The sequence below is a fragment of the Candidatus Nitrosopumilus sp. bin_68KS genome, from assembly GCF_054095825.1.
On sequence record NZ_JBSWSP010000013.1, the window covers coordinates 1 to 113156 of the forward strand.

Annotated in this window: 143 protein-coding genes and 1 pseudogene (1 of these 144 running past the window's edge); 89 read left to right on the plus strand and 55 right to left on the minus strand. The window is 33.1% G+C overall.

The features are described from left to right. The 8 genes from ACW9W3_RS06175 to ACW9W3_RS06210 form a co-directional block, all read right to left on the minus strand. On the minus strand, positions 1–1017 hold a 1017-nt coding region (locus ACW9W3_RS06175; protein WP_457765277.1), incomplete at its 3' end, for a hypothetical protein. An 11-nt stretch (positions 1018–1028) separates the two neighbouring features. Beyond that, complete coding sequence (locus ACW9W3_RS06180; RefSeq protein ID WP_457765278.1) at positions 1029–1742, minus strand: archaellin/type IV pilin N-terminal domain-containing protein; 714 nt, start codon at positions 1740–1742, stop codon at positions 1029–1031. A 90-nt stretch (positions 1743–1832) separates the two neighbouring features. Beyond that, entirely contained in the window at positions 1833–2552 is a 720-nt protein-coding gene (locus tag ACW9W3_RS06185; RefSeq protein ID WP_457765279.1) for an archaellin/type IV pilin N-terminal domain-containing protein, read from the minus strand. A 99-nt stretch (positions 2553–2651) separates the two neighbouring features. Beyond that, the gene (locus ACW9W3_RS06190) at positions 2652–3365 is read right to left on the minus strand and encodes an archaellin/type IV pilin N-terminal domain-containing protein (RefSeq protein WP_457765280.1); all 714 of its coding nucleotides are present in this window, start codon (positions 3363–3365) and stop codon (positions 2652–2654) included. 108 nt (positions 3366–3473) lie between these two features. Beyond that, positions 3474–4181: an archaellin/type IV pilin N-terminal domain-containing protein gene (locus ACW9W3_RS06195; RefSeq protein ID WP_457765281.1), complete on the minus strand. Its 708-nt coding sequence runs from the start codon at positions 4179–4181 to the stop codon at positions 3474–3476. 108 nt (positions 4182–4289) lie between these two features. After that, entirely contained in the window at positions 4290–5006 is a 717-nt protein-coding gene (locus ACW9W3_RS06200; protein WP_457765282.1) for an archaellin/type IV pilin N-terminal domain-containing protein, read from the minus strand. 69 nt (positions 5007–5075) lie between these two features. After that, positions 5076–5936: a cupredoxin domain-containing protein gene (locus ACW9W3_RS06205; protein ID WP_457765283.1), complete on the minus strand. Its 861-nt coding sequence runs from the start codon at positions 5934–5936 to the stop codon at positions 5076–5078. Between the two features lie 89 nt (positions 5937–6025). Continuing rightward, positions 6026–6706 (minus strand): archaellin/type IV pilin N-terminal domain-containing protein, encoded by a 681-nt coding sequence (locus tag ACW9W3_RS06210; protein WP_457765284.1) that lies wholly within the window; start codon positions 6704–6706, stop codon positions 6026–6028. A 214-nt stretch (positions 6707–6920) separates the two neighbouring features. Between ACW9W3_RS06210 and ACW9W3_RS06215 the strand changes: the two genes are divergently transcribed. Then, positions 6921–7730 (plus strand): TrmB family transcriptional regulator, encoded by an 810-nt coding sequence (locus tag ACW9W3_RS06215; RefSeq protein WP_457765285.1) that lies wholly within the window; start codon positions 6921–6923, stop codon positions 7728–7730. An 11-nt stretch (positions 7731–7741) separates the two neighbouring features. On the opposite strand, the gene ACW9W3_RS06220 is transcribed toward ACW9W3_RS06215, so the two are convergent. After that, positions 7742–9544 (minus strand): tetratricopeptide repeat protein, encoded by a 1803-nt coding sequence (locus tag ACW9W3_RS06220; protein ID WP_457765286.1) that lies wholly within the window; start codon positions 9542–9544, stop codon positions 7742–7744. A 136-nt stretch (positions 9545–9680) separates the two neighbouring features. Here ACW9W3_RS06220 and ACW9W3_RS06225 point away from each other — a divergent pair, with 136 nt between their 5' ends. Then, positions 9681–12002, plus strand: a complete 2322-nt coding sequence (locus ACW9W3_RS06225) for an Ig-like domain-containing protein (protein ID WP_457765287.1) — start codon at positions 9681–9683, stop codon at positions 12000–12002. A gap of 17 nt (positions 12003–12019) precedes the next feature. On the opposite strand, the gene ACW9W3_RS06230 is transcribed toward ACW9W3_RS06225, so the two are convergent. Beyond that, complete coding sequence (locus tag ACW9W3_RS06230; protein WP_457765288.1) at positions 12020–12715, minus strand: hypothetical protein; 696 nt, start codon at positions 12713–12715, stop codon at positions 12020–12022. A 182-nt stretch (positions 12716–12897) separates the two neighbouring features. Here ACW9W3_RS06230 and ACW9W3_RS06235 point away from each other — a divergent pair, with 182 nt between their 5' ends. Together ACW9W3_RS06235 and ACW9W3_RS06240 are read left to right on the plus strand one after the other, a co-directional pair. Further along, positions 12898–13746: a matrixin family metalloprotease gene (locus tag ACW9W3_RS06235; RefSeq protein WP_457765289.1), complete on the plus strand. Its 849-nt coding sequence runs from the start codon at positions 12898–12900 to the stop codon at positions 13744–13746. 51 nt (positions 13747–13797) lie between these two features. Continuing rightward, positions 13798–14268, plus strand: coding sequence for a response regulator (locus tag ACW9W3_RS06240; RefSeq protein ID WP_457765290.1), 471 nt, complete (start codon positions 13798–13800; stop codon positions 14266–14268). A gap of 123 nt (positions 14269–14391) precedes the next feature. Here the strand turns inward: ACW9W3_RS06240 and ACW9W3_RS06245 are convergent, their stop codons facing one another. Continuing rightward, positions 14392–14775 (minus strand): hypothetical protein, encoded by a 384-nt coding sequence (locus tag ACW9W3_RS06245; protein WP_457765291.1) that lies wholly within the window; start codon positions 14773–14775, stop codon positions 14392–14394. 142 nt (positions 14776–14917) lie between these two features. On the opposite strand from ACW9W3_RS06245, the gene ACW9W3_RS06250 reads away from it, so the two are divergent. Both ACW9W3_RS06250 and ACW9W3_RS06255 read left to right on the plus strand, forming a co-directional pair. Then, entirely contained in the window at positions 14918–15160 is a 243-nt protein-coding gene (locus ACW9W3_RS06250) for a hypothetical protein (protein ID WP_457765292.1), read from the plus strand. 237 nt (positions 15161–15397) lie between these two features. Next, complete coding sequence (locus ACW9W3_RS06255) at positions 15398–15562, plus strand: DUF1059 domain-containing protein (protein ID WP_457765293.1); 165 nt, start codon at positions 15398–15400, stop codon at positions 15560–15562. Between the two features lie 82 nt (positions 15563–15644). Here the strand turns inward: ACW9W3_RS06255 and ACW9W3_RS06260 are convergent, their stop codons facing one another. After that, entirely contained in the window at positions 15645–15767 is a 123-nt protein-coding gene (locus tag ACW9W3_RS06260; protein WP_255465108.1) for a hypothetical protein, read from the minus strand. 174 nt (positions 15768–15941) lie between these two features. On the opposite strand from ACW9W3_RS06260, the gene ACW9W3_RS06265 reads away from it, so the two are divergent. The 6 genes from ACW9W3_RS06265 to ACW9W3_RS06290 all read left to right on the plus strand — a co-directional run bounded on the left by ACW9W3_RS06265 (position 15942) and on the right by ACW9W3_RS06290 (position 22951). After that, positions 15942–17021 (plus strand): ATP-binding protein, encoded by a 1080-nt coding sequence (locus tag ACW9W3_RS06265; protein ID WP_457765294.1) that lies wholly within the window; start codon positions 15942–15944, stop codon positions 17019–17021. Positions 17022–17023: 2 nt separating this feature from the next. Then, positions 17024–17191, plus strand: coding sequence for a hypothetical protein (locus tag ACW9W3_RS06270; protein WP_457765295.1), 168 nt, complete (start codon positions 17024–17026; stop codon positions 17189–17191). A gap of 60 nt (positions 17192–17251) precedes the next feature. Next, the gene (locus tag ACW9W3_RS06275; protein ID WP_457765296.1) at positions 17252–17677 is read left to right on the plus strand and encodes a response regulator transcription factor; all 426 of its coding nucleotides are present in this window, start codon (positions 17252–17254) and stop codon (positions 17675–17677) included. Between the two features lie 254 nt (positions 17678–17931). After that, positions 17932–22137 carry an InlB B-repeat-containing protein gene (locus ACW9W3_RS06280; protein ID WP_457765297.1) on the plus strand — a complete coding sequence of 1402 codons (4206 nt, stop codon included), beginning with the start codon at positions 17932–17934 and terminating at the stop codon, positions 22135–22137. After that, positions 22137–22523, plus strand: coding sequence for a hypothetical protein (locus tag ACW9W3_RS06285; RefSeq protein WP_457765298.1), 387 nt, complete (start codon positions 22137–22139; stop codon positions 22521–22523). Before ACW9W3_RS06280 ends, ACW9W3_RS06285 begins: the two co-directional genes overlap by 1 nt. An 11-nt stretch (positions 22524–22534) precedes the next feature. Then, positions 22535–22951, plus strand: a complete 417-nt coding sequence (locus tag ACW9W3_RS06290) for a hypothetical protein (RefSeq protein WP_457765299.1) — start codon at positions 22535–22537, stop codon at positions 22949–22951. A gap of 77 nt (positions 22952–23028) precedes the next feature. Here the strand turns inward: ACW9W3_RS06290 and ACW9W3_RS06295 are convergent, their stop codons facing one another. The 3 genes from ACW9W3_RS06295 to ACW9W3_RS06305 form a co-directional block, all read right to left on the minus strand. Then, positions 23029–23541, minus strand: a complete 513-nt coding sequence (locus ACW9W3_RS06295) for a hypothetical protein (RefSeq protein WP_457765300.1) — start codon at positions 23539–23541, stop codon at positions 23029–23031. Between the two features lie 122 nt (positions 23542–23663). Further along, complete coding sequence (locus ACW9W3_RS06300) at positions 23664–24488, minus strand: signal peptidase I (protein WP_457765301.1); 825 nt, start codon at positions 24486–24488, stop codon at positions 23664–23666. A 44-nt stretch (positions 24489–24532) separates the two neighbouring features. Beyond that, positions 24533–24985, minus strand: a complete 453-nt coding sequence (locus ACW9W3_RS06305; RefSeq protein WP_457765302.1) for a hypothetical protein — start codon at positions 24983–24985, stop codon at positions 24533–24535. Between the two features lie 625 nt (positions 24986–25610). On the opposite strand from ACW9W3_RS06305, the gene ACW9W3_RS06310 reads away from it, so the two are divergent. From ACW9W3_RS06310 to ACW9W3_RS06325, 4 genes are all read left to right on the plus strand, one after another. Further along, positions 25611–25889: a hypothetical protein gene (locus tag ACW9W3_RS06310; protein WP_457765303.1), complete on the plus strand. Its 279-nt coding sequence runs from the start codon at positions 25611–25613 to the stop codon at positions 25887–25889. Next, positions 25862–26014, plus strand: coding sequence for a hypothetical protein (locus tag ACW9W3_RS06315; RefSeq protein ID WP_457765304.1), 153 nt, complete (start codon positions 25862–25864; stop codon positions 26012–26014). Before ACW9W3_RS06310 ends, ACW9W3_RS06315 begins: the two co-directional genes overlap by 28 nt. Positions 26015–26121: 107 nt before the next feature. Continuing rightward, positions 26122–26694 (plus strand): sensor histidine kinase, encoded by a 573-nt coding sequence (locus ACW9W3_RS06320; RefSeq protein ID WP_457765305.1) that lies wholly within the window; start codon positions 26122–26124, stop codon positions 26692–26694. 99 nt (positions 26695–26793) lie between these two features. Next, the gene (locus ACW9W3_RS06325; protein ID WP_457765306.1) at positions 26794–27063 is read left to right on the plus strand and encodes a hypothetical protein; all 270 of its coding nucleotides are present in this window, start codon (positions 26794–26796) and stop codon (positions 27061–27063) included. Positions 27064–27066: 3 nt separating this feature from the next. Here the strand turns inward: ACW9W3_RS06325 and ACW9W3_RS06330 are convergent, their stop codons facing one another. Continuing rightward, positions 27067–28230, minus strand: coding sequence for a citrate synthase (locus ACW9W3_RS06330; RefSeq protein ID WP_457765307.1), 1164 nt, complete (start codon positions 28228–28230; stop codon positions 27067–27069). Positions 28231–28389: 159 nt separating this feature from the next. Here ACW9W3_RS06330 and ACW9W3_RS06335 point away from each other — a divergent pair, with 159 nt between their 5' ends. The 8 genes from ACW9W3_RS06335 to ACW9W3_RS06370 all read left to right on the plus strand — a co-directional run bounded on the left by ACW9W3_RS06335 (position 28390) and on the right by ACW9W3_RS06370 (position 38306). Next, the gene (locus ACW9W3_RS06335) at positions 28390–29388 is read left to right on the plus strand and encodes a tyrosine-type recombinase/integrase (protein WP_457765308.1); all 999 of its coding nucleotides are present in this window, start codon (positions 28390–28392) and stop codon (positions 29386–29388) included. Positions 29389–29546: 158 nt separating this feature from the next. Then, positions 29547–30611: a hypothetical protein gene (locus ACW9W3_RS06340; protein WP_457765309.1), complete on the plus strand. Its 1065-nt coding sequence runs from the start codon at positions 29547–29549 to the stop codon at positions 30609–30611. Between the two features lie 69 nt (positions 30612–30680). Next, entirely contained in the window at positions 30681–31979 is a 1299-nt protein-coding gene (locus ACW9W3_RS06345; protein ID WP_457765310.1) for a hypothetical protein, read from the plus strand. A 99-nt stretch (positions 31980–32078) separates the two neighbouring features. After that, positions 32079–32753, plus strand: a complete 675-nt coding sequence (locus ACW9W3_RS06350; protein ID WP_457765311.1) for a hypothetical protein — start codon at positions 32079–32081, stop codon at positions 32751–32753. Between the two features lie 55 nt (positions 32754–32808). Further along, entirely contained in the window at positions 32809–33813 is a 1005-nt protein-coding gene (locus ACW9W3_RS06355) for a hypothetical protein (protein ID WP_457765312.1), read from the plus strand. A 39-nt stretch (positions 33814–33852) separates the two neighbouring features. Continuing rightward, positions 33853–35754 (plus strand): thermonuclease family protein, encoded by a 1902-nt coding sequence (locus ACW9W3_RS06360; protein ID WP_457765313.1) that lies wholly within the window; start codon positions 33853–33855, stop codon positions 35752–35754. A 56-nt stretch (positions 35755–35810) separates the two neighbouring features. After that, on the plus strand, positions 35811–36692 hold the full coding sequence (locus ACW9W3_RS06365; RefSeq protein WP_457765314.1) for a nucleotidyltransferase domain-containing protein: 882 nt from the start codon (positions 35811–35813) through the stop codon (positions 36690–36692). A gap of 186 nt (positions 36693–36878) precedes the next feature. Continuing rightward, positions 36879–38306, plus strand: a complete 1428-nt coding sequence (locus ACW9W3_RS06370; protein ID WP_457765315.1) for a hypothetical protein — start codon at positions 36879–36881, stop codon at positions 38304–38306. A gap of 11 nt (positions 38307–38317) precedes the next feature. Here ACW9W3_RS06370 and ACW9W3_RS06375 read toward each other — a convergent pair whose 3' ends face one another. Further along, the gene (locus ACW9W3_RS06375) at positions 38318–38446 is read right to left on the minus strand and encodes a hypothetical protein (RefSeq protein ID WP_457765316.1); all 129 of its coding nucleotides are present in this window, start codon (positions 38444–38446) and stop codon (positions 38318–38320) included. A 69-nt stretch (positions 38447–38515) separates the two neighbouring features. Here ACW9W3_RS06375 and ACW9W3_RS06380 point away from each other — a divergent pair, with 69 nt between their 5' ends. The 6 genes from ACW9W3_RS06380 to ACW9W3_RS06405 are packed head-to-tail and all read left to right on the plus strand — an operon-like array spanning position 38516 to position 42666. Further along, positions 38516–39907, plus strand: a complete 1392-nt coding sequence (locus ACW9W3_RS06380) for a hypothetical protein (protein ID WP_457765317.1) — start codon at positions 38516–38518, stop codon at positions 39905–39907. A 17-nt stretch (positions 39908–39924) separates the two neighbouring features. Next, complete coding sequence (locus ACW9W3_RS06385; protein ID WP_457765318.1) at positions 39925–40200, plus strand: hypothetical protein; 276 nt, start codon at positions 39925–39927, stop codon at positions 40198–40200. Positions 40201–40259: 59 nt separating this feature from the next. Then, positions 40260–41096 carry a hypothetical protein gene (locus tag ACW9W3_RS06390; protein WP_457765319.1) on the plus strand — a complete coding sequence of 279 codons (837 nt, stop codon included), beginning with the start codon at positions 40260–40262 and terminating at the stop codon, positions 41094–41096. Then, positions 41093–41857 (plus strand): cupredoxin domain-containing protein, encoded by a 765-nt coding sequence (locus ACW9W3_RS06395; RefSeq protein WP_457765320.1) that lies wholly within the window; start codon positions 41093–41095, stop codon positions 41855–41857. The genes ACW9W3_RS06390 and ACW9W3_RS06395 overlap by 4 nt, the downstream gene beginning before the upstream one ends. Positions 41858–41860: 3 nt before the next feature. Further along, positions 41861–42460 (plus strand): hypothetical protein, encoded by a 600-nt coding sequence (locus tag ACW9W3_RS06400; RefSeq protein WP_457765321.1) that lies wholly within the window; start codon positions 41861–41863, stop codon positions 42458–42460. Continuing rightward, on the plus strand, positions 42457–42666 hold the full coding sequence (locus ACW9W3_RS06405; protein ID WP_457765322.1) for a hypothetical protein: 210 nt from the start codon (positions 42457–42459) through the stop codon (positions 42664–42666). Before ACW9W3_RS06400 ends, ACW9W3_RS06405 begins: the two co-directional genes overlap by 4 nt. Before the next feature lie 30 nt (positions 42667–42696). Here the strand turns inward: ACW9W3_RS06405 and ACW9W3_RS06410 are convergent, their stop codons facing one another. The 3 genes from ACW9W3_RS06410 to ACW9W3_RS06420 form a co-directional block, all read right to left on the minus strand. Beyond that, positions 42697–42975 carry a hypothetical protein gene (locus tag ACW9W3_RS06410; RefSeq protein WP_457765323.1) on the minus strand — a complete coding sequence of 93 codons (279 nt, stop codon included), beginning with the start codon at positions 42973–42975 and terminating at the stop codon, positions 42697–42699. Positions 42976–43002: 27 nt separating this feature from the next. Then, the gene (locus ACW9W3_RS06415; RefSeq protein WP_457765324.1) at positions 43003–43167 is read right to left on the minus strand and encodes a hypothetical protein; all 165 of its coding nucleotides are present in this window, start codon (positions 43165–43167) and stop codon (positions 43003–43005) included. 251 nt (positions 43168–43418) lie between these two features. Beyond that, positions 43419–45428 (minus strand): hypothetical protein, encoded by a 2010-nt coding sequence (locus tag ACW9W3_RS06420; RefSeq protein WP_457765325.1) that lies wholly within the window; start codon positions 45426–45428, stop codon positions 43419–43421. 116 nt (positions 45429–45544) lie between these two features. Between ACW9W3_RS06420 and ACW9W3_RS06425 the strand changes: the two genes are divergently transcribed. Further along, entirely contained in the window at positions 45545–46063 is a 519-nt protein-coding gene (locus ACW9W3_RS06425; RefSeq protein ID WP_457765326.1) for a MarR family winged helix-turn-helix transcriptional regulator, read from the plus strand. A gap of 326 nt (positions 46064–46389) precedes the next feature. Here the strand turns inward: ACW9W3_RS06425 and ACW9W3_RS06430 are convergent, their stop codons facing one another. Both ACW9W3_RS06430 and ACW9W3_RS06435 read right to left on the minus strand, forming a co-directional pair. Further along, on the minus strand, positions 46390–47094 hold the full coding sequence (locus ACW9W3_RS06430; protein ID WP_457765327.1) for a DsbA family protein: 705 nt from the start codon (positions 47092–47094) through the stop codon (positions 46390–46392). 129 nt (positions 47095–47223) lie between these two features. Next, positions 47224–48342: a two-component system sensor histidine kinase NtrB gene (locus tag ACW9W3_RS06435; RefSeq protein ID WP_457765328.1), complete on the minus strand. Its 1119-nt coding sequence runs from the start codon at positions 48340–48342 to the stop codon at positions 47224–47226. A gap of 198 nt (positions 48343–48540) precedes the next feature. On the opposite strand from ACW9W3_RS06435, the gene ACW9W3_RS06440 reads away from it, so the two are divergent. From ACW9W3_RS06440 to ACW9W3_RS06455, 4 genes are all read left to right on the plus strand, one after another. After that, complete coding sequence (locus ACW9W3_RS06440; RefSeq protein ID WP_457765329.1) at positions 48541–48810, plus strand: hypothetical protein; 270 nt, start codon at positions 48541–48543, stop codon at positions 48808–48810. 228 nt (positions 48811–49038) lie between these two features. Beyond that, entirely contained in the window at positions 49039–49845 is an 807-nt protein-coding gene (locus tag ACW9W3_RS06445; protein WP_457765330.1) for a hypothetical protein, read from the plus strand. After that, positions 49835–50215, plus strand: coding sequence for a hypothetical protein (locus ACW9W3_RS06450; RefSeq protein WP_457765331.1), 381 nt, complete (start codon positions 49835–49837; stop codon positions 50213–50215). The genes ACW9W3_RS06445 and ACW9W3_RS06450 overlap by 11 nt, the downstream gene beginning before the upstream one ends. Continuing rightward, on the plus strand, positions 50216–50605 hold the full coding sequence (locus tag ACW9W3_RS06455) for a hypothetical protein (RefSeq protein WP_457765332.1): 390 nt from the start codon (positions 50216–50218) through the stop codon (positions 50603–50605). 234 nt (positions 50606–50839) lie between these two features. On the opposite strand, the gene ACW9W3_RS06460 is transcribed toward ACW9W3_RS06455, so the two are convergent. Further along, the gene (locus tag ACW9W3_RS06460) at positions 50840–51196 is read right to left on the minus strand and encodes a hypothetical protein (protein ID WP_457765333.1); all 357 of its coding nucleotides are present in this window, start codon (positions 51194–51196) and stop codon (positions 50840–50842) included. Positions 51197–51297: 101 nt separating this feature from the next. Between ACW9W3_RS06460 and ACW9W3_RS06465 the strand changes: the two genes are divergently transcribed. The 5 genes from ACW9W3_RS06465 to ACW9W3_RS06485 all read left to right on the plus strand — a co-directional run bounded on the left by ACW9W3_RS06465 (position 51298) and on the right by ACW9W3_RS06485 (position 53877). Beyond that, complete coding sequence (locus tag ACW9W3_RS06465) at positions 51298–52170, plus strand: hypothetical protein (RefSeq protein WP_457765334.1); 873 nt, start codon at positions 51298–51300, stop codon at positions 52168–52170. After that, positions 52167–52556, plus strand: coding sequence for a hypothetical protein (locus ACW9W3_RS06470; protein ID WP_457765335.1), 390 nt, complete (start codon positions 52167–52169; stop codon positions 52554–52556). Before ACW9W3_RS06465 ends, ACW9W3_RS06470 begins: the two co-directional genes overlap by 4 nt. A gap of 67 nt (positions 52557–52623) precedes the next feature. After that, positions 52624–52812: a hypothetical protein gene (locus tag ACW9W3_RS06475; RefSeq protein WP_457765336.1), complete on the plus strand. Its 189-nt coding sequence runs from the start codon at positions 52624–52626 to the stop codon at positions 52810–52812. A 352-nt stretch (positions 52813–53164) separates the two neighbouring features. Continuing rightward, positions 53165–53398: a hypothetical protein gene (locus ACW9W3_RS06480; RefSeq protein ID WP_457765337.1), complete on the plus strand. Its 234-nt coding sequence runs from the start codon at positions 53165–53167 to the stop codon at positions 53396–53398. Positions 53399–53400: 2 nt separating this feature from the next. Beyond that, on the plus strand, positions 53401–53877 hold the full coding sequence (locus ACW9W3_RS06485; protein WP_457765338.1) for a COG1470 family protein: 477 nt from the start codon (positions 53401–53403) through the stop codon (positions 53875–53877). Between the two features lie 127 nt (positions 53878–54004). On the opposite strand, the gene ACW9W3_RS06490 is transcribed toward ACW9W3_RS06485, so the two are convergent. Then, complete coding sequence (locus ACW9W3_RS06490) at positions 54005–54664, minus strand: hypothetical protein (RefSeq protein ID WP_457765339.1); 660 nt, start codon at positions 54662–54664, stop codon at positions 54005–54007. Between the two features lie 182 nt (positions 54665–54846). Between ACW9W3_RS06490 and ACW9W3_RS06495 the strand changes: the two genes are divergently transcribed. Beyond that, positions 54847–55206 (plus strand): hypothetical protein, encoded by a 360-nt coding sequence (locus ACW9W3_RS06495; protein ID WP_457765340.1) that lies wholly within the window; start codon positions 54847–54849, stop codon positions 55204–55206. An 18-nt stretch (positions 55207–55224) separates the two neighbouring features. Here ACW9W3_RS06495 and ACW9W3_RS06500 read toward each other — a convergent pair whose 3' ends face one another. After that, a complete protein-coding gene (locus ACW9W3_RS06500) occupies positions 55225–55728 on the minus strand; it encodes a nitroreductase family protein (protein WP_457765341.1) in 504 nt (167 codons plus the stop codon). 17 nt (positions 55729–55745) lie between these two features. Continuing rightward, positions 55746–56132, minus strand: coding sequence for a DUF302 domain-containing protein (locus ACW9W3_RS06505; protein ID WP_457765342.1), 387 nt, complete (start codon positions 56130–56132; stop codon positions 55746–55748). A 111-nt stretch (positions 56133–56243) separates the two neighbouring features. Here ACW9W3_RS06505 and ACW9W3_RS06510 point away from each other — a divergent pair, with 111 nt between their 5' ends. Then, a complete protein-coding gene (locus ACW9W3_RS06510; protein WP_457765343.1) occupies positions 56244–56987 on the plus strand; it encodes a rhodanese-like domain-containing protein in 744 nt (247 codons plus the stop codon). A gap of 63 nt (positions 56988–57050) precedes the next feature. Beyond that, positions 57051–57401, plus strand: a complete 351-nt coding sequence (locus tag ACW9W3_RS06515) for a winged helix-turn-helix domain-containing protein (RefSeq protein WP_457765344.1) — start codon at positions 57051–57053, stop codon at positions 57399–57401. Here ACW9W3_RS06515 and ACW9W3_RS06520 read toward each other — a convergent pair. After that, positions 57392–57601 (minus strand): hypothetical protein, encoded by a 210-nt coding sequence (locus ACW9W3_RS06520; RefSeq protein WP_457765345.1) that lies wholly within the window; start codon positions 57599–57601, stop codon positions 57392–57394. The two genes, ACW9W3_RS06515 and ACW9W3_RS06520, sit on opposite strands and share 10 nt — an antisense overlap. A 283-nt stretch (positions 57602–57884) precedes the next feature. On the opposite strand from ACW9W3_RS06520, the gene ACW9W3_RS06525 reads away from it, so the two are divergent. After that, positions 57885–58928: an ester cyclase gene (locus ACW9W3_RS06525; RefSeq protein ID WP_457765346.1), complete on the plus strand. Its 1044-nt coding sequence runs from the start codon at positions 57885–57887 to the stop codon at positions 58926–58928. Positions 58929–59336: 408 nt separating this feature from the next. On the opposite strand, the gene ACW9W3_RS06530 is transcribed toward ACW9W3_RS06525, so the two are convergent. Beyond that, positions 59337–59633, minus strand: coding sequence for a hypothetical protein (locus ACW9W3_RS06530; protein WP_457765347.1), 297 nt, complete (start codon positions 59631–59633; stop codon positions 59337–59339). A 225-nt stretch (positions 59634–59858) separates the two neighbouring features. On the opposite strand from ACW9W3_RS06530, the gene ACW9W3_RS06535 reads away from it, so the two are divergent. Next, positions 59859–60281, plus strand: a complete 423-nt coding sequence (locus tag ACW9W3_RS06535; RefSeq protein WP_457765348.1) for a universal stress protein — start codon at positions 59859–59861, stop codon at positions 60279–60281. Between the two features lie 131 nt (positions 60282–60412). Here ACW9W3_RS06535 and ACW9W3_RS06540 read toward each other — a convergent pair whose 3' ends face one another. Continuing rightward, positions 60413–60631 carry a hypothetical protein gene (locus tag ACW9W3_RS06540; RefSeq protein WP_457765349.1) on the minus strand — a complete coding sequence of 73 codons (219 nt, stop codon included), beginning with the start codon at positions 60629–60631 and terminating at the stop codon, positions 60413–60415. Positions 60632–60855: 224 nt separating this feature from the next. Between ACW9W3_RS06540 and ACW9W3_RS06545 the strand changes: the two genes are divergently transcribed. Next, positions 60856–61077, plus strand: a complete 222-nt coding sequence (locus tag ACW9W3_RS06545; RefSeq protein WP_457765350.1) for a hypothetical protein — start codon at positions 60856–60858, stop codon at positions 61075–61077. 62 nt (positions 61078–61139) lie between these two features. Here the strand turns inward: ACW9W3_RS06545 and ACW9W3_RS06550 are convergent, their stop codons facing one another. Then, positions 61140–61679, minus strand: a complete 540-nt coding sequence (locus tag ACW9W3_RS06550; RefSeq protein ID WP_457765351.1) for a hypothetical protein — start codon at positions 61677–61679, stop codon at positions 61140–61142. Positions 61680–61834: 155 nt separating this feature from the next. On the opposite strand from ACW9W3_RS06550, the gene ACW9W3_RS06555 reads away from it, so the two are divergent. From ACW9W3_RS06555 to ACW9W3_RS06570, 4 genes are all read left to right on the plus strand, one after another. Next, positions 61835–62266, plus strand: coding sequence for a universal stress protein (locus ACW9W3_RS06555; protein WP_457765352.1), 432 nt, complete (start codon positions 61835–61837; stop codon positions 62264–62266). Next, a complete protein-coding gene (locus tag ACW9W3_RS06560) occupies positions 62267–62701 on the plus strand; it encodes a universal stress protein (protein ID WP_457765353.1) in 435 nt (144 codons plus the stop codon). Positions 62702–62711: 10 nt separating this feature from the next. Beyond that, positions 62712–63128 (plus strand): universal stress protein, encoded by a 417-nt coding sequence (locus tag ACW9W3_RS06565; protein ID WP_457765354.1) that lies wholly within the window; start codon positions 62712–62714, stop codon positions 63126–63128. 306 nt (positions 63129–63434) lie between these two features. Beyond that, positions 63435–63875: a cupin domain-containing protein gene (locus tag ACW9W3_RS06570; RefSeq protein WP_457765355.1), complete on the plus strand. Its 441-nt coding sequence runs from the start codon at positions 63435–63437 to the stop codon at positions 63873–63875. A gap of 141 nt (positions 63876–64016) precedes the next feature. Here ACW9W3_RS06570 and ACW9W3_RS06575 read toward each other — a convergent pair whose 3' ends face one another. Next, on the minus strand, positions 64017–64622 hold the full coding sequence (locus tag ACW9W3_RS06575) for a plastocyanin/azurin family copper-binding protein (protein ID WP_457765356.1): 606 nt from the start codon (positions 64620–64622) through the stop codon (positions 64017–64019). A gap of 163 nt (positions 64623–64785) precedes the next feature. Here ACW9W3_RS06575 and ACW9W3_RS06580 point away from each other — a divergent pair, with 163 nt between their 5' ends. The 5 genes from ACW9W3_RS06580 to ACW9W3_RS06600 all read left to right on the plus strand — a co-directional run bounded on the left by ACW9W3_RS06580 (position 64786) and on the right by ACW9W3_RS06600 (position 68273). Beyond that, on the plus strand, positions 64786–66336 hold the full coding sequence (locus ACW9W3_RS06580; protein WP_457765357.1) for a YncE family protein: 1551 nt from the start codon (positions 64786–64788) through the stop codon (positions 66334–66336). A gap of 3 nt (positions 66337–66339) precedes the next feature. Next, positions 66340–66771 (plus strand): universal stress protein, encoded by a 432-nt coding sequence (locus ACW9W3_RS06585; RefSeq protein WP_457765358.1) that lies wholly within the window; start codon positions 66340–66342, stop codon positions 66769–66771. Positions 66772–66799: 28 nt separating this feature from the next. Next, positions 66800–67231, plus strand: coding sequence for a hypothetical protein (locus ACW9W3_RS06590; RefSeq protein ID WP_457765359.1), 432 nt, complete (start codon positions 66800–66802; stop codon positions 67229–67231). A 59-nt stretch (positions 67232–67290) separates the two neighbouring features. Beyond that, entirely contained in the window at positions 67291–67809 is a 519-nt protein-coding gene (locus tag ACW9W3_RS06595; RefSeq protein WP_457765360.1) for a CBS domain-containing protein, read from the plus strand. A gap of 65 nt (positions 67810–67874) precedes the next feature. Then, on the plus strand, positions 67875–68273 hold the full coding sequence (locus ACW9W3_RS06600; RefSeq protein WP_457765361.1) for a hypothetical protein: 399 nt from the start codon (positions 67875–67877) through the stop codon (positions 68271–68273). Positions 68274–68383: 110 nt separating this feature from the next. On the opposite strand, the gene ACW9W3_RS06605 is transcribed toward ACW9W3_RS06600, so the two are convergent. After that, positions 68384–68653, minus strand: coding sequence for a hypothetical protein (locus ACW9W3_RS06605; protein ID WP_457765362.1), 270 nt, complete (start codon positions 68651–68653; stop codon positions 68384–68386). 167 nt (positions 68654–68820) lie between these two features. On the opposite strand from ACW9W3_RS06605, the gene ACW9W3_RS06610 reads away from it, so the two are divergent. From ACW9W3_RS06610 to ACW9W3_RS06620, 3 genes are all read left to right on the plus strand, one after another. Then, the gene (locus tag ACW9W3_RS06610; protein ID WP_457765363.1) at positions 68821–69048 is read left to right on the plus strand and encodes a hypothetical protein; all 228 of its coding nucleotides are present in this window, start codon (positions 68821–68823) and stop codon (positions 69046–69048) included. A gap of 732 nt (positions 69049–69780) precedes the next feature. Next, positions 69781–69972, plus strand: a complete 192-nt coding sequence (locus tag ACW9W3_RS06615; protein WP_457765364.1) for a hypothetical protein — start codon at positions 69781–69783, stop codon at positions 69970–69972. A 46-nt stretch (positions 69973–70018) separates the two neighbouring features. Beyond that, positions 70019–71125 (plus strand): DHHA1 domain-containing protein, encoded by a 1107-nt coding sequence (locus ACW9W3_RS06620; RefSeq protein WP_457765365.1) that lies wholly within the window; start codon positions 70019–70021, stop codon positions 71123–71125. A gap of 126 nt (positions 71126–71251) precedes the next feature. Here ACW9W3_RS06620 and ACW9W3_RS06625 read toward each other — a convergent pair whose 3' ends face one another. The 4 genes from ACW9W3_RS06625 to ACW9W3_RS06640 form a co-directional block, all read right to left on the minus strand. Next, positions 71252–72070, minus strand: a complete 819-nt coding sequence (locus ACW9W3_RS06625; RefSeq protein WP_457765366.1) for a PEFG-CTERM sorting domain-containing protein — start codon at positions 72068–72070, stop codon at positions 71252–71254. A gap of 208 nt (positions 72071–72278) precedes the next feature. Next, a complete protein-coding gene (locus ACW9W3_RS06630) occupies positions 72279–72734 on the minus strand; it encodes a RidA family protein (protein ID WP_457765367.1) in 456 nt (151 codons plus the stop codon). 61 nt (positions 72735–72795) lie between these two features. Beyond that, positions 72796–73152, minus strand: coding sequence for a response regulator transcription factor (locus ACW9W3_RS06635; RefSeq protein ID WP_457765368.1), 357 nt, complete (start codon positions 73150–73152; stop codon positions 72796–72798). A gap of 117 nt (positions 73153–73269) precedes the next feature. Further along, the gene (locus ACW9W3_RS06640) at positions 73270–74430 is read right to left on the minus strand and encodes a TrmB family transcriptional regulator (RefSeq protein WP_457765369.1); all 1161 of its coding nucleotides are present in this window, start codon (positions 74428–74430) and stop codon (positions 73270–73272) included. Between the two features lie 159 nt (positions 74431–74589). On the opposite strand from ACW9W3_RS06640, the gene ACW9W3_RS06645 reads away from it, so the two are divergent. From ACW9W3_RS06645 to carB, 5 genes and pseudogenes are all read left to right on the plus strand, one after another. Further along, positions 74590–75147 (plus strand): hypothetical protein, encoded by a 558-nt coding sequence (locus ACW9W3_RS06645; RefSeq protein ID WP_457765370.1) that lies wholly within the window; start codon positions 74590–74592, stop codon positions 75145–75147. Then, positions 75144–75635 (plus strand): hypothetical protein, encoded by a 492-nt coding sequence (locus ACW9W3_RS06650; protein WP_457765371.1) that lies wholly within the window; start codon positions 75144–75146, stop codon positions 75633–75635. Before ACW9W3_RS06645 ends, ACW9W3_RS06650 begins: the two co-directional genes overlap by 4 nt. 9 nt (positions 75636–75644) lie before the next feature. After that, positions 75645–76838 carry an AAA family ATPase gene (locus ACW9W3_RS06655; RefSeq protein ID WP_457765372.1) on the plus strand — a complete coding sequence of 398 codons (1194 nt, stop codon included), beginning with the start codon at positions 75645–75647 and terminating at the stop codon, positions 76836–76838. 81 nt (positions 76839–76919) lie between these two features. After that, entirely contained in the window at positions 76920–78110 is a 1191-nt protein-coding gene (gene carA / locus ACW9W3_RS06660; RefSeq protein WP_457765421.1) for a glutamine-hydrolyzing carbamoyl-phosphate synthase small subunit, read from the plus strand. Positions 78111–78201: 91 nt separating this feature from the next. After that, positions 78202–81360 (plus strand): annotated as a pseudogene (carB, locus tag ACW9W3_RS06665) (carbamoyl-phosphate synthase (glutamine-hydrolyzing) large subunit); the annotation flags it as partial. 16 nt (positions 81361–81376) lie between these two features. Here carB and ACW9W3_RS06670 read toward each other — a convergent pair. Next, positions 81377–82123: a metallophosphoesterase gene (locus tag ACW9W3_RS06670; RefSeq protein WP_457765373.1), complete on the minus strand. Its 747-nt coding sequence runs from the start codon at positions 82121–82123 to the stop codon at positions 81377–81379. A 34-nt stretch (positions 82124–82157) separates the two neighbouring features. Between ACW9W3_RS06670 and ACW9W3_RS06675 the strand changes: the two genes are divergently transcribed. Then, entirely contained in the window at positions 82158–82460 is a 303-nt protein-coding gene (locus tag ACW9W3_RS06675; protein WP_457765374.1) for a hypothetical protein, read from the plus strand. A gap of 48 nt (positions 82461–82508) precedes the next feature. Continuing rightward, complete coding sequence (locus tag ACW9W3_RS06680; RefSeq protein WP_457765375.1) at positions 82509–82760, plus strand: hypothetical protein; 252 nt, start codon at positions 82509–82511, stop codon at positions 82758–82760. On the opposite strand, the gene ACW9W3_RS06685 is transcribed toward ACW9W3_RS06680, so the two are convergent. Next, positions 82761–83060, minus strand: coding sequence for a hypothetical protein (locus ACW9W3_RS06685; RefSeq protein WP_457765376.1), 300 nt, complete (start codon positions 83058–83060; stop codon positions 82761–82763). It lies immediately after the preceding gene. A gap of 89 nt (positions 83061–83149) precedes the next feature. Between ACW9W3_RS06685 and ACW9W3_RS06690 the strand changes: the two genes are divergently transcribed. The 3 genes from ACW9W3_RS06690 to lsrF are packed head-to-tail and all read left to right on the plus strand — an operon-like array spanning position 83150 to position 85511. Next, positions 83150–83443: a V-type ATP synthase subunit F gene (locus tag ACW9W3_RS06690; RefSeq protein WP_457765377.1), complete on the plus strand. Its 294-nt coding sequence runs from the start codon at positions 83150–83152 to the stop codon at positions 83441–83443. A 39-nt stretch (positions 83444–83482) separates the two neighbouring features. Continuing rightward, a complete protein-coding gene (locus ACW9W3_RS06695; RefSeq protein ID WP_457765378.1) occupies positions 83483–84511 on the plus strand; it encodes a zinc-dependent dehydrogenase in 1029 nt (342 codons plus the stop codon). Between the two features lie 46 nt (positions 84512–84557). Next, complete coding sequence (gene lsrF / locus ACW9W3_RS06700; protein ID WP_457765379.1) at positions 84558–85511, plus strand: 3-hydroxy-5-phosphonooxypentane-2,4-dione thiolase; 954 nt, start codon at positions 84558–84560, stop codon at positions 85509–85511. A 3-nt stretch (positions 85512–85514) separates the two neighbouring features. Here lsrF and ACW9W3_RS06705 read toward each other — a convergent pair whose 3' ends face one another. Beyond that, positions 85515–85916, minus strand: a complete 402-nt coding sequence (locus ACW9W3_RS06705; protein ID WP_457765380.1) for a nuclear transport factor 2 family protein — start codon at positions 85914–85916, stop codon at positions 85515–85517. Positions 85917–86140: 224 nt separating this feature from the next. On the opposite strand from ACW9W3_RS06705, the gene ilvB reads away from it, so the two are divergent. The 5 genes from ilvB (at position 86141) to ACW9W3_RS06730 (ending at position 91751) form a co-directional block, all read left to right on the plus strand. Continuing rightward, entirely contained in the window at positions 86141–87838 is a 1698-nt protein-coding gene (gene ilvB, locus ACW9W3_RS06710; protein WP_457765381.1) for a biosynthetic-type acetolactate synthase large subunit, read from the plus strand. 9 nt (positions 87839–87847) lie between these two features. Next, the gene (gene ilvN / locus ACW9W3_RS06715) at positions 87848–88330 is read left to right on the plus strand and encodes an acetolactate synthase small subunit (RefSeq protein ID WP_457765382.1); all 483 of its coding nucleotides are present in this window, start codon (positions 87848–87850) and stop codon (positions 88328–88330) included. Beyond that, entirely contained in the window at positions 88327–89841 is a 1515-nt protein-coding gene (locus tag ACW9W3_RS06720; RefSeq protein WP_457765383.1) for a 2-isopropylmalate synthase, read from the plus strand. The genes ilvN and ACW9W3_RS06720 overlap by 4 nt, the downstream gene beginning before the upstream one ends. Before the next feature lie 32 nt (positions 89842–89873). Next, a complete protein-coding gene (locus ACW9W3_RS06725) occupies positions 89874–90893 on the plus strand; it encodes an isocitrate/isopropylmalate dehydrogenase family protein (RefSeq protein WP_457765384.1) in 1020 nt (339 codons plus the stop codon). 138 nt (positions 90894–91031) lie between these two features. Further along, positions 91032–91751 (plus strand): hypothetical protein, encoded by a 720-nt coding sequence (locus ACW9W3_RS06730; RefSeq protein WP_457765385.1) that lies wholly within the window; start codon positions 91032–91034, stop codon positions 91749–91751. A gap of 33 nt (positions 91752–91784) precedes the next feature. Here ACW9W3_RS06730 and ACW9W3_RS06735 read toward each other — a convergent pair whose 3' ends face one another. Continuing rightward, positions 91785–92060, minus strand: coding sequence for a hypothetical protein (locus ACW9W3_RS06735; protein WP_457765386.1), 276 nt, complete (start codon positions 92058–92060; stop codon positions 91785–91787). 163 nt (positions 92061–92223) lie between these two features. Here ACW9W3_RS06735 and ACW9W3_RS06740 point away from each other — a divergent pair, with 163 nt between their 5' ends. Next, a complete protein-coding gene (locus ACW9W3_RS06740) occupies positions 92224–92355 on the plus strand; it encodes a hypothetical protein (protein WP_457765387.1) in 132 nt (43 codons plus the stop codon). 1 nt (position 92356) lies between these two features. On the opposite strand, the gene ACW9W3_RS06745 is transcribed toward ACW9W3_RS06740, so the two are convergent. Genes ACW9W3_RS06745 through ACW9W3_RS06755 form a run of 3 tightly spaced genes read right to left on the minus strand, consistent with a single transcriptional unit; the run spans position 92357 to position 94443 of the window. Continuing rightward, positions 92357–92602 (minus strand): hypothetical protein, encoded by a 246-nt coding sequence (locus ACW9W3_RS06745; RefSeq protein ID WP_457765388.1) that lies wholly within the window; start codon positions 92600–92602, stop codon positions 92357–92359. Between the two features lie 39 nt (positions 92603–92641). Continuing rightward, positions 92642–93928, minus strand: a complete 1287-nt coding sequence (aspS, locus tag ACW9W3_RS06750; RefSeq protein ID WP_457765389.1) for an aspartate--tRNA(Asn) ligase — start codon at positions 93926–93928, stop codon at positions 92642–92644. A 2-nt stretch (positions 93929–93930) separates the two neighbouring features. Further along, positions 93931–94443 (minus strand): transcription elongation factor NusA, encoded by a 513-nt coding sequence (locus tag ACW9W3_RS06755; RefSeq protein WP_457765390.1) that lies wholly within the window; start codon positions 94441–94443, stop codon positions 93931–93933. 83 nt (positions 94444–94526) lie between these two features. On the opposite strand from ACW9W3_RS06755, the gene ACW9W3_RS06760 reads away from it, so the two are divergent. Next, entirely contained in the window at positions 94527–95462 is a 936-nt protein-coding gene (locus ACW9W3_RS06760) for an ABC transporter ATP-binding protein (protein WP_457765391.1), read from the plus strand. 5 nt (positions 95463–95467) lie between these two features. On the opposite strand, the gene ACW9W3_RS06765 is transcribed toward ACW9W3_RS06760, so the two are convergent. Together ACW9W3_RS06765 and ACW9W3_RS06770 are read right to left on the minus strand one after the other, a co-directional pair. Then, positions 95468–95752, minus strand: a complete 285-nt coding sequence (locus ACW9W3_RS06765) for a hypothetical protein (RefSeq protein WP_457765392.1) — start codon at positions 95750–95752, stop codon at positions 95468–95470. A 142-nt stretch (positions 95753–95894) separates the two neighbouring features. Then, positions 95895–96275, minus strand: a complete 381-nt coding sequence (locus tag ACW9W3_RS06770; RefSeq protein WP_457765393.1) for a hypothetical protein — start codon at positions 96273–96275, stop codon at positions 95895–95897. Between the two features lie 91 nt (positions 96276–96366). Here ACW9W3_RS06770 and ACW9W3_RS06775 point away from each other — a divergent pair, with 91 nt between their 5' ends. Continuing rightward, on the plus strand, positions 96367–96999 hold the full coding sequence (locus ACW9W3_RS06775; protein WP_457765394.1) for a DedA family protein: 633 nt from the start codon (positions 96367–96369) through the stop codon (positions 96997–96999). Here ACW9W3_RS06775 and ACW9W3_RS06780 read toward each other — a convergent pair. The 5 genes from ACW9W3_RS06780 to ACW9W3_RS06800 form a co-directional block, all read right to left on the minus strand. Then, entirely contained in the window at positions 96996–97556 is a 561-nt protein-coding gene (locus ACW9W3_RS06780) for a DNA-3-methyladenine glycosylase (protein ID WP_457765395.1), read from the minus strand. The two genes, ACW9W3_RS06775 and ACW9W3_RS06780, sit on opposite strands and share 4 nt — an antisense overlap. Continuing rightward, a complete protein-coding gene (locus tag ACW9W3_RS06785) occupies positions 97546–98139 on the minus strand; it encodes a uracil-DNA glycosylase (RefSeq protein WP_457765396.1) in 594 nt (197 codons plus the stop codon). Before ACW9W3_RS06785 ends, ACW9W3_RS06780 begins: the two co-directional genes overlap by 11 nt. A 1-nt stretch (position 98140) precedes the next feature. Further along, a complete protein-coding gene (locus ACW9W3_RS06790) occupies positions 98141–99559 on the minus strand; it encodes a TldD/PmbA family protein (RefSeq protein WP_457765397.1) in 1419 nt (472 codons plus the stop codon). 39 nt (positions 99560–99598) lie between these two features. Next, a complete protein-coding gene (locus ACW9W3_RS06795; protein WP_457765398.1) occupies positions 99599–99733 on the minus strand; it encodes a hypothetical protein in 135 nt (44 codons plus the stop codon). Between the two features lie 68 nt (positions 99734–99801). Beyond that, entirely contained in the window at positions 99802–101685 is a 1884-nt protein-coding gene (locus ACW9W3_RS06800) for a sensor histidine kinase (RefSeq protein ID WP_457765399.1), read from the minus strand. Positions 101686–101740: 55 nt separating this feature from the next. Between ACW9W3_RS06800 and ACW9W3_RS06805 the strand changes: the two genes are divergently transcribed. Genes ACW9W3_RS06805 through ACW9W3_RS06815 form a run of 3 tightly spaced genes read left to right on the plus strand, consistent with a single transcriptional unit; the run spans position 101741 to position 104352 of the window. After that, positions 101741–102100: an Hpt domain-containing protein gene (locus ACW9W3_RS06805; RefSeq protein ID WP_457765400.1), complete on the plus strand. Its 360-nt coding sequence runs from the start codon at positions 101741–101743 to the stop codon at positions 102098–102100. A gap of 36 nt (positions 102101–102136) precedes the next feature. Further along, positions 102137–102529 carry a response regulator gene (locus tag ACW9W3_RS06810; protein WP_457765401.1) on the plus strand — a complete coding sequence of 131 codons (393 nt, stop codon included), beginning with the start codon at positions 102137–102139 and terminating at the stop codon, positions 102527–102529. A gap of 5 nt (positions 102530–102534) precedes the next feature. Beyond that, on the plus strand, positions 102535–104352 hold the full coding sequence (locus ACW9W3_RS06815) for an ATPase, T2SS/T4P/T4SS family (RefSeq protein ID WP_457765402.1): 1818 nt from the start codon (positions 102535–102537) through the stop codon (positions 104350–104352). On the opposite strand, the gene ACW9W3_RS06820 is transcribed toward ACW9W3_RS06815, so the two are convergent. Further along, complete coding sequence (locus ACW9W3_RS06820) at positions 104339–104803, minus strand: metal-dependent transcriptional regulator (protein WP_457765403.1); 465 nt, start codon at positions 104801–104803, stop codon at positions 104339–104341. The two genes, ACW9W3_RS06815 and ACW9W3_RS06820, sit on opposite strands and share 14 nt — an antisense overlap. Before the next feature lie 133 nt (positions 104804–104936). On the opposite strand from ACW9W3_RS06820, the gene ACW9W3_RS06825 reads away from it, so the two are divergent. The 6 genes from ACW9W3_RS06825 (at position 104937) to ACW9W3_RS06850 (ending at position 108311) form a co-directional block, all read left to right on the plus strand. Continuing rightward, the gene (locus ACW9W3_RS06825) at positions 104937–105287 is read left to right on the plus strand and encodes a hypothetical protein (RefSeq protein WP_457765404.1); all 351 of its coding nucleotides are present in this window, start codon (positions 104937–104939) and stop codon (positions 105285–105287) included. A 38-nt stretch (positions 105288–105325) separates the two neighbouring features. Further along, positions 105326–105817: a DUF192 domain-containing protein gene (locus tag ACW9W3_RS06830; RefSeq protein WP_457765405.1), complete on the plus strand. Its 492-nt coding sequence runs from the start codon at positions 105326–105328 to the stop codon at positions 105815–105817. Positions 105818–105861: 44 nt separating this feature from the next. Next, entirely contained in the window at positions 105862–106503 is a 642-nt protein-coding gene (locus ACW9W3_RS06835) for a hypothetical protein (RefSeq protein ID WP_457765406.1), read from the plus strand. Between the two features lie 40 nt (positions 106504–106543). Continuing rightward, on the plus strand, positions 106544–107308 hold the full coding sequence (locus tag ACW9W3_RS06840) for a sulfite exporter TauE/SafE family protein (protein ID WP_457765407.1): 765 nt from the start codon (positions 106544–106546) through the stop codon (positions 107306–107308). Between the two features lie 161 nt (positions 107309–107469). After that, positions 107470–107724, plus strand: a complete 255-nt coding sequence (locus ACW9W3_RS06845) for a hypothetical protein (protein ID WP_457765408.1) — start codon at positions 107470–107472, stop codon at positions 107722–107724. After that, complete coding sequence (locus ACW9W3_RS06850) at positions 107721–108311, plus strand: hypothetical protein (RefSeq protein WP_457765409.1); 591 nt, start codon at positions 107721–107723, stop codon at positions 108309–108311. The genes ACW9W3_RS06845 and ACW9W3_RS06850 overlap by 4 nt, the downstream gene beginning before the upstream one ends. A gap of 3 nt (positions 108312–108314) precedes the next feature. On the opposite strand, the gene ACW9W3_RS06855 is transcribed toward ACW9W3_RS06850, so the two are convergent. From ACW9W3_RS06855 to ACW9W3_RS06870, 4 genes are all read right to left on the minus strand, one after another. Continuing rightward, on the minus strand, positions 108315–108605 hold the full coding sequence (locus ACW9W3_RS06855) for a hypothetical protein (protein ID WP_457765410.1): 291 nt from the start codon (positions 108603–108605) through the stop codon (positions 108315–108317). Between the two features lie 23 nt (positions 108606–108628). Continuing rightward, entirely contained in the window at positions 108629–109213 is a 585-nt protein-coding gene (locus tag ACW9W3_RS06860; RefSeq protein ID WP_457765411.1) for a hypothetical protein, read from the minus strand. After that, entirely contained in the window at positions 109210–109716 is a 507-nt protein-coding gene (locus ACW9W3_RS06865) for a hypothetical protein (protein WP_148313045.1), read from the minus strand. The genes ACW9W3_RS06860 and ACW9W3_RS06865 overlap by 4 nt, the downstream gene beginning before the upstream one ends. 110 nt (positions 109717–109826) lie before the next feature. Further along, complete coding sequence (locus ACW9W3_RS06870; RefSeq protein WP_457765412.1) at positions 109827–110132, minus strand: hypothetical protein; 306 nt, start codon at positions 110130–110132, stop codon at positions 109827–109829. Positions 110133–110232: 100 nt separating this feature from the next. Between ACW9W3_RS06870 and ACW9W3_RS06875 the strand changes: the two genes are divergently transcribed. From ACW9W3_RS06875 to ACW9W3_RS06890, 4 genes are all read left to right on the plus strand, one after another. Next, positions 110233–111339, plus strand: coding sequence for a hypothetical protein (locus tag ACW9W3_RS06875; RefSeq protein ID WP_457765413.1), 1107 nt, complete (start codon positions 110233–110235; stop codon positions 111337–111339). Positions 111340–111455: 116 nt separating this feature from the next. Beyond that, positions 111456–111824 (plus strand): hypothetical protein, encoded by a 369-nt coding sequence (locus ACW9W3_RS06880; RefSeq protein ID WP_457765414.1) that lies wholly within the window; start codon positions 111456–111458, stop codon positions 111822–111824. 72 nt (positions 111825–111896) lie between these two features. Then, positions 111897–112568 carry a hypothetical protein gene (locus ACW9W3_RS06885; RefSeq protein ID WP_457765415.1) on the plus strand — a complete coding sequence of 224 codons (672 nt, stop codon included), beginning with the start codon at positions 111897–111899 and terminating at the stop codon, positions 112566–112568. 1 nt (position 112569) lies between these two features. After that, on the plus strand, positions 112570–113156 hold the beginning of the coding sequence (locus tag ACW9W3_RS06890; protein ID WP_457765416.1) for a hypothetical protein. It continues 859 nt past the right edge of the window; only the first 587 of its 1446 coding nucleotides appear in the window; its start codon is at positions 112570–112572; the stop codon falls past the right edge of the window.

The window sequence follows — 113156 nt, forward strand, 5'->3', positions numbered from 1 at the left end:
TTCTTGCACAACAGGTTCTTGCACAACAGGTTCTTGCACAACAGGTTCTTGCACAACAGGTTCTTGCACAACAGGTTCTTGCACAACAGGTTCTTGCACAACAGGTTCTTGCACAACAGGTTCTTGCTTTTGTGACTTTGGTTTAATGGTATCTGGAGGGTTTTCAGGTTTTTTAATCAATGCATCCACATCAATTGTTTGAATATTTTCTTTGAATGGTGAATCCTCCTTCATAAAGTTTAGTGGATTGTTCATATCTGTAGTCAACAATTTGATGTCCGTTAATGTTGACTCAAATGAATTTGAAAGAATTTCTACTTCTTCTTTAACTGTAGTGAGATCTTGTTTGAACTGATCAAAGTCTGTTTTTAGTGTCTGTATGTCGTTTTCAATGGGTTCCATTTTTTCCATAATAATTAATTCGGTATCTGAATTATCTAAAGAAGAATTTGAATAACTCTCTTCTGTATTTGTCTCTGCTCCTGCTAATAATGCCTCGATTTCTGAATTTCCTCCAGAACTTTCTTCGGATTTCTCTTCTTCTGTTTTTGCTAGCATTGCATCAATATCCCTACTCCTGTTTTCTTTTCCGTCTTGATCTGTTTTTGCTAATAATGCCTCCATTTCTGACATTCCAGAATCATTACTTGGATCCTTACCTGCTAATAAAGCATCAATCTCGGAGTTTCCCGCAATTTCAGAATCCGCTTCTTCAATTTGATTCTTAGTTTTAACTTTAGAATTTTTTGTACGTCCTTTTCCTTTGATGGCAATATTTTTTATTGACAAATTCTTTAGAGATAAATTTTTTACATTAATTTTTTTAATATTTAGTCCCATTACTACTACAACTAGTGGTACAACTAAAGTAAACAAAACATATTGCTCATCAAAAAGATATTGAGGAAACATTTCATACAATATAAGAAAATACATTGCAAATCCTGAGAAAATGATTAATTTTAAATTGCTTTCACTGATTTTTAGTTTAGAAAAAATAGTTAATGGGGGGAGCATAAAAAACTCTCCTAGCCCAAATCTACTATTGCGTTTGTAATTGTTGGAACTTGTCTTTCTACCGTCAAGGCTGCGCCAGTTGGTGTGATGACTTCAATTTTGACTTTGTCTAATGCTGCAGGTCTATCTGCTGAATTATAAACAACTGCCAATACTGCTGATTCACCTTGTGAAAGAATGTCGTTTGGTGTAGATTCATTTGATTGTGTAAAGTAAATGAATGCACGTGTGTTTGTTGGAGTCTGATTGTTAAATGGATCTCCAACTATGTCTGCAAAAGCTTCACCTGTTCCACTAGTCTCTCCTGTATCTGCTTGTCCAGATGCTGCTGAGAGTTGTTTCCATTCTTGTGTAGATAATGTACCTACGTAAATGTTGTCGTAATTTTCACCATTGCTGATGTATTTTACGGCCATAGTCTGTGCATCAAGATTTACATCTGATCCACCAGATGACACTTTGATTGGAAATGCTGTGGCATTAAGCACTGCACCGTTCACGTATCCTGAACCAATGACTTTGCCTGAAACTTGCATACTGCTACTTGCTTCACCCAAACTAGAGATGATGGAAGTCTTTGCTTTCTGTGAGGTAGTAAATCCCATGTTTAGTACAACAAATGCGAGTGCTGCTGCTACGATTACAAATGCAATCATGACTATTGCAGACTCTACACCGATGACTCCACGATGAGAATGTCGCGTTCCTTTTCGTTGTAATTTCATTGATAGAATTTAGTACCATGGGAGTATATCATCGCGTGTGTTTGCTGTGATCAGACAGACTATTCTAAATTACTCTCAGTGTGAACTGCGTTATCCTAAATCTAGGACTTCGTGGGTAATATTTGGTATATCTCTAGTTAGGGTCATGGTTGCACCATTTGAGATCATTATTTCTAAATTAATACTATCTAATGATTGAGGTCTGTCATTTTCAGCAAATGCAACTGCCAATACTGCGTGTTCTCCTACATCTAAAACTTGGTTTGAATTTAATCTCTTTGTCCAATATACAAACGCACTTGTTTCGCTAGGAAGTGTACCGTTAAGAGGATTTGCTCCGTTAAAAGCATCAAATGAAGAATCTGTCTCCTGATCTGCCTGTCTAAAAGCTAGAACTGCTTGTCTGAAAATTTCAGATGTTATGGGTCCTGTGTAGATATTATTGTATTGAATAGATTTACTCATATAGCTAATTGCTACAATGTCTGATGCAAAATTTACAGAATTTCCTGATTCAGAAATTTTCAAAGGTATGGTAGTAGCATTAATTTTTTGAACAACCCCACATCCTGCATCTGAATCAATACAACCTACTGCAGTAATTGTACCTGATATCTTCATAGCACTTGTAGCTTCCTCAATACCTGCCAGAGTCACCGTCTTTGCTTTCTGTGAGGTAGTAAATCCCATGTTTAGTACAACAAATGCGAGTGCTGCTGCTACGATTACAAATGCAATCATGACTATTGCAGACTCTACACCGATGACTCCACGATGAGAATGTCGTGTTCCTTTTCGCTGTAATTTCATTAATGTATGATCTGCTCAAAGTAGTATATCATAAAGTCTGTATAATGTAAACAAACAAAAAAGTGAAAAATAAGAAAAAGGAAAACCAGTATTATTGGTTTAACCTAGGTCTACTACTGATGTAGTGATTGTTGGAACTTGACGCTCTACTGATAGTGAGGCTCCAGTTGCTGGAATTAATTCCACTCTAATTGTATCAAGTGAAGTTGGTCTCTCACCGTCTTCAAATGCTACTGCTAATACTGCGTGTTCACCATCATCTAAGATTGAATTAATGGTTGATCCACTAACTGACCAGTAGATGAATGCTGAAGTATTTGTAACTACGGTTTCAGATACTGGATTCATGTTACCTGAGAAGTTTGTTACAGAATTAGCTACTGCTCCCTCAAATGCTAAATCCAATGATCTGTATTCTGCTGCAGTAAGTGCACCAGAATAAATGTCGTCATATTCAATACTGTTGCTGAGGTATTTGACTGCAGTTGTTGCTGCTGACAAATCTACTGAATCTCCACCAGAAGTAATCTTGATTGGATATGCAGTTGCATTAAGATATGGTGTACTGCATCCATTAGTAGATGATGTACAACCTACGCCGATAACTTTACCGGCAACTTGCATACTGCTACCCGATTCTTCTAATCCGGCGATGATTGTGGTCTTTGCTTTCTGTGAGGTAGTAAATCCCATGTTTAGTACAACAAATGCGAGTGCTGCTGCTACGATTACAAATGCAATCATGACTATTGCAGACTCTACACCGATGACTCCACGATGAGAATGTCGCGTTCCCTTTCGTTGTAATTTCATTGATAGAATTTAGTCTGGTATTAGTATATGATCGCGTGTGTTTGCTGTGATCAAACAGAATATTTCCAAAAGCGAAAAATAAGAAAAAGGAAAACCAGTATTATTGGTTTAACCTAGGTCTACTACAGATGTAGTGATTGTTGGAACTTGACGCTCTACTGATAGTGAGGCTCCAGTTGCTGGAATTATTTCCGCTCTTATGGTATCTAATGCAGCTGGTCTTTCTGTTGCTTCGTATGCGATTGTCAATACTGCATGCTCACCTTCATCTAAGATTGAATTGATGGTTGATCCACTGACTGACCAGTAGATAAATGCAGAAGTAGCATTGGGTCCACCTGCAGTTGTTGGATGGTATTCGATGTAACCATAATTATTAATGGCTGCTGTAAATGCACTACTTAGTGTTCTATATTCTGCATTTGTGATAGGGCCTTTGTAGATGTCATCATACTCTACAGTATTGCTGAGATATTTGACTGCAGTTGTTGCTGCTGACAAATTTACTGAATCTCCACCAGAAGTAATCTTGATTGGATATGAGGTTGCATTAAGATATGGTGTTGTTGAACAACCTCCAGCTGATGTAGTACAACCTGAACCGATAACTTTACCGGCAACTTGCATACTGCTACCCGATTCTTCTAATCCGGCGATGATTGTGGTCTTTGCTTTCTGTGAGGTAGTAAATCCCATGTTTAGTACAACAAATGCGAGTGCTGCTGCTACGATTACAAATGCAATCATGACTATTGCAGACTCTACACCGATAACTCCACGATGAGAATGTCGCGTTCCCTTTTGCTGTAATTTCATTATTGGAATTTAGTAATATGTTAGTATATCATAGCGTGTGTTTGCTGTGATCAGACAGAATATTTCTAAAAACGAAAAATAAGAAAAAGGAAAACCAGTATTATTGGTTTAACCTAGGTCTATTACAGATGTAGTGATTGTTGGAACTTGACGCTCTACTGATAGTGAGGCTCCAGTTGCTGGAATTAACTCTGCTCTGATTGTGTCTAATGAAGTTGGTCTCTCACCGTCTTCAAATGCTATTACCAATACTGCATGTTCTCCTTGATCTAGTACTTGATTGGCCGTTGTTTGTACTGACCAATAGATGAATGATGCAGTGTTAGCCACAACTGTTCCTGTCATTGGTTGTGCATTGTTGAAATCATCAAAAGCAGTTCCTGATTCAGTATCTGCTTGGTCTAATGCTGATGTTAGTGATCTGTATTCTGTTCCAAAAATTGGACCTGCATAAATGTCATCATATTGAATAGAATTACTGATGTATTTGACTGCAGTTGTTGCTGCTGACAAATCTACTGAATCTCCACCAGAAGTAATCTTGATTGGATATGCAGTTGCATTAAGATATGGTGTACTGCATCCATTAGTAGATGATGTACAACCTACGCCGATAACTTTACCGGCAACTTGCATACTGCTACCCGATTCTTCTAATCCGGCGATGATTGTGGTCTTTGCTTTCTGTGAGGTAGTAAATCCCATGTTTAGTACAACAAATGCGAGTGCTGCTGCTACGATTACAAATGCAATCATGACTATTGCAGACTCTACACCGATGACTCCACGATGAGAATGTCGCGTTCCCTTTTGCTGTAATTCCATATATTAGAAAATGAGTAAAGGAGTATATTGTGACGTGTGTTTATTGTGAACATACGTGGAATTATTTTTTTAAACAATGTTATTAAAGAAATTTAAAGAATCTAAAAGTTCCTTCTCTGTTATTATTTTATTCCCATACCAGCAAAGTGTTTTTTTATACCAATTTGGAAGTTGAATTTCTTCAAAAAGAAAATTTGATTCTGTTCTAAAATCTTGACAAAATTCTAAATATTTTGATTTCTCATATGTCTGATTAATTGGAATTTTTATTGGGATACTGGTAGATTCACTAGGAACCCCAAAAACCAATTTAAGAGTAAAATTTTCATCTTTTTTCCATAAAGAATCCGAAATATCTATTATTTGATTAAATGATGCATCAGATTCAAATGATTGAATGTTTTGATGCACTAGATTATTTTTACTGTCAAAAACTAACATTTCATATTCTGTATTTCTTAAATCTGATTCTACTAATCCTCCAACTGATAGAGTATTTTCATCAAGAATTTTATATGATGTGCCTAGTGTAGAGTTAAAAATACCTGGTCTTTCTTCAAAAAAGATTTTTCCAGTATACCATGGATGTATTTCACAAAAATAGTAATACCCTGCATACCCTTTAAAATCTAAAGAAATAGAATTATCGCTACCTGAAGAAATTACGTTTGTGGAAAAGAATTCCCCTGCATAATCTGGATGCTGAGGAATCCCACTTACAATTTTGTGACTAGTTGAATCATTATTCTTCCAAATTACTTTGTCCCCTGACATTATGGGTAGTTCTCGAGGCTGAAATAACTCCTTTTTTCCAAACTCATCATATGGTTTTATGGATACCGTCCAAGAATTTTCTGCGTACGCCGATGCGGTTGTTAATGGCAGAAAAATGAACAATCCTAACAATACAAAGATTACTTTCCCAGTCATCAAACAATCATAAAATATTTGTAATTTGTACTGTTGTTTGATCAAAATAAACAAAATAAAAAAGTAAAAAACCTGGCTAATTTCTGAAATTAACCAAGATCTACTACTGATGATGATATGTTTGGAACTGTACGCTCAATAGACAAAGGTGCACCAGTTGGAAGAATAACTTCTGCTCTAATAATATCAAGTGATTGTGGTCTTTCAGATTCTGAAAATGCTATTGCCAACATTCCGTGTTCACCTTGATCTAAGATGAAGTTATCGTTTCTATTTACGTTGAAATAGAATACTGCTTTTGTCTCACTTGGACTAGAACCATTTACTGGATTTGATGAAATGTATCCTGCAGTTACTGATGCTTGCATTGCACTTGCCAATGTATCATGTGTTCCTGAAGATATTGCACCTGCATAGATATTACCGTGCTCTACACTATTACTAAGATAACGTATGGCAGCATTTGAGGGATTAAGGTTAATTGATGACCCTCCGGAGACAATCTTTAGTGGAACAGCTGTTGCATTAAGTTTTCCTGCAGTAATGTGGCCTGAACCAATAACTTTCCCTGCAATCTCTAATGCACTACTTGCTTCATCAGCACTTGAGACTATGGCATTTTTTGTTTTTTGCGTAGTTGAGAATCCCATGTTTAGTACAACAAATGCGAGTGCTGCTGCTACGATTACAAATGCAATCATGACTATTGCAGACTCTACACCGATAACTCCACGATGAGAATGTCGCGTTCCCTTTCGTTGTAATTTCATTATTGGAATTTAGTAATATGTTAGTATATCATAGCGTGTGTTTGGTGTGATCGTACAACTTTATCGGAAATCCCTGTTCGTTTGTAAAAAACACACAGTATCTAATTATGTCAAAATTTATTGTAACATTAATGAAAAATCAACGACTTCTATGTTATAGAGCCCAAAATAATAGATCAGATAAATACCATGAAATCCAAGAGGAGAAAGTAATATGTTAAGCAAAGAGGAAATTTACAATTCTCTAGTTCATTTTGGTTTAGAAGAAATTGACGCCAAAATCTATGTTGGACTTCTTCAAATGGGTTCTGTAACTGTTGGTACGATGGCACAAAAACTTAATGTAGATAGAGGAAAGGCATACAGATCTTTGAATAAGCTCAGAAACATGGGTGTAATTTCAACAACCTTCTCAAACCCTACCATTGTAAATGCTGTGGAACCTGCTGAAGCACTAACAAGTGTAATTCAAAAGAAAGAAGATGAAATTGTTATGCTACAAAAATTGGCAAGAACTGTTATTGAAAGTCTCCATAATTATGAAAATAATGTGGCAGCAACTGACATGTCCTCTTTCTCAATTGTTCAAGGAAGATCTAACATATACACTAGAATTGGAAAACTAATTCAAGAATCTAAAGAGAAAATCTTCCTGGTTACAACTTCAGATGATTTGATGAGGATGTATCATACATCAATCCCAGATAAAATACACGCAAAAGTATCTACAGGTGGAGAAGTAAGAATAATTACAAATGACTGTGATTCTAAAACAATGGAAATCATTGAACAGTTGGGTACTTCTGAAGTTAAAATTGGAAAACTGCCTTCAAAAAGTAGAATGATAGTAGAATCCAAGAATCAACTAATAATGTCTGGAGCTATGAAAGAATCAATGGATCTTAATGATGATGTTGACTCTATCATGTATACTAATTCTGAAGAGATGGTTGAAAACATGTTTAGTTTGTGCACTCACCTATGGAAAAAATCAAAACCAATGGAAATCTTATCTTCCAATTAATTTTTTCTTTTTTATTTTATTAATTCTTTAAACTCAAACATATTGGATATGCTTTCAAAAATCACTTCATTTGAAGCTACTAATTTGAAGACATTATTTGTTTTAATTACTTTGGATAAAATTTCAATTGCTTGTTTTGTGTTTCCTTGCAGCATTTGAATTTTCGATTTTTCAAATTGTGCATTATTGTATAGAGAATCTACTTCTGGGATTTGCTCTAAACAAAGAATGGCGTCTTCGTATTTTTGTTGGGCAAAATATGCCATTGATTTCTTCAAAATCATTTTTGAATTCATGGGACTAATTCTTATTGCCCTATCGAAAAAATCAACTGCTTTCTCAAAATTATTTAAAATAAGGTGAATTTTGCCTAATTCGTATAATGCTTGGCCATTTGTTTTGTTGATTTTAATTAATTCCATGCAAATTTGCCCTGCTTCTTCATGACGACCAAGAATTGATAGGAGGTGCGATTTCCTTTCTAAGATTACATCTGATGATGATTTTGTTAATAACTGATTTGTATAGACTAATCCCTTTTCATAATTTCCAACTTTTAATGAAATTTCAGCTGCCTTCTCTAAGGCTTCTGTATTTTCGGGATCTGATTTAAGTATATTTTCTATACATAGAAGTGCTTCTTGAAATTCATGTTTTTGCTCAAAGATTTTAGCTTTGTAAATAAGAGCAATATTGTTGGTTTTAGTTTTTCCTAAAATTTCATTAAAAATACTTAATGCATTAGAAGATTTGTTATTGTTAAATAACAAAATCCCTTTTTTTAATAATTGATCTCTAGGCTCCGATGTTGATTCTACTAGTTGATCACAACACTCTATTGCGTCATCTAACCTTCCACTTTTTTCTAATAATTCAATTTTGTAGTTTAATGCATCTTTGTGGTTTGGAGAAATCTCTAAAATTTTTTCAAAATTAGACATTGCTTCATTAGGATTGTTAATCTCCATGTTTGTTTTACCTAAAAGTAATCGTGCCTCTATGTTGTTTGGTGTTTTATTCAATATTTTTTCAAAATGTAAAATCGCTTCATTATAATTTCCACCTGAAGTATGTGCTTTACCTAAAAGAAGATGTGCTTCTATATGATTTGGTGAAATTTCTTCGAGTTTATTTAAATAAACTATTGCTTTTTGATACTCATTTTGATTTGAGAAAGTTTGACCCAATAATAATAACGAATCTACATGATCATGATTTTCAATAATTTCTTCTAATACTTTGATGCCCTTTTGAATATCTCCTGTTTTTACAAGTCCCTTTGCTAGATAGAATTTTGCATCTATATTTTCCGATTCTAAATCTAATACGCTTTGAAAATGTTTAACTGCCTCTACAAAATCCTGCTTTGCATACATTATTTTTCCTTTCATAAAAAATGCTTCTGGGATGTTTTTGTAAGTGGATAAAGCCTCATCGTAACATGTAATCGCATCATCTAATTTTGATAGTTTAAAGAGACATAGTCCTTTATTACATAATGCTGAATATGACTGGGGATTTTTTGCCAATGCACTTTCATAATATCTTAATGAATCTGAAAATTTCCTACATGCAAGAAAATAATTTGCAAGATTTAGATCGTCTGTGAAATCTTCAAAATCATTATCTCCATCAATCTCGCATTTTATTCTCTCTCTGGATTCTAATAGCTTTTCAATTTTTGATCTAACTTCTGTATCAATTTGAGGCAATTTTGGAAACAATGATCTAAATGAAACTCTATTTTCCTCTAAAATACTGCCAATTAGCCCATTTACCATCTTAAATTTAACCAATGCAGAATTTGCAGACATTCTTTAAGATGACATTTCTGTTGTAATAGCATTCTGTACGTTCAATTTGTTTAAACTGAGCATTTTTTTTGGAAATATTTGTGCGTTCAATTTGGGTGAACTGATGATTATAATGTTCATTTGAGTTGTTTATATATTGAAATCTATATTATTTGGAATGCTCTTTTTGTTATATGTCACAACTATGGGTACTTCATTTGCCATAGAAAATGAATATGATTTAGAATATGATTTACTGCCAAAAAAAATCCATGAAAGTGATGTAGTTACTTTGGAAGTTTATAATTCCAAGAATGGTCAAATCTCATTGGAAAAAATTGGAAATCTAAAAGTTGAGTCTCTTGACAAATCTATTATTGAAGTAATTGATTTTGAAAAAATACATCCGTATAAAATTCTAGTAAAATTAAAAGCATATGGAGAAGGTGATACAATTCTATATGTTTTTAATGAGGGTTCGACATCATTAGAAATTCCTATTAAAGTATATGGGAACAATGTCCCTAAAGAAATTTCATTAGATCTCTTTCCTGATATATTTGAAATAGGTGTAAACAATCAAGGTATTCTATCTATTTTATTAACTGATGAGAGTGGAATTCCGACAAGAGCTGATAAAGATTATCTAGTGAAACTTAGTACTTCTAAATCTGGAGTAGTTTCCTTTTCTGAATCTAATATATTTATCCCTAAAGGTGAATTTGAAACTAAACAAACTTTTACAGTGAATAAAGAAGGGATTATTACAGTTTCTGCAAAGTCTGGTGATCTCGAAACTTCTGAAATACTAACTGTTGAAAAATCCACTGAAAAAGAAATTCAAATATTTGTGATTCCTGAAGATATTAGTTCTTCAAATACTTCAAGTGGACATTTAATTGCACAGCTATTTTCATCTGGTTCTTTGATTAAGGCAACAGAAGACATTACTATCTACTTTGAAATTGAGAGTTCAACTGATTCGGAAACTACTAACACAAGTTCTGATGTAAATTCAATAAATCCTAAAGGATACTTTCAAATTAAAAAAGGACAGACCTATGGGCACGAGTTATTCTCAATTCAAAAAGGTGAGACTGATTCCTATACTGTAACTGCAACCTCTCAAGACCCCTTAATTATAGTTGAAGAGACTTTTGAAACAATTGATGTTGAACTTTATGGAAATGAAGAAATAAAATTTGAGCCCTTATCTGTTATTTCAGATGGCTCAAGACAATTAGTAGGGGTAATTTATCTGGAAGATGAAAACGGTCACCCTGTAACTGCTGATAGAGACATAGTGGTGCCATTTACAACTTCGGATAAATCAATCTCCATTGAAAATTCAATAATAAAAAAAGGATTTGAATCCTCTTTGGTATATGGCAATATGGGATATTTTGTACCTACTGATTCTGATATTGCTCCAAACATCCCTAATGCGGAAGTTGTAACACTGGATATTGATGGTTATACAGAAGACTCTGTATCTCTGAAGACCCATGTAAACACTAATCATTTTCTAAAAGGTGAACAGCATTGGATTGTTGTATATTTGGAATCATCTGATGGATTATTTCAAATACCAATAGAACAACAAATTGAAATTTCCAATTCTGACATCTTTATTGTGGATAAAGAAAATATTCAAACTTATCCTTATTTTACACTTATTCCCATCACTGCAATTGATTCCGGTGATGAAGATTTACTAATTAATATTGATGAGTTTGAAACTAGTGTTTCACTTTCAAGCATCTCTTCAAAGCCTGATTCTTTAATTATTGATCATTCAGAAAGATTATTCGCCGGAGTTAAAGATACATTTGTTTTACAGATTTTAGATACTCAATCATTACCCGTGAAAATAAACGAGGATGTTGAAATCAAAATATTTTCTTCAAATCCATCAATACTTGATTTCCCAAAAAATGTAACACTTTCTCATAAATCTAGTTTCACACAGTTAGATTTAACACCTAAATCATCAGGAACAGTTGAAATTTCATTTATTTCTGAAGGATTGCCAATACTTACAGAAGAGATCGAAATTGAGGAAATCACCCCTACAATAGAAATTACAAGTGCTGATATTGTTGAAGAAGGGGACTCTTTTCTTGTATCTATCATAGCAAAACAAAATGGGCTGCCTCTACAAAATGCTCCTGTCATGTGGGAATTTGAAGGTGGGTTTGCTACAATTACTGATACATTCACAGGTCCTACTGGTGAAGCAATTGCGTCAATTATTTCTACATCTGATGACTCTGTAACGATTTTAGCAAGCATTGATGGGCCTATTCAATCTGCATTTGCATCCAAAATTGTAAAAGTCAATGCAACAACTTTGATTATGATTGAAGAATCAGATGAATCATTTAAAAAACCTGCAGTTGGTGGATTTGATCCTATACTAATAATGGTTCCTGCAATAATTGTTGGAATGGTATTATATATGAAGAAAAAATCAAAGTAATTTTTTTAAGTTTTAATTTAAAATTCTACTAGTTGTTTTATTTTCTTTAATATGTTATCGTTATTTTGAATAATATCTTCTGGTGTACAATTAAGCATGTGTCCATTGGTAATTTGATAGAATTCCCAATTTTCACAAATTGTGTTATTTGTCATTTCTGAATTATTATGTTTCCAATCAAAACCATCGATAATGTCTAAATCTGGAAATGCTGGGCCACGTTCAAGAATCATGGTGTTTTCTTCGTAATTAATTCTAACTTTGGAATCTAAAGCTCCTGGATATAGGTAAATTACATTTGGATGTGATGTGATTGCTAGAAATTCATTTTCTGTTACAAATTGATTATGTAATAAAACCACCGAGTTAAAATTATTTAATATTTCGGGATTTTTATCAATATCTATATCGTCAATTACACTATATCCTAAAAATTCTAAAATTCTAAAGCTTTTTGCCCCTACTGAAAAAATAGGATCATAATATTCTTCAATTTCAACTTCTGAACATGTTTCACAGCGACCCATGTAGAAATCATGTATTCCTCCCCATGAATATGCAGTTTGTGTAAGAATTGGATATACAACTGCGGTTTTTTCTGGAGCACTTAATTCTGAATATTGTTCAAAAAATCTAGTTTCTGGCATTTGTGATATTCTGTACTCTTCAAAATCATTAGTTGTATTAATTGCATCTGATGATCCTGTTTTCAAAATAACTATCACTGATAACATTATTAAAATTGAACAAATCATAATTTTTCTACTTAACACCAATGTTTGATATGCCTAAAATGAATAAAAAAAGAACTATTTGTTCAAATTAAACAATATCAAAAGTTCGTTCATGCTGAACAGACTCTGATATATCGCTCTATTACAACAAATTAATTTCAATGTCAAAAGCGGAGATCTATTTAAAATTAAATGATTTTATGCATTTTCGTAGTTTAAAACTAAAATCTACGAAAAAAGTATCCAAAATAAAACATCAAAAATCAATACTTGTATTACAAATTGGAATCTTAATATTTTTTGGAGGTTATTTTACCGGACTCCCTGCATCTTCTGGTGAAAATGAAGAATTACTAAATTCCATTGGCTTATTTAATTCTGAGCATACTGTTGAAAATTTAAGAGGTGACTCAATAAGTCTTTCAAAATACTGGAAGATTTCTCAAGGTATGGCTCTTAGTGTCAACATACTTAATCCTGTTTCAATTTCAGATGATACTATTTCAGTAATTCGAGAATCAATATTGTCTACAGAAAAAATCGATATTGAAGACTCATTATTACATAAAGGACCACAAAATTCTTTTTCAAATTATTATGTTGGTTGGGCAGGAGCTCTTGAAAATACGCCTGAAACAACAATTCCAATCCCTAAAATTTTTGAAGTTTTAAATTCACAAAAATCAAATGGCGATATTGTTGTAATTCTCTCAAATATTAAAGATCGGTCAGGAAATACTGGTTACACAAAAACAATTCTTGAAGGTGAAGAAATCGTTAAAGCATTCATTACAATTTATGATGTGGATTCTCTTTCAAATACCCAACTTGGAACAATAATGAGGCATGAATTTGGACATGCATTAGGATTGGGCCATTCTACAGCTCCTGAAGATCTTATGGCTCCAACTATTGATATGACTTATCCATATATTTCAGAATGTAATATTGCAGCTGTTACTGATTTGTACAATGAAGATTTAGATGGAACAACAATTTGTAAAAAATGAGCTTAGTTTCAACAAACAAGTCTTCATAACATAAAATTTGGTAAAATAGGAATGGTCAAAAAATTATTAATCGCAGAAGATAACAAATTTACTGCAATGCAATACAAAAAATTCTTTGAAGCAAATGGTTATGATGTTGATATTTTTAATAATGGTCTTATTTGTTTTCAAAAATTTGAAAATGAATTAAGGTATAGGAAAATTGTATTAAAAGACAACACCCCACCGTATGATTATGTCATGCTTGATCAAGACATGCCTAAAATGACTGGTTCGGAAGTTTCTGAAAAAATCCATAAACAATGTCCAAGACAAAGAATAATTTTCTTATCTGCATATGGTCAAAGTATAATGAAATCAAATGAAAGTACTAAGGATTCATATCTTCAGATAATGCAAAAGCCCTTTTCTTTGGAATTCCTATTGAACAAAATTACTCCAAAATCATTTTCCAGTATTAAAAGATCTAGCCAAGAAAATAATCTGTTAACTGCTACTCAAAGCCCAGAAACAATACGATGAATTTTCTAAATTACTTCATTTCATATGTGTATTAATGATGAGTATTTGGTGCTCTAGTTCTTTTTGGTATTTTAATTGTAAATATTGTTTGCAGTGAAGTTACAAACAATCTTCCATCATAATTTATCTTCTTTCTTCTGATTTTATTTCCCATTTCTTAGACCCAAATCTGGATGTTTCCAATTCCAAATGGCCTATGACTTTTTCCCCTTTGAGAACTTTTGCATAATCTGATTTCTTCCTGCGTATGATTCTTGCTACTTCTTTGTATCCTCCTTCTATCATCTTGATGCCAAATCGCTTTCCAGCTTTTGAAATTAATTTTCTACTTTTGATCGAATCATCTGACAATGATAATAAATCAAAATCTCCGAAATTCTCTGTGGACAAAACATTGTTCTCTAATTTCACTTCTAATTTTAAACCTGTAGATTTTGCTTGTTCATTTAACCAATCTACAACTCTTTCGCCATTGCCTTTCTCCGCCCCATAAACTTGATTTTTCATGTAATTTCTGATGATATTCTATTAATATGATTTTTCAATAAATTCGCTTATAATCATCATGACTGGGTTTTATTCCAATTTGGAATCTATTTTTTAGCTATTTTTCCATGGAATCTATAACTTTTCTTGTGATAATATTGGTATGTACAAAATATCATTACATTTGGGAACTTGTATTGTAACCCGACAAAATAAACCTGCATCATATTGGACCGTTCTAAGTCATTACGGAATTACTCACAATGATCTGCAAAAATTGAATTTATCTTACGAAGAACTTTATGAGATTTATAAAACAATTCAACGACATGAGGAAATTCGTGAGTTCCTCAAAAATCTAAAGGAGAAAATTGCAATGACTGCAAAAAATAACAATGTTTCTTAAATCTAGATCTGGATTTTCATTTTTTCTGAAATCTGAACAGGTTGAATACTTTGCACATACAACAGCCCATTAACTAATGTGTTGTAATAATAATGTCATCGATAACTCTCAATGGGATGTCGCGTCCTTTGCGACTCCCCCTTTAAGGGGGTTATCTAAATACAACATATATCTGAAAGTTGATCTGTTTAATCTAAACAAACCACATGATTTATCAAATCTATTTTAAAATATAGTATGGTAAAAATCTCGTGCAACAACTATGGATTTGATTGTAGTTTTAAAATTAACGGCAATACTGATGAAGTAATCAAAAAATATCAAAAACACTCTTTTGATGAACATGGAATAGAGTATAGTGTGGAAGGGCTAGATCAATTACTTCTTCGGATGAAGAGTTAGTTGCTTCTTCTTATTTGTATTTCTGAAGATAGCATCATAAAATGTGGTTCATGATAAAATGGGCATAGATATAGTAGATTATTTATTCTGTAATCTCTATATCTTCTAATAATTCTAAATGGTATAGGTATGATTCAAAAACCATTGGTGCATTTTGTTGAAGTGATTTTTTAATGTTTTTTGAGACTAGAGTGTTCTGGCTCATATAATAATGTGGTATTTCATATATGAAAATATGACGAAAGAAATATGATTGACAAATACATGAATATGTTTTGTTACAACCCTCTCTATTGGAATTATCCATATATTCATATCATGCCTAGGTTTGTTTGAATTAAACAAACTCCACGTAATATGCCCCATCCGATAATCCTTTATGATGTTAATAGATAATCCTGTGGAGCGAGATCCAGTTTTACGCGATTTAACCGAAATTTCAGTCAATGCTTTAAAAGATTTAGAACTCGCAAGAAAAGAACTCAAAGAAAATGATCTCCAAATGCAAGAGATGAATAAATTAGCAAATGAACGAGTCAATGAAATGTCTCGAGTAAACCAACAACTTCAAGATAAAATTTCATTTGTAGAAAACATGACAAAATCCATGCAGGAAAAAAATAATCATCTAGAAAGGGAATTAAAAATTACTGAAACTGAAAAAATTAATTACAGTAAACTTAATGCATTATTAAAAGAAGATCTTAGTAAAGTAATTAAAAAAGAAAAAGAGCTTTCTATAAAACAACTTTTCTTAGAAAAGAAAGTAAAAGAACAAGCAGAGAATTTGTTAAAAGGAGAAAAAATGTCCATAATTGGAACATTTACATCTAGATTAGCTCATGACATTAGAAACCCATTATCAAAATTAAAAATGTCTCACGATATTTTATGCAATTCCACTAACATGCCAGTACTAGATAAAATAAAACATCAACAAAGAATTGAATCTGCAATTTCTAATATGACTCATATCATTGAAGATGTTTTAGAATTTGTAAGAATGTCTGAACTAGACATGAAAGAAACTTCATTAAAAACAATTATTCAATCAAGTCTTGAAGCAATAAATGTACCATCATCTGTAAAATTAGAGATTAAAGGCGATGATAGAAATACATTATGTGACTCTAGAAAATTAGAAGCTGTATTTGTTAATCTCTTAACTAATGCTATTGAAGCTATTCGTGGTAAAGGATTTGTGACTATAAAAATTATGGATAACAAAGATAATGTTGAAGTATGTTTTGAAGATTCTGGTGCTGGTGTGATACCTAGTTTGCAGGGTAAAATTTTTGAGCCAATGTTTACAACAAAACAGCATGGAACTGGATTGGGATTGGCAATTTGTAAAATGATTGTAGAGCAACATGGGGGTAAATTACTCTACAAAAACACACCTTCTGCATTTTCAGTGCTCATGCCAAAAATTAATAATTCTAAAATGGTGGTACAATAATTTTGCAATCTTCTGTTGAACCATTTATTGAAAATTTGGCAAAAGAAGTTTCTAAATGTACTTTATGTTCATTAGATGGATACCTTTGTAAAATTCATGCTCAAATCGTAGCAACTAACATCACTCAAAACAGTAAAACACTATTGACTTATCTAAAATCTTCTGCCTAGCGTTTGTTTGTATAAAAAAACCACACTAATCAATATCTTCAAATATGATTAATTTTTTTCATGGTAAGAAAATTCCCTGTAATATTATTAGTGGATGATTCTGACGCATTTAGAATATTTTGTAGGGATGCCATTAAAAATTCTATAAAATTCATTCATATTCTTGAAGCCAAAGATGGAATTGAAGCTTTGAAACAATATCAAAATCATAAACCAGATATGATGTTATTAGATTTGAAAATGCCTAAATTGGAAGGAGAAAAAGTTTTAGAACTAATTCGAAAAAATGACAAAATTACAAAAATTATTGTAACTTCGGCATACGACAGTGATCAAGAATCAATTAATAATTTTATTAAAATGGGTGCTAATAGTTATGTTCCAAAACCTATGAATCGAATAAATTTAATGAAAGTGATTACTGATGTTTTGGCAAAAGGGAAAATGCCTGGAACAAATTTTGTCAAATCCCTTCCTACTAATTAAAATTTAATTTTAATTTTATGAAAATTAGAAAAAAATCACCCATCTTTGATAAAATTTGATGTTCTTTGATATTTAGGCGTAAAAAAGACTTATTTTCAAAGAAATCCATACGTGATTATTATATTTTTAATCCCTTTTTGATTAAAACAGACATTTGATACTTTGTTCAAAATAAGCTATCATGAATTTAGTTTGATCATCTTGATCATACCATTACGCATTACTCACTTACATCTAAAATTATTGTGGAATAAATGAAAGCGAATATTAAATTAATTTGTATTTCTATGATGTTATTTACAATTTTGTATGTTTCATCAATAGATAAAGTACTAGCTGATCATAAAATAGGTGATGATGTAATTCACAAAGATCTTTATGAATTAAAAGTTAAATCTTCACCACCTGGTTTACACATAACAGGGTCTGGAATGTATGAAGAAAATTCCTGGGTAGTAATTGGGACTGCACAAGAACAATGGGGTGCATATGAATTTGTTAGATGGATAGTAAATAATGAATGGGTTGATGGAAATCCAATAAATGTTTTAATGGATGAAGATGTAACTGCAATAGCAACATATTCCATACATCCAGCACAAAAACAATCTAGTGTAAACTTTTTAGAATCATCAAGCAGTGGTACAACATTTGATTTAAGAATTATTTCACCTTATGGAAAAGCAATTGGTAGTGGTACTTATGATGCCGGAGAGATTGTAGACTTTAGTGTATCAGAAAAATATGTTTATGATGAAAATGATCCTGGTATACGCTATGCATTTTCAGAATGGAGTGATGGATTTACTTCAAATTTGAAAACAAATTTTATTATGATGGATGAGGATAAAACAATTACTGCTGCTTGGGTTCCACAATATAGATTAGAAATTTTAGATTCTACTCAGAATAATAAAATTATTAACACAAGTTGGCATAATGTAAATGCAACAGCTCCTTTAGTGATGAGTGTAGTAGATTCGGCATCTGATGGTAAAGTAAAACGAACCATAAATGAATGGGTAAGTAGTGGAAGCAATTTTGCAGAAATCAAAGATCCAACTGAACCTATCACTAGTGTAAAAATGGAAAATCCTTACTCCATTTCAATAGATTGGAAAGATCAATTTTATCTTGATGTCAAAAGTAAATATGGTGAAGTACAAGGTAGTGGTTTTTATGATAAAGATGATGTTGTTGTAGCCTCAATTGACACAACAACTCAAGATTCAGGTGTGCCTGGGAGCAGATTAGTTTTTGATGGATGGAGTGGAGATGTAAATTCTGATGGGAAAAATGTTCAAGTTATAATGAATTCCCCCAAATCAATTGAAGGAATTTGGAAAAAACAGTATTTACTTACAGTAAATTCTGGATATGGTACAGGCAGTGGAACATCTTGGCATGATGAAGGAACTGTGGCAAAATTTGGAACAAGCATACCTCGAGATCCAGCCGGAATGTGGAAACAAACGACTTTTGATGGATGGAGTGGTGATTCCCAAGGAACAACACTTAGTGGTAGTTTATTGATGAATGGTCCAAAAACTGTTACTGCGCAATGGAATGAAGATTATACTATAGCATATTTGAATATTGGAATTATTTCAGCAGTTGCAATTGGAGGACTTTTTGTATTTAAAAAAATAAAACAAAGTGAAAAACAGAAAAAACACAGTACTGAAGAATTAGTTGAATCAATAAAAGAAAAAAAACAAAAACCATCAGGATTAAATAAATTATTTGGTGGAAAAATAAATTTTGGAAAGAATGTATTTGAAATAGAAAATAAAGATTATGAAATAGTTTTAGAGAATGCTGAGTCTGAAAAGAAAATTTTGTTAGAAAAAACACAAGAATTAAGAGAAAACATAGAAGATGAAAAAAGAAACGTCCTCAAAAAATCAATGCAATTAGATAAAAGATTATCTGAGATTGAACTTGAACAAAAAGAATCAGAAATTGAATTTGAAAAAAAGAAATTGGAAGAAAAAACAAAATTACTTGAAAGAAATTTATCTGATGTAGAAGAAGAAAAACAAAATATACTTAGAGAAAAAGAACAACTAGAGAAAAGTCTTACTGAATCAAAGTTTGAAAAGAAAAAGATAATGATAAAACTTGAAAATGAAGTCGAAGAAGTAAATCTCCAAAAAAAGAATTTGGCAGAAAAAACTGAAAAACTAGAAGAATCTTTATCTGAGGTAGAACGTGAGAAAAAAAGAATCATTCAGGAAAAAATTCAATTGGAAATAAAGTTACAAGAAGTAGAACAACAAAAAAATGGAGTTATTGAGAAACTTGAACAAAAAACACGAACAATTGAACTTGAAAGAAAAGAATTGGAAATCAATCTTAAAAGGAAATATGTTGAAGTGGATATTCAAAAAAAGAAATTATCTCAAAAAACTGAACAACTAGAGAAAAGTCTTGCTGAAGTAGAATTCCAAAAGGAGAACCTTTCACAAAAAAAAGAGAATTTGGAAGATAGCATTACTGACATTGTTCTACAAAAGAAGAAAATTTCATCAGAATTTGAAAACAAGGCTGAACTATTTGACTTTGAAAGGCAAGCACGAATTAAGAGAATTAATCAATTAGAAAATCAACTCACAAAGGCAGAATCTGAGAAAAAACAGGCTGAAACTGAACTTCAGAAGAATCTATCTGCAATTGATCTTACTAAACAAAGAATTTTGCAAAAAACTGAACAATTAGATAAAAATCTGTCCGAAGTTGAACTGCAAAAGAAAGCAGTACTTTTTGAAAAAGAAGAATTAGAGAAAAATCTAACTGCCGTAGAACTTGAAAGGAAGATTCTATCACAAAAAACTAATGAATTGGAGCAAAATCTTTTAGAAATAGAGCAAAAGAAAAAAATTCACGCTGATGAGATTCAGAAAAATTTTGCGGCAATAGAATTGCAGAAAAAGGGCGCTTCTCAGAGAATACTAGAACTTGAAAAAAGAATCAAAGAAGTGGAAACAGAAAAGAAAAAAGTAGCAGAAAATCTGGAACAGAAAAAATCTGAAATTCAATTAATTAAAAGGAATTATGATGAAAAATCAAAACAACTAGAAAATGATCTTCAAACAGTTAATTCTCAAAAAATAAATCTCTGTGAAAAAACAAAGAAACTGGAGCAATCTTTACTTCAAGTAGAAAATGAAAAGAAAAATGTAATTGATGAAAAAAGAAAGTTAGAGACACGTTTATCTGAACTTGAATTTGAAAAGATGAAATGTTCAGTAGAACTGGAAAAAAGTATTGGAGATGTTGAACTAGAAAAAAAGAAATCAATCATTAAACTTGAAAATGAAATTGCAGAAGTAAATCTTCAAAGACAGAGTCTTTCTGAAAAAACTGAACAATATGATAAAAATCTCAAAGAGGTTAACTTACAAAAGATAGAACTAACTGAAAAAACAAAACAATTGAACAAAGCTATAGAGGAGATAGAATATAATAAAAGAGAAATATCTGATAAATTAAAAAATAAAGAGGCAGAATTTGACTTAGAAAATAAACGCAAAACTATTGAACTTCAAAGAAAAGAAAATGAATTAAATTTTGCCATACAAGATTTGGAACATAAATCAAAACAACTTGAAAATAATCTTGCAGAAGTTAATGGACAAAAGAAAAATCTATCTTCTCAAAGAATAGAATTAGATAATAAATTATCAAAAATTGATCTAGAAAAGAAAAAACTTTCCTCAGAACTTGAAAGAAAAGAGTCTTTGATTGAGGCAGAAGAGAAAAGATTGGGACAAAAAATATGGGATTTGGAAAAAAGAATCTCAAATTTCTCCCTTGAGAGAAAAATAGCCTCAATAGACCTGGAAAAGAAGAAAATTAGTGCTGAACTTGAAAGAAAACAAGCCCTAATTGATCTTGAAAAAGAACATCTATCTCAAAGGCGCGAGGAACTAGACAAAAGTATTGCATCAATAGAAATTGAAAAGGATATAATCCCAAAGGAAATTCAAATCCAAAACAATTCAAAATTATCAAAGAAAAATATTTCTTCAAAGTCAAAAGATTTGGAAAACATTATTGCAGAAATTGAACTTGCAAGAAAAATCTCTGCAGTTGAACTTGAAAGAAAAGAATCTGTAATTAAACTCCAAAAACAATACTTGGATGAACAAACTGAAATGTTAGAAAAGAGAATTTCAGGACTTGAAGTAGAGAGAAAAATTTCTGCTGTACAAATTGCTCGAATCGAATCTGAAATAGAACTTGAAAAGAAGAATTTGGAGCATCAAACACGAGAAATAGGGAAAAGTAATTCCAAAAACAATGCTTTGACAAAGAACGTTTTGGATTATTCCTATTCTACAGACTTTGATCATAATTCATTTGAAAAATTTCGAGAATGGTCTGATGTTCTAGAAGATGAATTATCTGTAAAGCAAACATCTGATGATGAACATACTCTGTATTCTGGTGATAAATAATGGGCTCATTTTTACTGGCAATACTATTATTCTCAACATTTGGGGTTGTCTTGTTGAGCACTCAAGGGCTTGCGAATCCTTTGGATACATCATCTGGAATAAATAAATTGGGGGCTCTACAAGTTTTTGATTCCTCTGGAAGTACTCTATTGGGATTAAATTTAGGAAATTCTGATGCCATATCTTCTGTAACTCTCACCTTCAATTCTGACATTTCGGGAAGTACTACCGTAACTATTGTCCTAAAAGATACAAATGATGTTGAAATTGGAACTGGTTCTACAGTAACTGGCGGACCGACTAAAACAGTAGTTATTAGTCTAAGTGATTCTATTACCGATTCAGAAAGGAGTAATTTACAGTCTGCAAGTATAACGTTAGCTTGAAGGTGATATAATTGAGTCTAAATATTATCTTATTTTTAGGGATATTAATTATTGCTGTATCTTCAGTAGGATTGGGAGCAAATCTAAACAGCTCAAGTACATTTAATCTCATTGGAAGTGATGATAATATTTCAGCTCGTGTATATGATGTAGATATTACAAATATGGTGCATTCTACAAGTGGTACTGATATTGATTCTTCCACAATCACTGTTAGAAATACTGACAGTGTTTCTCACTCATATGATATTTGTGTTATCACAAAAGCTGGAGCTTCAATTAGTGATACTGCTGGTACTGCACCTGACTGTGCAACCACTTCTTCAATATCTTCTGGCGGTACAGGTTCTGCTGTGGTTACTTTTACAAATCCACTGAGTAAAACTGCTGTGGATTATGCTGATATTTCAATACAAGAAATTACTTAGAATGATATCATCTGCAAAAATTTAAAATAAAAAAAATATTGATTTTCAGAAAACACTTTTTTTATATCTCTAATAATTCATTTGTTGAATTCTTGAATTGTTATTGATATGTCTACAAGATCACTGACTTTAACTCCGTTAGGAAAACCAATGTATTGATTTGTTATTTTTCCATTATTTTCTATTTCATCTGTACTAGTACATGCAAGTGAACTATCCAAAGATGGTGTGAATATCTCTAATGGTCCTTGAACTATGGTGCAAATTTCAAATGAATGTGCTAAATCATCATCATTTACAACTGAAAACCCAATACCGCTAATTTCAATAACTCCATCTGATGAGACCCTTTTTGTCCATGAGAAATCTTCAATATGGCCACGTGGGGTAAATGGTTCGGTGTCTCCAATTTCTGAATTTAAAAATGACTGAGTAATAATTGACTCATCTGCAATAGCCATTGAAATTGTCGCAATGATTAGAATGATCGCAAGAACACCATACATGATATATTTTTGAAAATCTATACTTCTCAATTTTTTATGCCTAATCATATGATTAAGATTTTTTTCTATGAAATAATTAGCCATTTTTACTCTCAATTAATTATAAAATAGTGTATAATATCGAGAATGGAAAATAATCTGGTAAGAGACTTCCATTATGGAATTTAATGTAAATTATTACGTTTGAAAAATTATCCTAAATTTATCTAAAAAATGGATGGAATCAATTGATTTTGATTAATAATATTCATTAACATCGGAATCGTGTTGATTGCACTAATTACTTGAAGTACGAGTAACATTATTCCTCCTAATGCAAAAATTAATTTCAAAGGTTTAATGTCATCACTTTTATCATTTTGAATTTTTCTTGAAAATAAGAAGAGCATAATAAGCGCCATCACTAACAAACCAAATGATACTGAATTGGCAATTGATGGCTCAAGAAAATTTGAAAATGGTATATTCATTGTTTTGGCTAATCTAATATCAAATCCCAATACAGTTTGAGTCAATACATAATTCATTATTACTGAAATAAATCCGATTTTATAAATTATAAAATTCTCAGTTTGACGTTTCTTACTTGTTTTATCTTTCTTTTTGGTAAACATGATCAACGCCCATATTCCAAAAACTGCAATTCCTATTGGAGTTTGTAAAAATAATGAAGTATATCCTACATATGGGATTACAAATACTGATCTTCCTATTACTTCGTTAATTGAAATTACTCCTGGGTCGTTAGTTCTATTATTATCTCCTTTTGTGATAAACCCTTGATCTGTTTGCTCTACAATTCTATGAATAACATTTTTGTTATCTTCATTAACAAATCCAATAATATCTCCTAGAAAATACTGCTGTTCTTGTTTTAATACAACAAATGTACCACTTTCGATAACTGGATACATGCTATTTCCTACCAACATGATGTAGGTTGTGTCTCCATAAAGTTGAACTGGCCAAAAATATATCAAAAATGGTAAAAATAATAGCAAAAGAATTACTTTGATTTTTCTATGACTCAAAGTGTTTCTCCCAAAAATTTAGAAAATAAAAAAATAGATCAATTTTATGGTTCTTGGTCTAATTCTTCTATGGTGAAACTAATATCCACAATATCTGTCACATTTACAGCTGGTGAAAATGCTATTGTATGACCAGTAGAATTTGCATATGCTGCAACTGCCCCGGTAGTTGTACATGATGGAGCCGAACCTGCTGCTGGAGTAAATGTTGCTGCAGGACCTTCGATTACTGCGCATACTTGGAAATCATGTGCTTCATCAGTATCTTCATTTCCAACTGCAAATGTAATTTCATCCGTTTCAATTGTTCCGCCATTTGAAACTTCTTCAGTCCATACCAATGCTGTAATGTTACCTCTTGATGTAGGTACAGAATTATTATCACTTGCACCAATTAAGTTAATGGTAGGAGTACTTGTTAAGGTAGCTCCGAATCCCACTGTTGATGTAACTAAAATAGCGATTCCAACTAGTGCAATAATGGGTAAACTGTTCATAATAGTTCAATTCAGATATGATTATTATCAACTAGTTTTTTCATAATAAACGAGCTACATTCTTGTTCAATTACGAATAATTACTGGAACAACTAGCCAACAATAATCCGTTTTTAAAATTTTTTTCAAATAATTTACCCAAAACCAATTCATATTTTTTAAAAATATAACAAACTTAGAACATAATTTTTTAATTTATCTTTTTACTTTTTTCTTATTTAAAACATATGTGATAATTTTTCTGATTACCTATTTTTATAAATTCTGTAAAGAATTAGACTCGTTATCAACATCTCTCAATGACTTTGATCTGAGTCCAATTCTTTTCTCAACTTAAGACCAACCACGGAGTGTGTATTGGCGACAGTCACTATATGTGTACTAATTTAGTATGTATTTTCATGTGTGTTCTATTTGATAAAACATTAGTTGTTATCTGATTATATTGGATACTATTCAGATGAATTCCGCATTATCTGAAGATCTTGAATTAAATCAATGCTCTGCAGAATGTTGGTGTAAAAAGAAGAAAGATAACTGGTATAATTTTCATATGTGAAAATCTCTTTTGTTCGTTCATAATTAACAATCATATGGATATAGGAATAAAATTTCTAAATAATTTATGCGTAAATATATCGTTAGGAAGAATTTTGATCAAGATCACATTGATGAATTAAATGCTCCACACAGAACTGTTTTCTTTGAAAAAAACCAAGGTGGTAAAATACAGTCTGCAGAATACACGAACTTAAATGATAAAAAACTACACAATTCATTAAATTCTTCTGTAGATAAATATGGAATGCAAACAAATCCTGAGGAAGAACATCTTAGCACAGAAGCAAAAAAATATTTGATGAATCCTTATCTGCAATGGCTGAATATGATAAAAAAAGACTAGATAACATTTACAATCAACTATCAACAGAAAAAAAAATTTCTAAAGAACTTAATGAAAAACTACACAAAAATTTATCCAAAATTGCATCTGCTGAATTAGAATTAGTAAAGAAAAAAACCAATTAGAAAAAGATCTTGATGATAAGACAAAACAATTAATCGATTCTGAAAGATTTGCTGCAATTGGACAATTATCTGGGAAGCTAGCTCACGAATTACGTACTCCGTTAACTGTGATTAAAGGTTCTGTAGGAGTAATGAAACATAAAAAGGGAGAGGTAATTGATGACTCAATAATCAAAAAATTGGAATTAATGGAGGAATCTATCTATAGAATGAATAATCAAGTTGAAAAAGTTTTAAATTTCGTTCAAAAATACCCATTAAATAAAAAAGAAGTATCTCTAAGAAATTTAATTCAGAATTCTGTATCTTTACTACGAAAAAATTCGAACATTACTATTCTAACCCCAAAAACTGACATCCGATTCAATTGTGATCCAATAAAAATGGAGGTAGCTATAGGTAATGTGTTGTTAAATTCAATTCAAGCAATAGGTAAAGAAATGGGGCAGATAATAATTGAAATTAATGAGTTGCCCGATTCAATTAATATTATTATTCAAGATTCAGGAAAAGGAATTCCTGAAGAACTTGGCGAACAAATTTTTGTTCCTCTTGTATCTTCTAAAATGGATGGAACAGGATTGGGATTATCAAGTGTAAAAAATATTGTAGAACAACATGGTGGAGTAATAAATTTCAAAAATAATCCTGCTACATTTACTATTAGTTTTCCAAAATAATATTGGCTAACTTCTGATTTTTATACAATATCTCAAATTCAACTTCTTTTTGAAATTAAAATTATTTTATAAAAAATATTACATGCATTTAAAAATAAAGTGACTCTTTTGTCTATAATTTTTGAATCCCTCACTTATGATCAAAGATTCAAAGGTGTACATATGCTTGAATCTCATGCCTTCTTTTCAAAAATGGTTGATGAACTAGTAGAATTTTCAGAATATGATCCTGAATTAGCTGATGGAATAAAATGGCTAGATGATCAGGCTCAAAAAAAAGGCATTACATTTTATGATATGGTCTTTGAAGTATTATACAAGCATGATGTAAACTCTAAAGCAAAAGAGTGGCTTAGTACAAGAAATTAAAAATTATTTTCTCAAGTCTAGTGTTTTATATTCACAGCCTTCAGGACCACAATATTTTCCAACATATGTTGCCTTTGGTCTGTACAATGCAGGTTTTGGAGCTGCTTCTGCAAACTTTTCCTCAATAATATGAGCAGCCCATCCTACAACTCTTGAAATTGCAAAGATTGGTGTGTTGAGATCCATTGGAATTTTTAACATATAATATAATGATGCGCTATACAAGTCTACATTAGGATAGATGTCTCTGTTTTTTTGAGATTTCATTTCAGAAATAGTTGTAGTTTCTACTTTTTCTGTTATATCAAACCATGGTTCTTTAGTTTTTACTGCAAGTTTTCTTGATAGTTCTTTTAGCACCTGTGCTCTGGGATCATATGTTTTGTAAACTGCATGTCCCATACCCATTATTCTTTCATTGTTTTTCATTTTTTCTTTAATCCAGCATTCTACTTTTCCTATTTCGCCAATTTCTAGCAACATCTTCATGACTTCTGTATTGGCCCCTCCGTGTAATTCTCCACTTAATGCACCAATGGCCGCACTAGATGCTGAATACATATGTGCTCTAGTTGATGCAACCTGTCTAGCAGTAAATGTTGATGCATTGAAAGTATGGTCTGCATGAAGAATAAGACATACGTCAAATATTTTTTCAACTTCTTTGTCTGGTTTTCCCCCAAACATCATGTACAAAAAATTTGCAGCATGGCCTAGTGCTGAATCTGGCTCCACTGGCTCTAACCCGTTTCTTATTCTATGCCAACTGGCAACAATTGTGGGAACTTTGGCAATCAGGTTTATTGCCTTTTCATAACTTGCTTCTTTATTTGCAAATTCTTCATCATAATATCCAGCAAGTGCAGCTACAAATGCTTGCAACATGTCCATAGGATCTGCATCTTTTCTCCAGTTCCCCATATTTTTCTGCATCTGTTTAGGAATGTATCTTGCATCAACTAATTTTGCATTAAATTCATCCAGTTGAGTCTTGGTTGGTAAATCATCATAAAGTAGTAAATATGCTGTTTCCTCAAATGTAGAATTTTCTGTAAGATCTAAAATATCAAATCCTCGATAAATCAGCTTGCCTTTTTCTCCATCAATATTGGATATTCTGGTATCTGCAACTTCAATTCCTCGTAAGCCAATATTTTTGGTTTCCATACTGAGCCTAACAGAATTCTTCTATTATATTTTCTCCAAAATTGTGTCTATGATGTTTAGCAATTAGTCTAAAATGCAAACCGAATAGTTTACTTTTTAACATATTATTGCAAATTTCTTTCAATGTTAACTAGAAAAGAGAGATCTAGGGCTACATTCATGGATAAGATCTCACGAAAGGCCAAAGGCACACAATTATCCTACAATACTGTTTTGAATAATTGGGAGATATTTTCTGAGGAAAAATTTCAACAAAAAGACATCGTACCTGACCTTAAGCTAGTTGAAGAAGATACATTGTGGGATACTTTACAATCCTGGATTAATTGGAATTCTGAAAGAGACAACATGCCGCAAACCATCAAGTACTGGTTTTCTCTATTGAAAAAATATCTCTACCATCGCGGAATTAAACTAACAAAAGAAGACGTTTCAGAAAATCTAGACTTTCCTCTAAAAATTGAAGAGTCTCACTATCCAATGTCCCTTGAAGAATCTCAATCAATCATTGCAGCAGCTCCATTCAAAAAGAAGATCATGTATCTCTGCATGATCTCAAGTGGGATGCGAATAGGTGAGATATGCCAGATAAAGAAAAAACATTTGGATCTTGACAAATCACGAATACAGGTAACCATTCCTGCTTCTATTGCAAAGTATAATCGAAAACGAACCACATTTTTCAGCAAGGAAGTGACACCACTTCTCAAAAGGCATCTAAGAAAACTCTCTGATGAAGATATGATTTTTGGAACACATGAGAATCCAAAGTATGCAGAAGTAAATGAAATGCAACAACTAAAGCGACTGCTAAACAAAATTGGATTGTATGAAAAACAAGAGAACGGACATGGAAAAATTACCAGCCACAGCTTTCGTGCTTATTTTATCACCAAAGTATCTAGATTTGATAATGACTTGGCTCATTTTCTTGCAGGTCACGCAAAAGGTGTGTATCTACCACAATATGACAGACTTACAGATGATGAGAAACTTGAATTATATCTAAAGATCGAAGAAAAACTTCTCATTGATGACTCTGTAATAACAAAGGCAGAACTAGAAAAGACACAAACTGAACTCTCTGATCTTGAAAAAGTCAAAGAAGACAATGCAAAAATCATGACTTGGATTGCAAGACAAGAAAATAAAAAATAATATTAACTTTGTAATGCAATCTGAATGCCATATCCCTGAAGAGAATTCTTTGATAGGTTCAAGTCTTTGACGTGCAAATATTTTATAAAAAATGTTCATGAATTAGATACAAAACATCAGAAGCACTTTTCAATGACTGGTTACAGATTTCATATATTATGAAGTATTTTGTAATTCTACTAACTATTGCCAGTTTTACATTTTTTATTCCTTCTGCTTTTGCAAGTTGTGTTTCATTACCATGTGATGATGCCAACATAAAGTTAGGCGAACCAAATTATCGATTCATTGATTTTTCATATCAAAATAAGGTGGGAGAACCAATCACATTTGTTTTAGAAAAAACTGCATATGACCAATGCAATTCTTACGTTGCAACAATAACTAATGAAAAATATGAAACTGTATGGGAGCAAAACGAAGCATCTTTTTGTGTAGTTGTCACTGATCAAAATTTGATTACATCACAAATCAAACTTGGGTATGATCCTGACAACAAAATCATCATGTCTGAATCTGCAAAATATCTTCTCAAAGTGCAAATTGATGATGGAAGCATTGAAAAAGAATTTACATCTAGGCAGAACGTTTCTTCATTTTCACTTGATCGTACAGTCTATCCAGTTACGTGGACATTTAGTCCGTTAAAGCAATTTGACTCTGGTGTTCCGTTTGATGAAATATACTGTAAACATAGTCTAATGTTGGTTCAAAAGTATGATTACTCTCCTGCTTGTGTAACTGAATCAACAAAACAAAAACTAACTGAGAGAGGATGGACAAACATCAATACCGACAAAATTCGTCAAATGGTTTCTCTACCGTCTCCACCTGATCCTATGTCCATTACAATAACGGGCAATGACAAACTTCCAATATTTACCATAAAGCGTGGAGAAACTAAAGAAATTGGCATTCTGTTGGAGCCCAAAATACCAATAACAATTGCGACCGTTTCTGTTGATAGTTACTTTGGATCTGCTGGTGACTGTAACAATATTAGTACTGACAGTTACTGTCCTGGAAGGGGAATTATAATGAATCTCTCAGAAACAGAGATTACTGCAAAAAAAGAGATAACGCTGACAATCACAATACCAGAAAATATGACTGTTGGAACGTATGGATATCAAATTGAAACAAAGACTACATTTGATATGCCCTCTGTTGAGAAGCCACGAACAGTTGGAAACTCAGTGCGGTTTGATCTTAAAGTGATATGATGATCTTGTATATTTCCCCCTCAAAAAGATTAGAAGAATTTATGAACAAAGTTTCTTAAATTTTAACCGTTGAGATACATAGCAATTTGTACCATTTTGTCCCTTGTGATTTTTACCACGGCGTATGGACAATCCCATGAAAACAATACAAATGAAACTCAATTGGTTCCTTATACTGACAATTCCAATGTGGGATTCACCTTTGAGAATCGAATCGACTATGACTTTATCATAGCCAAAATAATGCCAGACATATTTGAGAAAAAATTCTCTGAATCAGGAATAACAATCAACAGCGAAGATGTTGTATTAAATCGTGGTCCGAGAATCCTCGGATACCTGCCAAATAGTTACAATTGTGGCTATGTAATTGACAGCAAAGAAAAAGTCTACTGGCTAGAGGCTGCAATAAACAGTACACATATTCAATATGCTAATTTTTATGAGGAAATTCCTCAAGAAAGAACATCTGAGGAAACTTACCTTGATTGTTTTTATCCTTTGGAAATTAAGGTGGCTGAGTATTTTCTAAAAGACAAATCATACTTTACTGACGACGAAGAACTACTTGTGGCATCGCATCTCAAGCATGAATTGAGAGGAAATGAAAATCTAAATCACTACAAGTTCAAAATTGGAAAATTCAATTTAGATTCTGATAAACAAAACCTTTTGCGGTTTTGTGGAATGTTTGAAGGAAAAATGGCTGGCTCAAAATACTTTGTAGGAACATTACATGAAACAGGTCAGTTGGGTTTTTCCTTGGATAGTAAAATGTCATCCATTTGTGCTATTAGAGAAAATGCATCTTTGTATGATTCTAAGTTTAAGGAAAAACCAAATTCTGCTGATTCATTGCAAACTTGGAAAAATATACGCAATGAACCGGTCTACTTGAAATCCTCATCAACTGAAAAGATATTGGAGAGAAATTACATGAAGACTGAATCGATTCCTAATCTGAATCTAGAGTATGCTACATCAATTAAAGTAGATTTTATTGATTATAGGCCTGAGGAAAGTGGCACCTTGCTGTATTTTGAGCCCACAGAACAAGATACCTTTGCAAAATTCAGAGTACCTCAAAACGGAGCAAATTACTATATGCATTATGGGCCAAATGATTGGAATAGTGGAGACATTACAAATGTTGTAATTTCTGTAGGTGAAGATGATCCTGAATTTAAGAAACAGTCATTTGTAAAGTCTCCAAATGCACCATATCCGCAATATTTTACAGATTATATTTTCAACGTACCCAAAGGCTCTACTATGATGGCAATTGTTTTGGATATTGAGAATTACAAAATTGATGAGGACCAGGATCTTGATGAGTGGAAGGGAAGAGATCTTAGAAAATCAAATTAGACGAATATTTTTCAGTGTTTTAAACTTGAAGTCTTGGTAGATTCGCCCCTCAAAGATTAGAAGAATTTATGAGTATTACATGTGACTTCGAACTAACAAATGAATTTTGAATACAAAATAATTGCATCTGTGGGTGTTCTAGTGTCTGTGTCTTTGGTATTGATTACAAGCAGTCCTGATGAAATACCCTACTGGAATTCATTACGAGAAATACAACCAATTCAGTTGGATCCTTGCAATTATGACTGTAAGATAGCACAAGAAAAACGAGACATGGTCTGCATTGAAACTGATGTTGATGAGTATTACTGTAGACCAGATAGGAAGATACTGTGGGAAAATGAAATCGTACAGATAAAAAACACCTTTCCTCCTGATGGAGAATTTGCATATTTTCCGCAAGGAAAAGCTACCAAAGAAAAAAACAAACTTTTTGATATTGGTAATGTTGTTCTGATCAATAAAGACACAAAAGAAATCAGAATAGATTTTACAAATCATTTTCCACAGACTGATACTGATAATTTTGAGTTTTCTGCATCATTGTTTCCCGGTGATACCTTTGTTTCACATTGTCTTGGAGGTGATTCAAACACTGCTCACATCACAGAGTATGTTGACACGTTTACATTAGAGGGTACGACATATGTGGAATTCTGGGGGAGGCATGTAACGATGCCTGATGAACTCCTTCCATGCAAAATACCTAAACTCATACAACAAACACTGCCATTAGATCTTAGTATGGGTGTGGATTGGAATCTTGATGGATAAACAGATACAAAACATCAGAAGAATTAATCAATGACGTGCTGAGATTTCATATATTATGAAGTATTTTGTGATTTTTCTTGTAATGTCATGCGTCATACTTGGCTTGGCAACTCCGGCACATGCCGAAGAACAAAAACAATTTCATGAAGGATCTGTTGAATGGATAAGCAAGTGTTTCATGGTCGGCTCTGATGCTGTTCTTCGAGTAACTGATCCTGACATGAACCGTGATTCTGAACTTGTCGAGGAGATTACCGTGATGATGTGGTCTGATAATGACTACAGAAATGTGGTGTATGTTTTAACTGAAACCGGAAAGGATACGGGCATATTTGATGCCAACGTATTTTTTACTACGACAGACTCCAGTCCAGGCAAACGACTTCGTATAGTGGATGGCAGTACGATATATGCAAAGTATGTTGATTACACATCTTCAAAATCCTACAACGCAGTTGACGTGATTAATTCAGTTGTTACTGGATTATCGGTACTGGAAAGAAACACAGATGGCAGAATATCAAAAATCACATATGATCCGTGCGCATTGGAGCTATTAACACAAAACCCTGATAGGTTTGAACAGATTGATGTTTTTTATCCTCCTCCGTTAAAACAATTCAAGTCAGGAATCCCCCTTTATGAAATAAAATGCAAAGAAACTTTGCTTCTAATCAAAAAATATGATGGGACTCCAAAATGTGTAACTCCAGAGACTCGAGAAAAACTAAAAGAGAGAGGATGGGATGCGCCCCTTCTTGTTGCTGTCACCCGTGGCGCTCCAATTGTACTTCCTGAACCTCCACTAATTTCTGATTTTCAAACACAATATGAGATTGCCAAACAAATCTACACGTCCATTCCAAAGAATGCTGATTCACCATATCTTGGCATGACATATGGTGAGGACAAAAAATCAATCCTATTTGGAATGGATATTGCAAAACTTACTGTAGAAAAGAATCAAGACTATTATGAAAAATTATTTGAAAACTATTTTGCTGAATTGACCATTCCTTATGAGATACGATTTCAAGAAAATTTGGGTGGAGATGAATAAAACACTTCTCTCCATCTTTTTTGTAATGGTGAATAGAAAATGAAACCTAGATTCTTAACACTCACAGTACTTGGGATTTTAATCTCATCAAGCCTTTTTGTATCTGATGCACATGCATCTATCTATTTTGATAAAGATACATACACTTGGACTGATAAAATTAACATCAGAGTTACAGAACATGGGGTGGATTCTGAAGGTACTCAAGTAAAGATATACACATCAAACCACGAACTGAAAAACTACAAGCTGGCAAAGGCAGGGAACGGACTGTTTACTGGGGAGGTAATCCTTACTGGTTTTTCTCATGATGTCACAGGGGATGGGGAATCAGACACTAATCCTAGGACAACTGGCAGTGGTCCTAACAACGGTTTTCTTGAGAGTGGCAGGGATGATGACTTTACGCTTTCTATAAAATTTGCAAACGGGGATGAGATTAGAAAAACTGCAAAAATAAACTGGAATATCGGCACTATTGATTTTGATAGATTGTTTACTGAATCTAGAGAGTATGTCTACGTCAAAATACATGATGCTGATATGAATCTTAATCCTGAGTTCAGAGACAGGGTTTTCATACACGTATTTTCTGATTCTGATAAAGCAGGGCTAGTAATTGATGCAAAAGAACTGCCTGATAATCCTGGAATCTTTCTAGCTGGTTTTTCAATTACATCACAACATGATTCTAAGGGAAATCGTTTGTTTGCACTTCCTAATGATACGGTTTATGTGCAATACGATGACTATACACTTCCAAAACCCTATGACATTGATGATGACTTGGCAGTATTATTGGAATTGCCACCATATCCACTTGAATCCCTAGATGGCAAAAAGATAGAATGGAGCCATGCAAGTTACAACACAAAAAACGGTACAAGCTCTGCCAAAATCATTGTAACTGATCCTGAACAAAACAAGTTTGCAAATAGCATTGATACTGTAAAAACCACAATTTTTTCTGACAGTTCCCTAGAAGGAATAACAATTGATCTTTATGAAACAAACAAAGATTCCGGAGTCTTTGAGCGAACATTTGCATTTAGCGACAAGCGTTCTGCTCCAAACATTCTGTATGGAAGACATGGAGACACTATGACTGCGCTGTATGATCCTGTGCAATCTTTTGAGTCTGAAGGAATTTTCATGGCTACAACCACGTTGTTGGGATCCACTGGACCTCCGCTTGAAAGGGCTCCTGCATCATCTCCGAGAATTTTAGATATGTTTGGAAATTTAATTGACTCTCCTGCAGTAGGACAACAAGTGCAGATAAAATCTGATGTTGCAAACGGAGATGACAGAGAACAAAAATTCGCATATCTTGTAATGATCCAAGACGACACTGATACTGCCGTATATTTGGCGTGGATTGATGGGACTTTGAATCCTGAATCCTCTTTTAGCCCTTCTGCGTCTTGGATTCCACAAAAAGCAGGTGACTATATGGCAACAATGTTTGTCTGGGAAAGCGTAGACAACCCAACTGCTTTGTCACCTCCCATTCAGATTGATTTTACAGTATCTGATGAACAAATAATTCCACCATATCCTGATGCTGAAACTGTGTGTAGCGGTAACAAACTTTGCCTAACAGAAAAAATTCTGCGAATTGTTGATGGTGATACAATATATCTTAGCGGCGGCTATGAAGTTAGACTGTCTCTCACAAACACCCCTGAAAGACATCAGATAGGATTTCATGATGCAAGCACGTTTACTGCAGATATGTGTCCTGTTACAAGTACCGTGACAGTTGATCAAGACGACAAGCAGCCATATGACGCATATGACAGACTGCTTGGAAAAGTAACATGTCATGATAAAATACTCAATGCTGAATTACTCTATGCTGGACATGCAGAGATACTTACACAATACTGTCCAACAAGTGAATTCTCAGACGAATCATGGGCACGGGAATTTGGATGTTGAGAATTTTTTCTGCTATAGTTTATGAACATGTACAAGTAATTGCTTTTTGATTTCTTATGCCTGTCCATAATCAAAAGCTAAAACAATTCATGAAAGAACTGGTGGCAGAACTTGTTGCAGAATTTCCTGATGAATTGGTATCCTTTGTGTTATTTGGCTCTGCAACAACTGGGGAATGGATACGTGGAAAATCCGACATTGATTGCATTGTCATTATTAAAAACAAAAAACTTTGCAGCTCAATAGCAGAATACCTGAACAAACTTTTGCTTGAACTTGATGCAAAGCATGATCTAATGTTATCTGAGACATGCACATCATACAAAAAGACAGACAATTTTGTACTGGACTTGATATTCAAAACTGAAAATAAAATGATGTTTGGACAGCCATTTTATGTGGTAGCAGAAGATCAACTTGATTTGAAAGGATTTAAGATAAGAAAAAATCTCAAAGTAGAACTTGGAACTCGAACCATAGCATCACTGGGCTTGTTCTTGCAGCGAATCAAAAATACTGGAGTTATTTTGTATGGAAAAGACATCAGAAAGGAGATTCCAAAAACTGTTCCTACACTTGAGAAGATAAAGGCATCATTTAACGCAATGCTTCTTTTGATGATGAGCTTTGTGATATTTCCATTTCATTCACCATCTGCGTTTTCTCATGCTGTGAAGGCTAATTTCTGGGCATGCGATGACGTGCTTTTTGCATTAGGAAAACCTCTGTCTACCACAAAACAGGAGATAATGGATATTTGTTCGATTTTTGACAAATCTGAAATTGATTCAGAACATCTGTTGTTGTCCTTGGAATACAAAAAAACCAAAGACAATGTAAAAATGAATAAAGGATCTGTTTTCAGATACATGATAAAAAGTACAAAATTTGTTTATGGTTTGTATGCTGTTGCCCTAAAAAAGATGTTGAGACGATGAACACTAGATCCTATGATAAAAAATACCGATGTGGTCATTATGAAAGCGAACATGTTGCACTGAAACAAAAAAATATTTCTGAACCTAGTGATTTAGGAATTCTTTTGCCTTTTCCACCTGACTTTAATCCTAAACATAGTAACTGCCAAATATGTAATTGTCCAAAGTTTAACTCGTGAATAGAAAATGAGAACTAGATTTTTTACAATACTGATAATTATTTTTGTTGTAAATTCGTCTGCGTCCATTCAAAATAATGTTGATGCGCTGTCTTGTGGAATTCCGCCTTTTGTTGAATCATTTCAAAGACATGATTTGTTATTGCATGGAATTTTAATTGAAAAAATTATTGATAGAGCTGATGTCGATCATTCATTTGGTACTCCTTTGAGCACACTTGTATTTGATACAATAACTGTCTACAAGGGAGAACATCAAGACCGATTCACCATAAAGGCAAATCTCTCATGGGATGACTTTTACGTGCAAGGTGCAGAATATGTTATTTTTGCAGACAAGGATGGAGATAGTTATTTGCGCGAATTATGTGTAGGCCAATACATTGCATTTCCACAAATACTTCAATTCCTAGATGCATACCCCTTGAATATAACGTCAGGTATTGGCATCCATTCCTTAAATGATCTAGTTACTGGAGATGATAAAATTAGATTGGAAAATTTGTGGAGTAGATATACTGACATCAATCGAGGAAACTCTGCGCTAATAAAGATGAAAAGTTTAGGAAACGAATACAAGTTTACTTGTGATTTTGAAACTGATTTAAAACAATCAGAAGAATTTCTAAAAAATAACTACGTTGTATCAAAAGTTAGAGAAGACACGCCAAACTATGCTGTTTCCATACAGTCCACTTTGGATACGAATCCGCAGACTGGTGTGATTACATTTGATGGAGATAATCTAACGGCAGAAATATCTGTATTAAATGGAAAAGAATTTGATAGTTGTTTTTATGTTTACAATTCTAAATTAATTAATAAAAATACGGGCGAAATAGAGGTTAATCGTGACCAACTCTCAGCAATGTGTAATGGAGAAGAGGCGTATCTTATAATTCCTGACTTGTGCCCGAATAAAATTTCATCAACCATTCAAACAATGCCTGATCATGGCGGTGGTTATGTTGACCCTGAATGCCAAAAAGGGCATGAACTAGAAAATGGAATTTGCCAATCTGTAAATTACAATTATGTTGAAGGCGGATCTCTAAATCTGGACTCTAAATTGTCTCCTTCCTATACTGTAGATTATGTTGATGGGTTGATTTCTAGAACTATTTTGCCTGTTGTGGGTTTGTTTGTAGGTGTTATGGCATCGTTTCTTGTTCCATATTTCATACTAAAAAGAAAAAATATTCCCAGTAGACCATATGTGGTTTTGATCCTAGCTTGTGTCTTGTTGTTTTTTGGAATTCCGAATCTGGTTTCTTCATTAGAGCCTTTTTCAATGATTCTATCTCAACCCGAATACGGTATAAGGTGGATTTTTAACTTTCAGTTTATCCCGAGATTAATATCCATCAGTATAGTGTCTGTCGCAGGTGTTTTATTGTATCGGTCCTCGGTAATTAGGAAATTGATAAAGAAATGAAAACAAGATGATCATTTCATAATTGTTGAGATGTACCATGTTAGTATTCTCAACCCAAACAAACTACCTATTACAATTCCTCCAAATTTGATAATGTCTTTTAACTGATCAGATGGAATGTGGATTGACCAAAAAGTCATATTATTTACAAACTGTAATTAGAACTAAAATGTATTGGATGTCTCTTCTGAGGAAGAGTAGAATACTTTATGAATGTCCTATTAAAAAATAAATTTACAGGTATTGCAATGACTGATGATGATAATAATTCGATTGAATTTAGGGTTGTACATAAAAGAAGAAATAGAATTGAGAGTAAAGATGATCCACATCAATGCAAGACAATTGTAAAGATTGAACCCCATTATATGCAGAAATTTGGAATAAAAGAAGGAGAAATAGTCAAGATAAGTGGAAACACCAAAAGTACTGCGGCAATATGCTTACCAATGTCTGATTTGGATTTTGATGAGGTGGATTTGCCTGAAATGGAAGTAGAGTTTTTGAATAACCCTGACAAGAAAGCACCACATTATCCAAAAATTATCCTTTATGGTCCGGTATCGTGTAACGTGGATATCCCAAGGGATTGGCAAAGAACAGTCAGACTTGAAAAATTCTCCGAATTACATACAAGATCAGAATGTATTCCGGATGCAGAACTTGTAACCTTGGCTACTATGGATATAGCTGAAAAAATGATGTCTGGGTATCGCTCAAATCTGGATTATTCTGAAATCACAGGTTTTGTAGTGATCCCTGATGATAGAATCAATATTCCATTCCAAAATGAATGGCTTGAAAAAAAACAAGAAGAGATGCAGGAAAAAGAACGTAAAGATGGATATACAAATATGGAACGACGTAAATCCAACCATTCTCGTTCGCATAGGCCTCCATTCCCAAATTCATTTCAATCAGTAGTACTTGATGTAAAACCTGAAGGAAAACCTTTCTGGATTATCACTGAAAACACAAAGTTTGAGTTTCAAGATACAGATATTGCCCAAATTCTTAATCCATACAGGTTAACGCCAAAAAAACTTGTCAACGTAATTTCAATATCAAAACAAATTTCTGTTGAGGACACCGAGTTTACTATCCCATCGCTAGAAGTATACTCCAACATGATGAAACTTATTTGGTATTCGCACCAACGCAAAAAAATTCCTGAATCTGATTTTACAGATGTCTACAAGCTGAATAGGATGCATAGGTTGTATAATGACCATCCTAGATTGATTATTACATTAAAAGATGATTTGGGAAACCAATATGTCAGTACAAGTGAAAGTGGAGGTGGTGGCGGTTCAAGCGGACCGGATCCTACTACGCGAGAGATTGTTTCTGATTTTTCATGGTACAGTATCTTTTTACCAACTCTGAATACAAATGCAAAAGAAATCATTGTGACTATCAAAGAGATACAATGGATACGACAAAACAGAGCAATTATGGATGCACCACCATCCCCAAGAGAGCCTCCACACATGACGCCTATGGAAAAACAATTTCCTCCAAAGATGGTGATTGCAGAAGGACCCTGGACATTTAACATTCCAGTCCATTGGCAAACCAAACCATCATCTAATGAGATGTGAGTTCGTCCTTGTTTGTTTTGATTATTTATGGTATTATCGGATATTTGTTTTTCAAATATTTGTGGCCAATGCTAAATAATAATAATCCGGAAAAAAATCCAAAAGAACTGTACACATTCTATGACAAACATCCAAAACTTTTGGTACTGACAATAATTTTTGCTTTACTTGGAATTAATGAGGCCATTAATATGATTGGAGGAATTTTTGAATTTGTTTTTATTACATGTTATCCTGATTCAGGAACAATTAGTATCTCTTGTTGGATAAAAGATGGTTTGGGATTTGTCTAGTTTATGAACAAAAAGGACATGTACGTGATATTTGTATTGCAGTATGTGAGTTTGACTAAATGAAAACTAAATTTTTGATGATTATTGCAGTTCTCGTTGTACTGTTTCCCTTGATTCCTCTTGTTCAATTTTACATCGATAATCAAGTAATGGCAGATGTTATGACCACAAGTAGTAGTATTGTTTTGTTGACATCATTTGTTTTTTCTATGTTTTCTTGGTCTTTACTTGCATGGGCATCAAAGAGTATCAAAATAGTGGGAATTCCTTTGAGCATAATTTCAAGTATGGTTTTGATGATTCCGTTTTATGATGTTTTGGGACCAATGGCTGCAGTTGTAATTGGAATAGTTGCAGGACTTGTAGCATACATGATTCAAAAATATTTGAAGAATACTGATAACAAATCCCTGATGATTGCTATGGGCATTGTTGTGGCAACCTATCTTGTTTTATCTGTGATGCTATTCTTAATCTCCCCTGTATCGCATGTTTGGGATACTGGATACGGTGGAGGGGTAGTGGATCTGGATCCTAATTTAGCACCCAGTTTTTCACAAGATTTTATTTGGTACAAATTTCTAACTCCGCTAACTCTCCCCATACTTGTTATATCCTCATTGTTTATTGGAACATTTGCTATTCTAAAACTCAAAAAAATTTCTAGTAAACCCTACATTTCTTTAGAATTTGCTGGCCTGCTGTTATTTTTTGGCGTATCAAACCTTGTTTCGTCTTTAGGATTTTTACCAATAATTATATCACAACCTGAACAAATTAGATCATACATTTTTGAGCAAATTTTTGTTGCCTTGTGGGTGCCTACAGTTACACTGTCTATTGCAGGAATTTTATTGTATAGATCTTCAGTCATTAGGATGTTGATTAGAAAATGAAAACTAGACTTTGGATGACTATTGTAGCAATATCTGCAATCATAATAATTGGTGGAATCACGTTTGCATCAAATGTCCTCTTTGACCTAAACGCGTCTCAACACATACAAAAAATAGACTCGTATATCCTAGAGAAGATAGATAGTGCCCCCGGACTTGAGACCAGAATAAATGAACTTCATATATGCCAGAAATTACATCTCTATGGGGTTATCTTGTCAGCAGAAGACTATTCCAACTATGACAATGGCAAGTCTGAAGAACCATACTCTGAGGAACAACTAACTGGAACAGAAAAGTTCATGGATCTGCACCGATTTAACAACAAAGTTTCTGATGATCTGAATTGCGGAGAAATACGCCACGAATGGGAAATTGACGAGTTTTCCAAATTTCAGGCAAATCTGCTTGACTCTAATTTTGATTCAGATGAAAACTATTCTTTTCTTTATGGCAATTCAAAAATACAGTCAGTTGAGGTAATAATTCCTCTGGGTGCGGTAATTGAAGGAAACATGTCACTGATTCCAGAGGAAGTTACAGTTGTGTTGGGAATAAACAACACCGTAACCTGGACTAATCATGACGATACTGCTCATGGCATAACAAGTGACAATGGAGGCGATGATTTCTGGGGAAGTAAAGGTTCACTCCGACCTGGAGACTCATTTTCTGTGACATTTTACAGTGCGGGAATCTATGAATATTATGGGCAGCCGCATCCTTGGATAACAGGCAAAGTAATAGTCTTGGAGAATTAGAAAATGAAAACTAGACTTTTGATTTTACTTGCAATTGGGGCAATCGGATTCTCTGTAAACGTATTTGCAGACTGTGCTCCTGCAACTCTACAGCACCATTATGATTCATCTGATGCTGTTTTTCATGGAACACTGATTTCAGCACAGTATGATGTAGGCAAATCAAGCCCGACATCGTGGACATTTGCCATACAAGAATCATTCAAGGGAATAGATTCCAAGAAAGTGATTGTAAATAATGCAGACAAGTATGGTGAACAATTCAAACAGGGGCTGGATTACCTAGTTTTTGCAGAGTACAACCAACAGCAATTGGAACTGCATCTGTGTAATTTTCAATATTATGCGTTTCCTACAATAGTGGAAATGGTGTCACAACTAGATGAGCCAAGTAATCCATATGGAGACATTCTTCAAAACCAACTTGATCAACATCTGACAGAGATAGAAAAAATAAAACTTGAAAAACGTTCCGAGAATTTTGCCAAAGAAAGGCAAAAAGAACGTGACAGATTATTTGGTCAGGCTATGCTGATTGGAATACCTTCAGCAATTGGAATCGGAGTGGCAGTAATGTGGGTTAAAACAATGAGGGTAAAATGAAAGCAAGACTTTTGATAATGTCTTTGATTGCATTATTGTCATTGTTTGGATTTGTCAATAATGCCCAGGCTCTCTCCTGTGCATTGCCCCAACTAGGTGAAGAATATGACGAGTCTGATTATGTTTTACATGGCAAAGTACTGGAAAAAGACTATTACGCTTGGGATTCCAGAATGCCTGTAGTAACATTTGAAGTGTTAGAATAATGAGAAAAAGAAAAAAAGAATAGGAAAATACTATCCTAGTCTATAGATATTTTTGAATATCTGTTTTGCATTATCAGCAGCAACAATCTTTTTGAAAGTTTTTGTTTGTTCTTTCTTTATTGAATCAAAACTACTATTCTGTAGTTTTTGTGATTCATCAATCATTTTCATTTTTGTTTTATTGCCAAATGATTTTGGCGATAGTTTTTCGGAATTATCTGCTTTTAGTGCATATGCATCTTGCAATACTGGAGATAGTACACCAGTTGCCAAGATTGCCATCAACGAGATTGCTAAAATTGTATTCATTTTGTTCTTTCACCTTCTCTTATTCTACTAAGCATAATCGTCAATGCAATCACTCGTGACAAGACATGATAATCCTGCAAAATCAGACAGAATCTTTTCCCTGATTAGAAGAGTATTTTCAACATCACTTCTAACCAGAGTTAATTTTTGGTTTGGTTTTTGTTCATATTTGTACTTGATTACAGTTGACATGACATGTAATAGTATGGAATGTATATCACAATACCCCATCATTTGTGGTATGCCTTAATTGAAGTTCCTTTGGATTAAATTTCTAGATTTTGATTGATTTTTACTGATCTTTTCAATATGACTAGGATCATTTTTTAATTTTTTTTAGATTCAATTCCACGTGGGTTTAGCCACTAAATTGGGGATGAAAATGGACACAGATGGGCGGAGTACATTAGTTCCGTATACTATATAGAAAATGCAACACAGGTTTACGCAAATGCGAGACCTATGTTGATCAGCTTGAATGCAGTATCAGCAGACACGCATATTGGGGAGTTGTCAACATATTTGAAAAGCAACTCATATCCAGATTTGCAATAGTTTTCATCATAGACACTATCCTGTGAAGTCACATCAATCTCAACGTCTGCTATTTGCGAAACAGAATCAATCTCAGAGCCAACAGAAACAATCGCCCTAAAGTTTCCAATCTCACTTGGAATCCACGACAGTCCGACATTAAGCGTCTGGTCCGGATTTAATGAGCCACCCATCCACTTTGCAGGCTGAACGACATTGTTTGCATCATTTTTTATTTCAACCATGTATACAAAATCCTGTATCTCATCGTTATGATTTGTAATGTCTGCAGATACCTGTAAAACCTGATCAGACTTTATCTCATCAAATTTTTGTCCAATTGAATTTACCAATCCAATGTTATCTAGACGTATTTCATCGGATTGTTCTTGGTCTAAGAAAGACACCTTAACAGGAGATGCAAACGTTTCCTCAGAAATGGTTTCAACTACAGGATCGGATTCCAGGTAATCCCAATCAACGTAAAGATCAGTGTTTTTCTCATATCCTTTGACTATTTTTGATATGGAGTCTTTTAGTTCCAATTCAATAGAGTGTAATGCTTTTAGTTTTTCATCCAGTATTTTGTCTTCAACAATAGCAAAGTCGTTTCTTATTTCAGAAATTGCCTGAGTCAGTTCATTTTTGGAGATATTTTTGCCACCCCTATAGTCATTGATGAGTTCATGTGTCTTTTGTTTTGACAGTAATTGTTCGTTTTCAAGTTGGGCATTGTATTCTGTCTCCAGATTCTTCTTTTGGAGGTCATATTCGGCGTTTAGTCTCAGGATCTTTTGGTTTATCGCGTATATTTCATCATCAATGATTTTCTTCTTGTCCTTGTTAAGAGCATATTCTGCAAGCGTATGTATTTCTGCAGTGTTATTTTCTGTCATTTTCTGTGCAACAGACTCCAAAACACATTGGTATTCTGAAGATAGAAGACTATATACTACAACATTCCCTGTATCACATTTTGTTTCAGGGTTTGTCTCTATATCTGAAATAGAATCATTGTTTGAAATGTTTTCATCATGAAATATTATTCCACTTATTCTGTTTTCAGCCCATTTTTTTGCAACGGATTCATCAATGCATGAAAACGTCTGGGATACTATTCTGGAAACTAACACAAATCCATCATCACATGACGTGTCTGCATCGATTTGTGAGTTGGATTCAGAGGATGTTGATTCATCAGAGTTTGCCAAAATATAGTTTGGCTGCAATTTATAGTCAGAATAAAATTCAGACAGTTTTGATTTGATTGCAGGCGATATGTGGATTTGTCCCGTAGAGTTGAATACTTGCTGCTCGTCATAGTCTGCAAGATTATGTTTTACATTAAATTGTGCATTCATTTCTATTAGCTCAATTTTTGGAGCAGATGCCATGTCATGATACGCTTTTTTTGCCTCTTCCATAGTTCCGCCATCCATCAAAACTTGGTTCATGGCACTTCGTCCTGCAAGGACTTTTTGTTCCTTGAATTCAAACTGATCCCAAAAGACTCCTTGGACGTAATCAGGTCTTTTGCTTACAAAATTGTCAAAGGCATTTCTGGAGGAGTGTCTTTCCCATAATCTTTCCCATTCTTTGAGATCCTGCGTTAGACGATCAATTGATACTTGGCGCATATGTTCCAGTTGTTCTTGGGCTTGGTTTTTCTCGTATTCTTTTTGTTCAAATTCCTCAATCATCTTTTTGGTCTGTTCAATCTTTTTTAGAATATCCTGTGCCAGTGGATCATTTTGTAGGTTTTTTGACAGTGTTGTCTGTCCATCTATGTTGGATTGCTGGGCATGTGCATAATTTCCAGCAAACAAAAGTGTGATTGAGACTGCAAATATTGTTAAAATCATAAATTTTGTATTCGTTACATGTTGCCTCTCAGGCCCATCTGTAAAGCCATGACCCATACAACGACTAAGATACTACAGATAATAAAGATTAGGGTACTAATGATTATAACTTTAATGAATAACATATTAACTAATATAGTTTTGATTAGCCTGATAGGCAAGTGCAAAAATAAATGAAGACACTAGATCTCAAAGACAGTATAGGGTTAATGATGAAACGATCGGCCAAATCATGGGAAAGGGCAACGGACATAGAGATGACTGAGCGATTTAGCCTAACTGGTGGGGAATGGAAGACAATTGCAGGACTCTCAATCAAAGAAGGAATTACGCAAAGGCAGCTTGCAGACATGATGTTTGTAGAGGCACCAACACTGGTCCCAATAATTGACAGGTTGGAAAAAAGCGGATACATCATACGAAAAAATGATCCTAAAGACAGAAGAAACAATTTGGTTTTTCTAACAAAAAAAGCAAAGAAAGCAACAGATTCGATAATTGATTGCATAGCAGAGATGCGAGATATTGGATTGGACAAAATATCCAAGAAAGACATGGAAATTACAAAAAAAACATTGATGCGAATTAATGCAAATGCTGATGAATTTATCGTAAGAAAAGGTGAGAAGACAGAGCCCGATGTTTGGACAAATCCACAAAACAAATCACAAAAAACTCTTGTAAAGGTATGATTTTACAAAAAACAACACATTTAGAATAAATTTTTGTTTTAAATCAGAAAAAAATCATCATGCATTTTCGCCAGTTGTCTGTGTTTTCCACATGAACCCTTCTCTTTGGCGATTGTTCAGTGACCGTAGGAAATCTAATCTGGACTGGAATAATATACATCATGTTTGCATTCATCATTCAACTACTCATCCGAAATTCATTCCAAGGAGAAAATATAATGATGTCAAAATTCAGGGAACATGCAAAAGAATCAGGAAGAAGTAAAGGCGAAAAAGTCACCAATATAATTCTCAAAAATTTAGTTTTCGTTTTATTGTTTATTCATTCAAGCAATCATATCTTCAACAACTTGTTGGAACACACCATATGGTTGAGCCCCAGAAATAGGGATTGCATTTCCAGAAGATCCAATCACTATAAAGGAAGGAGTAGAACGAGCACCAGAATCCCTTGCAATTTTTGTATTATCGTTTACTCTTTTTTCATACTTACCTGAATCAAGGCATTTAGAAAACTGAGACACATCCATACCATCAATACCAGATACCAATAATTTGAGATTATTTTGATTTGTCCATCCGCTGTTTTCATGTCCTTGGTTTGCATACAAATAATCATGGTATTTCCAATACAGACCTTGTTCATCAGCACAGTAACTTCCAGCATGGGCTTTGATAGAATCAACCCCAATTATTGCAAGATCCACATATATCAGATTTGCTTTGCCTGTTTCAATAAGATTTTTCACAACGGCAGGTTTTGTTTGTGTATTCCATTTTTTACAAAATGGGCATTGATAATCTCCAAATTCAACAATAGTTACAGGAGCGTCAGAGGATCCAAGCATAGGAGAGCCATTTCGGGTATCAAGAGACAAATGTGTACTCTGAGAATCATTAGCTTTCATTACATCAGGATTCAGAGAAGCAATAGATATCCCACCAATAATTGCTGCCACAATCACACCAATCACTATGAATTTAGTTTTAGAATTGCTAGATGAGTGTGATTTTCGATTTCTCTTAGTCATGTGAATGATTTTTCTAACATGTTTAAAAGAATTTATCAAAATTCAATTCCATTTATTTTTCAAAATCCTATTAAAATTTTTTCCAAATGAAATTGCGTTTACGAATCAAGTTCATTCAAATTTTGACTATCAATTTTTTGATGAGTTTGAACCAGAGTTTGTGTTGTTCGTAGTAAGCGATAATTCAGATTTAGGCAAAGTGATCTCAAAAGCAGTACCTTTTCCAACGGCGGTGTCAAATAAAATATCTCCCCCATGTTGTTCAATGATTGATTTACAACTTGGCAAACCTAATCCAGTTCCAATCTGCCTTGTGGTGAAAAGAGGATCAAAAATTTTAGAAGTTAATTCATCAGGAATTCCAGGTCCAGAATCTTTGACTCTTATTTTGGCGTGAGAGTCATTTTCATCCAATGTTATAACAACAGTTCCCGTACCATTCATTGCCTGAATTGCGTTTAGAATTAGATTAGCAAATACGTTTTCCATTTTAATTCTATCACAACTAACCATACAATCATTTTTGGGTAACTGTATGATTACGTTTTCAGAATCTATCATATCTGACAGTACAGATTCAAATATATTTTGCATTGAATGCTCATCAAGATTCAAAGATGCAGGATTCACAAATTCAAATACTTGAGTTATTTGATGATCCATTCGTAATACAGAACGATTAATTGCTTGAAATAAATTCAAATTTTGTTGAGTTAAACATGGATTTTTTATTTTTAATATTTCAACAGAATTTTTAATTACACTCAAAGGGTTTTTCAAATCATGAGCAATTCTAACAGATAATTCACCCATAATTTCCTGTCGTTTTCTTTTTAGGTTTTTGAATTCTTTTTTCAATTGTGTAATTTCAGTAATGTCTTGAATTGCAGTATTACTTCCAACAAGCACACCATTATCATAAAGATTATTTGCACTAAATAATCCCAGAAATTTCTCTCCATTTCTTTTTCTTAACCACATTTCTTTATTGGAATAAGATTTCCCAGACTTCCATGTGTTGAACATTTCAGTCATTTCATCAAGGCTTTCTATAGCAGTATGAGCAAAAATATTTTGTCCAATAATTTCTTCTTTTGAATATCCTGTTGCGGTAGAATATGCCTTATTGCAGTTAATTATCTCGCCTTTCACATTTATGGTTCTAAAAAGTATGAGAGAGTTTTCATATAATTCACGATAAATATCTAAATTATTTGCATTATCAAAAGAATTAAATTTTTCAGGCATAGTTTTTGTTAAAAAAAACAATATCTAACAAGGTGTATTTTTGAATCAATCAAGCTATGAATCCCACATTATATTAGAGAATTTGGAAAATCATGGAATCTGCAGGTAACTGATTCAAACAACTGACAAACCCGTTTAACATATGGTTTGTTGGGCTTGGTTAGAAGATATAATTACTCATCAATCCGCGGTAAATTCGTGAACAAAACATACGTCCTTGCAGGTGCCGGTATCATAGCTGGAATTTTTGTTATTGCCGCAATCGCTCTCCAGGGCTCTACCATGACCACAGCCACAACGTTGAAGGAGATCATACAAAACAAGGACTGTCGCGGGATGGAAGCGTGGGAAGAGGTGCACAGCTTTGAGGACGATCTGAGTCTTACTGATGAGCAAAGATCAGAGGGCGTAAAACTGTCCATGAAATGCATGGACGATGCAAAGAAGAGCGCGTTTGAATCGCCATAATTCCCATCACAGTATTTTTTGTTGCGGATTTTATCTTTGGCATAAAGCAGGATCTGTCTTATTCTGTTTTGGTCTCGTGTGTTAATTTTGATATTTTTTGATTTGTTTTTCTCACTAGTCTGATATTATTCTAGCCTGAACTTTGGAATATGTTTTGATATATGAAATGAGAAATAGATGCAAAACATCAGAAGAATTAATCAATAACTACTTTTGATTTCATACAGTATGGGATATTTTGTATTATTGTTATCTATGTGTCTTGTTACAAATTCTGTATTTGCTTCAAGTTATGCACAGTCTGACGAATTTAGATTTGTAAATCTGGATGATTCGTTTTTGTTGGGGGAAGAATTCTCAATTGTTTTTAAAAAAATGACACGTCAACCATGTCCGTCGTATGATGTCATCTTGATGAAAGAAGGAATTTCAGGCTCAAAAATCACTTACAGCAGACAACCATTATGTGCTGTATCTGGATTAGTTGAACCATATCTTTTTAGTGACACATTTGAAAAATTAGTATTCTTTGACAGTATCGGAACATACTCAATCAAAGTTGTACTGGATGACAAAATAATCGATAAAAAAATAAAAATCACTAATTCTGAATACTATTCTTCTATTCATCCACCACTAAAACAAATCAACTCCGGAATTGCCTTGTTTGATGTAAAGTGCAGTGAGGAGAAACATCTGGTTTACAAATACGATCGAATGAGAGCCGCTTGTGTTAATGGTGAAACTGAAACTGAATTGATTAATCGAGGATGGGCATTGCTGAGGTTAGGTTTTCCAGATTATGCCCGTGCTGATCTCTCTTCATCATTATGCGGCAATTATGGAGGTAAATGGCATCCGGAGTATGATGGTTGCAGAGGAGACATTACTGATTTGCAGTGTTCGTTAATGGGAGGGGGGTTTGTATATGATCTCAAAATTTGTTATGATGGAATCTGTCCTGTTGATAAGACATACACATTATGTGTAACAAACCTTGATTTGGTTTCTGGGGAAACAGAAAATGAAAACTAGATTCAAAATTCCATCATACAAGACAAATATTTTGTTTGTACTTAATGCGGTAATAGTCGGCATTCTAAGCATTGGTGTATCTTATTTTACGCTGATTCCACTAGTCATGTTTGATAGAAATATTTCTGATATAGTAAGAATGTCCACACAAAATTATGCAATGATTGGCTTGTGGATAATTTATTTTGCAAACATTATCTGCTTACCGATAAATCTAAAAAAGACACACACAAATTGGAAACTCGGATACATCATATTTCTAATTGGTATTGTGATTTTTGTAATTTACATTACAGGCGTATTTGATTGTTGGGAAGCAATGTTAGCTAAATTCTTTGGGATGGATTACAATGACAGATTAGGTGTTTGAATGAAAACTAGGCTATTGATAATCATAATTCCTATACTTACAGTCTTTTTCATTGTTGGATGGAATGGGGTGGAAGTGGAAGAAACTATAACAAAAGAACAATGCAGTATTGATTATGATTACTATTATGTAGAGCCTGTAATTAAGAATGCATTGGAATGTAACAATCCTTTTGTAACTGTAGAGCCATGTGGAACTGATTCAAGATTGAGACAACACAATGTACAAGTGGATATAATTCAGTGTCTTTGCAAGGATATCGCAAAAAATGATTCTACCATAACTGATTATTATAATAACGAGTTTGATAGATACTACGAGAATGAAATTCCATCAAATGATTCAGAGTTTGTCTGTAAAGACGGAGCAAAATCATTTTTTAGATTATAGTGTTAATGGAGAATTAGAAAATGAAAACTAAATACAAAATAACAATTCTTGGAATTTTGTGTTTTATTGGAATCAATTGTGCCATCAGTCCCTTTTTCTGTCAAGGTTTTGATGTGTTACCTGCGGATAATCCGATAATCCCTTGCTTTTCTATGCCGATAGTAATGTCAATTTTGATATTTTTTGATTTGATTTTTTCATTAATCTGAACTTATTTCTAAAACGAATCCTCTTCTAAAATCTACTTTCAGTACATTTGATCTTTGCATGAAAGATTGTTTGGTTTGATTGAGACATTGGTGCTTCGGATTTATTTTTAGAATACAAAGCATTCCATGATGTACTGTCTGATTGTCCCATGTGTGCAACTGCACTATCTTTGTTTAAAAAAGCAAAAGTTGGCAGCATCATATTTTCTTCCAAGACACATATGATGAAAACTTCTTCAAACTTTTTATTTTGATAATCCATCAATGGAACATTTACTCCCGGCATAGGGATTGATGGTTTTTTGCCTTGTACTAGTTCATTACTCAGAATATCATCAATAATCACTTCTTTGGTTTCAGGATTGAAGAATATGAAGTACATAAGAAAAATAAAAAATATTATTATAAAAATATGACAAAACAAACGATATGGGCTAGATTAAAGTAGAACACTTTATGAACATCATGCAAGTCGACTAATATGTGAAGTATCATAAAATTACCGTCATCCTTATCGCAGTAGTTGTAATATTTGGATTTGTCATACCTTTTGTTACAGTTGCACACTGTGATTCCATTCAAGTTTTTGATGAGACTTGTTTTAGATTTGGTGGTTCATCCACAGACTTTATCCAACTTGCAGGTGCTGAGATTTACTATGATTACTTGATTTACCACATGAATCCCCATCTAATAGCAAATCCAAACGTCGATGACAAAGTTTTCAGCATATCTGGAGACATCCCAAAAGAGTTTTCCAACAGCATCCGACTGAAATATGATGATATGCTCATCCGTCTTCAACCAGAACCGAGATCAGTGATGATCAATCTTGTGCACAATTCAACTGTAGTAGTTCTTAACGAATCAAATTTGAGTTACAATGTTCTGTCAAGGAATTTTGGAAATTCTCAGATGTTTGGAACAGTAGAACCGAATAGCTTTTGGATTGGTAATTTCACCAACGTAGGAGTATACACATATCAATTAGAGCCAATAAGTGAACATGATTCTAGGGCAACATCATTTAGGGTACTTGTAATTGACGAGCCCATTGAAAATATCCCAAAATCAATCCGATACAACATTGCCTGCCAACTTTTTGAAATTGACCATAAAAAATACCCGTACTCCACTGGAAGGAGCTGTGGAGGTTCTCACAGCGAATCAATATCAATTGATCTCCATAAATCATTGAGAGGAGCAAGTTCTGAATTCAAGCAGGAGTTCCTTGATAAAATATCTCAGGATGCCGGATTTTTAGAACCAGAAATCACATTTGATTATGATGAGAACAGAGGTTACTGGAGCATACCAATCCCATTGCTGATAATGGAGGTTTTTCGTACATCATGATAGACGAATATAATGCCAATACTCAGATACTTCTTCTTGCAATTTACCTAGTCATTCCGTCTGTTTTAGCTGGAGTGTTTCTGTACAAACTAAAGAAGACAACTCCTGACAGGCGATTCATAATTGCAGGATTGGCAGGAATTGCAGCGTCTTCACTGTTGTTTTTTGGATCTTCACTTGCCTTGGTTTCTGATGTTTGCTGTGAGATGGACATGGATAATCTGAACAAAGTATTTTTTCAATCATTGAGATTTCTGTCAACTCCATTTGCTTTTATCTCCACATGCTTTTTCTATAGGGGATTGTCTGAAGGATTTAACCGAAAATACATTATTGAGACATCCGTTCTGTTGATTTTGATTTGGATGATGCTGTTATTCATGTAGATGATTTTAATAGATATATAAAAAATGTATAAAAGAACTGTTGGAAAAAATCCAAATGGTATGGAAAATGAAAACTAGATATAAAATCGTAATTCTGATTTCTATAATTCTTATAGTTTGGATAGGTGTTACTGTACCCGGATTGTGTATTTTTGTTGATGGTTCAACTCCTAATTGGTTAGGTTCTCATGGAGGTTGTGGTCCATACGTGACATATGAAATTCAAAGATATTTTGGAATTCTTTGGTATGATTGATAGAAAATGAATAAAATAATTCTGTCTGTATTGGAGTGTTTTTTCTAGCCGTAAGTATTTTGTCTGTAACTATACCTGTTGGATTTGAATAGTTCAAACCTATTGTGATTTGTACATACAATAGAATGTTTTATCAACTTCATAATGAGATTTCATTATGTGTTTCTGGATGATAAAGGATACATAAAGAAAAGATGGATGAGCGTAATTGCATTATCAACCGTAATTATTCCAATAGTTGGGTTGATTCTTTGGGTCATGGCTTTTCCCATTCCTTAAGAGAACAAACCTTGCATGGATTAACTACTAAAGATTAGAACAACTTATGAGTATAATGTACCAAGTTTGATTAATGCAAGTGTATGTTCATAAAGAGATCCATGCATTTGAATATGTCTCTTTTACTGAATTTAAAAATGAAAATGAATTAGATTTTTGCTGTGAGAAACTAAAGAAATACGTTTCAAGTGTAAATGCTTGGGGTGGAAAAATTGGAAAATTCTGTATTGTTGAAAAAGATGTTCTTACGCCGATTGACCATTGTCCTTTTTGTGGTGAGAAAATAGAGTACATTTTTGTGGAGTGAAAATGAAAACTAGAATTTTGATAATTTCTGTATTTATGATGAGTTTTATAGGAACTGCTCACGCATCAATTTCAATCACTCCGTTTGATTTAGAGATTACAAGTGATGACTTTTACGAGGCATATCCAAACTATTATCCTCATTTGATAATGAAGAGAGGGGATTCACAACAAATTACAATACAAGTTACAAACAACGATTCCACTGAACACATAATCAATCTATACATGGCAAAAGAAACTCCGCGACCTGACCGTAATTTTGTTTTTGAGCCAAGCCAACTACGATTAGAATCTGGTGAATCTGCAACTTCTACTCTTACTGTAAGTGCAAGTCCTGACGCAAATACTGGAACAACAATACTACACACACTAATAGCACAAAGCACTTCTTTTGGTGCCAAGTCATTTGCGTTTTATGTTGAAATAACTAAGCAAATCACTCCTCCCTACAATGAGAAGGGATTTTGTGTTAGATGACTTTTTTGTTTTGTTTGGTTGTCCTTTGATTGCAGACCTGATGGTACTATCTTGAAAATTGCATTAATACTAAGTAGACCTTTTCCACTAGTATCTTTCAAGAATGGAAATCATGTTTCCAGCAACCCTAGTTTTTCCATATGCTGGGTTTGATTTTTCTAAAATCTGTCTTGTTTCTGATCATTGCTATAATTGCAAGAATTATTCCTGCTGAACCCATGGATATGCCAAATACTGCCAAATCATAACTATCTTCTCCAGTTTCCATGTTTTCTGAGCCTGATTTCATCGCTAATACCTCCTTTTGCATAAAGGAAATAGCATTTTTCATAGAAGATATTTCAGAGTTTGATGTCTGTGAATTACTTTGAGGGAAGTCAAGAATTGCAGTAGATTCTACATCTTCAATAGGAATCTGCACGTCTATGTCTATTCCGTTAATCTCTCCTTTGATATCCATAATTATTGAGCCTGTTTTTGTTGGAATAACAGGGGAATAATAATATCCAGGCCTAGGATCTGAATTGATATCGATTTTTTTGGTGGCACCTCCATACATTGCAGTAGCTTCTAAATCTTTGAATGCACTTGTAATTCCTGTATACATGCCTTCTCTATCTCCAAGTTCAACAATTTTAAAAACAAAATCATTTCTAATTCCTACAACAGGGGGTTCAATTCCCCAACCTACGTCAATTTTGATATTCTCTACATTAACTGAAGTATGTGCTGATGCAGGTATAGCTCCAATACAAAGAAACATGAACAACATTACAGTTGCGACCAAACCAAAGCCGCTTTGGGTATTGGAACTATTTTTGAGGGAAAAAAATTCAACCTTCATCAACACATAATATTATACTACTTTTCACAATTAAACAACCAAGACCTTTTCCAAATGTGGTTGTCATGCACGGAAATTGTTTCTGGATATTATATCTTACATTCACCTACATTAAGTGAGGAAAAATGTACAAAGAAAAACAACAAGAAGGAAAATTATCGCGACGCGTACTTTTGTCTGCAATGATTGCAGGAATTGCAGTTGCCGTAGTTTTCACTATAACCCCGTGGAACTATATTCCTACTGAGGTTACTGAAGATGTAATTGTCATTGCAAACATGGAATATGGTTGTGTTGGAGAATCCCGATACGGAATGAGTGTTGTTGTGCCTGATTGCAGTGCACAAGTTGGTGATACAGTATCTGCCACATTTAACGTTCCATCGGGAATAGTAAATGGCTATTGGACAGAACTTGAACAAAGACAAAACCCAATGGTAGACACATGGGATAGAAACGTTGAAGGATCAGGTTTCTCCCCATAATTTTTTTATTTTAAAAAATTAAACTCGCTTGATTAATTTCTTCATGGCAAGAGATTTTTTAGGTATTGGTTTTTCATTTGCATATCCTATTGGTAAAATTACTACTGGTCTTAGTGTAGTTTTGAGAATTTCTGAAACTGCCTTTTCTTTAAAATGCCCAACCCACACACTTGATAATCCTAATGAGGTTGCTGCTAATTGAGCATATGATGCTGCAATAGTGGCGTCTTGGACTGAAAGAAGGTTTTTTCCACGATTCCCCATGAATTTTATTCTTTTAGCATCAGCACAAAACACTAGAACTAGACTTGAATTAACATATTCTTGACCATATGTGGCATTCACTAGTTTCTCTTTTTTATTTTGATTATCAACTACTATAATTTGATAATTCTGTAGCCCTTTTGCAGAAGGGCTCATCAGAACAGTTTTCAAAATTTTCTGAATCTTTGATTTCTGTATAGTTTTGTTTGTAAATGATCTAATTGAACGTCTCTTCTCAACTGTTTTAAAAAAAGACATTGTCTGTTTTTCCTATCTTATTTTGTAGATTCTATAACTTTGATTAGACCATCTTCGATAGATTCACCTGAAATTTTGAAATTATCATTTGATGCCATTGAAAGTAAAGAAGTCGGTCTTGCCAAACTGATAAAATTCTCATTATTTTTTTGATATACTGCAATAGTGCATGGAAGTAACAACCCTAAATCTGGATTTGCCTCAAGTACCTGCTTTGCAAGATGAGGATTACACACTTCCATTAGTCTGTAATCCTCTGCAAATTCTAGTCCTTTATCTGATAGAATTTTTTTAAAATCTAATATTTCTAAAACCCCAAATCCTATTTCTTTTAGGTTGTGAGTAAGATCAGTAATGGTACCATCAATGCTTTTTTCTGTTTTTACTGTATGTGTGAAACTCATTACTGTTATTTCTCAATTAAATAATATATACACAAATACGATTTCCACGTTTGGTAATTATTTGTGGAAAATGTATTCTGATATAATAATCCGATTTTAAATACTAACTTCATGCAACCAAAAAACATTGGAATTATTGTATCTGTAATAATTGGAATTACAATAATTGGTACAGTAACTATAGACCAAAATTTTACCACCACAAGTGTTGACAAACATGCTGTAAGTTCTGAAATAGTTACTGGCTTACTAGAAAATAAAGAACATGTTCTGATAGTAGATATTAGAACTGCCGAAGAGTATCAATCTGGACATTTGGAAGATGCCTCACATGATGTCTTAGATTTTGCAACTTTGGACAAACGAGTAAAAACAATCCAAAATAGATTACCTGATGTGGCTTCAAGATTCAATCTTGTCTTAATTGACCAAGATGGTTCACAAGCAAAAAAAGCAGCAAAATCCATGACTGAGATGGGAATACAAACTTTCTATCTGGAGGGTGGAATGAACAATATATCTGAAAATATTATATCTCGTTCCCAAACGGCGATTGATTCAGAAGAATTGATAGAAAAACTAGCCAACAATGAAGATTTGTATTTGCTTGATGTAAGAGAACCTGATGAACTGTTGGAATCAAAGATTGATGGTGCAGTAAATATTCCTCTTGCAGAAATATTCCAACCAAACGGAATGGATTCCATCCCAACTGATAAACCAGTAGTAGTTATCTGCGGCTCAGGTAACAGGGCAACAATAGCAACTTATGCACTAGCACAAGAAGGAATTGACTTTCAAGTTCTAGAAGGCGGAATGAAAGCATGGAACTCTCAAATTCAACCAGGAATGTAAATTCCATGATTTTTTCTTTTTTAAAATCAGGATTATATTGTATGAAAACTAAGAGTTTTTAGAATGGCTGATTTTAAAATTCTAGGAAGAGATTCGAATCTGAGAAAATATATTCTCAAGGCATTGTCTGATGATTATTCAAGATCTATAATGAATTACACAATAGAACAACCAAAATCTGTAGTTGATATTGTAAAAGGTTGTGATATTCCGATGACTACTGCATATAGACGAGTTAATGAATTAGAAGAAAATAAAATTCTCAAAGTTACAGGCTCTGTTGTTACTGATGATGGCAAAAAATATTTTCTATACCAAAATCGATTAAAATCCATCTATGTGATATTTGGATTAGAAGAATTAGATGTTCAAATTGTAGAAAATAAAGGAATGGGTACTAGTGCTTACTGGTAATTATCTATTCTTTTAATTTTTGAATTTCCATTTCTTGCTTTTGTTCTTAATTTGATTCTACAACATGGACATCTATATCCTTCAACACTCATAAAAATACCACAAAAAGTACATCGTTTTTGCCCTTCTTCATATTTTAATTTCATTGATGTTCCAATACTTTTGAAATCTTGACAAATTCCTCTACATGTCGCTGCCATTATTATTCAAAACTCCATAACGAATTACAACATTTGCAGAGTACTCGTGATTGATTTACGTGTATTTTGTGGCTATTACACACAATACATTTTCTTGTTAATTTTGCATGAAATTTGAAATTTTTAGCAAATTCTGTGTTTCCTAATTGTAATCTCATGGTAGCACTATGGCTTTAGGATATAATACAAAAGTAGACAATTTCCGAAAACGATTACCAATCCTGAAAATCAGGTACGGAAAATGTCTGTGAATATTATATGATAAAAATCATATCAATTTTTCATGAACAAACAACTTACAGTAGCATTCAGTATAGCAATACTGCTTACAGTTACTGTTGTAGCATCTGTTGATCTTTTACAGACAGCTGACGCTGCAAAAGCAAAAGGAACAACCACTCAAAAATATGGGTCTGCAACCAAATCCCAAGTTTGTGGAGATAAACTATGTTCTGAAGTAGATCAATCAGAATCCTCTAAAACCAAGCACGGTGAATCCTCACATGAAGACAAAGGAAAACACGGTGAATCCTCACATGAAGACAAAGGAAAACACGGTGAATTCTCACATGAAGACAAAGGAAAACACGGTGAATTCTCACATGAAGACAAAGGAAAACACGGTGAATCCTTACATGACGGAAAAAACAAGATGAAGGAAAGACATCTTCAATTGTTAGAACAAATGAAATCTATGAGTAAAATGGAGATGATTGATTCAATGAAGTCTATGATGTCTGAACACCATGATCAGAAAATTGAAAAGATGAGTCAAATGGATGGTCCAGAACTTCTAAAACACATAGAGAAAATGCTCGATAAAATGAGCAAAGATGATCATTCTGATATGGATGATACACACCATGAAGATGAACTAACAAAATTCCAAACTGCAGAACTCCTTTCTGAACAACATCTAAAAACATTTGATGAATTGGATTTTGATGTGTTTACAAACCAGAAATGGGACAGATTGCATGAAAGCCACTCAAGTGATATTGTTGTACACTGGCCTGATAGTCGTACTACTACTGGAATAGAACCACACATTGAAGATTTGAAAGCAATGTTTGTTTGGGCCCCTGATACTAGAATAGAACAACATCCTATCAAGATTGCATCTGGACCTTGGACAAGTGTGATTGGTGTAATTGAGGGAACCTTTACTGAACCTATGCAATTACCTGATGGAACTATTGTTCAGCCCACTGGAAAATCCTACAAGCTTAACATGGCTACCGTTGGTTACTGGGAAAATGGCGTCATGACTGAGGAGTACCTATTCTGGGATAATCTGGAATTCATGAAGCAAATAGGATTGGCATAGTATTCTTCTTCTTTTATTTCATTTAGTGAAATTATTTGAAAGCATTCCTAATTTCTTTGATATTTCCTCAACTATGACTCTGTCATGCATATGAAAAATAAAAGCCAGAAGAGTGGTAATTCTACTCTGCTCTATTTTTTACGACATTTTTCATTGTCATTATCATACTAAAATGATGAAATAATTTCAAATTTCTTAGAGGTGATTTTTTATATTTAATCAATTCTGAGATTCTATCTAACTTTGCTTCTGCTTTTTTAAGAATAATGGAATGGTCTCTGCAGAGATTTCCTAGTTTTCTCATTACTTACTGTTCTTTGGATGGGGGAATGTCCTACACATGTAAATTTTCCTTCCAGAGCAAGGAAACAAACAGTTTAAAAAATAAATAAGATTCTAAAAAAATGGTTATGGATGTCTTACTGCGGCATTCATCCTGTCTTTGATCTTCACATCATATTCTACCATGATTCTATCGTTTGGTTTTGCATCACCACAAACATCACCTGCAGGAATCATAAAATTATCATCTGTGTGAATGTAACATTTGCCATCCGAGTTTGATACTACTCTTACTTCTTCTGTGATATATTCTGGAATTAGATTCCAAAATGGCCAAACTGCAGTTGCAAAAACCACTGCTATCAATACAAAGACAATAACATACAATTTCTTAGGGGAACCCCCTTCTTTGTTTTGACTCATGGAACAATTATTGATTATTTGAATATAAGACTCTCATACATAATCCATAAGTGATTATCATAAATGAAAATCATATTTTTAATACCTCGAATGACATTTTATTTCATTTACATCCAAATAGATAAAACGTTAAACTCATGGGTAGATTCATGAAATCTCTGATTGAAAATTTTTTACAGCAATAATTCTCAATTAATTTTTAAGTAATGATAATAGGAATCTTGTATGGAAAAAATTAAAACAATTCTTGTTCCCATGGATGGTTCAAAGAATTCGTTTAAAGCATTAACCAAGGCAATTTTCCTTGCAAAAAAGTGCAATTCCTCGATAACTACTATGTTTGTTTTACGTACTGCTTTTGATAATCCGAATATGATTTACGTCCCACAAACACAAAATGAGTTAAAAAAAGTGGAAAAATTTCTTGAGACTGCAAAAAACCAGGTAATAAAAAATTCAATTAAATTCAAAAAGGAAATTGTATTTGGACATGAGGCAAAAGAAATTATTGATTTTGCTCAAAAAAATAAATTTGATCTTGTTGTTATTGGTGCAAGAGGACGCGGTAAATTAAAACAAATGCTTCTTGGTAGCGTATCAAACAGTATTGTGCAGAGCTCAAAGGTGCCTGTACTGGTAATCAAGTAGTTTTATCAAAATAGAATTTAGATTATTTTGTAACGATTTTGACTAGCAATAACTCCTTTACAAGTATGATGAGATTCGAATAAACTTGAGTCCATCTTACTTTAACTGTTTCATAATGGGTATCAATTCCATCAATTTTCACTAGTATTTTTCATCATTTTTTCTATTTTTTTCTCTTCTTCAAACATTGTTTTTTCAAATTCCTCTCTTAATTTATCACACTTTGTTCGTTTGTCACCTTCATTCATTTTTGAAAATTTGATACTTCTAAATTCATTAACAATGGAAGATATTTTTTCATTTGTTTCAATCATTATATCGTCAATTTGTTTTTGTGATTTTATATCCATGGTTTTAAATCGTTTTCCTCATAGTTAAATCAGTCTAAAGTTATCATACTTGAAAATAATCTGTCCGTCTAACCACAACCAATTTTTTGAAAACATTTTGTCTTGTCTAAGATGATTTTAAACATTTATGATTTTAATTGTTATTTTTAAAATCAGATAAAAGAACATGTTTTTCAGATTTGAAAAATGAACTACTAAATTAAATATTAAATTATTGAATTGTTATGATGGCAAATTTCAAAAGAATCAAAGAGGAATTAGACAAAAGTGGTGAACTCATGTTAAAATTGGGTTCAGGAGAAAAACTGGAACTTCACAAACACAACGTATCCTTTGATGAATCCTCACAAGAAATCAAAGTCGATGCAGCTACTGAGACATATTGGATTTCAGCAGATTCTGTAGCATATTATTGGATTCATAGAGAAGGTATAGAAAAGAAATAATCATCACTATAATGCCCAAAGTCAGGTTTCCTTAATTTTTTTTTAAAAAAAATAAAAAAATGCTAGTAGTCTAGCACTACGTCTACTTCAGATAGGATTTTCTGAATTTTTGGCATGTATGGATGTGGATCAATTTCTACGCCTCTTACTAGGTTGTTTACATCAAAACTTGCAACACAGTGCTCACATGCAATGACTCGTCCCCCACCATTCAAGAATTCCTTTAATGCTGCGTGTTGAACAGTAAGTGCAACTGGTCTGTCTTCATCAGCAATTCTGACTCCGTCAACATCAAGAAAAACAATTACATTTTTTCCAGCATCTTGGAATGCTTTTGCATGCTGTATTCCCATCATTGCAGAATGTCGTTCATGTTGACTGTCTGGGTTTCCACTAGTGATATGTACAACATAGAGTCGATCATCATATCCAGTACTCAACCCCATTCGTGCTCTTTCATCTTCCAATCCTAACTCTGTAGAACTTTGAGCACCTATGAGGCCCTCTGCTTGATAATTTCCATACTGAACAGATATAGCTGCAACAATCAAAAGGGTTGCAAGAACTGTTCCAGTAATGGAATATTTTAGATTCGATTTCATTACAATCATGATGTGTAAAAACAATAAAACATCATATTATGATTTTCAAAACTGGAATTACTGATAACATCTTAGAATTTTGATGTTGGAAGTATTAATTTCAATTTTTGAGAATCATGCGTACTTTTTTAATTCAAATAAATAAAAAGTCATACATGACTTTTACAAATATTTTAGTTCCCTATGATGGAACAGGTTTTTCAAATAGGGCATTTAGAAAAGCATTAGATATTGCAAAAAGAGATGGATCAAAAATAACTATACTTACAGTCATCGAAGGGGAATATTCTGCTATAACCGGACACTCTGCAATCAATCCTCAAACAATAAAAAAACAACAACGTGTAGCTAAAAAATTAATTTACAAGCTTGAACAGGCAGCAAAGAAAAACGATGTCCTTCTATCTATAAAAATTAAACAAGGAACATCCATAGTCAAAGAAATTATCAATTTCACAAAATCGAAAAAAACTGATCTGATTGTTATGGGATCTCATGGACGAACAGGTTTGAATAAACTGATTCTTGGAAGTGTTGCAAATGGAGTAGTACAGCAAGCAAAATGTTCTGTAATGGTGGTAAAATAAATGACTTTTACAAATATTTTAGTTCCCTATGATGGGTCTACAAATGCAAATCGTGCGTTTAAAAAAGCCGCAGAAATTGCTAACCAACACAATTCCACTCTGGAAGTTGTTGCTTGTTTAGATATTAAAAATCTAGGTGGATGGTATATTGACAAACATTTAAACAAAAAAATTATGAAAGAAGCAAAAAAACTATTGGCAAAACTTTTCTGTCAATTAAAAGAAATTGCCAAAAGAAAATCAATACATATCAATACGGTAATGCTAGAGTCAAACAACACAGTCAAATCCCTCCTATCTTTTGCAAAATCCCAAAATATTGATCTTATTGTGATGGGTTCATCTGGAAGAGGGAAATTTGACAAAGTTTTGCTTGGCAGTGTAAGTAATGGAATGGTACAAAAAGCAAAATGCCCTGTTTTAATAATAAAATGATTGTAGTCAAATGATTGAACAAATTCTTGTTGCATTAGATGGCTCTAAACCCTCTATTCGAGCGTTAAGTTTTGCAATCAAGCTTGCAAAACTAACTGATGCATCCATAACTGGACTGTCTGTAGTTCAAGTATTCCCAACTGAAATGGGGCCTGTAAGAACCATGATTGGTAAGTCCATGAGTAAACATTACAAAGATTTCATGAGAATAGCAAAGGCAATGTGTACTAGAAAAGATGTAGATTTTATTGATGTGTTAGAATATGGTGAAGAGGGAAGCACAATTGTTTCTTTTGCACAAAAAAATAATTTTGATATGATTATTATTGGATCAAGAGGAATGAGTTCTATCAAGGAGATCTTTCTTGGTAGCACTTCAAACTATGTACTGCATTCATCAAAAACACCTGTTCTTATAATAAAATAGATTTTTCAAAATTAGCGTTAAGGATTTATGGAATTATTAATACTTAGATCTGGAATACATGATATTGTTTTTTAAGGTTTTTATGAAACAAGAATTGGTGATTCTCTTTCTTATGTTTCACCTTCCACAAAAATCAAATCAATAGAAATAGTGTGGGTTAAATAATTCTGGAAAAATCTTTGTTGTTAATGCCAACTTTGAGAATCTATCTATGGCTTTTTAAAGAAAATACTGTGATATGGTATATGACAAAAAATTGTAATTGTGAACATACTCATTGCCAGGGTAACAAGGGTGATCACAAACATGAGGGCGGAGAATGTATTCATCCTGACGGTACCCGCCATCCTATCCATGACAAGTCTTAAGAAAATTAAAATTAATGATAATCTTGAGATAGACACAACTGGAAATAAAATTGGTAACATTTGCCTCAATCGACTTTCCAAGAATTTTTTCACTAATGAATTCAAATCATATTTTATAAAATTTGAGAAAGGCTCTAAATCAAAAATTCACCTTCATGATTCTGATCAAATCATAATTGGAATGGAAGGTATTGGTCAAATAGAAATTTTGTCTAAGATAGGTAATCAAAATAAGTTTGAAATTAAAGAATCCTTGGAACTCAAAAAGGACGAAGCTGTTTTAATTCCGTCAGGTATTCCTCACTGGCATGGGGCAACAGATGATCACGCCTCTTCGCAACTGTCATTTATGAATAATGTTAAAACCCATTGGTTTTAATTTTGACGAGGACTTTGTAAATCAAATTCTAGGCAGTATAGACAAAGATTTAGAATTGATTGCCCTCGCCATAGTTCTATTAACAGAATTTTATTTAATACTGGTGTTGTTTTTCAAAAATGAAATTAAAAAAATAAAAAATTAGTTTACCTGAACAATTCCAGTCATCCAAGGATGAACCATGCAGAAGTAATCATAACTTCCTGTTTGCTCAAATGTAAACTCGTAAACAGCTCCACTCATGACCAGACTACTATCAAAGTTTCCGTCAGGACCTTCAGAAGGTGAACCACTAGTTACAGTATGTGCTGCAGTATCATCATTTGACCAACTCACTGTATCTCCTTTTGAAATAGTGACTGAATATGGGAGATAACATTCGTTTGTTACTTCACATCCTGGTACTGATGTTCCAGATGGTATTGACACATTAACTGTTTTAGGACCTTTCTGTTCTTGTTCTTTCATCTGTTTCTGTTCTTGTTCTTTCATCTGTTTCTGTTCTTTGTCTTGGTTTGATGATTCTTCAGTTTGCCCTCTTACTTCCGCAGCAAGATCTGCAAATGGATCTGTTTTGGGCTTTGTTTCTTCATAGCTTGGTTCTTCTAACGTTCCTGGCCGTACTATTGGTTCAGGTGCCTTGACGTCTGCGATTCCTTGAAGGGAATCTCCTGAAGCTGCCAAAGCAACAAAAATTGCAACAATTCCAAGTGACCAAGCTATGGCCATTTTATCGATTGATGTCATGTGAAAAAATTTAATTTTTTGCCACATTAAAGTAATTACCTAATTACCAAAAATGAAAATGATTGTGATTTTTTCAAAACCACTTTTGAGAAATATGTTTTGTCCTTTTATTATATTATGATTAAAAAAATATGTGAAAATCCTACCTTTAATGATCCTGACCTTGGCAGTTATTTTCTCGTTATCTATAAGCCAAAATTCTTTTGCACATCATGTTCTTGAAAATATTCCCGTATCAGAGAATCCTATGGGAATGTCACTCACTGATGACTTTCTTTATGTTTCCAGTTTCCAATATCCTCATATCGACATAATTGACATTGATAATAACAAAAATGTTGACTTTATCACAACTTCATCTTCTGGAATAATGGCAGTTGAGGCAGTACCTGATAAAAACAAGATTTATGCTGCACCATTTGAAAGTGGCGGAATTGATGTTTATAGTTTAAGCACCAGATTACTTATCAAAACGATTCCATTATCTGGTTCTGAAATTGATTTTCCCACTACTTCAAACCAGCCATATGGACAAAGGTCTGATGTTCATTTTGTAACTGGCGGTTGGTCACTTGATTACAACCCAACAAATGAAATTGTGTATGTTGCAGATTATAATTCTAATAATATTCATGTAATTGATACAAAAACTGATGAGATAATTCAAACTATTTCCGTACCAAGACATCCATTTACTGTAAGGGCTGATCCACTTAGCAATACTGTAATGGTTGCAAGTCTTGCGGGAAATGAAATTACTTTCTTGGAGGATGTAACTGATGAATATTCTGTGAGGCCCATATACGAAGTAGCAAAAACCATCAAAATGTCAGGAGGTCCATGGGGATTAGAACTTGATCCACTACATCATCTCGCTTATGTCACAAACAGGGGATGTGAATGCATTACAGTGATCAATATTTTGGAAAAAGAAATTGTTGGAGAGATCCCATTAGGGGACAAAGCCATGGCAATTGCAGTAGATACTGATGAACATGTGATTTATGCATCATACCTAACACAAAACAAAATTGTAAAGATTGATGGACAAACAAACAAAATCAAATCCAAATTAGATCTTCAATCCCATCCATGGGGTATGGAGGTAAACCCAAAATCACACAAAGTCTATGTTGCATTAAAATCCGAAGATAAGGTACTTGTTTTAGGTCCAACATCATATTCTATTCATTTGCCTGTGTTGACATTGCAGATTCCTTCTGCACTTGTAGGGTTGATTCATGTTCATGGCCAAGATGTAACTGCATCAAATGCAATAGTGGATGTTGTAAATACAGAACTTTTGATGAATGTTGGAACTGAGGATGGCGGTAAAATCACAGTAAGCATACCCCGATATGTACTTGATTCCAAAATGCTTGATACTGATTTGCCATTTGAGGTAATAGTGGATGGAAAATCTGTAAAACATCAAGAATCTCTCAGTCCATTCAATGACCGAATTATATCCTTACAAGTAGAGCCAAACTCCAAAATACTATCAATTACTGGAAGTATTATCTCTGAGGAAACACGAGAGCCTCTTCAAACTTTTGCCACCCCAATTGCACAAGAACCATCACTTTCTAAAGGATATGATATAGTATGTGAGGGAAAAGTATGGGTTGAAAGTATCACTGGAAAAATAGCATGTACGTTTCCTTCTACTGCTAAAAAACTAGTAGAGCGTGGATGGGGAACCATATTGGAGTAGAAAATGTCTATTAAAAAAATAATGGTCTGTTTGGATGGCTCAAAAAATTCCATTAAAGGATTAGAAAACGCTATTGGATTGGCAAAGCAAACAAAATCCACCCTACTCTGTATTCATAGTGTTACTGAATTTGGGATTTTTACTGCAGTTCATTCTGCAAGAATACCTGAGAAAAAATGGCCAAAAAAAGCAGAGAAAATTATCAAAGATGCAAAAAAATTAGTAGAGAAAAATGATGTTGGTTTTGAAGGTGTTATTCTTGCAGGACATACTGCCGGTTATGATTTAGCTACATTTGCAAATAATCCTGTAAACAAGATTGACCATGTTGTAATTGGTGCTAGAGGAATGGGATTTCCAAAAGAACTATTTTTTGGAAGTACATCAAACTTTGTCTTGCACAAGGCAAAAGCTCCTGTAACCATAGTAAAATAGAATCAAAAATGAGTGATGGTGTTCAAATTTGATCTTTAAAGGAGTAATAATTATTGCCGCAATCGTATTTGGTATTGTTTTAATTGCAGTTTTGAATCTATATAATGTTGAAGACTCTGATGATTCTATAACTGAAATTACTGAAAGTGACTTACAAAAAATAATCGATATTACTGAACAGTTTATCATTACTGGCCCCACATATTCATATGATGGTATAACTAATACGTTGGAAATTGTAGTTGTTTCAGAGGACATATCTGATTCAAAATTTCTTTTGACAGGTACATTCAAAACTCTTCATACTGGATATGGAAATAGAGTACAAATGGATCTTCCTGTAGATATCACTTTCCATGTAATTGAAGTTGTGATAGTTGACGAAAAAATAATTTCTGCTGTGATTGATAATCAATGGGATGAGCTCAATCAAATTACATGTAATACTGGTCAATGCTGATTTCAAGTTTGAAAATTATAGCATCTATTAAATTAATTTCATCTTTATGAGATGTTACTTTGAATCCTAATCCTGTGAAAACTTTGGTAAAAGATTTAATGACTAAAGATGTTGAAATGGTTCATTCAGAGCATACCATTCGACAGGCAGCAAAAATCATGAGAAATGACGGAGTCGGTTCAGTGATAGTAATGAGAGACAACGAGCCTGTAGGTATAATGACTGAAAGGGATTTTGCAGTCAAAGTAACTGTTGATGAAATTCCTCCCTCTACAAAAATCTCTGAGGTCATGACATCTCCTGTCATCCATATTTCTGCTGAGGAATCAGTTTTACGAGCTTCTGGCATTATGATTGAGAAAAAGATTCGAAAGATTCCTGTTTTTGATAAAGGAAAAATCTCTGGAATTATTACTGCAACGGACATATTGCGCTTTTTTAGATTTTCAACTAATGAAAAAATCAAAAACACATGTCCACTTCACACTGATGAAAGACTAGTGAAAACTGAATTACCTGATGGTACTTTTAGATTATACTGTCCCAAATGTGAAGAATTCTTTGAAATAGATGAATAAATACGAGAAACAATTAGTTATTTGTTAATTGTTTTGTTTATTTCCTAGTTTGATACTTACAAATTATGAGTAAAGAATCAAGATCAGTTATTGCAAAAACAATGGTCACTACAAAAAACATCAAAACTGTTTTTGAGTTTTTTACAGATATGAAAAATTGGGAATTAGGTGGGGCATTAAAAAATATTCAAAGAGAAAAAGATGATTGGTGGATATGTGATTCCCCATTTGGAAAAGCAAAAATCAGATTAAGACATAATGTACAATTTGGAATCTTGGATCATGATTTTGTTGGGGGTGGAGGCGAATGGACGGTATCATGTAGAGTCACGCCAAATGAGAAAGGTTCTACAGTAACATGGTTGTTTATACGACCTGAACCCATGACCCAAGAACAGTTTGAATCACAGTTAAAGAATTTTGATGTTGAGGTTAATGGTTGGAAAAAAACCCTAGAATCTTAACTTATGTCCTGACCTTTTACAGATAGAATATGCCCCATTAATTTGACAGTACCTGCAACAAACAAAATGTTTACACTGGCTGTAATGAAAAATATAGAAATAAGAGACTATTAAGATCCCTTATTTTTACTTGCTCGACTCCCTGTTCCACGATTTGTGACTCTGGTCATTCCCTCAGTTGATGGTCTAGGTGTAGATTTTGGCAAGTTTTCTGCTGTAGTGGTTCTAACTCCTCTTCCAAGATGCATTGTTTTGCCTTTTGGAACTTTTGTAAGTTTGTCTTGCTCTACTTTTCTATAGGCGTCACCTGCCCAATTTTGCTCGCCAACTTCAGATTCGTATGATTTGGTTCCACGGCGACCAACTTTTTTGACTTTCATACAGAAACTATGTAGTTTTTCTATATATCATGATGATGTATTTTTCATTTTTGACAACCAGATAATCACTCATATTTTTTATGATAAAATAGAATCATAAAATTCATGAGTAATCTGTTCAAGTAATTTCTAATTTCATACCATCAATTTTTCATTCATTTTCATAAATGAAAATTGTAATAATATGTAATATATTAAAAAAAATATTATTTGGCATGGTAACATATCATTGTGTAAAACAAAACCTTGAAGAAAATGGAGAAATTATGATCAAACTTGAAGGGGGAGGAACACTTGAATTGCATAAACATAAAAATTTATTTAAAAATTCAGAAAATAAAATTATTGTAGATGGAATTTTGATTTATGAAATACATGATACAAAATTTGAATAATAAATTTACTTTAACAATAGATATGACCTGAATGAAATATTGTTTACCTGTACTTAATCACACGTTAAATCAATTAATGAAAAATATACTCTTGTTTTAAATATAAAATTATATTGTAATTGTAACTCTCACCAAACAATTAATCATTGTCGGTCTAAAGTTCTGATTATATAATTTAATTTTGGAAGCCAGATTGGTTGGTGGAATAGGAGTGTCTTGGCTGTGAATATCTTCCACTAATGAGGATATTGCAGAATCTATCTTCCGCAAGTAATATGTACATTATATTTAATAAGATTTTTTCTCCATTGAATAAAAAACATCAATTCTCTCAAAGCGTGGAGTCGTAAATGATACGAAAGTCTTTGAGAGTTTATTGATGCTGAACATACTGGAGCAAATTACTTTATTGATTATTGTTTGTGTAAAATATTCACTCATAGTAGATCATGCTGTTTCAAAACTGAATTTGAAGTGGTTTTTTACCTAGAAATAATAATTATTCAAAATATCATTAATTTTGATTTAGTGTATCTATTATTGCTGCTGAAATAAATAATCTCTTAAATCATTACCATTTAATTTAAAATACGAGTGTTTCACAAAAAATTACTCCTTGAAAATATTTAATTTTTCTTTATATATGAAATCAAATTTTGTAAACATTTTGCAACGTAATTAGTCTAAAATGCCAACTTTTGGTCATAAATGATTATTTTTAATCAAAAATTAATGAGCCCAATGGAACGTAAACGTCTTGAAAAATTAGATGATTTGGTACTTAATGCATCATCAAATGAACTTGAAAAGATTCAAGAAATTGATCACCAAACTCAGATGGAAGGACTGTCATTTTATGATGTGTATTTAGATTCTAGTTCATTAATTCATCAAAGTATCAAAAAACCTTTTAGAGAATCTTGAACTTCATTCTTAATTTAAATGAGGGCTAGTAATTTTTTAATTTGTATTGGCAGTATCAAAGGCTAAAAAACTTTCAACTAAAAAGACAGTCAAAAAAACAGTTACAAAAAAAGTTCCTAAAAAATCCACTGTAAAAAAATCTACTAAAACTAAAGTAAAAAAAACTGCCAAGTCACAACGAGATAAAGTAATTTGTATTTCACATAAAGAAGATTGTGATGGAATTAGCTCTGCTGCGATAATTAGACAAGCGTTTGGTGGAGATGCAATTCTGGTTGACTATCCTGGACAAATGGAAGCATTGAACCAAGTAGTTTCAGATGAAAAATTAAAATCATTATTTATCTGTGATTTGGGTCTAAGTAAAAAAACCCAAGATGAATTTATTGATATTATGACAACATTGAGAAAAAATAAAGTTTCTGTTACTTACATAGATCACCATGATATTGATCCAAATGTTATCAAAGCACTAAATAAAATCAAAGTAAAAGTAATTCATGACACCAATGAGTGTACTGCAGTTCTAGCTTACTCTGCTTTTAAATCTAAATTAAATGATCATGCATCATTTGTTGCAGCTTGTGCTGCAATTACTGATTATATGGAATCCCGACCAATTGGTTCAAAATTGTTACAAATCTATGACAGACAATTTGCATTAATTAGCGCAACTGTTCTAACATACAATATCGTCGGACATCAAAAAGAACCTGATTATCTATTATATTTAGTTGAAGAATTGGCCGATTCCAAATTCCCTCACGCAATACCTAATACATTTGAGTTTGCACAAATTCAAGTTGAAAAACTATCTCAAATGATTGCCAAAGTAAAACAAGGAATGAAGACCATGAAAAATCTAGGGTATATGGAAATTCTTGATGCAGGTGCAAGTGGGGCAGTTAATTTTGTTATGGGTTTATCTGGAAAAGATGTGGGTGTTGCATACAAAGAACGTGTAGATCATGGAATTTATGCAGTATCTGTTCGTGGCTCAAAAGACTGTAAAGTACATTTAGGAAAAATTGTAAACAACCTTGCAACTAGTCTTGGAGGGTCTGGTGGGGGTCATGATAAAGCATGTGGAGCTGTAATTCCAAAACCAAAAATAAAAAAATTCATCACAGAATTGAATAAACAAATCAAATAATCAATTTGCATTTGGTTTATTTAGAAATATTGATTTCTTACAAGAATCTTTTAAAACAACTTAGAATTCATACTGTGTAGTTATTTTTTAAAATATTTCTAGATGATATTTTTCTATATTTTAGAATTAAAATCTAGATGATATGAATAATTTTGATTTTGTAGACATGATAATTATTGAAATTATTGATATTGTTAAAACCAATGATGCTATAACTCCAAATTCTGGAATAACCATGCCATCTTTGATTTCAACTTTGATTGATTCCTTATACTCTGATAACGCCCCTTGATTTACAGTAATGGTATATGTGCCATCTTCTTTCCACATAGGACCACCTGTCTTGATTTCAACTTCAAAATCTCCTGTTATTCCAGGTGTGATTTGATCAATTGTTACCACGTTTCCTAATGGTGATTTGATAATTAGTGTGATGTCTGTACCTCTGTAACTTGAATTTCCTATAATTTTGATAATGTCTGAACCATTTTCAGCCTCAGCTGACATGGATAGATCTTTTATAATTTTTCTTTCTTTCTCTACTAATTCTGTTGGCTTCGTTGTCTGGGCAGTTGGGTTTCTTGGAATTTCTTGGGTGATTACTGTAAATTGTGTTTGTGCAACTGTTTTTGTGTCATCATGACTTGCAGTTACAATGTATTTCCCTACATCAAAGCTCGGAATTGGTGGATTTAGTAATTTTCTAAATTCTCCGTTATCATTAATTGCCACTTGTGGTGCAAAGACTAATGCCCCATCTGGTCCAATAATTCTTAACTTCACTGGTTTGTACTGTGAGACATCTGTAATTTTACCTGTTATCCAAATTGACTCAAATGCTTTAATTTCATCATCTGATGTTTGTACTTCTATTATTGGTTCTGCAAAAGCTAAAGTCGATATCATTGATATTGTCAGTACCATAAACAATGAAATCTTAAACATCTTTTGACTACATTTTTAGCACATATGAATCGTTTCTTAAAATGAGTAGCAATCCTCTTATTTCTTGAATCTAATTAGGTGCATTTTTATTTTTTCTATTTTTTAATTTGCCTGTGCCCAAAACTGGAAGAATACAATTAACATCCTTTACTAATATGAACATAAGTTCATTCACTCAATGACATATTTAAGAAAAATCCCTAATTGATTATTCTGAAAACTCTATTATTGCATCAATTTCAGTCATTGAATTTAATGGCAAACTGGCTACTCCTACTGCAATTCTGGAGTGTTTTCCTTTTTCACCAAATATCTCAAAAAACAAATTTGATGCATTATTGATTACTTTGGGTTGTTGCGAAAATTCTGGAACAGAATTTACAAAACCTGACAATCTGACTATTTTTGATACTTTATCTAAATTCCCTAATTCTCTTTTTATTTGTGCTATGATGTTAATTGCACACATTCTTGCTGATTTTTGTGCAGTCTCTAAATTTTCATCTGACACTTTACCTGTAAAAATTACTTTTCCATCATCTATTGGGATTTGTCCTGAAATGAATAACAAATTTCCTGTTCTAATTACTGGTACATAAGATCCTGCTGGTATTGGTGGAATTGGTAATTTTATTCCTAATGACTCTAATTTTTCTTCAATCATAGCACTATATCTATTTTTTATATGAATTTATTTTTACCTACATTTAGAATTTTTAAAATTTTTACAGTTTGGCTAATTCATTTTTTACCATAATTGGATCAATGGGTTTTGTAATGTATCCCAACTGCGGAATTTTTCCGCTTTTTACAGCTATCATATTTGATTTGATAGATGTAACAATTAACATCTTTACATTTTTATCAATTTCTCTAATCTTTGCTGCCGTCTCAATCCCATTTAAGCCTGGCATCTCATAATCAATTGTTACTAGAGATGGTTTATACTTCCTAAATGCTCTAACTGCATCCATGCCATTTTTTGCCTCGATTACCGAATCTATCTTCATATATCGAAATACTTCTTTGATACTTTGTCGCATAAATGGTGAATCGTCCACAACTAGTACGTTTAATCCCATAAAATGGTATGAACATCATAATACATTAAATATTGTTTGTTTGAAAATTACACTTTTTTCCATAAATCTAATCATTAATTTGGTATCATTATTTTCAAAAATTAATAATTCAAACAATTAGTTTTTGATAATTTTGATGTGTACTTTTTCGCCTTTATTTGAATTGTTTTGATAGATTGTTCTTGTTTTATATCCTTGTTTTTGAAGACATCCATCTAAAATTGATACCCATGGTAATGAATGCCCACTGTTTAACTTTGATTCAACAGTAATGTTTTTTGTATTTGCTTCAAAATTAACATGTCCTGAACATGTAATTTGCACTATTGCATCTATTATCTCAATTATGTCGTCTAATGATTTTGATTTGAATGAAATACCATTTTTTTCTAATAGTTTGAATATGTCTGATTCAGGTTTTTTTAACACCATTGTAGAATTTAGAATGTAGGTTAAACCAATCTCATTAACCGTTTTAATTATTTTGTAAATTTCTTGGGCTTCCGTTTTTGACATATCTGCCAATGCTTTTGTTTTGATGGCATTTTTCCAAATGTTTGTAAATATTTTTTCTTGATTTGAAGCAAGAATATCTGTCGATGAAAAAATTGCTCCTTTACCATTATCATTATTTACTAAAAGCAACTCTGTTTCATCAAACATGAAACAATTTTGTGTTATTTCTGATGCTCTGATTTCAACTCCATCTGGAATTTTTCTATATGATTCTGAACAAATTTGAGATGGTGAAACTAAAATTTTAACATCTAGATTCCTACGTGTAACTGAGACTAATTGTTCTTTGCATTCAGCTAGTAATCCAAAACCCCATTGATCTGTCATGATCTTGATTGATGATTTAGAACCTTCAATCATTGTTTGGAGTTGTGTTAAAACATTGTTAGCACTTATGTGAAAATATCTTTTTTCTTCTGATCCTCTAGTTTTTCTACTTTCCTCGCTTGCTTTTTTCAAGTTAGATACCAATGAATTCATTGCGTTTACTTTGTTGATTTGTTCATGAATAATTCCATCAAATGCATCTTCAGGAGCAATCGCTGTACACATAATCGGCTTGCTTTTTGAAATAATGGCTAGTTTTTTATTTTCTAATTTTAATAATGTTGGATAAATTTTTGTTCTAGGAATCTCTGAATAATATGCTAATTCGCTAGCTGAAATTGTACCTTTTGAAATTAGGGCCACATATGCTTGTGCTTCATATTTACTTAATCCAAATTCTTCTAAACTTACTGTTAACACGTGTTCATTTACCATAATTTTACTCCCATTATTATTAGGTAAAATTGAGAGCTAAATTCCTTTACACAAATACTCAAAAAAAATCAAAATTGTAACTACTGATAGGTGTAACTGTAGTTACTAAAATTATCGTGACATCGTCCTCAAATACAAAATCTAGGTGAGAATAATGGTATGTTGGTAAAATACAATGAATCAGACATTGAAAAAATTTCTAATTCAGTGACCCTTGTTCCAAGATTGGAATACTCTTCTAATTTATTAACTGAAATTATAGATATTTTATCCGAAAAACTATATGATTTAAAAAAATCTAACCGTGATCTTGTTTTATTTTTTGATGAAACTGACAAAAACCATCTTAGTGCCATGGATCTTGAGCGAACTTTGGCTTTTTCTTTAGAAGTTCTCAAAACAATTCAGAAAAGAATTATTTCTATTTCTGGCATTCATAGTATTCCTGAGGCACTTCCTTCGTCAATTCCGATGATTAGAACAATTAGTGCTCAATTTTTTAGTATAGCTCCAATATGTAGTCAAAGATTATCTGAATTATCTGTTCATTTGGGAAGTATTGTTTTAGATTCTGCATCTCTTACTAAAGCAAGATTTGATTTTAGCCAATCAAACCATGAATCATCGATATTTCTTGATGAAGTAAAATTGATGGTGGACTCTAAAATAAGTAAGCAGTATCCTAATGTTGATTTTTCTAAATTATGTAATACTTGATAACTTTACCTTCCAAGCGAGATTTTGCAAAAGATATTCAAAGAATTAAAAATATTTCCATCAAAATCGATAAAAAACTATCTGAAGTAAAATCTTCTGAAGATATCAAAATCGATAAACTAACTTTAGAAGAATTACAGGATTTGGATAAAATTGTTAAAATTGCGGATTTTATGATGTGCAAATACGCTGAAAAAAAAGAGATGAGTTCTATTCTAAAACATTTTGCTTCTGTAGTTTCTGAAACTGCCTCATCAATTGATGATCTTGATGATGAGATATCTGAATTAATTCTATCTGCTGAAGATTCCATTAACAAAGTAAAAGATGTACATACAACTATCTCAGATAAATCCGATTTTAAGAAAAATTATCAAAATGGTCCAGACTATAATGAGGAAGAAACAAGTGAAATTAGTTTAACCAATTTTGTGACAGAGATTAACACCGTAGAATACCAACAAAATTCTCAAAGACAAACTGCGTAGGTATATGAGATGAGTTTAGCCCCCCAAGAATTAGAAAACACTGCAAGCAAATATGCTTCAGAAGCTATCAAATTTGATTCCCAAGGTGCACGAGGGATGGCAATTACACATTATCAGCATGCCATTGATTCATTGGTAAAACTATTACAATTATACCCAACAAGCAAACTGAATCAAATTTACAAAGACCGATGTAACTCTTACCATAATAGAATTAATGCATTACAACAGGCTCATGGTGTAGAGCCTGCAGTAGACCCAAAGGCATCTGAAGATGAACAAAAGAAATCTGTTCAGAGACAAGAAAATGAAAATGACTTTGAAGATCTTTTAATGAAAGAAAAACCTGATGTTACTTGGGACCAAGTAATTGGATTAGATGATGCAAAAAGTGCTTTACGTGAATCAATTGTTTATCCTACAAAGAGGCCTGATTTGTTTCCATTAGGTTGGCCAAAAGGAATGTTACTTTACGGTCCTCCAGGTACTGGTAAAACAATGCTTGCAGCAGCAACTGCAAATGAGATGGATGGTTATTTTATCAATGTGGATGCATCTTCAATGATGAGTAAATGGTTAGGCGAAGCAGAAAAGAATGTTTCAAAATTATTTTCTATGGCAAGACAATACGCAGAAAAAGAAGGAAAACCTGTAATTTTATTTGTAGATGAAGTTGACTCTTTACTTGGTTCTAGAAATAGTGAAGTTGGAGGAGAGGTAAGAACTAAAAATCAATTCCTAACTGAGATGGATGGCGTTAACGGTAAAGGCAAACAACTGATGTTGTATGTAATTGGCGCAACAAACAAACCTTGGAGTCTTGATTGGCCTTTCCTTAGAAGATTCCAAAAGAGAATCTATGTTTCTCTACCAACACAAGAAGCAAGAGAAAATCTATTTGCACAATACACTGAACCTCTAAGTAAAAACTACAAAGTAAATAATTCTGAATTGGCTAAACTATTTGATGGTTATAGTGCAAGTGACATTAAAGACGTCTGCCAAGCCGCTCAAATTAAAACAGTTCATGAAATCTTTAATGCTCCTGATTATCATGAACCAGTTGAAGGCGAAGAGCCAATAAAGCCCCGAGAACTTACCACATCTGATTTCAAAGATATTATGACAAGAAGAAAACCAAGTGTTTCTCTTGAAATGATTCGTGCATATCACAAGTGGAGCGAAGAGTTCCAGGCACTTTAGATCTAATAATTTTTAAAAATCTATTCTGATTTTCTAATTTGGCGATCAATTAGTTTCTTTCAATTTACGCATAAAACTTAAATTCGCTTTCTAGCGGACTTATCGAGGGTCACAATTACTACAAAGAAATCAAACCACGCAAAAAAGTTTGGAAAGCTAATTTTTGATGATGGATCTGTTCTTGATGGGGAAGGTTTTGGCTATTCTACTACTTCGTTTGGGGAAATTGTCTTTAATACTGGAATGGTGGGCTATACTGAAGCACTAACAGATCCCTCGTATAGTGGTCAAATTCTTACTCTTACATATCCGCTAGTTGGAAATTATGGTGTACCTGACTCATCAATTAAAGATGCTGATGGAATCTCCAAATTCTTTGAATCTGATAAAATACAAGTTCGTGGTCTGGTTGTTCATGAATTATCTTTAACTGCAAGTCATTGGAATCTTACTATGACTCTTGATGAATGGCTATACAACGAAAAGATTCCTGGAATTTCTGGCATTGACACTCGTGAACTAACAAAAAAGATTAGAACTGGTGGGGTAATGATGGCCGCATTGGTTGTATCTGATTCAGAAATTAATGTTGATGAGATCAAAAAACAACTCGTATCTGCACCACGCTATGATTCTGAACAATTCATGGATGATGTCTCTACAAAACAAGAAAAGGTATATGGTGATGAAAACCAATCTGTTGTGGTTATTGATACAGGTGCAAAAAATGCAATTATCAGAAACATTCGAGAGATTGGCTATAAAGTAATTCGTCTTCCATGGGATACATCATATGAAAAAATAATGTCTTATCATCCAAAGGGTGTTGTACTAAGTAGTGGTCCCGGTGATCCACAAAAATGCCCTAACACAATTGACACTGCTAAAAAATTAATTGAAAATAATATTCCTACATTAGGAATTTGTTTAGGTGCACAAATTATTGGTATTGCAGGAAATACTAATACTTACAAACTAAAGTATGGACATCGTGGACAAAACAAACCTTGTGTGAATTTAGAAAATAATCAAGTTTATGTAACTAGTCAGAATCATGGTTATGGAATTACTCCGGAATCTCTTGAAAAATCTGAATTTAATTTATGGTTTACAAACGCAGACGACAAAACAGTTGAAGGAATAAAACACAAAAAACAAAAGTGCATTGCAGTACAATTCCATCCAGAAGCTGCACCAGGTCCTTATGATTGTAAATTCGTCTTTGAAGAGCTACAACACCTTATGGAGGAAGGAACATCTGCCAAAGAATGAGTCGTTAAAGAAAATTCTTGTACTTGGTAGTGGGGCAATTAAAATCGGAGAAGCCGGCGAGAGTCGCTAAAACGACCGTCAATTTGACTACTCCGGAAGCCAATGCCTCAAAGCCATACGTGAAGATGGACTGAGCAGTGTTTTAATCAATCCAAACATTGCAACAATTCAAACTGATACGCGATTTGCAGATCAAGTGTATCTCCTTCCTGTAAACCAAGAGTATGTGGAATCCATTATCGAAAAAGAAAGGCCAGACGGAATTATGCTGGCATATGGTGGTCAAACCGCTCTTAATTGCGGGGTTAGCCTAGAGGAATCTGGCGTTCTCCAAAAATACGGCGTTAAAGTACTTGGAACTCAAATTAAAGGAATTCAAAAAACTGAGGATCGTCAACTCTTCAAAGATTCTATGGGTGAATGTAGAGTCCCTGTTTTGAAAAGTAAAACTGTCACAAATTTTGATGATGCAAAAAAGGCAGCAGAAGAATTAGTATATCCTGTGATTGTTAGAGTCGCTTATACTTTGGGTGGTCGTGGTGGCGGAGTCGCATATAATGAAATTGAACTTCATGAAATTGTTGAAAGAGGTTTCAAGGCAAGTATAGTAGGTCAGGTTCTAATTGAAGAATACATTGGGCATTGGAAACAAATTGAATATGAGGTAATGCAAGATTATGATGGAAATAACGTAATTGTATGTAATATGGAAAACGTTCTATCTATGAAAGCTCACACTGGTGATAATATTGTAGTTGCACCGTCGCAAACAATTGATAATCATGAATACCATATGTTACGTTCTGCAGCATTACGTGCAACAAAACATGTTGGAATTGTTGGTGAATGTAATATACAGTATGCACTTGAACCAAACTCTGATAGATATGTTGCAATTGAAATTAATCCGAGACTTTCTCGCTCTTCTGCTCTTGCAAGTAAAGCGACTGGCTATCCACTTGCTTACATGTCTGCAAAAATTGGGCTAGGTTACAATTTATCTGAACTAGTAAACAGAATTACAAAAAATACTACTGCATGCTTTGAACCATCACTTGATTACATTGTATGCAAACATCCACGATGGGATTTTGAAAAATTTGAACTTGTCAATAGAAGACTTGGACCAACCATGAAATCTGTTGGTGAAGTCATGGCTATAGGAAGAACGTTTGAAGAATCATTTCAAAAAGCAATCAGAATGTTGGATATTGGAAATGATGGACTTGTTTTAAATCGTGCAAACGGAAAAACATACACTGAAGAGGAAATTGAAGATAAACTCTCTCATCATGATGATCATATTATGTATAATGTGGCCATCGCACTAAAAATGGGAATTTCTGTAGAGAGAATTTACAAACTTTCAACAATTGATCCTTGGTTTATTGAAAAAATACAAAATATTGTAAATATCGAATCAAAACTAAAAACATCTGAACTGGATAAGCCTCTTCTTTGGGATGCCAAAAAAATGGGTTTTTCAGATAAACAAATTGCTCGTGCTAAAGGATTTATTCCTGATGATATACGTAATTTACGAAAGAAATTAGGCGTATTGCCATCTGTTAAACAAATTGACACTCTTGCAGCCGAATGGCCTGCGGTAACCAACTATCTCTATCTTACTTATGGTGGCCACTCTCATGATATTGTAATCCCTTCTGATGAAAAAGGAATTGTTGTACTAGGAGCTGGCCCTTATAGAATTGGAAGTAGTGTGGAATTTGATTGGGGAACAGTCAACATGGTTTGGGGTTTGCAGGAAAATGGTGAGAAAAGCATATCTGTTGTAAATTGTAATCCTGAAACAGTATCTACTGATTATGATATTTGTACTAGATTATACTTTGAAGAATTAACTCAGGAACGAATTTTAGATATTACTGAATTTGAGCATCCTCGTGGTATCATCACATGTGTTGGCGGACAAACTGCAAATAACCTTACTCCTGGTCTTGCACAACATGGTGTGAATATTTTAGGAACTAGTGCACACGATGTAGACCGAGCAGAAAACCGTTCAAAATTTAGTGCTGAGCTTGATAAACTTCACATTCCGCAACCTCTTTGGCAAGCATTCTCAAATCTAAATGAAGCAAAAAACTTTGCACAACAAGTTGAATTTCCTGTTATCGTTAGACCTTCATACGTTCTTTCTGGTGCAGCTATGAAAGTTGTTTGGTCTCAAGATGAATTAAAAACATATGTGAAAGAAGCTACTGATGTTTCCCCTGATCATCCAGTTGTAATTTCTAAATTCATGTTAAATTCACTTGAAGTGGATGTAGATGGTGTTAGTAATGGAAAAGAAGTTGTAATTGGTGCAATTGTTGAACATATTGATAGTGCTGGTGTTCATTCTGGAGATGCAATGATGTGTATCCCCCCTTGGAGATTAAGCAATAAAATCATTGAAACAATAAATGAATATACAAAAAAGATTGCACTTACATTTAATGTCAAAGGTCCCTTCAATCTCCAATTTTTAGTTCATGATGATCATGTCTATGTAATTGAATTAAACATTAGAGCATCCCGTTCCATGCCTTTTGTATCAAAATTAGTTAAAACAAATTTAATATCACTTGCTGCAAAGGCAATTTTAGATAAACCATTACCTAAAATTCCTGAAAATAAGTGGCAAAAGATTCAAAATTATGGGATTAAAGTTCCACAATTCTCATTTATGCAATTAGATGGTGCAGATATTGCTCTTGGTGTTGAAATGCAATCTACTGGAGAAGCTGCATGTTTTGGAAATAGTTTCTATGATGCACTATCAAAGGGATTGACTTCTGTTGGCTATAATTTGCCTAACAAAGGTACTGCACTAATCACAGTTGGAGGTGCCCAAAATAAAGAAAAACTTGTTGCGTCTATTGCAAAACTCAAACATTTGGGATTCAAAATATTGGCAACAGAACACACTGCTGAGTTCTTTGAAGAAAAAGTTGGTCAAATCCAAATTGTTCATAAAATTTCAGAGCCTGAACGAAAACCAAACATTGCTGATCTTCTTTATGAGCGAAAGATTGACTTTATCATAAATATTCCAAGTACTTCTACATTAGAAAAATATGTTGGAATGTTAGATGATGAATATCAAATTAGAAGAAAATCTTTGGAGCTTGGAATTCCTGTACTTACAACTATTGAATTGGCAGACTCTTTTGTAAAAACTTTAGAGTGGCTTAAAACAAATAAAACAACTAAAGATCCAATTGAACCTTATGATAATTATGATTAATACTATTGTTCTAAAACTACAAAACTTGGTTAATGATTGATTCGTCTCCTAGAATTACTCCCTCTAATGATACAATCTTTGCAGATAAAATTTCCAATCTTTCTATGATTGGCGATATTGATTTTTTGTTAAATCGCTTTTGTGTGGCATAAAAATACCTATTAAATGATGGAACAATAATTATTTCCAAATCTCCGGACTTTGAAGGGAATATTGTTTGTTTTTTTACTTTGAGTGAAACCCAAACTCTCTGACCATTCATGATTGAATCCTCTTGAAAAAATACTGGGTGTATGTGACCCATGATGATTTTATCAATATGGGAAAAATTTTCTGATGGCATTGTATGTCCATGAGTGAGCAATACGTTTTCTTCAATCATGCCTGTAGAACTAATTATGGATATGTTGTCTGGAACTAATTTCTGAATATTTGCATCATGGTTACCTGGTATTAACACCACATCGCATTTTTTTCTAATTTCTTCAAAAAATAAAGGAACTTCATCCCATTCATTTCTTGATATGTTTTTGATACTTGATTTTATGTCTCCTAGAAGAATCACTGAATCCGGATTCTCTGAATCTATAATTTCTGATAATTCTTGTATTGTTTCATTAATTGAGGAATTTTTTCCTATGAAAATTTCGTTTGAGCTTAGAGTATTCTCAAATCCTATATGAATATCTGTTACTATGAGATTCTTTTTTTTATCTTCTAAAATCAATGCAGGTTTAGATGGGATGATTCTGGATTGTAACATCAAAGTTATACTGTACATATATGATTAAATCTTTATGAGTAAAGACTTTGACAGAGTTGAAGTTTTAGTTTCTGAAAAACGGGTTAAGCTTCACATTTTTGAACCTAGTCAAAGAAAAATTTGGACTGTGGTTGGAAAAGGTGAAGAACATTGGTTAGATCCAAATGGAAGTTATTGTTCTTGTCCTGGGTTTTATTTTGGTCAATTAAACGGAAAATCTTCTTGCTATCATCTGGATTCTGCGCAATTGGCTCAAAAAGAAAATAAAATTGAAAAAGTTATTTTTTCGGATGATGAATTTACAGATTTTCTTAAAGCATTAATTTCTGATTTATAATTATCTGTTATTCGAATGTGTTAATAACTAGAAATAACATTAAAAATTATGGATGAAGAACAACAAAACACTGAAATTGAAAAAATTGCAAATTTAATGGTTCATGATGGAGTGTCACCTGATGAGCAAGATGAAGTTAAATTAGAAAAATACAAAAATCTAATCAAAGAGGATTGTAATCTTGATGATGATTCCTCAATGAAATTAGTTTATGAGACATTACTTTACAGAAAACTAAAGAATTCTGATTCTGGTGATATTTTAGAAAAAGGTAATGATTTTGGTGCTGGATTTAGTTGATTATTCTAATTGAATAGAATCAATATCGTCTTTTGAAACACCTTTCCAAAGTCCTATCATTCCTTCCGGTTCTACCTCTTCAACTTTGGTGATTTGTTGAATTTTTATGTGATCTGGGTTTGGAGGCATCCATAACATTGCCATATAATCCCCGATATTACCAACTTTGTTTGGTAATGCCATGATGACTTTGTCACTTGAGAATCCTTTAGCAGTAAGTGAATTCATTGCCTTTTCTTTAAGATCCATTCTTCCATGTAGGAATAAGTACACGTTCTTTTGAGTATCGATTTCTGCCATAAATTTAGTGATTTTTTAAACTAAATCAACCTTTCTTGATCTATAGACTGCCAAAAAGGGTTAAATTAGAATGGACAAAAATTTTAACTGTGAAAATCTTTACTGTTGGCAGTAAATCGTTTGTAACTAGTTTCCAGTTAGCAGGAGTTCCTGGAATTATTTCTGAAACTCCTCAAAAGGCTTTGAATGAAATTAAGAGACTAACTGATGATTCTGATGTTGGTCTGGTTTTAGTTAGTGATGATATATCTGAACCCATCAATGATGAATTAACAGCATTAAGAGCAGAAAAATCCACTCTCGTTTTTGCATTACCTGCAGCAGGAAGTGAAAAAACTGAAGTCGATTACAGGGTAATGCTGAAAAAGATTCTTGGCGTATGATTGTTTATCTACTTATATTCAATTCTCTAATGGGTTACAATGAAAACTGCATCTGTTAAAGAACCATCGATAATTTCTGTGGATGAAACTAATAAACCCTCAATAGGTAATGGTGATGTTTTGGTTCAAATGAATGCATGTGGAATTTGTGGTTCTGATTTAGAAAAAGTTTTTGGTCAATATGGTCAACCTTCAATGCGTTTAGGACATGAACCATCTGGAATAATTTTAGATGTTGGTTCTAGTGTTACAGACTTTAAAAAAGGTGATCGTGTTTTTACTCATCATCATGTTCCCTGCTATGATTGTCATTTGTGCAATCATGGAAATGAAACTATGTGTAAAAAATATTATGAAACAAATCTTTCTCCATGTGGCCTATCTGAAGAATATGTTGTACCTGCATGGAATGTATCTCATGGCGGTATATTGAAAATCTCTGATTCACTAAGTTTTGAAGAAGCTGCAATGATTGAACCCTTGGCATGTTGTGTTAGGGCATGGACAAAATTCAAATTTAATGAGGGCGACTCTGTTGCAATTTTTGGTGTGGGTCCTACTGGAATGATGCATGTAATGTTAGCACATGTAAATCAATTCTCAAAAATTTTCTGTCTTGATGTTAATAATTTTAGATTGGATTTTGCAAAAAAATTTAATGTCACTGATTCAATTAATTCTATGGATGAAAACCGAAAGAAAAAAATTTTGGATGGCACTGAGGGAAGAGGGGTTGATGTAGCAATTGTATCCACTAGTAGTCTCAAAGCACTAGAAGACGCAATTGATCTGGTTAGAAAAGGGGGGTCTGTTATGATGTTTGGAGTTCCATCAAAAGGTGCATTACTAAATTTGGATATGAGTAAAATTTACTCTAAAGAAATAACCCTTGTAACAAGTTATGCTGCTTCAGATAAGGACACTAAAGAAGCACTTGATTTAATTGAATCCTCAAAAATCGATGTTAAACAACTAATCACTCATACTTATTCTATTACTGATTCTCAAAAGGCATTTGATCATGCACGTTCTGGTGAGAATGCAATGAAAATAATCATTACCAAATAAGAAAGGCTTAAGAAAGGTATTTCGATTATTTCAAATTCGAAGAGATATGGATTGGGGATTAAAAAACAGAATTTCTAGAATAATTAAACCACAAAATAATCGTGCATTGATGTTGGCCGTAGATCATGGATATTTTCTTGGTCCTACTGAAAAATTAGAGAACCCAACAAAAGTAATTGCACCCCTTTTGAAACACTGTGACTCTTTAATGCTTACAAGAGGCGTTCAAAGAGCATGTGTTTCAGCAACAACTGATACTCCTATGGTTTTGAGAGTATCTGGTGGTTCAAGTATAATTGGTGATGATCTTTCTCAAGAAGACATCACAGTATCCATTGAAGAAGCACTCCGATTAAATGCAAGTGCCCTTGCAATGTCTATTTTCGTTGGTTCGAAATATGAATATCAAACGATTGTTAATCTGGGAAAATTAGTCAGCGAGGCTGAAAAATACGGACTTCCAGTTTTAGCAGTAACTGCTGTGGGAAAAGAACTTGGTAAAGATGCTAGATATCTCTCTTTGGCATGTAGAGTGGCAGCTGAACAAGGGGCGCATATTGTAAAAACTTACTATTGTGATAATTTTGAAAAAGTAGTTCAATCATGTCCTGTACCAATCATTGTTGCCGGTGGGAAAAAAATCTCTGAACGTGATGCATTACAACTAACATACAATGCAATCAAAGGCGGTGCTGTTGGTGTTGATATGGGCAGAAACATTTGGCAATCAGAGCATCCAGTATCTATGATTAAAGCAGTAAGGGCAATTGTACATGGAAATCAAAGTGTTGAACAAGCTTACAACCTCTATAAAAAATTAGTAAGTGAAGAACCTAAAAAGAAATCAAACTCACCAAAGAAACCATTTAACCCAAATCAAAAGAAATCAAACTCACCAAAGAAACCATTTAACCCAAATCAAAAGAAATCAAACTCACCAAAGAAACCATTTAACCCAAATCAAAAGAAATCAAACAATCCTAATACTGCTAAAGAGTAACTGTCATCCTATTTTTGATAGGTGGATATGTGCAATTTTCCAAGTGGGTAATTTCACTAACACAAATGTTGCACGTCCATTTATCGTCATATGTTCTCCTGTGAATGCTTTGTTGTCTACTAACATTCCTTGTTGAATCAATTCCATTGCTACCACAGCTGTATCTCCAAAGATGCTAATTTTTGGATTTTTAATCTCATAAGAGTAATCTGAAATACTGACAAATCGTAATTCTTCAAGCTCAATTGTAGTTTTATAGTCTTTAAGATCATATGGTGGTAAATCACTGAAACTGGAAAATTTAGTATCATTAAGATGAATGTCTTTTAAGACTGTCAAATCTTTTGAAATACCTGCTTGAAATAATGTTTCAATTATTTTGATAATTTCTTCATTATCTGACAAAACAATCAATCTAGGTATTGGAAATCTCAGTTTAAGTCTTCGGTATAATTACTCATGATAATATGATTATTTTACAGAGAATCTTTATTAATTATCAATTGATTGATTTTATGATTTCAATGAGTACAAAATTAACGGGAACATTTGACAAAAAATTGTTTGTTGTTTTTCTACTGTAAAGCATACTCAAAATTTACTAGGTTAAAATTATGGCGAGCGATTTAATGAATAAAATGGAAAGTATGACTGGTGCAAAAGCCTTGATGAAGGCTATGGAAAAAGAAGGCGTAAAACAAGTATTTGGTTTACCTGGAGGAGCAAATCTTCCAATGTATGATGAATTTGCTAGATGTGATATTAGACATATTTTGGTAAGACATGAACAATCTGCAGCTCATATGGCTGATGGATTTGGTAGAGTTAGCCGAAAACCTGGGGTCTGCTTTGCAACATCTGGACCTGGTGCTACTAACATTTTGACTGGAATTGCAACTGCCCAAGCAGATTCTGCACCCATGATTGCGGTAACTGGACAAGTACCGGTTGCAATGATTGGCCGAGATGCATTTCAGGAAAGTGATATTATTGGAATGGCAAATCCAGTTGTAAAATATGCATTCCAACCAAGAACAGCTGCTGAAGTTCCAGAGGCTGTGAAAAAAGGGTTCTTTATTGCAGAAACTGGAAGACCTGGACCTGTTTTACTTGACATTCCTAAAGATGTTCAAACAAATGAGGCAGAGATGATATTCCCTGATGAATTTAAAATCCAAGGTTATCATCCTTGGGCTGATCCTGACATTGTTAATGTTGAAAAAGCAATTGATATGTTACTTCATTCAGAAAAACCAATAATCTTAGCTGGTGGTGGAACAATTATCTCATCTGCTTTTGCTGAATTACAATCTATAGCAGAAGCCCTTATGCTTCCTGTAGTTACCACTTTCAAAGGAAAAGGTGCATTCCCTGAAAACCATCCATTGTCATTAGGTCCAATTGGAATGCATGGTCATGCAGAAGCAAATAAAATGATGGCAGAAGCTGATTGTGTTTTGGCTATTGGAACAAGATTTTCTGATAGATCCGTAGGAACATTTGAGGCATTTGAAAAGAGATTAAAAATTATTCATATGGATGTAGATCCAGCAGAAATTGGAAAGAATCAAACTGCACAAATTGCAGTTGTTGGAGATGTTCGAGCATCACTAAGAATTATGGTGAAATTACTTTTACAGAGATCTATTAAAAAAACAGAAGAAACCCCATGGATTAAACATGTTAAAGAGACTAAAGCATATTGGAAAGAAAATTTGAAACTTCATCCAGGTGAAATGGGTGCTGCCAAAATCTTACGTAAATTACGTGAACTATTACCAAAAGAATCTATTGTTACTACTGAAGTAGGACAACATCAGATGTGGGCATCATTATTTTATGATGTAATTCAACCTGGAACTTTCTTTAGTTCTACTGGTCTTGGTACTATGGGTTGGGGATTTCCTGCAGCAATTGGAGCTAAAGTAGCAAAACCTGATGTTCCTGTAGTTGACATTGCAGGTGATGGAAGTTTTAGTATGACTGAAAATTCTCTTGCAACTGCAGTGTTGGAAGACATTCCTGTTATTGTTTTTCTCTTAAATAATTCATCATTGGGAATGGTTGCCCAATGGCAAAGAACTTTCTATGATAGAAGAATGAATGGCGTTGATCAAGGTCATTGTCCTGATTATGTTAAATTAGCAGAATCATATGGTGCTCAAGGAATACGTGCACAATCAATGGATGAACTAGACAAAGCAATCAAAACCGCACTTGGCAGTGATGTTGCAACAGTAATCGACATTCCAATTGATCCTGAAGAAGATGTATTACCATTTGTAGCTCCTGGAACTTCGCTTTCGGATATGATTTTACCCTCTTAGTGATTTATCATGTGGGCAATTCTTTCTATTTTAGTTGAAAACAAACCTGGAATCTTGTTTAAGGTGACTCATCTTTTTCGTTCTAGAAATTTCAATATTGATAGTATCTCTGTAGGTGTTACTGAAAACCCTGAGTACTCTAAGATGACTATTACCACATATGGTGATGAAAAACAAGTAGAGCAAATTGTTAAGCAACTTGACAAAATGATTGACACTGTTAAAGTTGAACACTTGGATGAGCACAAAACAGTATATCGAGAACTTAGTCTTTTTAAGATTAAACTAAGTAATGCTAATGATAGTATGGAAATTAATAAACTTGCAAATGCATATGGGGGTAAAGTTCATGATGTTAAAAAGGAATCAATAATGGTTGAGTTAACTGCGACTCCTGATCAAATACAAGCATTTGAGGAATTAGCAAAACCCTTTGGCATTATTGATGTAGCTCGAACTGGAGTTGCTGCATTGCAAAGGAGTGGCGCTTGAACGTTAGAATATTTGATACTACTTTAAGAGATGGAGAACAAACCATTGGTGTATCATTATCCCCAGATCAAAAATTAGCAATTGCAAAAAAACTTGATGAATTAGGTGTTGATGCAATCGAAGCTGGTTTTCCAGTTATTTCCGATGGTGAATTAAAAGCAGTTAAGATGATTACTAGTGAAGGATTATCGTGTGAGATTGCAGGATTGACAAGAACAATAAAAAAAGATATTGATGCTGCAGTTGATGCTGGATTAAATTACATTCATACCTTCATTGCAACATCCGACATTCACTTAGAACACAAACTCAAAATGACAAGAGATCAAGCACTTGAAAAAGCAATTGAGGCTGTAGAATATGGAAAATCACGTGGTCTTCAAGTAGAGTTTTCAGCTGAGGATGCTTCAAGAACAGAAAGAGAATTTTTAAAAAAAGTATTTAGTGATGTGGCAAAAGCAGGAGCTGATAGAGTTAATATCCCTGATACTGTAGGATATTCTACACCTGAATACATGGCAGAAATTACTAGAGACACAGTAGAGGCCACAAAACTTCCAGTAAGCGTTCACTGTCATAATGATTTTGGATTAGCTGTTGCAAACTCGTTATCTGGAATTCATGCCGGTGCATCATGTGCACATGTAACTATTAATGGAATTGGTGAACGAGCTGGAAATGCTTCTTTAGAGGAACTTTCTATGGCATTGAAATGTTTGCAACATGATCAAAAATATGAAACTAATATCAAATCTGAATTAATTTACGAAACATCAAGATTTATCTCAAAGACTGTTGGTATTATAGTACAACCAAACAAGGCAATTGTTGGTGCAAATGCATTTGGCCATGAATCCGGCATTCACACACATGGTGTTTTGAGTAATCCTCTAACATATGAGCCTATTAGTCCTGAATTAGTTGGACGAAAAAGATGGCTCCAAGTTGGAAAACATGCTGGAGTTCATGGAATGAATGCTATGCTTGCAGAATATGGGGTTAAACCAACTGAAGAACAATCCAAACAAATCTTAGATAAAGTCAAAGTATTAGGTGACCAAGGAAAACAGATTACTGATGTAGAATTACTTTCTATTGCAAGTGATGTCTTAGGAGAACAAGAACTCAAAAGAATTGTTCAATTAAGTGGATTTTCAGTATCCACTGGCATTGGAACAATGCCTTATGCATTTGTAAAATTAAATATCAATGGTCAGGATCATATTGGAACTGATTATGGTGTGGGTCCAGTAGATGCTGCTCTAAATGCTATTCAAAAGATTACTGGAAAGATTTCCGAGATTAGAATTAAAGATTATGGATTAGCTTCTATTTCTGGTGGTTCTTCTGCATTATGTGAAGTAACAGTAAAAGTTGAAGATGCTCTCGGGAATAAAGTATCTGCAAAATCTGTCGGTGAAGATATTGTTACTACTTCTGTTAAAGCAGTAATTGATGCTATCAATAGAATCATGCTCAAAAAGATGCTTCAAGAAAAACAAGTCAACTAAATCCTAAAATTCCCTTCTTTTAATGAAGAATTATGTATAAAATCTCATTAATCACAGGTGATGGAATAGGTCCTGAATTATCAGAATCTGCAATTTCAGTATTAAATACAATTAATGATAAATTTGATTTAAAATTTGAAATTACTAAATTATCTGCTGGGGACAAGGCACTTTCTGAAACTGGTAAAGCATTACCTGATGAGACAATTAATGCCATTAAACAATCAGATGCATGTCTCAAAGCACCTGTTGGTGAGAGTGCAGCTGATGTGATTGTAGTATTAAGACGAATGCTTGATCTTTATGCAAATATTCGACCTGCAAAATCATACCCACACATGCCTGCACTTCGTGATGATATTGATATGGTGATAGTTCGAGAAAACACTGAAGATCTTTATACTGGAAAAGAATTCAGTTTAGGAAATTCTGCTGTTGCTTTGAGAATAATTTCAGAGGATGCATCAAAACGAATTGCAAAATATGCATTTGAAACTGCAACACAACGAAATTCTATGAAAAAAGTAACATGCGTTCATAAATCAAATGTCATGCGAATAACTGATGGGTTGTTTGCAAAAGCATGCACAGAAATATCTAAAGATTATCCTGAAATTTCATTTGAAGAAATGTATGTAGATGCATGCGCTATGAATTTAATTCGTCAACCAGAGAAATTTGATGTTATAGTTACGACTAATTTATTTGGGGATATTTTATCTGATGAGTCATCTCAGGTAGTAGGGGGATTAGGAATGGCACCAGCTGCAAACATCGGCGATGACTTTGCATTGTTTGAACCTGTTCATGGAGCTGCATTTGATATTGCAGGGAAGAACATTGCAAACCCTTCATCATTTTTATTATCAATTAAGATGATGTTAGATTGGCTTGGTAACAAACACAACGATTCAAAATGTATTGAAATTGGAGAAAAATTAGAATCCACAATTTTTGATTTGGTAAAATCTGGTATTAAGACTAAAGACATTGGTGGTGAAATGCCAACTACTGAATTTACTAAACATATTACGGATAATCTCCAAAAATAATTTTTTGATATGAATAAAAAATTTCTTTTTTTAATAATCTCATTAATATCAATAGTGATGTTTGCTGGGTCTCAATTTTTACTGGAATCTCAAACGTCTGTAACTCTTTCAACTCAAAATAAAATTGAAAAAACGAAATTGGATATTAAATCCATTTTTGATATTTATGGATATGAGGATAATTTTGAAATTAAGGATGGAAAGAAAATTTGGTATGATCCTAAATTCGAATTGAATCCTGGAAATAATGATCTTTATTTAGAACTCAATCATGATTCTCAAGAAAATACTGTAGTTGTTTATCCTATTTTCACTACATCTGCATATAATGAGCCTGGATTTTACAGTTTTTTTAGAGGCGAATGTGATGAGCAATGTCTAACTGTTTCAATTGATGGTGTCTTTTCTCTAGATTTCACTTCAAGTGGAAATGGTTATCAAGTGTTTAGTTTATTGGGATATCCAATTATTTCTGACATTGATGTAGATAAAAATCCAAGTATACTTGAAAAATATGATAAAATAATTTTATTACATAATGAGTATGTTTCAAAAAAAGAATTCGATGCAATTACTAAACATCCAAAAGTCATTTACCTTTATCCTAACGCTCTATATGCTGAGGTAAAAGTAGATTACCAAAATAATTCTATCACTCTATTGAAAGGACATAACTTCCCTGAATCCGAAATACGAAATGGATTTGATTGGAAATATGATAATAGTGTTTTTGAATATGATGTAGACTGTAAGAATATGCAATTTGACAGGATTGAGAATGGCTGGATGCTAAATTGTTATCCTGAAAATGCAATTCATCAAAGCAAAGTATTACTTAAAATGATAAAAGAATTCTAAGGAGTTTCTAATGATTCATATCTCTGATCATTTCTAATCTTTTCTTTTTTTAACATCTGATTTTGGTGGATTCAAAGACCAGAAAAACAATGCAAATCCTATTGGAATCATGATTAGTAATGCTGCAACAAGTGAAATTGTATAAAATGTAGGATCTAATCCGGGTATGAATGGCCCTGGAAACACTGCATATAACCACAAAATTCCAATAAAAACTAAAACGATTTTATTTTTTTTAATTAATTTTTTCCAGCCAAGATGACGCTTCTGAATGTAGCAGTCCTTACAACGTGTTCTATCATCTACCATACATGATGTACAACAAGTTTTATCACAAAAATAACAGATCCTATCCCCAAATACAGATTCACAAAAATCACATTTGTGCACTAAATAGGATCCATTCCATTGAATTTATCTTTTTTTCAAAAATTACCAATTTTTATTAGTCAGAATTTTTAGTACATCATAAATGGTAAAATGTTGTATTTGTAAATTAGTTGAAGGAACTCTGAAAATCACTGACGGTAATCCAAAATACAAAGGTAAACCAATTTGCAAAGAATGCCAAGGATACAGAAAACTTCTAAAAGAAACCAAATAGTTTATTCTGTCTTAGGTTTATTCTTCTCAGCCCATTTCTCATACATTGATATCAATTCATCCACATCTTTACCTTCTTCAGAATATGTCACAATTACACCGAATGTTCCTTTTGTGTCATGCCCTCTTGCAAAATATCCCCAAAAAGAATCTGGAAGCTTTACAAAATTGTTTGAATCATGTGAGACTCCTATCAAATTATTTCCAATTACCTCTACAACTTTTTTTGCATCTTTAGATTCAATCATGAATTATTGTTATTTCAATACAATAAAAATCTGAATAAATCATGGGCTTAATCTATCTGGATCTCTTGGATACAAAACGACTTCACGTACATTATCAATTCCAATTAATGTGGTCATCAATCTATCTAATCCCATTCCCCATCCAGAATGTGGTGGCATTCCCCAATCAAATGTTTTTAGATGGTCTTGAAATTGAGTAGGATCTAACTCTTGCTCTTTGAGTCTGGCCTTTAACATCTCGGGATTGTGTAATCTTGTTCCGCCTGATGATAATTCAAGATATCCAAATTGCAAGTCAAATGAGCGTGATAAAGTTTCATCTTCATCCTTTTCTCTAATGTAAAATGGTTTTAATTTCATTGGCCAGTCAGTCAAGAAGAAAAATCCTGGATGATTGTTTCCAATTATTCTAAGGTGTGAATCAAGTAGATCATCTCCGAACTCTATTTTTTCTCCTGCTTTTTGTAATTCTTCTACACATTGAGAATATGTGACTCTTTCAAATGGTGATTTTGGAATTTCAATTGTATGGCCAATTGACTCTTGTTCTTTTTTACAATTCTCTGATGTATACTTGTATACTTCCATCACAAGAGATTCTAATACATCCATGACGTCATTATAATCCATGAATGCAGCTTCAATGTCTATGCTGGTAAATTCGGAGAGATGTCTTCCTGTGTGGGAGTTTTCTGCACGATAAAAATTTGAAATTTCAAATACTCGTTCCAATCCAATAGTCATCTGCTCTTTGTATAATTGTGGACTTTGAGCCAAATATGCAGTCTTTCCAAAATAATCTAACGAAAATAAATTAGCCCCACCTTCACTTGCACTACCAATAATTTTTGGAGTTGTGATTTCTATGAATTTTTTTCCAACAAGTGTTTTTCTAAGTATTTGCAAAACATGATGACGAAGCTTGAAAATTGAAGCTGTTTTTTGATTTCTCATATCTAGTGCACGATGATTTAATCTTGTATCGATATTACTTTCCACTCTTCCAATAGGGTCTACTGGTAATGGATGAATCGCTTTACCTAAAACTTCGATTTCGTCTGCTTTAATTTCAAATGCAAAATCTCGAGCTTTAGTTTCTTGAACAATACCTTTTACAGAAACAACGCTTTGACGATTGATCTCTCCCAAATTATCATTTAACTCTCCTTTTACAATTACTTGAGATATTCCTGTTACATCCCGTAAAGTAATAAATGACATTTTGCCTAGTTTTCTAAAATCTTCTACCCATCCACCAAGAACTACTTGTGTTCCGATTAATTTCTCAGCTAATTCATCAATATCGTGTGTTTTAACAAAAACCATGCCTATCTTTTATCCTCAAATTCTATCTCAATGTCAAGGTTTCGGGCATTTCTTACAATTTGTACAACTTTTTCAGTATCAATTGGAAATTTTGGCGTCCATTTGCCTGATACCACAGCTTTTGTCTTTTGAACTCCACCTGGTGCCCAAACTGCATTAATTGATAATATTTTGGTAGGAAAAAACAAATCTTCTATGAATCTCTTATCATTCTCATCTGCTTCTACTAACCATATTTTTCCTTTGAATTGCTCTTGAAGTAACCTGTATAGTGTTCTGCTCTGTCTAATTATCATGATGTCATTTTTTGCCAATGATAAAACAAAATTTCCGTCAAATTCTTTACAAGAATAAAGCGTAAAGTTCTCAATCATCTTGTTTGTTTTTGCAGTTTTTGCAAGAATAATGGATGCATCAACATCTGCTTTTGTAAGTTCACCTGATTCCACTTTACTCTCACATTTTGGGCAGAGAACAGCGTTTTTTGCATCAAAACCACAAATTGGAAGTATCATTTGAATCGACTTTTTTCATTTCAATAATGTTGTTTATATCCCTTAGTGCAAAACAAAAATTCTAGTTTGGATCAAATAGAGGTATGGTTTTTTTAGACATTAATGGACTATCTGTAAAATATACTTCATCATCAGGCCCCGTTTATGCAGTTGATGATGTTGATATTCATTTAGAGAACGGTGAATCAATAGGAATAGCAGGTGAAAGTGCATGTGGGAAAAGTACACTGGGATTGTCAATAATTAGAATGCTTTCTGGAGGAACTGCTCAAGGTAAAATTCTCTTTGAAGGTGAATCTATTTTGGATTTGAGCGAATCTGATTTTAATACAAAATATAGGTGGAAAAAAATCTCCATGATCTTTCAGGGAGCAATGAATGCACTAGATCCTGTTTTTACAATAAAAGAGCAATTTCTTGAAATTTTAAATCAACATAATTTTGATGGAAATTCTAACCAATTAATTTTAGATGCAATGAATTCAGTCAGTTTAGATGAAAATGTTTTGAAAAAATACCCTCATGAATTAAGTGGAGGAATGAAACAACGTGTTGTCATTGCAATGGCATTATTACTTAAACCCAAATTTGTCATTGCAGATGAGCCTACAACCGCACTTGATGTATTAATTCAGGCTCAAATCATCAATTTGCTCAAAACTCTCAAAAAAAATGGAATGTCTTTTTTGCTAATCACTCATGATTTAGCAGTATTATCTGAAATTGCAGACAAGATTGGAATAATGTATGGTGGACAAATTGTTGAATTTGGTACTTCAGAAGAAATCTACAAAAACCCAAAGCATCCTTACACTAAAGGATTACTCGAATCAATCCCAAGATTACATGGAACTGTTCCAAAATACATCAAGGGAACCCCTCCAAGTTTACTTGATGCTCCAACTGAATGCAGATTTTTAAAGCGATGTCCATTGGCAATTGAAAAATGTAAAGAACTTCCGCCCAAACTTAAAACTAAAACTGGATATGTCCGATGTTGGCTTTATGAAGAAGAATGAAAATTTTATTTTGAATTTAGATATTCGGCATCAATTTTTTTTAAATAAATTCCCTGGATCTCTGAAATTTCTCTTTGGGTTGTATTTTTTGAAATCATTTTGAGATAACTTATCAAGTCTTTGTCTTTTTGTATTTTTTCAAAAGCTTCAATTTTTTTTAATGATTCTTGCTCAAATTTTAAAATATTTTGTAACTCTTTGCTTATCTCTATAGCTTTCATATTGTCATAATTTTTGGATTTTGATTTTCTAAAACTAATTTCGTCAATTATTTTTTCAATCTCATCCATGTTTGTGCAATTTTTTATATTTTAGTATTATTTTTAAATTTTATTTCTGATTTTCTTTTTTATGTTCTAAGACATGCTTTAATCCATCTGTCATACTTAGTGAGTCTAAATCAATATCACAATATGGACATTTCAAAATATTTCATTCATCTGTATATTTTTTAACAATTGGTAGACATGAATCAATTATTCGTAAAACTTCGGATCTAATTACTTTTTTATCAATTGATATCCAGACTCTATTTTTTTTAATTGCAAATGAAATTGTCTGCACTTTCTTTCTTTCTTCCCATGAAAATTCAATTTCCCCCAAGTTCTTGTCAAAAAATCCTTCAAGATCTGTTTTCATGGCAATATGTGAGAATTGATATTTTGTGTTCTTTTCATCTAATAGGGGAATCAAATCTGGTCTTCTTTTGTAAGCCAATAATTCGCCACTCTCCCCAATTACGCCTACAAATCTAATGTATGGGCTAATTGTGGCAATAACATCACTTATTGACTCGCAGTCTTTTTTTAACATTTTACTAAACTTTGAAAAGATGTTATTTTAATGATTGTTGTGAACTAGTCTTCTAGATCTAATTAAATAAAGCCCAAAAACAGTTTGATTTGTGGATTTTGTTGACCTATTTCCATTTGCTCCCGAAGTAGGTTATCTGAGTTTATCTCTTGTCAATTTCTTTGGTTCACTTATTCCATTTGTTCCTCTACCTGGGTTTTTACTATTAGCTACTATGGCAGTAGGTGATCACTTTGATCTACATGTATTAGCATTACTTTCAGCTGTTACTGCAACTGTCGCAAAACAAATAATCTTCTATGTTAGTTATGGTGGACGAAAAATTATCAATGAAAAGACTCGAAAAAGAATGCGTCCCTTTGAAAGATTAGTTAAAAAATATGGTGCCGCTGCTGCATTTTTTGCTGCAGCCACTCCTATTCCTGATGATCTTGTGTATGTTCCATTAGGGTTGGCAAAATATAATCCAAAACGATTCTTTATTGCAACTCTAACTGGTAAAATTGTTCTTAGCTACTCTATTGTTTTTATTTCCCATTATCTTGGTTTATCTTTGGTAGAACCTTTTATTGAAAACATTGATGATGCCACTCCAATTTACATTGGGATAATAATTTTTGGAGTAATGATGACTGCAGTAGTAGTTTTACTTTTAAGATTAGATTGGGCAAGGATTCTGGGAAAATTTGCTCCATGGACACTGGATGAAAATAATAAAGATTAATTTTTTTTAATATTTATTTTAAAGTTCCATAATTTTTCAGTTGCTTTTTTTATTCCAACTCTTGGTGATTCATGTATTTTTTCTATTTTTATTCCATCTTCAATGTATAGTTTTGAATATTTAGTTAAATCTACACCATAATGTTCTTTTGTAATGTTTAGTGCTTGTGTTAATTTTGCCGGTCCATTTGTCAAATTCTTCAAGTTTTCAATATTTCTATTCTTTTGTATTTTTTCTATTCCTTTTTCAGGCTCGATTGCACGAATTAAAATTGCACCGGCTTTAATCTTTGGGTCTCTTGCAACTACATTAAAGCAATAATGCATTCCATATGTAAAATACACATATGCATGCCCTACTTCACCAAACATTGCTTTGTTTCTCTCTGTCATATTACTAAATGCATGACTTGCAGGATCATCTGAATGTCTGTATGCTTCTGTTTCAGTAATTATTCCAGTAATGATTGATCCTTTAATTTTTCGAACTAGTCTTTTTCCTAAAATATTTCTTGCAACTGTTACTGTATCTTTATTATAAAAATCTCTAGGAAGCATATTCTATGTCTATTGTAACTTTTTTTCCGTTTTTTAACTCTCTTATGTTTTCAAACAATTTTGAAATATCTTTTTTTAAAACATCAATTAGCTGTTGATTATAGATTGTTGCTGCAGGATGAATGGTAAGAAAATACAACTGATTATCTTTTCTTACTATTTTTCCTCTGAATTTTGTTATTTCAGAACCTCCTAAAATTGAATTAAATGCTGTATTTCCTAAAATACAAATTATTTTTGGTTTGATGATTGAAATTTCTTGTTTTAAATACTCTTGACAAGTATTTCTTTCATCAGTACTTGGGACTCTATTTTTTGGAGGTCTACACTTTACAACATTTGTGATGTATATTGAATCTCTTGAAATTCCTGCTTCATCAAGTGCAATAGATAATTTTTTTCCTGCAACTCCTACAAATGGCTCTCCATTTTTATCCTCATTTCGTCCTGGTGCTTCTCCTACAAAAATCACATCTGATTTAAAATTCCCTTTTCCTGGAACTGAATTGGTTCTAGTTTTACAAAGTTCACACTTTGTACAATTTATGACATTTTCTTTTATGATGTCTAATTTTTGCTTCATTTTAGTTTACACTCTTTATTGTAGCATTTCCACGAACTGTTGGTCCACCATTCCCCATGATCATTGATTGCATTGGGTCTCCTTTCCCACAATTAGTTATTGGTCTAACTGTAAAATCATTCCCACATGCGTCAATTGACTCAAAAAATTCTGGTGCTGTACCCATCACAATGACATCTCTTAGTAAATCTGTAATTTCACCACTTTCAATTTTTTGGGCATACTGGCATGAAATACTCCAATTGTATCGATTCATATCTATTGATGGAATTTTCATATCTGAAATTAGATATCCGTTTTTCACTTCTTTGATTATTTCATCTGGATTTCTGTCTCCATTCCCAATACATGTACATGCCATGCGAATCAACGGCATGAATCTATAATTTGTAGATCTCATATTTCCAGTAGGAACTGTGTTGAAAATTTTAGCAGTCTCTCTATTTTGCATATGGTTGACTAAAATTCCCTCTTCAACCAGATTGGTTTTTTTAGTTTCCACTCCCTCATCATCAAAATGATACCATCCTAGACTTTCTTTAATCGTAGGATCATCAAAAACATTTAGATTTTCTGACCCTATTTTTTCTCCTATCTTTCCTTTCCACCATGCGCCTCCGGCCCAAGCCATTTCTTTTCCTAACACTCTATCTGCTTCTGAGGGATGACCTAGTATTTCATGTGTGAGTAAAGACACAAAATCTGGATTCATTACCACTGTTGTAGTTTCTTCTTTGGCAGATTTTGCAAAAACTAACTCTGATGCTTTTTGAGCAATCTCTTTTGATTTTAGTTGAATTTTGTCTTTACTTGTAATTTGCTCTAATCCTCCTCTTCCTCCTTCTGTAATGTTTATTGCCTGTGTAATTCCTGCTTCATGTGCTACTGCAATCATCTCAGTTATCGTGTCTGTGAAATTTTGTTCAATTTTACTGCCTTCACTATTTACAAAATATTTTGAGTTAATTGTATACCATGGGTTGATTATTGATTTGATGATTCGTGGTGTGTCTAAAATTATCTTACTACATTCTAGTCCCACTGAAATTAATTCGTCAATAGAGGGTTTTTTCAAAACTGGAAAATCAATTTTGGTGTTTTTTGTTGTATTGGAGTATTGTTCTATTATCTTTTTATTTTTTGTATGGTGTGATGAGTTTTTTAGGCTGACATTGATTTTTTCTTTGATTTCGTCAAATGATTTTGGATCAGTAATTGAACAAAAACTCCATACTCCATCTTTGATTAATCTTATTCCTAACCCTGAATCACTAAACGTTCTGATATTCTCAATCTCTTTATTTTCTATGTGTATTGATTTCTTTTTTTGTTCTTCTGCCCTAATATCGCAATATTGTACCCCAGAATCCACTGCATACTTGATTCCTTTATCCGCTAGATCCTGCAGTAATTCATTCATAAATAATTGATTTTAAAGGCCTCGTAAATCTTGTACTACTCAGTGGTTTGAAATTGCAGGCATGGTAAAATAATATTCGTCTTCAAACTCATAGTCTACTGCCCCCTTTTTACGTAAAAATTCAAAATACTCTGTACAATTTTTATAAAATTCATCATTTTGTTCTTGATGCATGATTTGTTTTACTAAAAATGCATTTTTTAAAGAGAGTGAGAAATTTTAACTCTAAAAGTTTGTTTTCTTTAAGTATTATTTACTGCTGATTTTTTTTGATTATTTGATTTAGGAAGTGTAAATGAAAATTCGGCCCCTTTGTTTATTTCGCTTTGGACTGAAATCTTTCCTAAATGGTTATCTATAATTCCCTTACAAATGGCTAATCCTAATCCACTTCCGCCTCTTTCTCTTGTGAGTGTTGCATCTACTTGGTAGAATTTTTTGAAAAGCTCTTTTTGATGATTTTTTGGAATTCCCACTCCGTTGTCTTTAATGGTGATCTTTATTTCTCTTGGAAGGTCTTCCATCATTACTTGTATTTTTCCTATTTTCGGTTCTACTGCAGTCAAACTATTCTTAATTAAATTAGTAACAACCTGTGAAATTCTATCTGGATCATGTTCTATTTCTAAATCCACTAAATTAGAAGTTAATTCGATATTACTTTTTTGTGCTTCTGGTAATAATGATGTGATTGATTTGTTGATTGTATCTTTGATGTTCTTGATTTCTTTTTTCATTCTTAACTGACCTAAATCTAATTTTTGTGCATCAAGTAAATCTGAAATAATTCCTAACAGTGTTTCTGAACTTGATTTAATAATTCCTATTCTCTCTTTTTGCTTGTCAGTTAATTTCCCCAAGTGTTCTCCAAGTAAAATATCTGAATAGCCTTGAATTGGAACTAATGGTGTTTTTAATTCATGAGTAATCATTGCTAAAAATTCATCTTTTGCAATATCTGTTTTCTTTGCTTGCTCTTCTTTTTCTTTAATTGTGTCTGACATTATGTTGAAATTATCTACTAACTGTCCTACCTCATCTGTGCCTCTATACTCTATTTTTTCACCATAGACGCCTTCTTTGACTCTAGATAATGCTCTACTGATTATTTCTAGTGGTAATAGTGATTTTCTAATAACCATTAGAACTAAAATGAATACTGCAATATCTACAATCAATAAAATCTGAATAATGATTTGTCCTTCTGAACCTTCTTTTGTGATCTCAGTATTCCAAGAATTAATTAACTGATCAATGTCTTCAAACAAAATAATTTTCTGTTCATTCATTTTATTTTTAGCTAGATTAAATTCTGGAGATAAAAGTGCTCTCTCTTGAAGTATGTTTATTCGCAGTTGGATTGCTTCCCAAAGAGGATCTATTTTTCTTAATGATTCTGAATTTTCTCTTGGAATTGGTTCTATTTCTTCATGAGTCTGCCCTACGCTTTCCACATCCAAATCCTCAGTTGAAATTTGTAATAATTTTCTGATTCCAATTTCAAATTTCAAGTTTTTTTCTTTAAGTTGCTCTTGAGAATTCTCCCCTTCTCCTATTGAAATTAACAAACTTTGTTGGCCTATCACTTTTGCACATTCTGCCAAATCTTTGGCTATTTCTTTATGTGTGTTGAAGTTTCTATCCAAATTTTCTAACTCTCTTTCTAGATCTGCGGTAAGTAATACGAGATCCTGATTTTTTTGTAAAACATAATTCATTGCATTTGTAGCTTCAGGATCAAAAACTGATGTATTTTCTACATCAAAAGAATTTGACTTGAAATTTTCCCACGATGATGAAACTTTGTTGTACTCTAAATACAATGCTTCTGGAATTTTTGCTATATCCTTTCCTTTGACACTTCCTCCGTCTTTGATTTTTATCAACATGGATTGCACTTCATCTATTTCTTTTTCTAATTCATCCTTATCATCTACATTTCCATTTGCAACTGATGTTGCAAGTGATGAAATTGATTCAGCTTTTACTTTGATATCTCCTATGCTAATAATAGAATATGATTGTGATATTCCAGATTTATCATCTTGATACAATAGAAATAAATTGAATACAGCTGCTCCAATTAAAATTATTACCAAAAGATATGCTTTGCTTACTATCTTCACAAATTATTTTTTCTTACAAAGAGTATAAAAACATCCAGATGCATTATTTTACATTATGTCTGATGAATTCATCAAAATCGCTACTGCAGAAATCAATGAGGAAATACAAGCAATCTCTTCAATCTTAAAATCTTGTATCAGTAATGATGATGTTTATCAAAACTCTAAAGATCTACAAAGTCATACACATAAAATCAAGGGGTTGGCACCGATGATGGGCCAAGAAGAATTAGGCGCAATATGCTCGACTCTTGATGTAATATTGAAGCAAATCAATGATGGCAAAAAAGTTGAAGGAATTTTTGATATTCTTAACGAAACTCTACCCCACATGGAAAATTCCATGAGCAAGTCTGATTATAACATGAGTGCTATTTCTGAAAAAATCACCAATTTCTCATCTATGTTAAAGTGATGAATATTTTTTATAGCCAGTTAATAACAACACTATATGGCAAAAATCTTAATTGCTGATGATTCTGATGCAATCCGTTTGGTTTTACAAGACATTTTATCCATTGGGGAGCATGATGTAATTGGAGAGGCAACTGATGGTGCAGAAGCTGTTGAATTTTACAAAAAACTAAATCCTGATTTAATTTTACTTGACTTGGCTATGCCCCAAAAAGACGGTCTTACTGTAACTAAAGAAATCATTGCATATGATCAAAATGCAAAAATTGTTTTGATCACTGCCAGTGATGATCAAAAAGTAATTCAGAATTGTTTGGATGAAGGTGCTATATCTTATGTTTCAAAGCCATTTGATTTTAATTCTGTTTTAGATAACATTAAGGGAATTTTAGAAAGTAATTTAGGGAATAAAACTGGAAGCATAAATTAGAAAACTTGTCAAAAATAGTAGCTGATACTAGCGTAATAATTAACGGTGAACTAATTTCTCAAATAGAAACTGGTTCTATTAGAAACTCACAAATCATTATTCCTCAAGCTGTTTTTGATGAATTACAATCTCAGGCTTCAAATAAAAAAGAACAGGGATTTATTGGATTAGAAAAAATTAAAAAACTAAATGATCTTTCTGGAAGTTTTGGTTTGGAAATAATTCTAAAAGGCCCTCATCCTTCTACAGATGACATCAAGTTTGCTGCTAGTGGAAGAATTGACGCACTTATCACTGATATGGCAAAACAAAATGATGCTGTACTTTACACGTCTGATAGAGTGCAACATTTAGTTGCGCAAGCTGAAGGTATTGAAACTGTATTTCTAAAAACAAAAATTAACAATGAAAAATTAGAATTCTTAAAATTTTTTGATTCTGAAACTATGAGTGTTCATCTTAAGGAAAATCAATTTCCATTGGCAAAAAAAGGGACGCCTGGTTCATTTTTACTTACTCAAATCAGTGATGATATTCTTACAAAATCTTATTTGAAAATGATTTCATCTCAAATATTTGATATTGCAAATACTTCTGATTCAACTACTATGGAAATCTCAAAGACTGGCGCATCCGTAATCCAACATGATGATTATCGAATTGCAATTACATATCCTCCATTCTCTGAATCTTATGAAATAACTATCGTACATCCAATCATAAAATTATCTTTGGAAGATTATGAAATTTCAGATGAATTAATGGATAGATTATCTGATAGGGCTGAAGGCATTGTAATTTCAGGGGCTCCTGGTTCTGGTAAAAGTACACTTGCATCAGGTCTTGCAAATTTTTATCATAAAAAAGGCAAAATTGTTAAAACTTTTGAATCTCCTCGGGATTTACAGGTTGATTCTGGAATCACACAATATGGAAAATTAGATGGGAGTTTTGATAACACTGCAGATATCTTACTTTTAGTTCGTCCTGATTATACTATTTTTGATGAAGTAAGAAGACGTGAAGATTTTAGAACCTTTGCAGATTTGAGATTAACTGGAGTTGGTATGGTAGGAGTAGTGCATGCAAACTCTCCATTAGATGCAATCCAAAGATTCATCGGTAAAATAGAATTGGGAATTATTCCAAATATTTTAGATACTGTAATTTTTGTAAATGATGGAAGAATAGAAAAAGTCTATGACTTGGAATTAAAAGTTAAAGTTCCTTCAGGTATGACTGAATCTGATCTTGCAAGACCTGTAATTGAGGTAAGAAATTTTCAAGATAACGTTTTGGAACACGAAATATACACATTTGGGGAAGAAAATGTCATCGTTCCTGTTTCAAAAAGAGTTCAAAAAGTTGGAATTGAAAAACTAGCCGAAGATAAAATAAAAGATACTTTCAAAAGGTATGATCCAAGCGCACAAGTTGAAATTTTATCTGATAATCGCGTCAAGGTTTTAGTAAACGAACAATACATTCCATCAATCATAGGAAGGGGTGGCTCTAACATTAATGAAATTGAAAAATCACTCCAAGTTCACATTGATGTTGTGGCAAAAAACTCTGAAAACATCTCCCTTGAGTCAAATGATATCCCTTTTACCTTTTCAGAGTCAAAAACTGCATTACTTCTTACTGTAAGTAGAGAATACACCTCAATGCATGCAGATATCTATGCTAATGACAAATTTTTGTCATCAGTAAGAATTGGTAAAAAGGGACAGATAAAAATCCCAAAACGTTCTGATATTGCAAGAAATCTTATGAGTACTACATCACAAAATGACATAAAATTATATCTTAAAGATTTTTAAAATTTTCAATTATCTTGGGGTTTGCTTTAAGAAAAGTAATGAATTTTCTTAACTGTCTAATAGTTTTTGGATTGAGATGATGTTCAATTCCTTCTGTGTCTTGATTGGCAGTATCATACCCTACTCCTAAAATCTCCAAAAATTCCAATAAAATTCCATGATTCTGTCTAATGCCTTCAGCTACTTGTATGCCTTTTTTTGTAAGATTGATCCCGTGATATTTTTCATATTCTAAAAATCCTCCCTCATCTAATCTTTGAAGCATCTTTGTAACACTTGGAGCGCTAACGTTCATGTATCTTGAAATATCTAATGTAGTGGCATATCCTTTTAATTCTACAAGCTCTGATATTATTTCTAAATAATCCTCCATTCTAGTACTTGAACGAGTCCTCTCAGTTTGATGAGCCGCTTTTATTGAATCTAGTCTCTTGGAATTTTTAGATTTCATGTATTCTTTGTATCTAACTAGACTCTAGTATAATTGGGTGTCTTTCTCAAACTTTAGTTACTCTTTGTTGACTTGAGTGTGATGCTAGTTGATCTTAGAATGTTAACTATTTTTTCTAAAAATTGATGTTGGTATGGTAGACCTCCTAAAGGAACGATTGGCAAATTTAAGGAAAATCTCTGATTCAGCTAAACGAAGAGCAAATTTGTATACTGATATTGCCAAAATTGACAGTAAAAATGCTAATTCGTCATTAGGCGCACTTCAGAAAGCTCCTGCACCTGGTAAAAAGCTCCAAAAAATTGGATTTTTGATGTTATGGATTCCAGAGCCAACAGGTGTTACTGTTGCAGTTGGAGGTCCAATGATTGTTGCAGGAAGATATCTTGACAAGAAATACAATGGCGCTACTATTCACGATATTGGCCATGAGACAAAAAACACCCTTTCCTCACTAAGTGACTTTAAGAATTCCATAATGTGACGCCTTTAGTTTTTAAATAGACTACGATTAATTTACTCATGACTACTAGGTCCCAAGTATTAATTCCTATTTTCATTGCAGCTGTAATTATCGGTGCGGTAGGTTTGATGTCTATTCCAAGTGAAAGTAAATTAGAGTCTGTTGAATTTCCAAGAGGTACAATAAAGGTTGATGATGTTCCCTTACAAGTACAAATTGCAGACACCGAACCAAGACGCGTTCGTGGTTTAATGTTTCAAGATGAATTGCCCTATGATCAAGGAATGATTTTTGTATTTGAGCAATCTGGTCTTTACTCTCTTTGGATGTTAAACATGCAATTCCCACTTGATATGATTTGGTTTGATGAATATGGCAAAGTTGTACACATTGAAAAAAATATCCCTCCATGCAAAAGCCCTTTAGAAATTACAACTTGTCAAAGCGTAGTTCCTGATAAAGAAGCAGTATATGTTCTTGAAGTCACATCTGGATTTGTTGAGCAAAACAACATCACTAAAGACTCTATATTGAGTATAATTTCTATTTAATTTTTAAAAAAAGCTTTATGTTAGATTCTCTTGAAGTGATTGTAATGAATAAAATAATCCTCATTTGTGTTTTGATTGCTTTTTCAATTATTGGTGCTACTTTGGTTGTTATTTTTTCTGAGGATTCCCCCGAATCTCAAATTATGAAACCTGTTTATGAAAATGATTTTACTTTTTATGATGTGGAAAAACTAGAAAACTCTCTGAAAGAAAAAAATATTTCCATGTCTGCCCCTGTTGCTATCACTGATCATACTGTAGCACAGTATTGCACATATTTTGATTTTATAAATGAACAAAAAACTGTAGAGTATTGTACTACTACTGCTCTTTTGAATTCTGATGGTAAAACAATTGGTAATCTAAACATGGGCGGTACCACTGATGGCCCCATAATGGCACTTGCAATTATCGATGCGTCTCCATTTTTAGATTCAAGATATGGTGAAGTGAATTTTGTTTTTGAAACTATGATTGAAACATTAGTTTGTGATTGCTGGGAAATACGTCAACCAGGTGGCTTTGATTCTATTCAATCTTGGATTGACACTGCTTCAGAGAAATATGAACAATCAGGGCAAACTACTCTAAAATCTGAAATTACAGGTTTGGATAACAAGCGATTGATTTTGGAAATTACATCTACTGGGGAATCCTATCTTTGGACCCTTTTGGTACTAAAGTAGTCTAATTATATACTGCAAAATTCTTTGATTGGCGATTACGATGATTGATCAATTATGGTTTATTCTTTTGGGGTTCGCAGCTGGTGTTTTGGGTTCAATGATTGGATTAGGTGGCGGTATTGTAGTGGTTCCAGTGCTAACTTTTCTTGGCTTTCCTCCTACAACTGCTGCAAGCAACAGTCTTTTTGCAGCTTTGAGTAATGCTGTTGCTTCTACAATCTCTTATTCCAAGCAAAAAAGAATTGAAATCTCTCTGGGATTAAAACTGGGGTTACTTTCAATTCCTGGAACTGTTTTAGGTGCTGTTATTTCAACTGATGTCGCACCTGATATTTTTAAAATTTTATTTGGATTTGTTTTGATTGCATCAGCAGCTTACATTTTTTTGAGAAAAAAAATTGAAAATAAAGAAAAAACATTGTCTAAACAAATTGTGTTATTTGCAATTGGTGCAAGCTTTTTTGCAGGAATAATTTCTGCATTTTTTGGGATTGGTGGTGGTATAATCTTTGTTCCATTGATGGTTGTAGGAATGGGAATGACTATGAAAAGGGCAGCTCCCACATCTCAATTGATATTGTTATTCTCTTCTTTGTCTGGGGTTATTGTTCATAGTCTTTTAGGCCATCCTGACTTTACTCAAGCAGGATTTTTAGCAATTGGTTCTTTTGCAGGTGGATTAGTTGGTGCACGTTTATCAATTGATATCAAAGAAAGATATTTGCAAATTATTGTCTCTGCTGTCATTTTGATAGCTGCGGGAAAATTATTCTTAGATTCAACAGCAAGCAATTTTGGATTTTAGCCTTGAATTTTTTATTGTATTTTTATAGTTATTTTGTAATACATAATGTCTATCAGGTCATTTGATCTGAGGGCTGGGGAGACTAGTCGGCTCTCCGGTATTTTATCTAAAAAATAAAAGAATCGAATTACTTATGAATATCATAATTTTAGCTTGAATAATTGAAAATATCCTATACTAAACATTTTGATGATCCAACCTGTGAAAAATTTACTGAATTTCATGTAGATACTCACAGAACCTGGTGGTGCTGCAAGCAACTCAAAGAACATGACAAGCATTTCCAATTATGGAATGTTAAATGGGCAAAATTTCATTTTAAGGATATTGGCATTGATGGAAACATTGCATTTTTTCCAATGAGTTACTGTCCTTACTGTGGGGAGAAAATCGAATACGAGGAGTATGCAAAATGAAAACTAGTCTACTAATATTACTTGTAATACTAATGATTCCAATATCTGAATCATTTGCCGAAGAAATTGAAATAAAATTTGGTGAAACTATTAGCTATGAGAATTTAAAATTCTACTTTTATGACATTGAGGATTCAAGATGTCCATCTGATGTAACCTGTATCTGGGAAGGAGAAGTGTGGGCAATGATTCGTTATAGTAATGCTACATTAGATGTTGGAGGGCAAAGAAACATTGGACATGTGGATAAACTCTTTGAGCCATACACCATTTTACTAAAAGGGATAGAACCATATCCTATCAGCACTGAAAAACCAGAGTATGTTGCAATTCTTGAGATAACAAAACCATCAATGTCTGATGAATTAATCGATGAACAAGTATGTGGTGTTGGAAATGTTCTGATTAATGGAATTTGTCAACCGTCAGAACCTAAACCATCAGATTTTCGAGATCTTCAACGAGGCGAAACAATTTCAAATCCTGAAGTAGCAATCATTATTCAAAGTCTTGGTGCAATACTGATTGTATTTTTTATTATACTCTATGCAATAAAAAAGAGATTAAAGAAAAAGGAAAATCAGTAAAATTCATTTCAAAATTGTGTATTGTATCTTTTCTTTGTAAACTAGTGTGGAGACAACTATCATGATTGCAATAATTATGTTTACAAGTATCAAAATAAAATTTTGATAAAACCATTCAGTTGAGAATAATTCCGTCGCCTCTGTCTTTTTTTCAATACTTCCTAATTGATTTTCGTATAGAATTACTCCATTTTGATTTTGAACTGATACTCCAATAGGATCTGGGTGTGCAAATACAATCGATATTGAACCGCTTAGAAGCAAGACTGTTAGTAATATTCCATATGTTTTCATAATTTTGAGCCTAAAAATAGAATCTAACAAATAATCTTTAGCGGATCAGAGTTTGCAATCTCATTAATTGTTACATACATGTTAAACTCATCATCGTCTACTTTAACTGCAAAACTATCAATTGTTGAATAATATTTTTTGTTGTGCTCTGAATCCTCCAAATCCTTTGTGGCAAGCAGTCCATGTGAAATCAAATATGAAATGTTCTCAGAAATGTTTTGTGTGTCATTTTTTGCCCTTGAGACAATCTCCCAAATAGTAATTGGATAGTCAAATGCAATGTCGAGGATTTGTTTTTTTACTGGATCATCAAAGGATTCCAAAATTGCGCTTTTCAGTGACTCGTCTTTAATCTCAACTGTGTGTTTTGCCTTGGATTCTAGACGACATATGATGTCTAGTGTCTTTTTTATTAGTGGTGTGCCGCCATCTCCTAGAACTTGTCCTGTAATGGTTTGAAATTTCTCAAAATCTTTAATTGATGATAATAAAGTCATGTGGTGTTGTTCAAACAATGAATTTTTTATTTTTGTTATCTCGTCATAGCTGACAAAATCTGAAAATGTTTTCTCAAAAGGTGAAGCTAGGAGAGTCTCCATTGCAGTCATGGATACACGGCCTCTCCTATTGGATACTTTGGCAAACGCGACAAGTTTACCTGAAGTCGTATCTGACTAACTCTTGTAGATACACTAAACTCTGCCTTTGAAATTATTTTGTCATACAATCGAACACGATTTGTAGTTTTTGTGTATCCTACAGGCAAAATAAAACCATCTTGCAGAAGCTCATTGAATTTTCGATAAGCTCCTGACTGTGAAACTCCTGCATGTCTTAACATCTCGTCTTTTGGAATTGGTTTGTCAATGTGCAACAGAATTTTTCGCTTTATTGCATCAGAATAAATTCCTATGATTTTTTCTGCAAGATTGTGCTCGTACAGCTCAATCCATAGCGAATAGTCATGGTCTTTTAGAATTGTTAATGCGGACTTTACTTTGGATTTGGGCTTGCTCTCACATGCAAGCATGGTGCTTTGTCCGGGTTCAAGATGGTTGTTTGCATTTCGTATTGTGTCAATACACAATAACTGAGAAAACTGGTTTGGCATTGTTTCTAATACGTCAAAATAATACTTAAGACGTGCTACTTTTTCTTTTTTTTGAGAAAATCATTTTTCTTTAAATATCTGTGATATTTTAGGCACAAAAAATGGGAGGTTTAGCCCCTTCCCATGGCGGCATACTTGCCTTTTCTTCCTCGTATGAAGAAAGATGCTGCAATTCCACCAAACACTCCACCTGCAAGAATTGATGCGCCAACTATCCCATCTGCTGCAAAGTATGGAGTTCCAGAACCAAACGCATCAGGATTTGTTGCAATCTCTTTTTTGTTTGCAGGATCTTCTAGCCAATTATACAGTGATCCTTTGTCAAGAACGTCATACTGTGCAAAAGCTGGCTGAACTACTACAACTAGCATTGCAGAAAACAGCATTCCTGCATAGACTGAACTTGTTTTTCCCATGGAATAATTCTTTGGAATCTGATATAAAAAAACAGAATCATTTTCCCAAAAAAAATAATCTCATATTTGTATTTTATACAATTATTACACTATGTAGTATATGTTGAGAAAAATTATTCTAACTAGCATTGTAATGGCATCACTCTCATTGATTTTGCCTGTACATGCGGTGCAGCTAGATGCTGCAATACCAAAAGACTCTGAGGAATTTGTTCCATCATTTCAGTTTACCAGAATCATCTCAATACAGTATGATGAGAATAGCAGATTATCTGAACTCGTAGGAGACAAGAAGCACAATGTCCGAATTGATCTTGATTCAGAAAATTCTGCAATGCTCATTAATTTGATAAATACAGAACTAGAAAAAAAATCATTTGTCAGAGTAAGTGGTATTGATGGTGTGTATTCTGCAATAATTATTCCACAAAAAAACTCTGTTAGCGTAGAGTTTAAAATAATTTTGCAGCCTGTAATGTCTGGTCATTTTGTTGGTGATTCAACACTTGATTCTGAATGGAGGGGGTTTGAAATATCTGATGCTGTTGCAGTATCCTCTGAATATGGAATGTATGATATCAACTCCCCAAAATCAGTACTGCTGGCAGTGATGCCTGATGTCTTGGACTATCTGTCTGATTCAGATGCAATGCGATTACTGGAATTGAAACTCCTTGATACTAGTGGCCTAAGTGATTTGCCGCTATCAAAGTGGGAATCTATGTTTGATCCTACTGCAAAGATGAGTGAAACCCAGGAATATGGATTTTCAGGAGGCGTGATTACAAACTATTCCATGGGAATCTGTACCGTATACTTGGGATTGTGCCAGGACAGAAGCTATTCTGAAGAGTTTGCAATTGACAGGGAGAAATATTCCATAAAATCAATTGAATCTCAAGATGATGCCACCATAATCCTTGAAGGTTATGTGCAGGAGATTCGTCATGGGGGAATTGATATGTTCTCAATTGCAGATTCTGCACCCGACAGGGGAAATGAGAATGATACACAGGTTCCAATAATGTATGTGATGTCTGGTGCAGGAGTAGCACTTGCAGTTGGCTTTTTTGTCTGGAGTGATAAAAAGAGCAAAAAAACTAGTACAGAGCAGACAGGGATTGATCCAAAAAGTCTGTGTGCAGTTCCAATCGGAAGTTCTGCTGGTAGTTATCAGACAAACCGTGTAACTGCTCATCTGGCATAATTTTTTTTCTATTTTTTTAAATAATTCTTTTTGTTGTATCTATTATAATTTTAAAATAATTCTTTTCTTTGGGAATTCGTTGTCGCCTTTATCTATCACAATGACATAGTATATTCATGAGTCTAATGGGAATGTATGTACTTAATACAAAATACGATGAGCAAAAAACTCACTTGGCTTTAGATATTTTGTACGGTGATAGAAAAAACCAGTTCCGTGAATTGTCTTTGGTGCTTTTGAATCAAAAGGCATTGCACATGATGCCTCACTGGAAAGAATACATTCTAAACTTTTGTTTGGATGTGGAGGAATCATTTCTATCTTGGTCGGATCAAAAACCACTACTAGCAAACTCGCCTCAAAAATCACTGATGATACTTAGACGTCTGGGACAGAAAAGAACCTCGATGAATCAGATTGCACACTTGCTTAACATCTCCTATGATTTATCATTGGAGTTTAAGGAACTATATCGACGTCTATAGTTCCTTTGATGTTACTTTAGAGTAAAAGATTCGAAGTCTTTATGAGCATCACAAATTCAATTTTATTGATACATGAAATCAGTTGATGCTCTCTTTATGATTAGTGCAATTTTAGTTCCGATATTGTTAATTTCACTAAACTATGGTACAATTGATGATTTTTACTCTTATTCAGTTCCGTTGAATAGTTTGGTAGTTGATCCTCATGGATTCAGTGATGATCCTGAAAAATTTCATGAAACCCTGAACAAAAAAGATTCTACCTGCTTTACGACAAATAATGGAAATTTCTTTTGTTATGAATATCCTAGAATTTATGAGCACTCTGCCATATCTTATGTTCGGGGTATTTCTGGAATTGATGGAGAATTACATTTTGATCCGATTGAGCATGGAGTAGGTTACTTTACAATGAAAAATATGACTGTAATTTCAGGCGATACAGCACTAGTAACATTTGCAGACAAGGATTATAGAGTTGGGAACAAAGACCGAGTTGTTTATGATATTACTGAAGACTTTGAGTTTTCAGCAGTAATTGAAAAATATGATACGTTTGTTGCAAAATGCAATAATTACAATGGAACCAGTGTGACTGTTGTACAGTATATTGGTATAGTTACAATAAATGATGTTGACTATTTTGCAACATGGCATACTCCTGCAAGCTCTGATGTTGGAGTGACATGCAAGTATCCTGAAATTATAAAGTACAGCTTGAATCATAACTTTGGAGATTTGTAAAATGAATTTTAAATTAATAATAATCCTTGTCATAATAATTGCATCCATTATGGTGTTCTTTTCAGTTGATTCGATGAACATGGATAAATTGTGTGCAGAAAAAGGAGGAGTTAGAAATGATGATGTATGTCTGATTGAAATTATTCCAGTTGAAGAAACGGCATATGAGATTTTAGGAATCGATAACCGTCTTTATCCATCAACCCCTTTGAAAATTTCTATCAAAATAAACGATGACAGTATTTGTGACAATTCAAAAGATAACGTTGATGCTAGAATCCTTGATACTGCTACTGGCTATTCTATCTGGGAAGCAAGTTCAGATATTCAATGTATTGCTATAGAATCTGGCGGATATTATTATTTGATTTCAACTGAAAATAATCCTGTTGTTATTGATGATGTTGGACGGTATCTATTTAGAATAACTATAGGATCTCATTATCTTGAAAAGACATTCAGAATAAGTGAACATTCTAGTGGTGTTTCCCTTGATAGGACAGTATATCCTGTCCCTTTTAATTCCGAATCTAATGTTGATCTCTCTCAAATAAAATCAATAAAACCAAACACTATGGAGTTTTTCTA

Coding starts and splice junctions, on each gene's coding strand:
- ACW9W3_RS06180 (WP_457765278.1), bottom strand. CDS start 1,742: ATGAAATTACAACGAAAAGGAACGCGACATTCTCATCGTGGAGTCATC.
- ACW9W3_RS06185 (WP_457765279.1), bottom strand. CDS start 2,552: ATGAAATTACAGCGAAAAGGAACACGACATTCTCATCGTGGAGTCATC.
- ACW9W3_RS06190 (WP_457765280.1), bottom strand. CDS start 3,365: ATGAAATTACAACGAAAGGGAACGCGACATTCTCATCGTGGAGTCATC.
- ACW9W3_RS06195 (WP_457765281.1), bottom strand. CDS start 4,181: ATGAAATTACAGCAAAAGGGAACGCGACATTCTCATCGTGGAGTTATC.
- ACW9W3_RS06200 (WP_457765282.1), bottom strand. CDS start 5,006: ATGGAATTACAGCAAAAGGGAACGCGACATTCTCATCGTGGAGTCATC.
- ACW9W3_RS06205 (WP_457765283.1), bottom strand. CDS start 5,936: ATGACTGGGAAAGTAATCTTTGTATTGTTAGGATTGTTCATTTTTCTG.
- ACW9W3_RS06210 (WP_457765284.1), bottom strand. CDS start 6,706: ATGAAATTACAACGAAAGGGAACGCGACATTCTCATCGTGGAGTTATC.
- ACW9W3_RS06215 (WP_457765285.1), top strand. CDS start 6,921: ATGTTAAGCAAAGAGGAAATTTACAATTCTCTAGTTCATTTTGGTTTA.
- ACW9W3_RS06220 (WP_457765286.1), bottom strand. CDS start 9,544: ATGTCTGCAAATTCTGCATTGGTTAAATTTAAGATGGTAAATGGGCTA.
- ACW9W3_RS06235 (WP_457765289.1), top strand. CDS start 12,898: ATGTCAAAAGCGGAGATCTATTTAAAATTAAATGATTTTATGCATTTT.
- ACW9W3_RS06240 (WP_457765290.1), top strand. CDS start 13,798: ATGGTCAAAAAATTATTAATCGCAGAAGATAACAAATTTACTGCAATG.
- ACW9W3_RS06245 (WP_457765291.1), bottom strand. CDS start 14,775: ATGAAAAATCAAGTTTATGGGGCGGAGAAAGGCAATGGCGAAAGAGTT.
- ACW9W3_RS06250 (WP_457765292.1), top strand. CDS start 14,918: ATGTACAAAATATCATTACATTTGGGAACTTGTATTGTAACCCGACAA.
- ACW9W3_RS06255 (WP_457765293.1), top strand. CDS start 15,398: ATGGTAAAAATCTCGTGCAACAACTATGGATTTGATTGTAGTTTTAAA.
- ACW9W3_RS06260 (WP_255465108.1), bottom strand. CDS start 15,767: ATGAGCCAGAACACTCTAGTCTCAAAAAACATTAAAAAATCACTTCAA.
- ACW9W3_RS06265 (WP_457765294.1), top strand. CDS start 15,942: ATGATGTTAATAGATAATCCTGTGGAGCGAGATCCAGTTTTACGCGAT.
- ACW9W3_RS06275 (WP_457765296.1), top strand. CDS start 17,252: ATGGTAAGAAAATTCCCTGTAATATTATTAGTGGATGATTCTGACGCA.
- ACW9W3_RS06280 (WP_457765297.1), top strand. CDS start 17,932: ATGAAAGCGAATATTAAATTAATTTGTATTTCTATGATGTTATTTACA.
- ACW9W3_RS06285 (WP_457765298.1), top strand. CDS start 22,137: ATGGGCTCATTTTTACTGGCAATACTATTATTCTCAACATTTGGGGTT.
- ACW9W3_RS06295 (WP_457765300.1), bottom strand. CDS start 23,541: ATGGCTAATTATTTCATAGAAAAAAATCTTAATCATATGATTAGGCAT.
- ACW9W3_RS06305 (WP_457765302.1), bottom strand. CDS start 24,985: ATGAACAGTTTACCCATTATTGCACTAGTTGGAATCGCTATTTTAGTT.
- ACW9W3_RS06310 (WP_457765303.1), top strand. CDS start 25,611: ATGCGTAAATATATCGTTAGGAAGAATTTTGATCAAGATCACATTGAT.
- ACW9W3_RS06315 (WP_457765304.1), top strand. CDS start 25,862: ATGGCTGAATATGATAAAAAAAGACTAGATAACATTTACAATCAACTA.
- ACW9W3_RS06330 (WP_457765307.1), bottom strand. CDS start 28,230: ATGGAAACCAAAAATATTGGCTTACGAGGAATTGAAGTTGCAGATACC.
- ACW9W3_RS06335 (WP_457765308.1), top strand. CDS start 28,390: ATGGATAAGATCTCACGAAAGGCCAAAGGCACACAATTATCCTACAAT.
- ACW9W3_RS06340 (WP_457765309.1), top strand. CDS start 29,547: ATGAAGTATTTTGTAATTCTACTAACTATTGCCAGTTTTACATTTTTT.
- ACW9W3_RS06350 (WP_457765311.1), top strand. CDS start 32,079: ATGAATTTTGAATACAAAATAATTGCATCTGTGGGTGTTCTAGTGTCT.
- ACW9W3_RS06355 (WP_457765312.1), top strand. CDS start 32,809: ATGAAGTATTTTGTGATTTTTCTTGTAATGTCATGCGTCATACTTGGC.
- ACW9W3_RS06360 (WP_457765313.1), top strand. CDS start 33,853: ATGAAACCTAGATTCTTAACACTCACAGTACTTGGGATTTTAATCTCA.
- ACW9W3_RS06365 (WP_457765314.1), top strand. CDS start 35,811: ATGCCTGTCCATAATCAAAAGCTAAAACAATTCATGAAAGAACTGGTG.
- ACW9W3_RS06370 (WP_457765315.1), top strand. CDS start 36,879: ATGAGAACTAGATTTTTTACAATACTGATAATTATTTTTGTTGTAAAT.
- ACW9W3_RS06375 (WP_457765316.1), bottom strand. CDS start 38,446: ATGACTTTTTGGTCAATCCACATTCCATCTGATCAGTTAAAAGACATT.
- ACW9W3_RS06380 (WP_457765317.1), top strand. CDS start 38,516: ATGAATGTCCTATTAAAAAATAAATTTACAGGTATTGCAATGACTGAT.
- ACW9W3_RS06390 (WP_457765319.1), top strand. CDS start 40,260: ATGAAAACTAAATTTTTGATGATTATTGCAGTTCTCGTTGTACTGTTT.
- ACW9W3_RS06395 (WP_457765320.1), top strand. CDS start 41,093: ATGAAAACTAGACTTTGGATGACTATTGTAGCAATATCTGCAATCATA.
- ACW9W3_RS06400 (WP_457765321.1), top strand. CDS start 41,861: ATGAAAACTAGACTTTTGATTTTACTTGCAATTGGGGCAATCGGATTC.
- ACW9W3_RS06405 (WP_457765322.1), top strand. CDS start 42,457: ATGAAAGCAAGACTTTTGATAATGTCTTTGATTGCATTATTGTCATTG.
- ACW9W3_RS06410 (WP_457765323.1), bottom strand. CDS start 42,975: ATGAATACAATTTTAGCAATCTCGTTGATGGCAATCTTGGCAACTGGT.
- ACW9W3_RS06415 (WP_457765324.1), bottom strand. CDS start 43,167: ATGTCAACTGTAATCAAGTACAAATATGAACAAAAACCAAACCAAAAA.
- ACW9W3_RS06420 (WP_457765325.1), bottom strand. CDS start 45,428: ATGGGTCATGGCTTTACAGATGGGCCTGAGAGGCAACATGTAACGAAT.
- ACW9W3_RS06425 (WP_457765326.1), top strand. CDS start 45,545: ATGAAGACACTAGATCTCAAAGACAGTATAGGGTTAATGATGAAACGA.
- ACW9W3_RS06430 (WP_457765327.1), bottom strand. CDS start 47,094: ATGACTAAGAGAAATCGAAAATCACACTCATCTAGCAATTCTAAAACT.
- ACW9W3_RS06435 (WP_457765328.1), bottom strand. CDS start 48,342: ATGCCTGAAAAATTTAATTCTTTTGATAATGCAAATAATTTAGATATT.
- ACW9W3_RS06445 (WP_457765330.1), top strand. CDS start 49,039: ATGGGATATTTTGTATTATTGTTATCTATGTGTCTTGTTACAAATTCT.
- ACW9W3_RS06450 (WP_457765331.1), top strand. CDS start 49,835: ATGAAAACTAGATTCAAAATTCCATCATACAAGACAAATATTTTGTTT.
- ACW9W3_RS06455 (WP_457765332.1), top strand. CDS start 50,216: ATGAAAACTAGGCTATTGATAATCATAATTCCTATACTTACAGTCTTT.
- ACW9W3_RS06460 (WP_457765333.1), bottom strand. CDS start 51,196: ATGTACTTCATATTCTTCAATCCTGAAACCAAAGAAGTGATTATTGAT.
- ACW9W3_RS06470 (WP_457765335.1), top strand. CDS start 52,167: ATGATAGACGAATATAATGCCAATACTCAGATACTTCTTCTTGCAATT.
- ACW9W3_RS06475 (WP_457765336.1), top strand. CDS start 52,624: ATGAAAACTAGATATAAAATCGTAATTCTGATTTCTATAATTCTTATA.
- ACW9W3_RS06480 (WP_457765337.1), top strand. CDS start 53,165: ATGCAAGTGTATGTTCATAAAGAGATCCATGCATTTGAATATGTCTCT.
- ACW9W3_RS06485 (WP_457765338.1), top strand. CDS start 53,401: ATGAAAACTAGAATTTTGATAATTTCTGTATTTATGATGAGTTTTATA.
- ACW9W3_RS06495 (WP_457765340.1), top strand. CDS start 54,847: ATGTACAAAGAAAAACAACAAGAAGGAAAATTATCGCGACGCGTACTT.
- ACW9W3_RS06500 (WP_457765341.1), bottom strand. CDS start 55,728: ATGTCTTTTTTTAAAACAGTTGAGAAGAGACGTTCAATTAGATCATTT.
- ACW9W3_RS06505 (WP_457765342.1), bottom strand. CDS start 56,132: ATGAGTTTCACACATACAGTAAAAACAGAAAAAAGCATTGATGGTACC.
- ACW9W3_RS06510 (WP_457765343.1), top strand. CDS start 56,244: ATGCAACCAAAAAACATTGGAATTATTGTATCTGTAATAATTGGAATT.
- ACW9W3_RS06515 (WP_457765344.1), top strand. CDS start 57,051: ATGGCTGATTTTAAAATTCTAGGAAGAGATTCGAATCTGAGAAAATAT.
- ACW9W3_RS06520 (WP_457765345.1), bottom strand. CDS start 57,601: ATGGCAGCGACATGTAGAGGAATTTGTCAAGATTTCAAAAGTATTGGA.
- ACW9W3_RS06525 (WP_457765346.1), top strand. CDS start 57,885: ATGAACAAACAACTTACAGTAGCATTCAGTATAGCAATACTGCTTACA.
- ACW9W3_RS06530 (WP_457765347.1), bottom strand. CDS start 59,633: ATGAGTCAAAACAAAGAAGGGGGTTCCCCTAAGAAATTGTATGTTATT.
- ACW9W3_RS06535 (WP_457765348.1), top strand. CDS start 59,859: ATGGAAAAAATTAAAACAATTCTTGTTCCCATGGATGGTTCAAAGAAT.
- ACW9W3_RS06540 (WP_457765349.1), bottom strand. CDS start 60,631: ATGGATATAAAATCACAAAAACAAATTGACGATATAATGATTGAAACA.
- ACW9W3_RS06545 (WP_457765350.1), top strand. CDS start 60,856: ATGATGGCAAATTTCAAAAGAATCAAAGAGGAATTAGACAAAAGTGGT.
- ACW9W3_RS06550 (WP_457765351.1), bottom strand. CDS start 61,679: ATGAAATCGAATCTAAAATATTCCATTACTGGAACAGTTCTTGCAACC.
- ACW9W3_RS06555 (WP_457765352.1), top strand. CDS start 61,835: ATGACTTTTACAAATATTTTAGTTCCCTATGATGGAACAGGTTTTTCA.
- ACW9W3_RS06560 (WP_457765353.1), top strand. CDS start 62,267: ATGACTTTTACAAATATTTTAGTTCCCTATGATGGGTCTACAAATGCA.
- ACW9W3_RS06565 (WP_457765354.1), top strand. CDS start 62,712: ATGATTGAACAAATTCTTGTTGCATTAGATGGCTCTAAACCCTCTATT.
- ACW9W3_RS06570 (WP_457765355.1), top strand. CDS start 63,435: ATGAGGGCGGAGAATGTATTCATCCTGACGGTACCCGCCATCCTATCC.
- ACW9W3_RS06575 (WP_457765356.1), bottom strand. CDS start 64,622: ATGACATCAATCGATAAAATGGCCATAGCTTGGTCACTTGGAATTGTT.
- ACW9W3_RS06585 (WP_457765358.1), top strand. CDS start 66,340: ATGTCTATTAAAAAAATAATGGTCTGTTTGGATGGCTCAAAAAATTCC.
- ACW9W3_RS06600 (WP_457765361.1), top strand. CDS start 67,875: ATGAGTAAAGAATCAAGATCAGTTATTGCAAAAACAATGGTCACTACA.
- ACW9W3_RS06605 (WP_457765362.1), bottom strand. CDS start 68,653: ATGAAAGTCAAAAAAGTTGGTCGCCGTGGAACCAAATCATACGAATCT.
- ACW9W3_RS06610 (WP_457765363.1), top strand. CDS start 68,821: ATGAAAATTGTAATAATATGTAATATATTAAAAAAAATATTATTTGGC.
- ACW9W3_RS06615 (WP_457765364.1), top strand. CDS start 69,781: ATGAGCCCAATGGAACGTAAACGTCTTGAAAAATTAGATGATTTGGTA.
- ACW9W3_RS06625 (WP_457765366.1), bottom strand. CDS start 72,070: ATGTTTAAGATTTCATTGTTTATGGTACTGACAATATCAATGATATCG.
- ACW9W3_RS06630 (WP_457765367.1), bottom strand. CDS start 72,734: ATGATTGAAGAAAAATTAGAGTCATTAGGAATAAAATTACCAATTCCA.
- ACW9W3_RS06635 (WP_457765368.1), bottom strand. CDS start 73,152: ATGGGATTAAACGTACTAGTTGTGGACGATTCACCATTTATGCGACAA.
- ACW9W3_RS06640 (WP_457765369.1), bottom strand. CDS start 74,430: ATGGTAAATGAACACGTGTTAACAGTAAGTTTAGAAGAATTTGGATTA.
- ACW9W3_RS06645 (WP_457765370.1), top strand. CDS start 74,590: ATGTTGGTAAAATACAATGAATCAGACATTGAAAAAATTTCTAATTCA.
- ACW9W3_RS06655 (WP_457765372.1), top strand. CDS start 75,645: ATGAGTTTAGCCCCCCAAGAATTAGAAAACACTGCAAGCAAATATGCT.
- ACW9W3_RS06670 (WP_457765373.1), bottom strand. CDS start 82,123: ATGTTACAATCCAGAATCATCCCATCTAAACCTGCATTGATTTTAGAA.
- ACW9W3_RS06675 (WP_457765374.1), top strand. CDS start 82,158: ATGAGTAAAGACTTTGACAGAGTTGAAGTTTTAGTTTCTGAAAAACGG.
- ACW9W3_RS06680 (WP_457765375.1), top strand. CDS start 82,509: ATGGATGAAGAACAACAAAACACTGAAATTGAAAAAATTGCAAATTTA.
- ACW9W3_RS06685 (WP_457765376.1), bottom strand. CDS start 83,060: ATGGCAGAAATCGATACTCAAAAGAACGTGTACTTATTCCTACATGGA.
- ACW9W3_RS06695 (WP_457765378.1), top strand. CDS start 83,483: ATGAAAACTGCATCTGTTAAAGAACCATCGATAATTTCTGTGGATGAA.
- lsrF (WP_457765379.1), top strand. CDS start 84,558: ATGGATTGGGGATTAAAAAACAGAATTTCTAGAATAATTAAACCACAA.
- ilvB (WP_457765381.1), top strand. CDS start 86,141: ATGAATAAAATGGAAAGTATGACTGGTGCAAAAGCCTTGATGAAGGCT.
- ilvN (WP_457765382.1), top strand. CDS start 87,848: ATGTGGGCAATTCTTTCTATTTTAGTTGAAAACAAACCTGGAATCTTG.
- ACW9W3_RS06725 (WP_457765384.1), top strand. CDS start 89,874: ATGTATAAAATCTCATTAATCACAGGTGATGGAATAGGTCCTGAATTA.
- ACW9W3_RS06735 (WP_457765386.1), bottom strand. CDS start 92,060: ATGGTAGATGATAGAACACGTTGTAAGGACTGCTACATTCAGAAGCGT.
- ACW9W3_RS06740 (WP_457765387.1), top strand. CDS start 92,224: ATGGTAAAATGTTGTATTTGTAAATTAGTTGAAGGAACTCTGAAAATC.
- ACW9W3_RS06745 (WP_457765388.1), bottom strand. CDS start 92,602: ATGATTGAATCTAAAGATGCAAAAAAAGTTGTAGAGGTAATTGGAAAT.
- aspS (WP_457765389.1), bottom strand. CDS start 93,928: ATGGTTTTTGTTAAAACACACGATATTGATGAATTAGCTGAGAAATTA.
- ACW9W3_RS06755 (WP_457765390.1), bottom strand. CDS start 94,443: ATGATACTTCCAATTTGTGGTTTTGATGCAAAAAACGCTGTTCTCTGC.
- ACW9W3_RS06760 (WP_457765391.1), top strand. CDS start 94,527: ATGGTTTTTTTAGACATTAATGGACTATCTGTAAAATATACTTCATCA.
- ACW9W3_RS06765 (WP_457765392.1), bottom strand. CDS start 95,752: ATGGATGAGATTGAAAAAATAATTGACGAAATTAGTTTTAGAAAATCA.
- ACW9W3_RS06770 (WP_457765393.1), bottom strand. CDS start 96,275: ATGTTAAAAAAAGACTGCGAGTCAATAAGTGATGTTATTGCCACAATT.
- ACW9W3_RS06780 (WP_457765395.1), bottom strand. CDS start 97,556: ATGCTTCCTAGAGATTTTTATAATAAAGATACAGTAACAGTTGCAAGA.
- ACW9W3_RS06785 (WP_457765396.1), bottom strand. CDS start 98,139: ATGAAGCAAAAATTAGACATCATAAAAGAAAATGTCATAAATTGTACA.
- ACW9W3_RS06790 (WP_457765397.1), bottom strand. CDS start 99,559: ATGAATGAATTACTGCAGGATCTAGCGGATAAAGGAATCAAGTATGCA.
- ACW9W3_RS06795 (WP_457765398.1), bottom strand. CDS start 99,733: ATGCATCAAGAACAAAATGATGAATTTTATAAAAATTGTACAGAGTAT.
- ACW9W3_RS06805 (WP_457765400.1), top strand. CDS start 101,741: ATGTCTGATGAATTCATCAAAATCGCTACTGCAGAAATCAATGAGGAA.
- ACW9W3_RS06810 (WP_457765401.1), top strand. CDS start 102,137: ATGGCAAAAATCTTAATTGCTGATGATTCTGATGCAATCCGTTTGGTT.
- ACW9W3_RS06820 (WP_457765403.1), bottom strand. CDS start 104,803: ATGAAATCTAAAAATTCCAAGAGACTAGATTCAATAAAAGCGGCTCAT.
- ACW9W3_RS06825 (WP_457765404.1), top strand. CDS start 104,937: ATGGTAGACCTCCTAAAGGAACGATTGGCAAATTTAAGGAAAATCTCT.
- ACW9W3_RS06830 (WP_457765405.1), top strand. CDS start 105,326: ATGACTACTAGGTCCCAAGTATTAATTCCTATTTTCATTGCAGCTGTA.
- ACW9W3_RS06835 (WP_457765406.1), top strand. CDS start 105,862: ATGAATAAAATAATCCTCATTTGTGTTTTGATTGCTTTTTCAATTATT.
- ACW9W3_RS06840 (WP_457765407.1), top strand. CDS start 106,544: ATGATTGATCAATTATGGTTTATTCTTTTGGGGTTCGCAGCTGGTGTT.
- ACW9W3_RS06850 (WP_457765409.1), top strand. CDS start 107,721: ATGAAAACTAGTCTACTAATATTACTTGTAATACTAATGATTCCAATA.
- ACW9W3_RS06855 (WP_457765410.1), bottom strand. CDS start 108,605: ATGAAAACATATGGAATATTACTAACAGTCTTGCTTCTAAGCGGTTCA.
- ACW9W3_RS06860 (WP_457765411.1), bottom strand. CDS start 109,213: ATGACTGCAATGGAGACTCTCCTAGCTTCACCTTTTGAGAAAACATTT.
- ACW9W3_RS06865 (WP_148313045.1), bottom strand. CDS start 109,716: ATGCCAAACCAGTTTTCTCAGTTATTGTGTATTGACACAATACGAAAT.
- ACW9W3_RS06870 (WP_457765412.1), bottom strand. CDS start 110,132: ATGGGAAAAACAAGTTCAGTCTATGCAGGAATGCTGTTTTCTGCAATG.
- ACW9W3_RS06875 (WP_457765413.1), top strand. CDS start 110,233: ATGTTGAGAAAAATTATTCTAACTAGCATTGTAATGGCATCACTCTCA.
- ACW9W3_RS06880 (WP_457765414.1), top strand. CDS start 111,456: ATGAGTCTAATGGGAATGTATGTACTTAATACAAAATACGATGAGCAA.
- ACW9W3_RS06885 (WP_457765415.1), top strand. CDS start 111,897: ATGAAATCAGTTGATGCTCTCTTTATGATTAGTGCAATTTTAGTTCCG.